Source organism: Alteromonas gracilis (assembly GCF_002993325.1).
Lineage (GTDB): Bacteria > Pseudomonadota > Gammaproteobacteria > Enterobacterales > Alteromonadaceae > Alteromonas > Alteromonas gracilis.
This window is the reverse complement of the sequence record NZ_PVNO01000023.1, coordinates 1-115,343: the sequence shown is the minus strand read 5'-3', so window position 1 is coordinate 115,343 and position 115,343 is coordinate 1. Positions and strand designations below refer to the sequence as shown.

Genomic DNA, 115,343 nt, shown 5'->3' with positions numbered 1-115,343 from the left:
GGAATATAAGGATCAGGCAAGCGGAAAACGTCGCCGTATAAGTTATTTACGCGTGTTGCGATATCACGTGTTAACTCAAGATGCTGCTTTTGATCTTCGCCTACGGGCACTTTGTCCGCCTGGTAAAGCAAAATGTCTGCTGCTTGAAGTACAGGGTAGCTATATAGGCCTACATTAATGTTATTTTCATTTTTCGCTGACTTATCTTTGAACTGCGTCATGCGATTTAGCTCACCCATTTGAGCATAGCAATTAAGTACCCAAGATAGCTGTGCGTGTTCTGGCACGTGTGACTGCAAAAATAGCGTACTCTTTTGAGGGTCAATGCCGCAGGCAAGATAAAGAGAGAGACCGTCCAAACATGCTTCGGCAAGCTGCTTTGGATCTTGTCTTACCGTTATCGCATGCAAATCTACAATCATATATAGGCAATCGTGATCGTCCTGCATGGAAACCCACTGTTTAAGTGCACCCATATAGTTGCCAAGGGTAAGTTGTCCTGAAGGCTGACAGCCACTTAATACAACGGGTTTATTGCTCATTTCTTTTTACCTGTAATACGTTAAATACTGTTTTAATAAAGATAGAGAAAGCTTAGCTTCAAAAATTATGCTTTAGATAGCATGGCGAGTTCATTACGCATTTGCGTAATAACATCGCTGTAATCATCTTGAGAAAAAATGGCCGAGCCAGCTACAAACATGTCTGCCCCTGCCTCAGCGATGGCGCGAATGTTATCGACTTTTACGCCCCCGTCAATTTCAATTCGAATATCGTAGCCGCTTTCTTCTACGCGCTGCTTCACTGCACGAACTTTATCTAATGTGGTGGGTATGAATTTTTGACCACCAAAGCCAGGGTTAACCGACATGATAAGAATGTGGTGTAGCTTGTCCATGACATGGTCAAGGTAATGTAACGGCGTGGCTGGATTAAACACCAAGCCGGGCTTACACCCTTTGTCAATAATAAGCTGTAAAGACCGATCTATATGCTCAGAGGCTTCTGGATGAAAGCTAATAAAGCTAGCTCCTGCATCGGCAAACTTTTCTATCAAATCATCAACGGGTTTAACCATCAGGTGAACATCAATAGGTGCGGTAATACCGTATTTTCTCAAAGCCTCACAAATCATGGGCCCAAACGTAAGGTTTGGCACATAGTGATTATCCATAACATCGAAATGTACCACGTCGGCACCGGCCGCTAATACTTTTTCCACGTCTTCTCCCAGTCGGGCAAAGTCGGCAGATAGTATCGATGGGGCAATTAAAAATGGTTTCATTACGAGTCCTTCTAATCAAAAAACAGCAAGATGCATCGCCGCTTACGCTTTAAGTTGCGAAAGTTTACCCAAAACCGAACCTCTTTACTATGTAAAGGATAATTGAGTCGCAATTTCACATGGGTTTACGTTGAAAAGTGGCTGTTGCTGGCGTGCCCTGTTTTGGTGAGAGCGCGTTATGCTGGTGCGTCCTTGTTCAGCCTTAACCAAAGCAGTTCCCACTAAAAAATAATCCAATCCTTCAAATGTATTTGTTTATCAATGTCTTGCAATTGTTTTTATGTTTTTTTTTACTGAACCATAAATGGGCACCAACTTTGCGTTATCCAGTTCAAAAAAGAAAACACAGACAGAAAAAACGAATAACAACAAGTTTGAATTTGACTGGAGAACACACATGAAAACATCTACAAAAAGAACTTTACTTGCCGCTGCTATTTCTTCAGCGTGTCTGCTAACTGCAATGCCTAGCTATGCAGAAGGCGAATTTACCGCCAATGCAAGTGCGACCAGCAACTACATTTGGCGTGGTCTTACGCAGACCACTAACGAAGCGGCTGTGCAGGGCGGTATTGATTACGCTCACGAAAGTGGCTTTTATGCCGGTACTTGGGCATCTAATGTGAACTATGGCGCGGGCGACGTTTATTCTTACGAGCACGACATGTATTTTGGTTTCTCGGGGGAGTCTGACGGCATTGCATACGACTTCGGTTACCTATACTACAACTATGATGACGAAGCGAACTTCGATTTTGCAGAAGTTTATGGCTCAGTAGGAATGGGGGGCTTGAGCCTTACTGTTTACCTTTTAGCGCACACCGAAGCTGACGAGGGTGAAACTCAAGACTTTGGCTTTGCACAAGCGTCGTATACCTCGCTTGATTACAGCATGGAAATCTTAAACGGCGCAGAACTTGGTTTTCACGTTGGTTACCATGAAGGTGATTTTGCTGAAGCGTTTAATGGCGTAGAAGGTTATGTAGACTACGGCGTTTCAATTGCAAAAGATGGTTTCAGCTTTGCCATCACGGGTACCGACCTTGATGATATGGGCGGCGACGACGAGTTTGACAACGATGCTGTTAAATTCACTGTAGCTTACTCGGTAGATTTCGAACTTTAAAATTAAATCGAGAGGCCATCGGATGGCCTTTTAATAAAACGTTGAGTAGTAAAAGCCTAATGTCACATCATTGGGCTTTTCATTTTTAAAGCAACGCATTTTTAACTTGTTCGTAACCTACTTTTGTCTATAATGAGACTACTTTTTAAACGAGTGTAAGGAGTGTTCAGGATGAAAGTTCTTCCTTTTTTCGCGATTTGCGGAGCTGTGGCGCTAGCTAGCGTTGCGGTTACTACTGCGCCTAAATCACACTCGTCAGTATGCGATTTTCAACCGGTCACAGAATTTAATCCAAAGCTACCAGCAAGCCATGTTCAAAACCAGTGCGCCCGTCATCAAGAGGGAGTGGAAGAAGTGAGCTGGCTTTCATGGATAGCGGGTAAATCTTTTTCTTTTCAGTTTCATTTTTTAGATCTACTTGAGTTGTTGCACAGCGACGAAGGTAATCGAGATTTCACTTCACCTTCGAAAGACGGCTAAGGTCACACGATGCGGTCTGGCACTGGGTTTTGGTCAGTTCTAGGTAGTGTGATAGCAAGTTTGTTTGGGGTTCAGAGCCACCGAAATTATGAACGTGACTTTACCAAAGGGACCTTCATCAGTTTTGCTGTGATCGGCGTTATTTTAGTTGTACTTTTTGTGGTTTCATTGTTTATGTTCGTAAAATGGTATACGGGCTACAGCGATTAGCGGTCAACCCTTCGCTATTGATAAATGAACCATCTTCTCATTAACGTCGCGCGATCTACGTAGTCAGTTTTTTCAAGAATCTACGTTATAGTAAGTTGCGTGTTGTTGCTTTTTTATTGCGGCTACTGCGCTTAGTCACCACAGTGGCGGGAGGAAAGTAAGCCAATATTTCATCTACTGGTTGTCGCTTTGCGCCGTTTTGACTTATCGAACGCTTAACTGACAGCATGCTAAAGTCAGCGCCTTGATACAACGCCCTTGTAAGCGGCAAGTCGTGATTAGATATCAACACTGGGATACCGCGTTTTTGTGATGCTCGGGTAGCAAGTTCAGCGAGTTTTTCTTGTGATTCCTGACCAAAACTTCGCGCCGCATAACTGGTGAAAGCTGCGGTTTTACTGATCGGTGCATAAGGAGGGTCACAATAAATGACATTACCTCGTCTTGCCCGTGAAAACACTTTTTCAAAAGGTAAGCAGGTGAATGTGGCCTTCTGAGACTTCTCAGAGAATACAAACATCTCATCTTCAGGAAAATAAGGTTTCTTGTAACGGCCAAAAGGCACATTAAAGCGGCCTTGAAGGCTATAGCGACACAGCCCGTTGTAACCGTGGCGATTCAAATACAGAAAAAGAATTGCGCGGTAATACTCGTCTTCAGTGGTATTAAACTCCTCACGTAAAGCGTAATACATTTTTTCTTGATTGCGCTTCCCGTCAAAGAATGAGCGTGCGTCATTAATCAGTGCGTCTGGTTGCGCTTTAAGTAAATTGTATAAATTGATGAGATCAGGGTTAATGTCATTTAGCAGATAGCGTTTGTATTGGGTATTGAGAAACACAGAACCTGCACCAACAAACGGTTCAATAAGTTTGTTAGCTTGCGGTAATCTGGCCTGAATATGCTCAACCAAGCTGTATTTGCCACCGGCCCACTTTAGAAAAGCCCGGTTTTTTTTCTGCATCATGCTTAAACGTTACTACCTAGACGGAATGAAGACGGTGGTTTTTCCTTGCGCCGCCGTTCCAAGGGAAAGGGTCGTCTTTATACTTTTATGCTGATCAGTATCAGATATCACCACGCTAAAGGTAGATTGTAACTTTCATCAGTAAAACGGACAACCAACAAGTGTCGTAAGAATGGAATTTTGCGTATTTAGTGCTAATAACCAGCGTAAGCACCTTAATTTTCTACTTTACTTATTTCTGAAAGGATTTGGCGCCCGCGTTTTACAAACGCATTCTCCTTACCGGGGTATTCTGGCAAAGCAGCACGCCCTTGCTGGGCTTGAGAGATAGATGTGTAAACCTGCTTGTCTACAACCACAAACCAGTCGCCGCCATAGCGCGTCGTTTTGTATATTCGAGTGCGGTTTAATAAACCATTTTCACTGAGAAACGCATTGAGTACAGATTTATCCTTCATGGCAAGCATTTGAATTGCATAGTCATTTTCAGCTATCCACTCAGCATTTTTTGAAGGTGCGTCTTCGACGCCTTTGGCATCTGTTGTGCTATCTGATGTCTGAGCGGGTTTTGATATCTCTACGATGGGCGCGTCAACATCTTCATTGTTGGTAACCGCACTACCTTGGTCGCTCAAACGTTCCCCTGAATTATCTTCATCGGTTGTCTCTGCCGTGACGTCTTGTTGCTCTGACGTTTCCGGGCTTGCTGGAAGTGCAGCTACCGCTTCGTCCCAAGCGGTCACAAGAACATTGCCGTCAGTCGCCTTAGTTTGTGTATCTTCACCTTCTATGGAGGAAACGACCAGTTCAACGTTGGCTGCCTCAATAGCAATGTCATCTAGCGGTTTACCGTCGCCGCGCTGTGACTCGTCACTATTTGAATTATCGTCACTTAATAAAGTGCTGTAGGCCGAGCCCGGTTTAACTTGGGGGGGCTGAAATTCTTGGTTTTGTTGTTCAATAGGTGAGAACAGAGTCGCTAACTTATCACCGTACTGCCAATGTACTAAACCAGCGAAAGTCATCAGAAATACACAAGCCACCGCTATATAAAACCAAGTGGTTTTTAGTGGGTTACTAAAGGTTTGAGTGTGTTCACGCTGTCTGTTTTCCAGATGCGCTTGAAACGCTTCACGGCGTGAAGCAATCATTTTGTCTAGCTCAGAGGCAAAGTTTGGCTGTTCACTCATAACCGACTGGCTGCTGATAATAAGTGGTGTTTCGGTGTTTTTAGCAGGAAGCCATTGTTTAGCGCGTTCTGCCCAATCATTGTTAGCAAACAGAAGCACGTTTAAATGCTGTTTATTTCCAGCAAATCGACTTTGAAGTACCAAGTCCCATAATTCTTGAAGTAGAGCATCGGGAAGGTTATGCGCTTGAGTTATCGCGATAAGAATAGGCCCCTCATGACTATTTAGGCCTGAGAGTAGTTCGTTTAGCGGTCTTACAAAACTGCCGACGACTTGCCCCAGTAATTGCCTGCAAAGCTGGCGACGGTAATCTGACGGCTCCATGTTATCTTGCGCGGTTAAATACGCAATTTCAGTATCATCGTGCTGTTGAAAAACAAAGGCTTCGAGGGTTTTTTGTTGTTGTGCAATAGACTCTCCGCTGACAAAAATCAGCTGAGAAGAGTAATTGACTAAGTATTCCAAACGATCATGCAGTTCGCTTTGCATGGGAGTTTGCCCTTATTAACCGTTGCTATTCAACCTGAAGACGAAACACACGTTACATCTTACATGCTAGAAGTGATAACTCAGGCTTTTAAATGCCCGAGTTATATATCCGCTGCGTAAACTGTTAATGTTCGCTTTAAGTATTTCGCGATAGCGTAGACTAGGACAGGATGTCGGATAGAATGTCGTCGGTGACATCCTTAGTCACAACCGCTTTGCCAATCCCCTGGGGAAGTACAAATCGAATGCTGCCCGCTTCCACTTTTTTATCGCGCTTCATATGTTTAACGTAGTCATCTTTCGTCATACTGTCAGGCCCTGCAACGGGCAATGCAAACGCTTCAAACAATGCGGACACACGTCGTGTTTCTGACGGCGTAAACCACGATAAACCTTCTGCTGCTTTACAAGCAATTATAGTACCAGCAGCTACTGCTTCACCGTGAAGCCAGTTTCCATAACCTTGCTCAGCCTCAATAGCGTGACCAAAGGTATGACCAAGATTAAGAATGGCGCGTAAACCGCCCTCGCGCTCATCCTTTGCAACCACGTCTGCTTTAATTTCACAGCAGCGAGAGATAGCTTCGGTAAGCACTTGGGTATCAAGTGAGGTAAGTGAATCCACATTACTTTCAAGCCACTCGAAAAATGGGGCGTCGTAAATAATGCCGTATTTGATGACTTCTGCCATGCCTGCCGCAAACTCTCTGGGAGGTAAAGTAGCAAGAGAGTCGGTGTCGATAGCGACATAAACGGGTTGGTAAAACGCACCAATCATATTTTTACCGAGCGGGTGATTAACCGCAGTTTTTCCACCCACCGATGAGTCGACTTGAGAAAGCAGAGTAGTCGGCACCTGAATAAAAGGCACGCCTCGCTGATAGGTCGCTGCGACGAAGCCGGTAAGGTCACCAATTACACCGCCTCCAAGTGCGATTAGCGTTGTATCTCTTGCTGCATTAAGCTCAAGAAGGCGGGTCATGACCACTTCGAATTGTTCTAAATTCTTATACTGTTCGCCGTCAGGCAAGATTATGGTTTCAACGCGAACGTCGCCGCAGGCGGCTTTCGCCGTTTCTAGATATAGAGGGGCGACGGTTTCATTGGTTACAATAACGGCGAGCGGACCTTTAATATAGGCACTAAAAAGGCCAGGTTGCGAAAGCAGCCCAGCCTCTATCTGTATAGGATAGCTACGTTCTCCAAGTTCCACAGTTAAGGTTGACATTGGCGTAGCACCTCCTATTACATATTTAAATTATAAACCAATTTTACTGATAATTTGATTTGCTACAGCACGCGCACTTTGGTCGTCTGTATCAACAATGTAATCAGCGACTTCTTCATAAAGCGGGTTGCGCATTTCTGCAAGATCGCGAAGCACTTGTTCAGGATCTTCGTTTTGTAGCAAAGGACGACGTTTGTCGCGTTGTGTACGGGCAACTTGCTTATCGATGGTCGTTTGTAAGTAAACAACAATACCACGGGCAGATAAACGATTGCGCACAGCTTTAGTTACAATAGAACCGCCACCTGTGGCAAGTACAATACCTTGCTTGTCTGTCAAATCATTAATGACGTTCTCTTCGCGCACGCGGAAGCCGTCTTCGCCTTCAAGATCAAAGATCCAAGCGATATCAGCACCTGTGCGGCGCTCAATTTCCTGATCAGAATCAAAAAAGTCTAGGTGAAGTTCGTCTGCTAGATGTCTACCGATGGTACTTTTGCCAGCACCCATTGGGCCAACTAAAAAGATATTACGTTTTTCAGCCATATTTGCTTATATCACAACTTAATCATGTTAGGGGCAGTGCACTGTTGCCTTACCAGCCTACCCATTGACTCGTGCCTATTTAGTGTCCAATAAGCACCACTCCTTAAACCTCGCTTAAATTTCGAGGCGGGGATTATCTCAGTTTCATGCAAGGCGTTGCAAGTTTTGTTACCAACAAATAGTGTATACCTGTAAATTTAGTTACAAAAAAGACCTTAAAATAAAAAAATGCGCTTATAGAAGCGCATTTTCGTCTCTGTAAATACATTCGTTAGGGTCTTTCGGTTACAATTTTTGGCGTAACGAAGATAAGAAGCTCTCGTTTTTGCTGTAACTGTGATGAGTTTCTAAAAAGTGCCCCTACAAGCGGCAGGTCTCCAAATAGAGGGACTTTTGACACGCCATCAGAACTGGTTTGTTGGAAAATACCGCCAAGTACAATGGTTTCACCGTTTTCAACTAATACCTGTGTTTTGATCTCTTGGGTATCAATAGCCACAGCATCACCCGTAGACGTTGACACTGTCTCACCACGAGTATCTTGGGTAACAACCAAATCAAGAATGATGCGATTGTCAGGGGTAATGTGAGGCGTTACTTTCAGTGACAATACCGCCTTTTTAAATTCTACTGAGGTGGCACCACTTGATGTTGCCTGCACATACGGTATTTCAGTACCTTGCTCGATGTAAGCTTCATGCTGGTTTGCTACCGTGATGCGTGGGCTAGCAATGATTTCGCCTTTGTTTTCCGATTCCAGCGCTGAGAGCTCTAGGTCGAGTATAGTACCATCGACCAAACTGGCAATTTGAAACCCGATACTACCTGCAGCACTGCTTACAGGCAGGTTCACGTTAAGACGATTATCAATGCTTGGTACTATACCACCAGCAATGGTATCCGCCCCTTCAATGCTACCAGAAACGCCGTTGTCATCTTGACGATCACTGAAACCCCAGCGCACACCAAGCTGTTCGTCAACATCGTCTAGCACCGTTACCATGCGGCTTTCAATAAGAACTTGTTTAACTGGAATGTCTAACGCTTTGATTGTTTTTCTTGCCTCATCAATGGAAGCCAGCGTGTCGCGAATGAGCAAAGTATTAGTACGCTCGTCTACCGTTACACCACCTCTTTCAGAGAGAATACCGCCTTCGGTAGACTTTAAAATAGTAGCAAGCGCTGCTGCTTTGGCGTAATTAACCGATATGTTTACGGTGTGAAGTGGCGCAAGGTCAGACACTTGTTTTTTCGATTGAAGCGCTTGGGTTTCTCGGGCGGCAAGTTCTTCAGCAGGGGCAATCAATAAAATGTTACCTTCTAAACGTTTATCTAGCCCTTTAACGCGCAAAATCATGTCTAAGGCTTGATCCCACGGAACGCCAGATAAACTTATAGTGACATTCCCAGACACGGTATCGGTGGTCACAAGATTAAAACCATTTACCTGAGCAATGATTTGTAAAACTTGTCTAACTGGTACGTCTTGAAAATCGAGTGAGATAGGGTCGCCAGTGTATACTTTCTCCGCTTCAAGTGCTTCTTGTTGTGCACTGTCCATAGGTGAAATGGCAACGCGTAGCACTCCATCTTTCACTGTATTTTTAACCGTAACCTGTCCGGTGTAGTTGATTTCTAATCGGGCTCCACCCTTTTCTTCGAAGGTTTCTATCGTAGAAACCATGGTGCCAAAGTCTGCGACGTTGAGCTCTAATAATTGGTCCTCGCCTAAAGCTGTATCAGGAAGGGTTAGCGATACCTTACCCTGCGACTCTATTAGCTGTACTTTTGGTGCCTGACCTTCGAAGTTCACCACCGTCACTGCCGTATTACCCGCAGCTTGGGTAAAATCGACATTCGTAATCGTGGTACTGAATGTTGAAGTATTGCGCTTATTGCTTGGGTCTACCAATAGCGGCTCTTGTGCTTTGACCGGCGAGATAAATACAGTCAGTGAAAGTACTGCTGTTGCCAAGAAGGCTAGCCAGTACCATTTCGGCGCTCTACGATTCAGAGACTTATTGAATATGTATCGTTCGGCCATGCTTACTCTCCCGCCTTCGATGCTGTAGTCATTGTTGTTGTTTTCCTTTGCCAGCAGCCTGCGCCATCAGGTAATAATTGTTCAATAGTAATCGAGTCTGCGCCGATTTGTATAATTTTGCCATAAAACAAGCCGATACGACTCCCTACTTTAGCTTTATGTAGAACGCCATCATTACTTTTTAAGAGCGCCCATTTCTCTCCTTTAACCACGAAACTACCGGATAGGGCCAATGCGTCTATGCCGTAAGCCTCCAATGCTTCTTTGCGGCGCTGAAAATCAGGCTGCAAACAGTTCTCAACCCGTGACGTCGTTACTGGTGCCGTCTCGTTCCGTAGGCGGTCAAAAGGGCTACGTAGTTCGCTTGATGAGTAATTAAAAGGAGGGTGGCTTTTAAATTCTGGATAGGGTTCGACCTGCGGCTGAGCTCGCTCCTTTACGCTTTGGGTGTAAGCTTGCAAGTCGTCAAGTTTAGGTGAACAACCGGCTATGAGAAATAGAACAATCAGAGATAAAAACGAACGAATCATTGTTCATCTCCTTCAAGGTCTGATGCGCTTTCAGAGCGATAGGTTTTAGCCTGTAATTTAAGCGATAAGGTATTGGCCTGCCGCTTAATTTCGAAGTCATGCAGGGTCACAATTCGAGGTAAATCAGCGACCTTCGAAACAAATTCGCCAAAATTGTGATAACCGCCGCTTACTTCCATTTCGATAGGAAGCTCAGTATAGAACTCTTTTGGCACTTCTTGCTGCCAGTTCAACAGCTCAAATGTGAGGCCTGAAGCCGTTCCTACATAGGTAATGTCGTCTAGCAATCCAGGGGTTTCGTTACTGGTAGGTAGACTTTTTAGCATTGAGGAAAAGTCTTCTCTAATCTGTTTTAGTTGCGCTTCGTAGGCATCTAAATTGGCCGCAATGCGGTATTTTGCTTCAAACTGAAGCTTTAGCTCTTGCTCTTTTAATTCAACTGCGTCTTTTATTGGCAGCTTCGGGCTGACTAACATGTAATAGCTTAAGGCGCCTACTAAAATAGCGAGGAAAGCTGCTACAACAATACGCACTTCGTTTGGCCATATTGCTATCTGTTCGAAATCGAGCTCATTGAGTTCTTTTAGCTTTGAAACATCAAACTTCATTATTTCTGTGCCTCACTCACTTCAAGCTCTACAGGAGCGACGTTTGGATTTATTGAAAAAGTAAGCGTGAAATTGCTTATGGCTCTGGCGGCACTGCTGTCAGACTTTATCGTCGATAGCTCTGCAGAAATAAAAACTTTCGAGTTATCCAGCGCACGCATGAAGTCAGACAGACGGTTATTAGAATCACTAATTCCTTCTATCTCAATGCGATTATTGCTCCGCGTCATTGTCTCGAAAGCAACACCAGGCGGAACTAGCTTGGCAAGCTCATCAAAAACAATCGGTGCAATATTGCGGCTGGCCTGAAGTTGTTCAATTAACGCCATCCGCTGTTCAACGGCACTCTTTCTTTCTTTTACTTTTTTAATTTCACCAATTTGCGCATCGAGGATAGCGATCTCTCGTTCGAGGAACTGATTGCGCGAGTTTTGATTATTGATTTGCTGGTCAATGGCTTGACCGATAAACCAAAAAATGAGGCCAACGATAGCGGCAACAGCCACCAAGCCGGCAAGATATTGTTGCTTCTGATGCTGACGCTGCTTTTCACGCCAGGGCAATAAGTTTACATGTGCCATGGCGTAAAGCTCCGGCTCGCCAATCCTGCGGCAATGGCAAGTTGAGGCGCTATTTTGTTAAGTCTTGTGGTATCAAGTTTAGGGTTAATTGTCATATTACTAAAGGGGTTAAAGCAAATCACATCAAGCCCTAAGTCTTGTTTTAAAATATCGACAAGCGGTGCTATGGTCGCTGCGCCACCACAGAATAGGATTTTCGTGGGACGATCTGCATGCAGCGTACTCATATACATTTGTATTGCGCGATTGATATTTTGCTGAAGGTTAGCGGCAAATATGGGCAGAGTATCCTCTACCCAATTGCCAGAAAGCGTGCCGTCAAGAAGCTGTCTCTCTGCGCTTTCCCGCTCAACCATATGAATAGCACTGATATCATTGATTAAATGGTTAAGGCCGAAGGCATGCTCTTTTGTATAGATTACTTCGCCATTTTTAACAACGCATATTTGCAGCAGCGACGCGCCAACGTTAACACAGCAAAGCGGCGTATCTTCCTCATGGGCTGAATAAAAAAAGTCGAGCGCGTTTCCAATAGCAAAATTTTCCATATCGACAATTTTGGGCTCAAAGTTAGCTTCTCTAGCGAGTAGTAGTCTGCTATCGACCAAATCTTTGTGTGCCGCGGTTAAAAGCACATTTACTTTTCCGGTATGGGTGGCACTGGGGCCCATTTCTTCAAAATCTAAATACACTTCTTCAAGCGGGTAGGGAATTAGGCTATCCGCTTCTATTTCAATTTGATTTTCCAAGTCGTAGTCGTTTTGCTCGGGATCCATGTATACGATTTTGCTAATAACCGAAGTACCCGCTACGGCGACGTTGGCGAGCTTTATTTTCGTTTTAAGAGATTTACGAATCTTTTTAAGCGCGATACTGACAGACTCATAGTCTTTGATATCACGTTCTGAGAACGCGATCTTACTTATCGGTTCACAGGCATACCCTTGAAGGATGAATCCGTCTTTCGATTGCTCTAGCCACACCGCTTTTATTTGACGCGTGCCTATGTCTAAGCCCACAATGGGCGGCAGCTTTTTTTTGAACAGCGATTTCATGTGTAAGTGTCCAGTTTCAAAGGTAGTTGCTCTAAAGTACAATGTTACTCTATTAGTATAATGCGTATGGTTCTAATGTAAGCACATACGTATAAATATACGTCATTTCAACAAAATGTCTTGGTATCCGTTACAGTGAAGTACATCAAACCATTTATTCTATTTAGTTTTCTATCAGGCCTTCTTGGTTTCGCTGCGCTGGTAGGTATTTACTTTTATATCAAACCTGACCTACCAAGTGTTACTGTACTTAAGGATGTACGGCTGCAAACACCCATGCAGATATACACCAAAGACGGAAAACTTATTTCGCAGTATGGAGTTAAACGGCGGATCCCGGTAAAACTTGAGGAAGTTCCTCAAGAATTGATCGATGCCATACTTGCTACCGAGGACAGCCGCTTCTACGAACACCGCGGTATTGACCCAATTGGTATTGTGCGTGCTGCAGTAAGTTTAGTGCTAACTGGCGAAAAACGTCAGGGGGCAAGTACGCTAACGATGCAGCTAGCGCGAGGCTTTTTCCTAAGCCGTGAAAAAACGTACGTAAGAAAGGTAAAAGAAATCTTCATTGCGCTTCATATGGAGCAGGAGCTATCAAAGCAAGAAATCTTGGAGCTGTATCTCAATAAAATCGAGTTAGGCCATAGAGCGTTTGGTTTCGGTGCGGCTGCACAAGTTTACTATGGTAAACCGCTAAATGAACTTACGCTGGCACAAATTGCAACGATTGCCGGTCTTCCTAAAGCGCCTTCAGTGTTAAATCCAGTTAGCAGCCCAGAACGTTCTGTTGAGCGTAGACGGGTTGTATTACTTCGAATGCTCGACGAAGGATACATCACAAAAGCCCAGTTCGACGAGGCTGCAGGTGCTCCTGTTACCGCTAAAAAACACGGCGCAGAGATTGAAGTGGATGCGCCTTATCTTGCTGACACCATTTATAATGAAATGGTAGAAATTTATGGTAAGGAAGAAGCTGAAACAGGCGGCTATCAAGTGTTTGCAACCGCAACGTCAGATATGCAGCTTGCTGCTCAAAGAGCGGTGGTAAGAAACCTTCATGATTATGATGAGCGTCACGGCTACAAGGGTGCTCTGGGGTATTTATGGAATATTCCTAAGCCAGAAAGTAAAGATGATGTTATCCCTCAATTGTCATTGAGTTTCGACGTGAGTAATAAAACCTCTAGGGACGAATGGGATGAGGCTTCAATGCTGCAAGTGTTAGCCGAGATTCCTTATATCAAGCCTCTTATTCCCTCTGTCGTAACAAAGGTCAACGAACAATCAATAGAAGTGTTGTCAGTTGATGAGCAAGTGCGAACGATAGAGTGGGGTGGTCTGGATTGGGCCCGTCGCTACATTACTGATTTCAGACAAGGCAGCGACCCGCAAACAGCCAGTGATGTCACGCAAGAAGGCGCGGTAATCTACATAAGGCAGCAAGATGATCAGTGGCGTATTTCGCAAATACCCGAAGTGAGTGGAGCCTTTATCGCACTTAACCCACAAAACGGCGCGGTCGAAGCGGTGGTTGGTGGTTATAGCTTCTACCAAAGTCAATTTAACCGAGCGACGCAAGCGAAGCGCCAGGTTGGTTCAAACATCAAACCTTTTGTGTACTCAGCAGCTATAGACAGCGGTTACACTCTGGCATCTATTATCAATGACGCGCCGATTAACCAATGGAATGCAGCCACGGGTGTAGCGTGGCGCCCTCAAAACTCACCCGCTGAGTACGATGGCCCTATCAGAATGCGAAAAGCCCTTGGGAAATCTAAAAACGTAGTCTCGGTAAGGCTGCTTCGCGGTGTTGGATTAAGAGAAACCGCAGATTATTTAACCCGCTTCGGCTTTAATAAAGACGATATTCCATTGGATGAAACCGTATCGTTGGGGTCAAGTTCGCATACACCTTTAGAGGTCGTGAGAGGCATGTCGGTTATCGCGAACGGTGGATATCTGGTAAATCCACACTTCATAAGCAAAGTGCTGGATGAAAATGGCGATGAACTCTGGAAAGCCAATCCGGTATGGGCATGCAATCGTTGCGAAAGCCACAGTGATGCCGACATATTACCGGAAGACGAGGAAGCCGATGTTGAAGCCTTGTTAGCCGCAGAGCTCAATCAAGACATACTGTTAGGTGATTCGGGCGACGATGAAAATACCGAAAAGGTGATAGCACCTCAAGTGATCACGGCACAAAATGCCTTTTTAGTCGGTGAAATGATGCGTACCGCTGTTCGAGCAAACGGTAATTGGAGCAAAAAAACCTATTGGTTGGGAACCGGGTGGCGTGCTCGTAATATACTTCAGCGCACGGATATTGCGGGGAAAACTGGTACAACTAACGATTCACGAGACACGTGGTTCAGCGGCTTTCACAAGGATATTGTTGCCACTGCATGGGTAGGCTTTGACAATATGGGCAGGCAACTTGGGCGTGCAACACGCAACCAAAATCTTATCAACAAAGATCCTGAAAAGTTTAATTGGATAGGCAATGCCATGATAGGTATTGAAGATGGCGCGAAAGCAGCACAGCCTGCATGGATCAGATTCATGGAATATGCGCTTGAAAGTAAACCGCATACGCCAATGCCCGTACCAGAAAATATAGTGCGGGTTCGCATTGATCGTACCAGTGGAAAGTTGACCCGACGGACAGACCATACGACACTATTTGAATATTTCCTGCAAGGCACTGAACCGACAACTTATGTTCGTGATGACGAAGTGTTGGATCCAGCTACGCAGGATGAAACTACTGCGCCAGAGCCAGAAGAAATATTCTAATTATAAGAAGACACGTCGCTGACGTGTCGTTTCTTTAGGCTTAAGCGATGTAATTGCCTGAACACATTTTCGGAAAAACAATGTCAGAAGACTCACAACGATATCTATATATCCCTCACGCTGGCCCTTCATTGCTAGAAACGCCCCTACTGAATAAAGGCAGTGCCTTTACCGCCCGCGAGCGAGCGGCGTTCAATCTAACCGGTTTGGTGCCGCCTCGATATGAAACCATTGAGGAGCAAGTTGAACGAGCGTATATGCAATATAGTAGCTTCGACGAAGCGTTAAATAAGCATATTTACCTTCGAGCTATTCAAGACAACAACGAAACCTTGTTCTATCGCCTCATTCAAAAGCATATCGATGAGATGATGCCTATTATTTACACCCCAACGGTAGGAGATGCATGTGAACAGTTTTCTGATATCTACCGTAGCTCCCGTGGTTTGTTTGTGTCATATGAAGAGCGTCACCAGCTAGACGACATTGTCCGCAATGCCACAAAACGTAAAGTAAAAGTGATTGTTGTGACTGACGGTGAGCGTATTCTTGGGTTGGGAGATCAGGGTATCGGCGGTATGGGGATCCCTATCGGAAAACTGTCGCTCTATACCGCATGTGGCGGAATTAGCCCTGCTTACACGCTACCCGTTATGCTAGACGTAGGCACCAATAACGAGAAACTGTTAAACGACCCTATGTATATGGGCGCGCGTCACCCTCGTATCGGGCAAGAAGAATACGATGAATTTGTAGATATGTTCATTAATGCGGTGAAACGACGCTGGCCAGATGTGATGATCCAGTTTGAAGACTTCGCGCAGCCCAATGCAATGCCGTTACTGAATCGCTACCGAAACGATGTGTGCTGCTTTAACGACGATATTCAAGGTACTGCTGCAGTTACGCTCGGCACTATACTCGCGGCATGTAAAACTAAGCAGCAAAAGCTTAGCGACATGAAGGTTGTATTTGTTGGGGCGGGCTCAGCAGGCTGTGGTATTGCTGAAATGCTTATCCAACAGATGGTCTTTGAAGGTCTTACTGATGAACAAGCGCGCAAGCAAGTGTTTATGATTGACCGTTTCGGCTTAGTCACTGAAGGTATGGAGGGCTTACGTGACTTCCAACAAAAGCTTCAGCAAAAAAATGCAGACTTAGCTGATTGGACATTCAGTGGTGATTACGCATCACTACTTGACGTGATGCACTGCGCGCAGCCAGACGTACTGATTGGCGTTTCAGGTCAGCCTGGTTTGTTTACTGAGCAAGTGATCCGCGCCATGAAGCAAGGATGTGAGTTACCAATCATCTTCCCACTGAGTAACCCGTCTCGCCAAGTTGAGGCAAGACCAGAGCAGGTTATTGAATGGACCGACGGTGAAGTTATTATCGCGACGGGTAGCCCGTTTAAACCTGTTGAGTATAAAGGTGAAATTTACCCGATTGCACAATGCAACAACTCGTACATTTTCCCCGGTATTGGTCTTGGCGTTGTTGCCTCCAAAGCCAAACTAATTAGCGACGAAATGTTAATGGCTGCAAGTAATGCGCTTGCTTTAGCGTCGCCATTAGTCAACACGGGGCAAGGTTCGCTATTGCCACCGCTATCGGCGATAGCTCAAATAAGTCGCGAGATTGCCTTCGAAGTGGGTAGGGTAGCGATGGAGCAGGGGCTTGCCCTTGAGATGTCGGATGACGCTTTGCTAGAAAGTATAGAGCGAAACTTCTGGAAAGCTGAATACCGCCCTTATAAACGGGTCAGCATTTAACTAACGCTGACGTTTTAAAAAAAGCAGGCCTTGCCTGCTTTTTTTATAGTTTTGCATAACGTTCAATGTCGAAAGAGGCACGAAAGGTCAGCATATTTGCGCCACATTATATTATCGAAAGAACGCTGCTCCGTTTACGCGTATTTGTTTTGTTCACTTACAATTATTGGCGCTACTCAGTTGTAAAAGGGTGTTGCCTATGCGCAACATTTTATTTCTAAACATCTCTTCCCTAGCAGTCTACAAATCTTAACTTACTGAAAAATAGATATAAATCAATTTTGGCACAATGATTGATTGCTCTATTGTTATATTCGCAATGGAGCAAGAGGTGTCAATGATGACCCAACTAGAAAATAAGGTAGGTTCTTGTTATGAACGTATTGTTAAACGTTCATTTTCTACATCGTTAGTAATGGCGGCGCTTGCCACACTCTGTGCATGCGAAAGCTCCAGCGAAAATGTGGAAGCCCAGATAGAGATACCCACGGAAGCCTATTCTCCGTCTATTAACGATGCCACTGAACAGGCCCAAGATATTTCAGCAAAGCATCAAAGCGAAATGTTCGCCTACTTAGACGAGTCTGAACTGATTGACGCCTATTACGACGTTCAAAACTAGCTGACACGTTATACATGCTACACGTTATCGGTGTTGGGACTGTTAACTGCACCAATCACTTATCGATGCTGATTATCAGAAACATCGATTAGCACCAGTTTGCGGGCAATGGACTGCTCGCCTTTTATTCACAAAGCCGTGTTTTGTATCTATATAAAACGCGGCTTTTTTATGTCAGTAATCGCGCAGTGCTGTTTATTAGTCGACATAGTGAGCCATACGCCTTTAAAAGCCGTTCTTTACAGCTATGAAGTATGTCTCTTTCACCTAAAAACTATTTAAGGGAATTGCTATGTCGACAGAAAGTAACTACACACCACCTGATGTTTGGACGCAGGCTGAAGATGATGGCAACAAGTGGGCCAGTATCAACCGCCCTGTGTCAGGTTCGACCCACGAAAAAGCGCGATCCACTGGCGAACATGGTTTACAGCTTTATTCGTTAGCTACACCTAACGGGCAGAAAGTGACTATTATGCTTGAAGAACTGTTGGCTGCCGGTGTCGGCGAAGCAGAATACGATGCGTGGCTAATAAACATTGGCGAGGGCGATCAGTTTTCCTCTGGGTTTGTGGACGTGAACCCGAATAGTAAGATCCCTGCGATGGTCGACACAACAACGTCACCAGAAACCAAGCTGTTCGAGTCAGGTTCAATATTGGTCTACCTAGCAGAAAAATTCGGAAAATTTATTCCTAAAGACGCCCACGCGAAAGCAGAATGCTTTAACTGGCTATTCTGGCAGGTGGGCTCAGCGCCATACCTAGGCGGGGGATTCGGCCACTTTTATAGCTATGCGCCTTATCCAATGGAATACCCTATCAATCGCTTTACCATGGAAACCAAGCGTCAACTCGATGTGCTAGACAAACACTTAGCGAACAATGAGTTCATGGCAGGCAGTGAATACAGCATTGCTGATATAGCGATCTGGCCATGGTACGGCAACCTGGTACTGGGCAACTTATACGATGCCGCAACCTTTCTTCAGGTGCATGAGTATACTAATTTAGTTCGCTGGGCTAAGCAGCTAGAGCAGCGTGAAGGGGTAAAGCGTGGCCGTATTGTTAATAAAACCTGGGGCGATGATGGCCAGTTAGAAAACCGCCACAGCGCCAAAGATATCGACAACGCGCTCGCCAACACCTAAATAATGGGGTCAGAGTACATTACTTAAATGACGGGGTCAGTGTACTTTAGTTATGTTAATCATCTTCTTAGCATCACAATGCCTAGAAAGGGCATCGACGAAAAGTACTCTGACCCCAAATTTTCAGATAAGCTCTGCCACACTCTTTAAGTATGCTTGTTGGAGTGGGGTGAAATCCCATTCGTTCAAATCTTCATCAAATTCAAAGTTGCCCACACGGCCACGCCATTTTATGGCAGGTACAGACGTCCACGTTTTCATATACACCAGTTTACCGTGAAGGCAATGTAACACTTCAAGCTTAGGTTGCTCTGTTTGATTATAGGTGACTCGTTCAGAAACGATTGAGCCTTCCTCACATGCCTCGTTGAAAAATACAAAACCACGATAGTTTCCATTCTCCGTAATGGTTACAAGAGATGCATATTCTTTATTCTCTGACACTTTTCTTAACGCGGGTAACTGAGCTTCTACCCGTTTAATTTGTATACCCAGTTTTTTGTCGTGCCACTGCCAACCAGAACTACCCATAAAAGTGAGCTCATGATTCTTATCATTAATTTGCATTAAAAAAGTGAAGGTATTCCACGATGCTTTGGCGATAATACATAGCATCACGGCCCCGGTTATATAAATCAGCGGCTTAGTCATCGTTATCTTGTTGGCAGAGCTTTTGTCTGTCTCTTACGTATGCGGACATTTATCAGACTTAAATTGCAAAAAAGTAATGGTGTTGCCTTTTTTGAGTGAGTAAATGTTCGTTCAGCGACTAAGCCAAGCGACACAAGACGTTCAAGAAACCATGTTCGTGCAATACGATTTGGCGCATAGTGACTATGGCGCTCGGGTTAGAAAGGCGGTAGCCAGTAGATAAAACAAATGGGGTCAGAGTTAGTTTTAGGAAAGCTACTCTGCCCCTCGCTGTTTTAGCTAAGTTCTAGCTAAATGCACGGTGTGGTTACAGGTGTCATGCCTTTAACTGTACTCTTCGCAATATGCTATTGGGTAGCAACTATTGCGTAAACATGAAGCCGTACAGCTTGGAGTGCTTTATCTTTCCAATTGGTCTGAGTAAGCTCTGGTGAGTGATTGCTTTGAAAAAACTGAATATAACCATGGGTTAAGGCCATGACTTGTGTTGCGATTATCACGGCTTTGTCACTTGATACCTGTTTTTTGGGAAGCGTTTTGCATAACCCTGCCATTGTTTCGATTAATGTTGATTTGGCTGTCATCGTCTCTTCGGTCATCGAAAAAAACGAGGTGCTGCCGCCAAATATCAACTGATAATGTGCCGTATTAGATTCGGCGTAGCTTAATATATTCTCGCAGGCATCAAGAACCTTATCTGAGGCCGTATTTCCATTAGCACGCAGAATGCTTTGAGCTAGCACTTCGCAAGCTTGTTGACACAAAGCGTTGAGAATACCCTGTTTGCCCTTAAAATGACTGTAAATGCCAATGGTTGATAAATTGGCGCGCTTAGCAATGTTGCGCACGCTCAAAGCATCGTCCCCCTCCTCGCTAAAGAGTTCAGATGCCGCCTGCAGTATTTTTTCTTTGTTATTCATATTATTTTATCGAGTAGAAGTTATGGCCTATAACGCAGTTATAACTATAGATTAAGAATTCGCGAGTTGCGCAACTGTATCTACATTTTTATCGCTCTGTTTTTTGGCACAAACTTAGGAAAGCCTGCCTACATGTAGCGCTTAAAATAGTCTGTTACTTTGGGCCACAAGTGCTGGCACTTTCTGGAAAAGAATTTCATATGGCCTATCTCATTTACGTTCAGTGCTTTTGGTTCAAGCTCTTCAATTTCAGCGTCCATATTAGGGAACACGCTGAGCATATCGTGAACGTTACGAATATTAGCAATGTCATCGTCGTTGGCGAGAAGCCATTTAGAAGGTATCTGAATGGTGTCGTAGTGGTGCTGAATAACATCGCTACCAAACCCTGTTTTTACGTAGCCTCTACCGTTACACCATTTTTGCCATTGGCGCGCCACCTTTTTAGGTAATGGTTCTCCCATACCTACCCACTGAGATTTCGTATGGCCGAACAGTAAATTACTCACGGGAATAAAGACATTCATAAAAAAATGGGCTTTGATTAAATAGCTTTTGCGCATGTTGCGTAAGCTGCCTGATGAACTGCCGAAGTTACAAAAAGCAGTAAGGTCGCGAACGTTGTACATTAAGCCAAGCAGCTGGCCCCCCGCGCTATGACCAACGAGAAAATAAGGCACATGGGGGAAGTGAAGTTTGAGTGATTCTAGTACTGCTGGCATATCTTGCTCGCCCCAGGTTACTAGCGATGCATCGCTTTGTTTAACGCTGCCTTTTACTGAATCGCCAATGCCTCTATTATCATACGTTATAACGCCAAACCCTTGCTCAGCCAAATAGGTGGCAAAAGCGCGGTAAAACTGGCGTTTGATACCCGTTGCAGGGCCAATCATAATTGCCGCTTTTGCTGGTAGACTTGGAGAGAACAGGGAGGCGGCAAGAGGTGCGCTGTCCGCGCAAACAATGGTGATATCTTTCACATTGATGTTGGTTTCGGTGTCGTTTTGCTCTGATATGCTCGACATGAAGAAGTCTCTAAAACTGTTCTGGTCTAACCAGTAAACCCTCCGCACACACAAAACGCAACATGCTAATTATTTATTTTACTAATGATAATGGCTAAGTAATGACAAGTAGATAAGTTGTTGGCACGCAAATGCTAAAGCTTAGCTGGGATAGATAAGCTATAGCATTCGCGATTTAAAAAGTAATGACTTAAACAGGTAGCGTGAATACTTTCGAATTCCGCTGGAAGTTATACAGCTCTTTTTTCACCGCCGGCAACGCGCTGATGTCAGCAGGCTCAAAGCCTTGCTCTAAAAACCAATGGGCAGTAACGGTTGTAAGCACAAAAATACGCTCAATACCTGCTTCTTTAGCACGGGCGCGCACTTCATCTAGAATCCGTTCGCCTCGGTTTTTGCCGCGATAGTCTTGGTGGGTAGCCACACAAGCTAATTCGGCACAGCCGTCTTCAGGATATAAATACAAAGCTGCGCACGCGATGATCATGCCGTCTCGCACTATAACGATAAACTGGTTGATTTCGTTCTCTAAACGCTCTCTAGAGCGCTTAACTAACACACCGCTTTCCTCTAGCGGTTTTATCAGCTTTAAGATACCGCCCACATCTTCGATAGTCGCTGCACGTAATTGTTCGTAGTGGTGTTCCATTACCAAAGAGCCGGTACCGTCACGCGTGAACAACTCTTGCAGCAATGCGCCGTCTTTTTCATAGCTGATACAGTGGGCGCGAGGCACGCCAGCGGCAACGCTGGTGGTAAGGGCGCTCAGTACGGTAGCTTCGGTGGTGATGTCTCCCGCCATGATCAGTTGCTCTAACTGAGGACGTTCAATGGTGCGAAGCAATCGACCTTCGCGATTGTATATGCCATCGAAGTTTGAAAACACGATAAGCTTGTCAGCTTTAAGGGCAATAGCCGCCTGTGTGGCTACATCTTCATGAGATAGGTTGAACACTTCTCCTGTTGATGAATAGCCCATAGGCGATAGCAGCACAATAGAGCCATCGTTTAGGTGGTCATTAATGCCCGTGGTATCGATGCGGCGTACAAGGCCGGTATTTTCAAAGTCTACCCCATTGCGCACACCCATCGGCTTAGCAACCACCAAGTTCCCCGAGCACACACGTATTTGCGAGCCATGCATAGGTGAGTTAGGTAAGCCCATAGTAAGCAAAGCTTCAACCTGAGAGCGAACTGAACCGGCGGCATCTTTTACGCACTCAAGGGTTTGCTTGTCGGTAATGCGTACGCCGCTGTCAAAGCGACCTTCAATATTGCGTAGGGCAACACGCTGATCTATTTGCGGGCGGGCACCGTGTACTACAACTACGCGCACGCCTAGGCTATTAAGCAGGGCAATGTCGTGAATAATATTAGGGAAGTTAGGATGTTCAATGGCTTCGCCACCGAACATCAAAACGAACGTCTTTCCCTGGTGAGCATTAATATAGGGCAGTGAACTGCGAAACAGTTTTATGCCGTCATGATGCGCTAATACCATCTAAGCAGTTCCTTGTCGCTACCCTTGCTTGTCCAAGTCTTCCAGCTCTTGATACAGTGCTTTTGTCACGGTTTCTTTGCTGGTACCGCCTAAGATATTGCGTTGATTTACGCCGTACTCTAGCTGTAGTACTGGGTATACGTCGTCTTCAATTTTGTCGCAAATCGCCTGCATGTCGCTTAATGGCAAATCTTCAATGGCACAGCCTTTGTCGATGGCCTGAAGCACAACGCGCCCTGCAATATCGTGGCCTGTTCTAAACGGCACACCTTTACCAACCAGGTAATCTGCAAGCTCGGTTGCATTAGAAAACCCTTGGGTTGCCGCAACGCGGCAGCGTTCTTCGTTTAGCTGCAGTGAGTCAAGCACTTCGCTGGCAATACATAGACAAATGTGCCACTGATTTACCGTATCGATAGCGCCCTCTTTGTCTTCTTGCATGTCTTTGTTATACGCAAGAGGAAGGCCTTTCATGGTAACCAACAGTGCCTGCAAAGAACCAAACACACGGCCACATTTGCCGCGCATCAGCTCTAACGCATCGGGGTTTTTCTTCTGTGGCATTAGCGACGAACCAGAAGTTACGCTATCACCAAGCTGTAAGAACCCTGCTTCGCCAGAGTTATAGAAAATCATATCTTCGGCAAGACGTGACAAGTGCATCATGCTGGTGCTGGCCACAAACAAAAGCTCAAGCACAAAATCTCTGTCAGATACAGCGTCTAAGCTGTTAAGGCATGGAGAGTCAAAGCCTAACTCTTCTGCAATCGCGTAACGATCGACAGGGAAAGTCGTACCTGCCAACGCGCCAGAACCTAAAGGGCACTGATTCATGCGTACTTTTAAGTCGTCTAAACGGCTTAAATCACGCTTTAACATTTCAACGTATGCTAAGCACCAGTGTGCGAAGTGAATAGGCTGTGCACGTTGCAAATGCGTGTAACCTGGAATAATGGCTTCTTGATGGCGGCTTGCGGCATTAAGAAGCGATTTGATCACACCTAGAACATCAGCGCGAAGTGAGGCAATATGTTCACGTACCCACAAGCGAAAGTCGGTGGCAACCTGGTCGTTTCGGCTACGTCCGGTATGAAGCTTACGACCAATGTCACCAAGCTTTTCAATAAGCGCAGCTTCTACAAAGCTATGAATATCTTCTTCGCTCGATGCGTTAAAGTCTAATTCACCTACATCAGCTTTCGCTTTTAACTCGCTTAGTGCCGCTTCAAGCTGGGCTTGCTCGTCAACGGTCAATACGCCTGCCTTTTGCAGCGCACGAGACCAGCTGATAGAGCCTTGAATATCTTGGCTTGCCATAACTTGGTCAAACGGCAGAGAATCGTTAACCTGTTTAAACATACTACTTGCACCGGATTCAAACCGGCCACCCCACAACGCCATGTGATGCTCCTTAAATACTTTGTTTGCCTTTGCTACCTGCGCGTAGCTGCTAAAAGCTACGCGCGGTAAACAATTAACCTTGTTTTTTTAGTGCTTCAATACGACTTGAAAGGCTGAAAAGGCGGATAAAGCCTTCAGCGTGCTTCTGGTCGTAAACATCGTCAGCACCAAAGGTAGCGAAGTCTTCAGAGTAAAGGCTGTTAGGTGAGCGGCGTTGTGTAACCGTAGCTTGGCCTTTATAAAGCTTAACGACGATATCGCCCGTGACTTTCTTGGCAAAAGACGCAGCACCTGCAAGTAATGCATCGTTAAGAGCCGTAAACCAACGGCCATCATACATAACGTGTGAAAACTCAAGGCCAATTTGCTCACGGTACTTAAGTGCTGCTTTGTCTAGCACCATGGTTTCAAGCGCTTTATAGGCTTTAAGCAGTACGGTGCCTCCTGGCGTTTCATAGCAGCCGCGAGACTTCATGCCTACAAGACGGTTTTCAACAATGTCGATACGGCCTACACCGTGCGCTGCCGCTACTGTATTGAGCTTAACGAGAGCTTGATAAGGCGATAATGCTTCACCATCAACATGGGTCAGCTTACCTTCGTCAAAAGACAGGGTTACGCGCTCAGGTGTATCTGGCGCATCTTCTGGATCTACCGTTAGCGTCCACACTTGCTTGGTAGGCTCTTGCCATGGATCTTCAAGCTCGCCACCTTCGTGTGAAATGTGCCATGCGTTTGCATCACGGCTGTAAATCTTTGTCGCTGACGCTGTTGTCGCAATATTGCGCTCAGCTAGGTATGCAAGTAAGTCTTCGCGGCTTACCATATCCCACTCACGCCAAGGCGCGATAACGGTAAGATCTGGAGCAAGGGCGGCAAAGGTGCTTTCAAAACGCACTTGGTCGTTACCTTTACCGGTACAACCGTGGCAAAGCGCGTCGGCACCTACTTTACGGGCAATCTCAACTTGCGCTTTGGCGATGACCGGGCGCGCCATCGACGTACCTAATAAATATTCACCTTCGTATACCGCACCTGTCGTGATAGTAGGGAAGATATACTCGCTTACGAACTCTTCTTTTAAATCAACAATGTGGCACTCGCTCGCGCCAGACGCGATAGCTTTTTCATGAAGGCCTTCAAGCTCTTCATCACCTTGGCCCACATCTGCCGCAAACGCGACAACTTCACAGCCATAATTTTCTTTTAGCCATGGAATGATGGCTGATGTATCAAGCCCGCCTGAATAGGCCAGTACGATTTTTTTAACGTTTTGCATCTAAGTAAACCTCTTAGGTGCCTTTTTAGGCATTAAGTAATTGAGTAAGAATGGCGTTTTGGCCATGCATTCTATTTTCGGCTTGCTGCATTAATAGCGACTTGTCACTATCAATTAACGAGCCTGTAATTTCTAAGTCGCGATGGGCAGGCTGGCAATGCATAACATAGCTAGCGCCGGTTGCTTCCATCAGCGCTTCATTAACCTGGTAAGGCATGAATTTTTCTTTGATCACTTCAAGTGGTGTGTCATCACCCATTGAAAGCCACGTATCGGCATAAATAACGTCTGCACCGTTAGCGGCACTAAGGTCTGTGCTTTCAACAATCGATACACCGGTCTTTTCGGCAATCGCTTTTGCCTGCGCTACAATTTCAGGCGACGCTTCATGACCTTCTGGAGTCACCACTACTTGATTGCACCCCAGTAGGGCACCAACGATTAACAGAGAGTGAGTCACGTTGTTACCGTCGCCTACATAGGCCATGGTAAGACCTTCAGTTCTGCCGAAGCGTTCAAACATAGTAAGGTAGTCAGCAAGGCCTTGGCACGGATGGTATTTATCACACAGAGCGTTAATAACCGGCACTTTCGCCGCTTTTGAAAAGGTTTCTAGTGTTTCGTGAGAAAATACGCGAGCCACGATAGCGTCGGCCCAGCACGCAAGGTTAGCAGCGGTGTCTACTGCATCTTCACGACCTGCTAAGTTACCCGACTGCACATCTAAATACACCATATGGCCGCCAAGCTTGTTGATACCAATATCAAAGCTAACACGGGTTCGCAAAGACGGTTTTTCAAACAGGGCAACAATTGATTTCCCCGCTAGCACGTTGCTGTAACTTGCTGGGGCTTGTTTAATTTCTACAGCCAATTGCAGCAAGTTTTTCATTGCGTCGGGTGTCCAGTTTGCAAAGGTGAGTAGGTCCTGTTTCATTGTACTTCTCCGGCATTGCCTTTTGTTAGAGCAGCGTTTGTGGACTCTGTGTTTGCCAGCGCTGCGGGCAGAATTTGAGTGCCCGTTTTCTTATTTAAAATGTCGTTGATATCGGCTGCCCAGCTTGCGATGTAAACCGCGCGGTCTAGGCTTTCTGCAGACGCAAGTGCTGCATCTACTTTTACTTTCATTCCGTCAGTGATAACGCCTTCATCTGCGTACTTGGAAATACTTGAAGCGTTAAGTTCGCTAATTAGCGATTTGTCACCGTCAAGTACACCTTCAACATTGGAAAGTAACAAAAGTTCCGCGTTAAGAAGTTCAGCGATAACCGTAGCTGCTTGATCGGCATTTACATTCAGTAACCTGCCTTGTGGGCTTGAGCCAATAGAGCTAATTACCGGAAGTGTAGACTGCGCTAGTACGTTTTTCAGAAATGCAGCGTCAGCAGTTGAAGGTACGCCTACCGCACCGTATTGATCAGCCAGTGGCTCACATACCACCATATTCCCGTCTAGCAGAGATAAACCAACAGGAGTAATACCTGTGGCAAGTGCCGCTGCACAAAGCTGTTTATTCGCAGAGCCTGCAAGTGCGCCGCAAATATAAGGCATGTGCTCATCTGGCGTAACGCGAAGGCCATCAATTTTTGTACTTTGAAGGCCCAGGCTCGCCATTAGGGTTTCCACTAACGGGCCGCCGCCGTGCACCACAACAACGGGGCGTACGGTTTGAACTTCTTTTACGCTTAAAAATAAGCGCGTCATTGCCGCTGCATCGTCAAGTAATGCACCACCAACTTTAATTACAATAGGTGAAACACTCATAGTACTAACCCTGTTTCTACTGGTTGTTTCGTCATTATATTCAGGCACTGTATAGCCTGCGAGGCCGCGCCCTTCATCACGTTGTCTATAGCCGCTGTTACCACCGCATACCCAGATGCCTCGTCTAACTTCCAGTGAAGATCAACAAATGGGGTGTGAGCAACGTCGTCAATTTTTGGAAAACTCTTGCGCAACCGCACAATGGGTTTATCAGCATAGGCGTCAGTGTACGCTTGTTCAAGTTGGGCGCTGGTGGTACCAGCTTTAACTTTAACCGTCACCGTCGCCAATATTCCTCTTTTGAAGTTTCCTAAGTGCGGCGTAAAGATAACCGGTGTGCCTAAATATGCTTCTATTTCAGGCGTATGACGGTGGCCTAGCACGCCATATGCTTGCAGGCTTACTTCGAAAAAGCTGGTGGTAAGGCTAGCTTTTCTGCCCGCACCGGATACACCAGATACGGCGTTGATCACAGGGCGTACGCTTTCATCCAGCAAATTATGGTGAGCAAGAGGCTTAAGTGCACTAAGGCTCGCAGTGGGGTAGCAACCCGGCACAGCAATAACATCGGCACCGGCAATTTGGGCTTCGTGCCATTCGGCAAGACCATAAACAGCCTGAGCTAGGCTTTGTTCTTGCGTATGGGGAAAGCCATAAAACTGTTCGAAAACTTGGGTGTCTTTTAGCCTGAATGCGCCGGATAAATCGAGTACTTTGGCTTTACCTGATGATAACACTGGCATCCAGTCGTGGCTGGCCTCGTGGGGAGTGGCTAAGAAGATAAAATCAACGTTATCCGCCATCTCTTTTAATGCAGCATCTGAAATAGGGGTAAGCGTAGCGTTCACGTGAGCCAAATTGCCATGTAGCTCTGCGATATCTTTACCAGCGTCATTGCTATTTTCAGACACGTAGGTGCCCGCTAGTTCTAACGTAGGATGTTGATTCACCAACTGAACAAGTTGTGCCCCTGTGTAACCACTGGCACCAATAATTGAAACGTTGTACATAATTTAAAATTCAATAAAAGGAGAAAAAAATCACTTTTTACCTTTGTAAACTGGTTGGGCGTAAATCCTTGCCTAACCGCGACCACATTACAAAGGTAAAAAGTGTGCTACAGAATGCGCATAGGAGTGCACACGCATCGTCGTGCGCTATGCAAGGTGTAGCCAGCCAGGGGAGAGGTAAACTCTTTGTCGTTGCTAGTGGTTGAACCAACAACGTGAGTTGGTTGTGCCATCATCAATTCCTATCATGTTACAACCCGTAATAAGTGGGTTGGATGCTTTAACCGTCGACTATTCTAACGTTATTGAATTTTTATTCAATAAAAATGTATAAATATTTTGTTTTCATGTTTTGCGCAGTTCGCTGGTAACGAATTAAGTAATAGTACATTTATAGTTGTTACAGTCAGTTGACAACACGAGCAAGAGAACTGAATATTTATATACGTTGTCGCATAACCATGACGTACATGAACAGCTTGCTTGTTGGCGTCGTCTTTTTATTAGTACATTGAGCTATCTTGAAGTGTCTAACGAGTGGATGACAACCTACACACGGCTGTGAATACGTTTTGGAATAACCGGAAAATCAAATGGGCAAACTTACCTTGGCGCTTGTTGCGCACGATCATAAAAAACCTGAGTTGTTAGCATGGGTCAAGCAACACATTAACGTACTTGAACAATGCAATTTAGTGGGAACAGGAACGACCGGCGGCCTCGTTGCCAGCGAAACCGGACTTGATGTCACTCGGTATAAAAGTGGCCCGCTTGGTGGCGACCAGCAAATAGGGGCACTCATCGCTGAAAATAAACTTGATGCACTTTTCTTTTTTTGGGACCCACTAAATCCAGCGCCACATGATCCGGATGTTAAAGCGCTGCTGCGATTGTGCTCGGTCTGGAATGTGCCTGTAGCCTGTACGCCAGCGACGGCTGACTTAGTAATAACGTCGCCATTATTCTTATCGCCAGACTACAAACCGGTTAAGCCGAACTTTTAATACGCCTTTTAAGGTCAGTAGAGTTTGTCTGAACGGGCATGCTGATTCACTAAACAAAAAAAGGCTGGCCTAGGCCAGCACTTTTTACAGTGGGTAATCGGTTAAAGACACAGGTAGGTCTTATCTAAATATATCCCGTAGTTTACGCTCATCTTCACGCTGTGTTTTTAGTTCCGTTTTTTGCTCATCGGTAAGTAAGGCAAACATGGCTTGACGATGTTTGGCTTTCTCTACACCAGCGCTAACAATGTCGTCCTTATATTTCGTAACAAGCGCTTCCCAAGAAGCTTGCGAGAATGACGAGCTACGAATTAATTCGCGCTGTGCATCTTTAAAGCTACGCATGATTTGTCTGTTTGCTTCGGCGGTGTCTTTAAAAGACTCCCGAAGTGCACTAAGACTCTCTCTCTGTGTATCACTTAGCTCAATGCCTTCGAATGGCACGCCATCGCGCTTATGTTCATGGCCTTTACGGTTGTGATGGGAGAATTTTTTATCTTTACCTTCTCTGTCTAAACGTTTCGCAAATTGCGCTTTTTTCTCTTCAGATGCATTGCGACGGTTTTCTCTTTTAGCTTCTCTCTTTGCTTCTCGAGCTAAAACTTTTGCTTGCTGCTCTTCAGTTAGCACGTTGAAAATATCATGGCGAAGTTGTGCAAGAGCAAAGTGTTGAGTCTCACGCGCTTCAAATTGAGTTTGTATAAATGCACTGATTTGGGTTTCAGAGGCGGTCTCAAAATCAAAATCGGGCTTCTCAACACTTCCCTGCACAGGTCGAGGGGTGGCCTCTTTAAACGCGCTAACCAGCGTTTTTATTTCTTCACGCTGCAAGTCGCTCAAGCCTATGCCGCGAAGGTGCTTAACCATTTCTTTAACCGGTTCGTGGTGACGCATACCAGGGCCCGCGGGCTGAGCCAACGTAAGGCCGCTTAAGCTAATCGCCGCTACAGTAACACTAGCAATTAATAACTTTTTCATTGTCGTCTCCTTTTTGTTAGGACACGATAATAGTAGCTTTCTCAACAAGGAAAGCTGTCAACGTACTGTAAAGCTTATGTAAAGGTGATGCCGTTTTGTAATTGTAAAGGTCTGAAAAGTTATAGTATGCGTTTGACAGTCGCTTTCGGCAATGTTTGAAAGCTTCGCTTCAAGCGTAAGTTGAAGTTTATTTCGTTTACAGGCACTTTCATGAATCTAGCAGCAAAAGAGTTTAATTCCATGAGTTCAGATTTTCACTTGCAGTCAGTTCTAGTTATTGATGATGACCTTGAGCTTACAGAAATGCTTTCGGCGTACTTGTCCGGTATGGGCTATCAGGTTCAGGTGAAAAACGATGGCGAAGAAGGCTTGTCGGAGGCTATTTCAGGGCGTCATTACGACCTGATTTTGCTTGATGTAATGATGCCGAAAATGGACGGCTTCGATGTCTTAAAAAAGTTGCGAGCAAGCCACAGTACGCCTGTACTTATGCTTACGGCACGAGGCGATGACTACGACCGCATTTTAGGTCTTGAGATGGGCGCAGATGATTATTTGCCTAAGCCATTTAACCACAGAGAATTAGTTGCCCGTATCAAGGCCATTGTTCGTCGACACAACCTCTCAGCAACGGGGGGAGCCGTTGAGCAGGATTTGTTTGTAAATGGGATATTTTTAAGTCCAAGTAGTCAGCTTGCCAAAGTCGATGATGTTGAACTTACACTTACCACTACTGAATTTTTAATCTTGCGTTTGCTCATGCTAAATGCTGCACAGCGAGTGACGAAAGAAGAAATAAGCTTAAAGATACTGGGTAAACCGCTTCAAGCGTTTGACCGCAGTATCGATATGCACGTTAGCAACCTGCGTAAGAAAATGAGTGCAGTAGCCGTCGATGAAAAAATTAAAACCATCCGGGGCGTAGGGTATATGTTAATTACTGGAACCAATTAATGGTAAAAATACTACGCAGCATAAATCCAACACGTGCCATTATGGGGCGCATTTTTCTTTGGTTTTGGGCAACCTTTATTGTTACTGCTCTTCTGGCAATATGGGGAAGCCGCCTGTTTTTTGAAGACCTGCAAGTGGTGCAGATGAAGCCCCGTGAAGTGGCTGACTTAAACCAAGCAATTGAACGCATGCAGCGTGACCGATTGCAAACAATGCCATTACAGGCAGCGCTCGAGCGAAGTTCTCGGGGTGTAAGAGGACGGTTGATTGCCGTAAACGTTCAAGATAACAGCTTAACATCAGCCGGTGGCCCACCGCTGCGAGACAACGATGTAGCTGACTTACTGCGCCTGATAAATCAAACGTCACCCATTGCGGTTAAGCGGGGCGCATTTAAAATTATAGGCCCATTATTTTTTGAGCGAGAGGGCAAACGCTTTGCGCTTTTCTCAGCAAAGCTAGATATGCCAGAAAAGAGAACTCCTCCGATATTACTCTTTTTGACCATCGCTCTTATTACCACCATCCTTTTAAGCTGGTTATTTGCTAAATCGCTCACGACACCTATATTGCAAATTCAAGGCTCAGCAAAGCGTTTAGCGGGCGGAGATTGGCGAACGCGGGTTGAAGGGGCTGAGAAGCGTCAAGATGAATTGGGGCAACTTGCTCGTGATTTTAATAAGATGGCAGAACAGCTAGAGTCGATGTGGGGAGCGCAAAAGCGCCTGTTAGCCGATGTGTCTCACGAGCTACGCTCGCCACTTGCCCGACTGCAAATGGCGCTTGGCCTAGCTCATCAGCAAAATGTAGACCCAGAGACTCTGTCCCGCGTTGAGCGAGAAGCTGACCGAATGGAAGCGCTGGTGGCGCAGTTACTTACGTTAAGCCGCGCAGAATCCGGAGAGGCGACAATGCAGCGACAAGCATTGACCCTAGTGCTAAACGATGTCTTTACCGATGCTCACTTTGAAGCGGCGAACAAGAACAAGCAATTGCAAATAGACGATATTCCCAAAACGATCGTACTCATCGACAGTATGATGCTGTGCCGTGCAGTAGAGAATGTTCTACGCAACGCTATTAGGCACAGTAAATTTATTACCCATGTTTCATTTAGCGAGGATGACAAGCACTGGTGCATTCATATTGCAGACGATGGCGAGGGACTAACGGTTGAAGAATGTGACCGCATATTTTCTCCCTTCTACCGCGCCTCCCTAGCTCGGGAACGTGAATCCGGTGGCGTTGGCTTGGGTTTATCCATTGCAAAAGCGGCGGTTGAGTTGCATCATGGCCGTATTATCGCTGAACCTGACGAGCGCGGTGGGCTTCGCGTTACTCTGTCTTTTCCCAAGTGCTGAATAGGGCAACGACAGTGGTTACTGGCCGTATTTAAGCGCAACTTGACTGTAGAAAGGGGATTTATGAACTGGACGCTCACGTCTGAAAATAACTTAGCAAGCACCTTTGCCTCGCATATTAATCCTTTTTGGTTAGACAATGTTACTCAGGGCCATTTCCTGGGCAAAGGTGACATCACTGTGCGTTTTGCGCATTGCATTCCCGAATCACCAAGAGCAACAATAGTTATCTGTTCGGGGCGTATTGAATCTTATCTAAAGTACAAAGAGTTTGTTTACGATTTATATCAAAACGGATTTGCTGTTTTTATCTTAGATCACAGAGGTCAAGGCTTGTCAGATAGAATGACAAGGGATCCTCAGCACGGTTATGTAGCGCACTTTGATGACTACGTCGATGATTTCGTCACGTTTGTAGAGACTATTGTTAAGCCGTTGCAGCAAGGCCCTCTGCAGTTAATTTGTCATTCAATGGGTGGCGCGATTGGTGCGCTTACTTTACTGCGCTTGCCCAATCTATTTTCCAAAGCGGTCCTTGCATCGCCCATGTTTGGCATTAAGCCTTCCTTGCCTAATTGGCTAGCAAACGGATTAATTCGTACTGGGCTTGCCGTAAATAGAATGACAAAGAAAGATGCGGGTTATTTCTTTGGTCAAACTCCCTATATCGCGTTTCCTTTTTCATTGAATAAGCTCACTCACAGTAAAGCGCGGTATGCGTTGTTTCGTGAATTGTACGATGAAGAGCAAGAAATTCAGCTTGGTGGTGTAACCACTGAATGGCTGGCCGCTGCACATCAGGCAATGAATAAAATTGAAAGCAGTGCGAGAGGGATTACAACGCCTTCGCTGGTACTTAGCGCAGATGATGACGCGATTATTGATAATAAGCGACAAAGACGTGTCGCTCAGTTAATGCCGAATGCAACGCTTGAAATTGTGCCTCGTGCGTATCATGAGCTTTTTACTGAATCTGACGAAATACGCGAGCGTTCCGTTAAACGTATTCTCGACTTTTTAGCCTATGATTAGCGTTAGCAATAACCTCGTTTGACAGAAAGCGCTGCTTTCTTGCCATAAAAGCAACGTCAAAGATGATGCCAACCTCTGTTTCGTTATAAAATAGCCGAGTGATTAACTATTAAGGTAGTGTAGAAAGGCATGCTCGATATCGTACTTTATCAGCCAGAGATCCCGCCTAACACGGGAAATATCATTCGTTTATGTGCAAATAGTGGATTTACGCTGCACCTGATTGAGCCGTTAGGGTTCGAGTGGGACGATAAGCGTGTTCGCCGTGCCGGCTTAGATTACCACGAATTTGCTCATGTTAAGCGTCATGCAAATTTAGAAGCCTACCTTGAGGATGCAAAGCCAAACCGCGTATTTGCCTGCACGACGAAGGGAAAAGCGTTTCATAGCGATGTATCTTATAAAAAAGGCGACGCGCTAATCTTTGGTCCTGAAACCCGCGGTTTACCAGACGATTACATTCAATCCCTACCTCCAGAGCAGCGCGTTCGCATTCCTATGTTGCCAGATAGTCGCAGTATGAACCTGTCGAACGCAGTGTCGGTTTTTGTTTATGAAAGCTGGCGCCAATTAGGTTACGACGGAGCGCGATAGCACAAGACGGATAAAGCAGCCTGAAGACATTCGTTTTTATAAAGCCCCGGTGTAGGGGCTTTTTTATACCCAACCTACTCGCCCGCTACTTGACGTAGCCATACGCGTTCCTGAAATTGGACTGTACGTTAATGCATTACCAGGTGCGCATAGGGTAGAGATTATCGATAACAATCATTTCTACGTTGCGAATAATCATTATTATCGCAAGCATGGTAATCGCTACGTGGTCGTAGATTCACCCTATAAAAAAGTAAAAAAAGCTAAACGTTATAAACATAATCAGCATAGCTATCATAGCAATAAGAGAATAATAATGGTGAGGGAAGGGCGATAAATGCAGCTTTGAAAGCTGGCGAAAAATTAGGGAAAAAGAATCGTTAAGAGGGTGATGGTCTTTAGCGCTTAGCCAAGACCATCAATTACTTATTAAGCTTCTTGCTTTAAGTCTCGTCCTAGCAGGGCTAACGCTGCGTCTTTAGGCGATTTTCCGTGATAAAGCACGGCATAAATTTGTTCACAAATAGGCATTTCCACACCTACTTTCTTTGACAAAATATGTACTTCTTCAGTATTGCGATAACCCTCAACCACCTGACCAATTTCTTCAATAGCCACATCGACACTCTTGCCTTGGCCTAATGCCAATCCAAAGCGGCGGTTACGCGATTGATTATCGGTACAAGTTAGTACGAGGTCGCCAAGGCCGGCCATACCCATAAAGGTTTCTGGATTCGCCCCCAGCTTTACACCTAAACGCGTAAGCTCTGCTAAGCCTCGAGTAATCAGTGCAGTACGTGCATTGGCACCAAACCCTAAGCCGTCGGCTAGTCCTGCGCCAATGGCGATAACGTTTTTAACCGCTCCACCTAACTGAACACCGGTAAAGTCTGAATTCTTATAAACGCGGAACGACTTTGCACAATGCAATTTTGCTGCAAATTCATCGCTTAAGGTATCGTCAGTGGATGAGAGCGAGATGGCGGTAGGTAATCCTGCTACCATTTCTTTTGCAAAGGTAGGTCCTGATAACACGGCTAGGGGATAGTCAGTACCCAGTATTTCCTCCGCTACATCACGAAGTAAACGGCCGGTTTTAGGTTCGAGCCCTTTAGTCGCCCAAATTATACGTTGATGCGGTTTTAGCAATGGTTTTAAGCTGTGAAGCATGGTTGCAAATGCATGGCTTGGAACCACAACCAATATATCTCGGCTTGCGGCAACAACGTCTTCTAAATCTGCGTTTACAACTAACGCTTCGGGAAACGTAGCGCCAGGGAGGTATCGCGTGTTTTCGCGATTCGCCGCCATTTCAGCAATGTGCTTTTCATCACGGCCCCAAAGCAGTGTTGGGTTGCCATTTCTGGCAAGACAAAAAGCAAGGGCGGTGCCGTAAGACCCCGCCCCCAATACTGAAACCGACTCTGAAACCGAATTCGACTTCATGTCCACGTCCTTTATGGTCACCTAATTAGGCGTCCATTTTAGGCGCTTCGCCTTGCGCTTGCTGTGCACGTTTTTGTACGTAAGCGGCAAAGATAGCGTCAAAGTTTACAGGTGCTAGGTTAAGTGGAGGGAAAGTTCCACGATTAACCAGGTTAGAGATAGCTTCACGCGCATATGGGAATAGCATGTTCGGGCAGAACGAACCTAGCGTGTGTGCTTTGTTTTGATCTGGCATTTCGCCAATGGCAAAGATACCTGCTTGCTGAACTTCACAAAGGAACGCTGTTTCTTCGCCAAGTGTTGCTGTAACGGTAACTGAAAGCACCACTTCAAACACATTTTCTTCTAACTTGTTCGTGCTAGTGTCGATGTCTAGTTTAATTTCCGGCTTCCACTCTTTAGTGAAAATAGCAGGTGCGTTTGGAGACTCAAAAGAAATATCTTTTGTGTAGATACGCTGAATATTGAACTGAGCACCTTGCTGCGCTGGTGCGCTTGCTGCTTCGCCGTTGTTTGTCTGATTTTCGTCAGCCATGGTATTTCCTATTTAATTGCCGTTTTAATTTAATGTAGTGCGTTGCTGTATGCGCTGACGCTTACGCTAAACCCAACATCGGATTTAGTTTGCTTTGTGCTTCTAAAGCCATCATATCATCACAGCCACCAACGTGCTGATCGTCAATGAAAATTTGCGGAACAGTCCAGCCGCCGTTGGCGCGCTCGATCATCTCGTCGCGCAGCTCAGGCTTAACATCGATCGGGTATTCAATAAATTCTACACCTTTTTGCGTCAACAGTGCTTTTGCACGGTGGCAATAGGGGCAATGGCCCTTGGTGTAAAGTTCTACTTTGCTCATAAAGGTTACCTGTTATTTAGAAACGGGAAGGCTGGCGCTTTGCCATGCGTTCATTCCGCCTTTTAATACATTCACATTAGCGAAGCCATCTTTTTGCATCGCGCTTGCTGTACCACGAGCCTGATTACCCATAGCGCATACTACGATAATGGGTTTGTCTTTACTGTTTTCAAGTTTCTTAAAGTTTTTCTCACGCAACTCTTCAGGTTTAATTTGTCTGGCACCCAAAATATGACCAGCCTTAAACTCTTTCGCAGGGCGTGTGTCTAGCACTATTGCATCTTCTTTATTAATTAGAAGTGTTGCTTCGTGAGTGCTCAACTCTTTTACCGGCGATGTCCATGCACTGATGTAGCTAAATATCAACATCGCAATCAGTGCAACCCAAATACCAGCAAGAATAAAATTGTTGCTAGCAAATTCAATTAGTTGATCCATTACCTCTAACCCTGTCTACAGACCATGAAAAGTGTGCAAAGTATATAGAAAACTGGGCGAGAAACCAGCCTACCTTCACGTAAGATGTGTCCAAGGCGCAGTACATCTTGGTCAAATACTTTAGATGATTGATATTACGAATAAATTGCACTGGGCTTATGGATAGTCGTCAGATACACTGGATTGGGTTATTAGCAGCAATGATGAAACCAGGTAGTTCATTATTGATATCAGTTGAGGTTTTAAGCGCACGTTATGTCAGCACGGTCATTATTTTCAATCATCGGGTGCATTATTGCCCTCATTTTGCTGCCGATTGGAAGTAGTGCTGTTGCGCAAGTAAGTAATGCCAGTGCTCAAAAAGAGAAATTAGCTGAACTTCAGGCTGAACTTCGCGCCCGTCAGCAGGTGCTAGAAAACAATAAGGCCAGTGCACAAGAACTTGAGAATGTGCTTAAAGCTTCAGAGCTTGAAATTGCAAAAGTCGCTAAAGCGTTGACGACAACTGGCCAAGCGTTAAAAAACGTTCAAAAAGAACAAGCCACACTTGAAAGCGAACAGGAAGCGCTTAAAGCAGCCATCCGAAAACAGCAATCTTTGTTGTCCAGTCAGCTTAAAAGTGCATTTATGGCAGGGCATTACGACTACGCAAAAATGGTATTTTATCAAGATGATGCTCGCACATTTGAGCGGGTTATTACCTATTATCAATACGTTGCAAAAGCCCGTCAGAAAGAAATAGAAAGCTTCCGTTCGAATGTGGCGAGATTGGAAGAAGTGAATGCTGAACTTGATAAGAAGGCGCAGTCACTCGCCGCGCTTAAAGAGGAACAAGAGGGGCAACGCGCGGTCTTGATAACCCGTCAGGACGACAGAAAGACCACACTGAAGAAAATAAACAAAACGATAGCGTCAGAAAATCAACGAATTGCGTCACTGCAAGCCGATGAAAAAGCGCTTAAAGATGCCATTGAAGCAGCGAGAATCGCTGCAGAGCGAGCGGCAAGAGAAGCGGAAGTGTCGATGGCGGGTTTAGCGAAACTTAAAGGAAAGCTCGCCCCGCCGGTGAACGGAAGAATACGTAACTTATTTGGAAGTCGCCGCCAAGGTCAGGTGTCGTGGAAGGGCATTGTCATAGATGGTGCAGAAGGCGACCCGGTCAATAGTATTGCGCCTGGTAAGGTGCTATATGCAGACTGGCTTCGAGGCTTCGGATTAGTTGCCATTGTTGATCACGGTAAAGGTTACATGAGCGTTTACGGGCACAATCAAGCTCTGCTCAAGCAAGCAGGCGACGATGTAAGGCAGGGGGAGCGTATTGCGCTTGTTGGTCGAAGCGGTGGTCAGGAATACCCCAATCTTTATTTTGAAATCCGTCACAAAGGAAAGGCGCTTAATCCTAGCGCCTGGCTCGATTAGCACGGTTATGCACAAACAAAGTTGAAACTGAATCAGTTGTTGGTATTCTAGAAATACTAGCAATGGGTGACAGCCCACATAGTGCGCTTGCGCTTAATAATAATGAAGAAAAATGGATGTAATTTAGATGCTTTTGCGTCTGCTAATGCCTTGTATAATCTTTGTTTTATGCGGGCTAATTAGCCTTCAAGTAAAAGCAAAGTCAGACATAATAATAATCTTAGATGACCTGGGGTACAGGCCGTCCGATGTTGCTGCTTTTTCTCTCCCTAAAGAAATTACTTTTTCTATTCTCCCACAGACTCCATTGGCCTCTGAGATCGCAAAGCGCGCAGATCAAGAAGGCAGAGCGATTATGCTGCATATGCCTATGCAAGCGCAAAACGGTAAGGATATGGGGCCCCTTGGGCTGACTACAGATATGTTTGCCGGAGCGATAACGCATAATGTACGTAAAGCGATTAAAAGTTTACCCAACGCAGTGGGACTTAATAATCATATGGGGAGCGCGTTTACTGGGCAACATGAGGCGATGGAGGCACTGTTAAAAGAAGTAAAGCGCCAAGGTTTATTTTTCGTCGACAGTCGCACAACAGTGCTAACGAAAGGCGAAGAAATTGCAGAGCGACTAGGAGTGCCTAATGCTAGTCGGCAGGTATTTCTTGATCACAAGTTAGACCCAACGTTCTTGCTTAAACAGTTTAATCAAATGAAGCGAATTGCTAAAAGAGACGGGCACGTGGTAGTTATTGGCCATCCTCATCCTGCAACGATAGACTTCTTAAACACCCATCTTCCTTCACTTGAAGAGGAAGGGTTTACGCTAACCTCTGTCGCCGACTATTTTTCACACGCACCTAAAGTGGCTAAACAATTTGCTGAAAAACACGCGCATACAGCATCTCTTACAAGTGTCTCTCCAACGTCTTCGCTACTTAATTAGTCTATTTTAATCTCATTAAGATCAAAATTTAATGTGTGAACGTTTCGCATTTTAAATAGTCTGTTACAATATAACGTCTCTGGCGACGATGTCGCGAACAAATTTTCTTTTACGGTGGTAATTAGAGTAATGACTCCAATTGACGAGAATCCAACAAAACTAGACAAACTTGGCATCTGGGTGTCCAGTTTGTGCGCGCTGCACTGTCTAGCGCTGCCTGTTTTGGTGCCTCTGCTACCGCTTATAGGCTCAAGCTTTTTTGCGCAAGTATGGTTTGAAAGAACAATTTTAACATTTTCTCTTATCGTAGGTGCAGTTGCCTTGCTGAGCGGCGCTATTCGCTACCACGGTAAATATTACCCACTCGCGCTGCTTTTCACAGGTGGAGCCATCTACTGGCACAAAGATATTTTCGGCCATCACTACGAGCCCTTTACCATTGCTATTGGCGCGGCGTTAATTGTAGCGGGTCACTGGGTAAATATGCGTTTATGTAGGCAGTGCAAATGCTGCAAGCGCACCGTATTTTCAGAGCATCTGTCCACTGAACTCAAATAAATTGTCTGGGTTGCTGACAGAAAAAAACGAGCCAATGGCTCGTTTTTGCTTTTAAAAGCACAAGGATTAAAGCAGTACTTTGCGAGCGGTATCGGGTACGTTGGTGAATATCCCTGCTACTCCCCACCCTTTAAGCATTAACATATCTCTTGGCTCATCAACGGTGTAAACAAATACGTCAAAACCCTCTTGCTGCGCTGTTTGCACAAACTCCTTGTCAACGGCATCTAAAGCTATGTTCACGGAGTATGCATGTAGAGCGCGTGCACTTGCCGTGCAGTCTAGTTCGTAACTGGCAGACAAAGCACCAATCTTTACGTCTGACCAACGTGATGCAATAGCTTGTAACCAGTGATGGTTAAATGAAGAGATAAGTAATTTTTCAGTGTCAATGTTGCTTTGCTGTACAGCGGTTTTGACTTCATGTACCCAGCCATCAACATCCTGTAAGTGCTTTATTTCAATATTGCACCATTTATTACCTGCAACACAGTTAAGGGCTTCCGCAAGGGTTGGAATGCGTTCGCCTTCACCAATATCCATTTTCCTTAGCGTTTCCCACTGCGTGTCCAGCAGATAGCCCGGTTCTCGGGCCCTGCGTGCCAGCGTTCTGTCGTGAAATACCACAATGCCGCTGTCGTGCTGATAGGTATCGAATTCAATGCCGTCTGCATTTTGTTCAAAGGCAAGGTTAAATGCTTTTACCGAGTTTTCAGGTGCCGCTTTACTGGCTCCACGGTGCGCAAAAATTAACATAGGCGAAGAGATCCTTGCGTTAAAAACAGAGCGTTACGAGTCGTTAGCGCTATGTAATTTATGGGTGTTAAGTGTTTCGTAGATTGACGCAGACGTGATCAGTATACCGCCAATTAACGCACTCCAACCGGGTTTTTCATTTAGTAAAATAATGGCTAGAAAAACGCCATAAAGCGGCTGCATACAGGCAATAAGAGAAAAGGTTTTCGCTCTAAGATGTCGAAGGCTTGCTGCAATTAATGCATGGGGAAGGGCAGTAAACACCGTACCTAATAATAGCAGCATTAACCAAGAATTAGCTGAAGCAGAAGTAATGGCTTCACTGCCGACGGGCAACATTAAAACACTGATAACTAACGTCTGCCATGCCATAGCCTGTGCGCCACTGTAGTGTTTGAAATGCTTACGATGAATGAGGTTTCTAAACGAATATAGAACAGCAGAAGCAATGCCAATCAAAACACCCAGTGTCACATCATTCTCAAGGGACGTTTCTGGCACAATAAGGTAGACGCCGACAATGACGGTGAGGGTTGATACGATGTCTTGCCATACCAAACGTACGCGCTCAAAGAAAGGCTCAATGAGTACGGTGATTACCGGAAACGTGAACAGGGCAATCATGCCAACGGAGACCCCAGCAAACTGCATCGCAGCAAAATACGTCACCCAGTGCAGTGCCATAAGTACACCTAGACCTAGCGCAACGCCGTAATCTTTTTTCGAATTAAGCTTTATTTTGTTATTTGCTAGTTTTAAAAACGCAAACAGCGCGATGCACGCAAATATTGAACGTACCAGCGTTATATCACTGGCACTTAGAGGCACAACCCTCGAGAAGAGAGCTGTACCACCAAGTAAGATTACGGTGAAATGAAGTGAGATCAGGCTTTTTTTAACAGCATCCATAGATTAGCTGTCGGCGCCCTCTGATGGCGTTTCCTTTTTAGCGTCACTGCTTGAGTCGTCTAAAACGGATTCGCTGTCTTTTGTGTCTAGGGGAGGCTGCTCTGTTACTTCGCCATCGCGTGCTGACGCTTTCAATGCCATAGGCTCACCAAGACGGGTGACCATACCAGGGGCTAGCTCCTCAAAGTCAATCATGTCTTTTTCGAAACATACCACAATAGTAGACCCTAGTTTGAAGCGACCCAGTTCGGCGCCTTTTTCTAGCTTCACCGCCGCTTCACTATCTTTTTCATACGACCAGTGTTGAACATTTTTACCCGCTGGTGGAGTAACAGTACCTGCCCATACAGTCTCAATGCTGGCAACAATCGTTGCGCCAACGAGTACCATCGCCATTTTTCCCACAGGCGTATCGAAAAGCGCAACGACACGTTCATTGCGGGCGAACAGGCCGGGAATATTTTGCGCAGTTAGTGGGTTTACCGAGAAGAGTTCACCGGGCACATACAGCATATCTGTAAGCGTGCCTTCAACAGGCATATGAATTCTGTGATAGTCGCGCGGCGCAAGATAAATGGTCGCGAACTTACCGTTTTTAAATGGCGCTGCAATATCGGGCTTTCCACCTAACAGTGTGGTTAGGCTGAAATCGTGTCCTTTCGCTTGAAAGATGCTGTCGCTATGAATGTCACCAAACTGGCTCACTGTTCCGTCAACTGCGTGGATGAGTACGTCGTCATTTGCATCAATGCTACGTGCTTCAGGCTTAAGTGGACGAGTGAAAAACTTATTAAAGCTTCGGTAATGCCCAGGCTCTTCATGCAGAGCTTCTGTCATATCAACGTTATACTGCTTGATAAAAAGCTTAATAAAAAAGGTAGTAACGCTACCCATTTCTGCTTCGGCAAGCTTGCCCACTAGGCGTGAAAGCAAGTGCTTGGGGGTTACATATTGCAAATTAACTTTAAGCCAATCTAACACAAAATATCTCCGTTTCTTTTATGCAGGTAATCTCGCACTGCATAGATAGCGCTATTGTATAGTAAGTCGTAGTATTTAAAGCAACTTTAGGGTTATGAGTGCTTACGCAAAAGCATAAGCACGTGGTTCATAGTGAAAATAGGTTCCACCTTGATTCAGCGAAACCAGACGGATGGCACGCTAAAAGCCGTTTACGAGCCTGGAGGCAGACTATGACTAGGGCGCTGCTCTTCCATGGTCGTTAAAATTCGGTGATAGCTGTCAAAGCGCTCAGCGCTAATTTTACCGTCTTCAACGGCCTCTCTTAATAGGCAGCCTGGGTCATTCAAGTGCTTACAGTCTCTAAATTTACAGCCGCCTAGGTAATCTCGAAATTCAATAAAGCCCCATGTAATGCGCTCAGTAGGAATATGCCACAAGCCAAATTCCCGAACGCCGGGTGAATCAATTAAATCGCCGCCAGCAGGTAAGTGGAGTAACTTAGCCGCGGTGGTGGTGTGTTGTCCAAGACCAGAGTTATCCGAAATATCACCGGTCAATTCATCGGCGTCTGGCAGAACTTGATTAATAAGGCTCGACTTACCAACCCCCGACTGACCTACAAAAACACTAATACTATCGTTCAGGTATTCATTAAGTTTGCTGATACCCTCACCGGTTTTACAACTGGTAAATAGCACCTCGTAACCTAGCTTTTCATAAGTTTTGAGCTGTTCACTAACTTCTGCTCGCTCTTCTTCGCTCAGAAGTTCAACTTTATTAAGTACGATTAGTGGCGTGATGCCAATGTCCTCGCACGCCACGAGATAGCGGTCAATAATATTGAGGGAAAGGGTTGGTAAGATTGCGCTCACCACAATGATGCGGTCTATATTCGCCGCTATAGGCTTTATGCCGTCATAATAATCGGGGCGAGTAAGAACCGAGTGTCTGTCTTTTACAATTTCAATAACGCCACTTACACCTGACTCGGCATCGTCTCCTTTGCTGAAAAATACTTTATCGCCGCACACCACTGAGTCAACGGTACGTCGAATGTGGCATCGAGAAATTGCGCCATCATTGTCTTCAACATCTGCATGTTTACCAAAACGGCCAATTACTGTGCCGCTCTCTAACGCGCTTTCATCAAGGCTTGCAGCGCCTTTTGCGCCGCGCTTTTCTTGCAAGCGCTTGCTTCTATTTGCAGCTACTTGTCGTTTCTGTCGTTGTGTAAGTTTTGGTTTTTTCGCCACGATTCTTTTCTAGTTTGACGTATACTATGACAATAATACCGTTTGTAGGGCATGGTTGCCATGTCTGTAGCGCAATGAGGAAAGTAATGAGTAAACACGACAGTAACCTTGTTTGGATAGACATGGAAATGACAGGGTTAGACCCTGAAACGTGTGTAGTGATGGAAATTGCTACCATTGTCACTGATGCGCAGCTAAATATTTTGGCTGAAGGACCAGTGATAGCCGTGCACCAAAGTGATGACGTGCTAGACAACATGGATGAATGGTGTACACGAGTGCATGGTGAAAGCGGGTTAACTGCGCGCTGCCGAGAAAGTAAAATTAGTGTGGAAGAAGCCGCCAAGCAAACAATCGCATTTCTAGAGCAATGGGTTGATGCTGGAAAATCACCTCTTTGCGGTAATACGATAGGTCAGGACAGACGCTTTTTAGTGAAGTATATGCCAGAGCTTGAAGATTATTTCCATTATAGAAGTATCGATGTCAGCACAATAAAAGAGCTAACCCGTCGCTGGAAACCTGAGATTTTAGATGGGTTCGAAAAGAAAGGTGTGCATTTGGCACTCGATGATATTCGCGAGTCTATTGAAGAAATGCGCTATTACCGTGAGAAAGTGTTTACGATTTAAGCATTCAGACCAAGAGGTACAAAAAAAGTAGAATTAAAGGTTGCGTTACCCCAAAATTTTTGTAAAATGCGCACCACTTCAAACGAAGTACCTCTTTTGTTGCGGGAATAGCTCAGTTGGTAGAGCACGACCTTGCCAAGGTCGGGGTCGCGAGTTCGAATCTCGTTTCCCGCTCCAAATTCACTTACCTTCGGTAAGTATCTATAAGATGCAAAGCATCGACTCTATGCGGGAATAGCTCAGTTGGTAGAGCACGACCTTGCCAAGGTCGGGGTCGCGAGTTCGAATCTCGTTTCCCGCTCCAAATTTTCTAATATCACGAAAATCCAAACATTTGTAGTTGTCTCAATGCGACCCCTTATGGGCCCGCGACCGAGTGTCGGCCAGCTGCGAATCTCGTTTCCCGTTCCACATTTTTATACCTCATTAATTACATTTGATAATTAACGTTATTTTCTACAGCAAAGTTATCTGAACTTTCTGTTTGATTAATGCTCAATTTCTACGTGCTTTTATGAACGGATGCATTGATGAAAGAGCTAAGGGTTTATAACGTAGAACACGAGGGGCGCTTTGTTACTCAAACAAGTTCACCGAACAATTCTACACTTCGTGCACTTTTTCTCTCTTTCGTAATCAATGGGTTGCTATTGCTTGCGTTAGCAATAGCTACAAAAACTAAATCTATTGGTCATCAGGGGCCCCAACTACGTATTCTAGAGGCGGTACTACTGCAGCCAAACAAGTTTTTAAAACCAAAAGGTTTCCCTAAAAAGCGTGAAAGCCAGCTTTCGCTAGAGCAAAAGGTGCCCACTAATACAGCAAACAACGTCGATGTGCAGGGTGCTGAAAAACCACATTACGCCTCTTCATATAGCGACAAAATAAAAGTCAAACCCTTGCACAAAAAAAACGTAGGATCAGAAGTCTCTGTAGAGGCTATGCCGAATGTTCTCGAAACTTCAAAAGCTTATATCAATAAACTTAACAGGCAGCGTTTACATGATATTCCTGAGCAACCGCTTAGTAGAAAATTAGGCGGCAGTAAAGTGAACAACTTTCACAATCGTAGAATAGAGGATCATGATTACATGGAAAGCTTAGAAATTGTTGTAGATTGCAGCACTTTAAAAGGAAAGCTATTTAGCGCCCTCAGTAAAAATAAGGGCGTAACAATTGATAATCGTGATTTTCCCGCGCTCGGGAATGACGCAACGAGATCAGTTCAGGGAACGGTGCAGTGTCGAGACCACGGAAGTTTTCAAATGCACATTGATAGGTATTTAAACAAACTACAATAGCTGCTTTTTCAAAAACAATACTAAAGTATAAGATTTTTGTTATGTCGCGCTTTAGCACTGATTCTACCTGCACTTACGCACTCTCATGAATCCTTATTCATCCCGATGCGCACTCATTTGGTGCGCAGTCGCCTTGATTTCAGACCAATTCTCAATAAATCTAAACTTTATTGGCTCTTTTGCACAATAAATGTGCGCTCGGTAGGGGTTTAATAAATCAATTTGAATATTAAATAGATTTTAGTGGGTAAATATGCATAATGCGCCATTTTTTGGCGATAAATTCGCTAGCTACTCGCCTTTTGGTAGGCACACAGTTTGCAAACCCACACGGTTTGCTAAGCATAGTGTGGCAACTAAAAAGACTATGTAAAACGCATATCTCAGACATATAAAAAATAACCATCGCTTTTAGACTCCTTAATAAGCGCCAGAAAGAGCGTACTGGAACGAAAAAGTATATTTGGAGAAACACACATGGCTTTTGATTCATCAAAGCAAAATAAGCTTACTGTACTCGCGTGTGCAGTAGCATCTGCACTAGCATTAAGTGCAACTGCAGTTCAGGCTCAGGAAGAAGCCGCTATTGACGAAAAGGATGTTGAAAAAGTAGTGGTCACAGGCTCTCGTATAGCACGAGATCCTAACCTGGCATCTCCTTCACCTGTTCAGGCTATTTCAGAAGAAGATATTCAGCTATCAGGCGAGTTTTCCGTAACTGATGTAATCAACGACATCCCCGCGCTGTTTTCATCTACCACAGCGGAAAGCTCTATCGACTCAGGGTTTGCAGACGGTGCGAATATCCTTAATCTGCGTGGTTTAGGTTCAAACCGTACCTTAACGCTAGTAAATGGTCGTCGCCATGTGGGCGGTGTCGCAGGTTCTGCAGCGGTAGATGTGGGTTCAATCCCCGTAAAACTGATTAAGTCTGTAGAAGTGCTTACCGGTGGTGCGTCTGCCGTTTATGGTGCCGATGCGGTAACTGGTGTAGTTAACTTCATTTTGCAAGATGACTATGAAGGTTTTGAATTTGATGTAAATACGGGCATTTCGTCTGAAGGCGATGGTGAGCAAATTAGTATGTCTGCGTTGTATGGTGAAAACTTTGACAACGACAGAGGTAATTTTGCAATAAATATCGAGTATCAAAACGATGAAGGTGTGCGGGTAAGTGAAAGAGACAATGGTTTGATCATTGGCTCTGCGCGAGATTGGACTAACCCTGCTTTGCGATTCCAACAAGGCGATATTGGTGCTAGTACACCAAACTTGGCGCAATACTATAACTATGACAACACCGGCCTATTCAATTTCGGTTTAAGCATTCCATCTCAGGATGCGTTCATTCAAAACTACGTAGATACTTTTGGAACCCAACCGAATTTAACTTCAGAAGAACTAGCCCTGTTTAACCGCGCGGCTACAGCAAACCCTCGCGCTGTTCTTCCTTATCGCACTTTCCCGTTCACTTCAGGTTATGGCTACATCATACCGGGTAACCCTTATACGTTTGAGGGGTTTGATCCTGCGACTAATATCGACCTTGATGGTAACGGTACGCCAGACTGTCTGGACTCGTTCTCTGGATATAACAGTTCGTTTGGCGCCGCATCGTTTGGCGCACTAGGTGGTTGCTGGAACGTGCTAGAAGATGGTTCTTACAGACCTATTCAAGATGGCTTAGTGTCAGGAAACTTTGAAGGCTTTGGCGGTGATTCATTCAACACCATACAGCAACAGCGTGGCTATCTAATTACGCCAAACGACAAAATTGCGTTAAACCTGTTAGGCCATTATGACCTTACTGATACAAGCACCGTGTTTGGTGAGTTTAAGTACGTTGTTCAGACAACAGAAAATGAAAGCCAGCCTTCTTCATACTGGGACCTACTATTTGGTGCAGCAGATAACCCTTACTTGCCTTCTTTCATTCAGCCGTTAGCGAACGAAATCGGTGGTGTTGCCATTACGGCTGACCCCATTGGCATTGGTCAAGGTAAAATCGAGAACGAGCGTAGAACCCTACGTGGTGTTATTGGGCTAGAAGGCTTCCTAGAAAACGACTGGCAGTATAACCTTGCGTTAAATTACGGAAGATTCGAGTTTGAGCAAGAAGGCACAGAAAATATTGTTGTAGTAGACCGTTTCTTCTCTGCAATCGACGCGGTAACAGACCCTGCAACGGGAGAGGCAACCTGTCGTGTGAACTTAGACGCAGATACTCCTCAGGTTACCACCGCATTTAATATCCCAGTATATGACCCAGGTTACTTTTCATTTACTCCGGGTGACGGCAGCTGTGTACCTTTAAATATTTGGGCCGGCGCAGGCGGAATTTCTCAAGAAGCTGTTGATTGGGTAACGCAAGATAGCCGTAGTAAAACTACTATCGAACAGTTCGTGGTGAGTGGTTCACTATCTGGTGATTCATCTGACTACTTTGAGCTGCCGTATGGTCCGATATTCTTTGCTCTAGGTGGGGAGTATAGAAAAGAAAAATCAGAAGCGACCTTCGATAATTGGCAACTTGGTATTATTCCTGAGGGTTCACAGTACCAAGCTGGAACATTTATCTCTGACTATTCGTCTAATAACTCACTGGTATTCCAGCCGTCTATTAAAACGGCAAATGAAACCGGTGACTTTGATGTAAGTGAAGTATTTGTTGAAGTCTCTATTCCTCTAATTGAAGGTGAGATGCTTGCTGAAGAACTTACGTTAGATTTGGCTGCGCGCTACTCTGATTACTCCACTATTGGCGACACAACGACGTGGCGTGCAAACTTAATGTATGCGCCTCACGAAGATCTTATGATTCGTTTGTCACAGTCTCAAGCTGTTCGTGCGCCAAACATTACAGAGCTTTTCGGTCCTGAAGTGGGTACAACATTCCGTCCTACTGACCCGTGTAATGCGAGCGTGATTGCGGGTATCCGCGGTAATGATCCCGCTGCGGCTGATCAGATACAAGCCAACTGTGTAGCAGATTTCCAGTCAATCGGTTACAACCCGTTCAACGACGCAGGTGAGTATGTTTACACTGATCCACTATCGGCTGCATTCCCTGGTGTTACCGGTGGTAACGCAGAATTGCAAGAGGAAACAGCCGATACGACAACAGTGGGCTTCGTATATCAGGCAAGCTGGTTGGAAGGCCTGTCAGTGACCGCTGACTACTGGAGCATCGAAATTGAGTCAGCAATCAGTTCGGTTAGCTCTAATGATATTGTTAATGGATGCTATATCGGTGAAAACTTAAACGAAAATTTCTGCTCTTTGTTTACTCGTAATACCGATGCAAATTCACCACAGTTCGGCGGCCTTAACTTTTTGCGTTCAACACAGGTTAACTTTGCTCGCTTAGAAACATCAGGTGTTGATTTCAGTGTTGGCTATGACTTTGAAATTGATGATCATACGTTTTTAACCAAAATCTCTGGAACCAAGGTGAACGAGATTGATCAGTTTACTAACCCGAATGACCTTACCGAAGTTAACCCAGAGCTTGGTGAAGTAAATCGCCCTGAATGGGCTGGCAACTTTACCGTGACGTGGAAGTGGCAGGATCTGCAAATCGGTTGGCAAACTCAGTACATGGATGAGCAGTTAGTTGCATTTGTTGAAATCGAAGAATACGAGCGTGGTGATTATGACGACTCTGTCGTAATGGATGAATTTTTCCAGCACGATATTAACTTCTCATATGTACTTACTGACACAGTTAAAATGTACGGTGGTATCAAGAACGTTACCAACGAAGAACCTTTCTTGACGAACTTTGCTTATCCGGCGAGTGCACGTGGAAGGTTTTACTTCATAGGGTTTGACATGCAGCTTAACTAAGTTGTTATCAGTACCGTTAAAGCAGCTCTATTGAGCTGCTTTTTTTACATTTGTCATAAGGTAAATTAATTTTTATCAAAAAGGTTATTGCAACAAAAGTAACATGCGATTATTTTGTTAATCTTCAAGCTGGTCAAACCAGATGCATATGCACTAGAGAGTTGTTCTAGAAAAGCGCATGAGTTTATTGGCCACTGTTCTCACCATACATGAAGTGGCAAGATAACAATGTCAAAGAATTACGTACTCAATACCTACAACAAATTTCTAAAACTGCCCTTTGGTAAAAAGCTGTTTAGCTGGTATTCAGCTCGCAGAGCCCCTTATTTTGCTACCGTTTCGCCAGTTATCACTAATATCAAACCAAATCACTGTGAAGTACTCATCAAAAAACGCAAAGGCGTAGAAAATCATATAGGCACGGTTCATGTTATTGCTATATGTAATGGCTTGGAGATGGCTATGGGTTTCATGTGCGAAGCCTCAATTCCCAAGAACCTCAGGTGGATCCCCAAAGGTATGGAAGTGAAGTACCCAGCAAAAGCTGACTCTGATATTCGCTGCGTTGCTGAAGTGCCCGCTGATGCATGGAAACCTGGTGATCTACCTATTGCAGTAAAAGCGTACAATGCGTCAGGTACTGTGGTTGTCGATGGCACGATTACCGTTTGGGTAAGTGAAAAGCGCTAATATGTTTTAAAGTATCGCAAGGGCCGCATTTGCGGCCCTTTTTTGTAATGACTCAGAGAGAATTATTAAGTTTTTACGACAGGACGTTTAGAGTTTGACAGGAAAACGAAACCCAACTAAGAATAACGGTGTAAACGATTAAGGCGCTAAATCGGTAGTTTATTTCATTCAACTATTTTTGTGGCAATGTCCTGAGCATTTATTTCGGGTTTCCACGATAAAAGAGGTTAAGATGTCTGTGATCACAAAAGAGCAAGTTACCAGAAAACCCTTTGCAGATAAGAAACACTATCCTTATGGTTTCGCCCGCTCTGGCGACTTTTCCATAAATGAAAGTAAACTGCTTCAAACCTACGGAAGCTTGTTTGCGGCACTGGTGGATGGAAAGATAACGCCAGAGAACGATGAAGAACAAGCCTACTTAGAGTCGGCACTGGGACATCGCGAGCCCGGCACTCCACAAGAAAAAGCGTGGTTAAAATACCAAGCGCGAATTAACAGACCAAAGACAGCGAGTATCTATGGTTCTAAAAAGCCTACTGTCGATGATGTTGATGACGATGACATGAGCGATAACAGCGACCTTGATATCGACCTTGATGATTAAGTGGTTGTGTTTATTCATTCCAACCGTCTACACAGAAAAATAAGAAGCTTAGTTTTTCTTTTGGTGTTAATTCGATGTAAACAAATATCCTATTTTTCGTTAAAATATCCATACCATCGAAATATTTATCCTAATTATTGTGATTATTGGGATATATATCTCACTTTTACTGAATTTAGTGTTTTATCTTCCTATTACCTTAGTTATAGTCGGGGCATCGTCAACGTACGCTGACAAACCCCCCAACCCATTACAGGAGAAAGCACTGTGAAAATGATGTCGGGCGCAGCCATGGTGGTTGAAGCGCTAAAAGATGTAGGAGTGACACACGTGTTCGGTTACCCAGGTGGTGCCGTACTAGACATTTATGATGCGTTATTTGCGCAAGATGATGTCAAACACGTCCTCGTACGTCATGAACAGGCAGCCGCCCACATGGCGGATGGTTACGCACGTTCAACTGGCAAAACCGGCACAGTGCTCGTCACATCAGGTCCAGGCGCAACGAATACCATCACCGGTATTGCAACCGCATACATGGACTCTATTCCGATGGTTATTCTATCGGGGCAGGTGCCTTCAAAGCACATTGGTGAAGACGCATTCCAAGAAACTGATATGGTAGGGTGCTCACGCCCTATCGTTAAACACAGCTTTTTGGTAAAGCGCGCGGTGGATATTCCAGAAGCGATTGCTAAAGCTTACTATATCGCTAACACAGGGCGTCCAGGCCCAGTGGTAGTCGACTTGCCAAAAGATATTGTAAATGTGGCTGAAGAGCACCCGTATGTGTTCCCAACAGACGTGACAATGCGCTCTTATAACCCAACTGAAAAAGGCCATCCTAAGCAGGTTAAAAAAGCAGTTGAGTCGCTACTTAAAGCAGAGCGCCCGGTGCTTTATGTCGGTGGCGGGGCAGTAGCTTGCGATGCATCAGCAAAGGTTATTGAGTTAGCTGAGAAGCTAAATGCACCGGTAACTTGTACGCTAATGGGCCTTGGCGCTATGCCGGGTACACACAAGCAATTTATCGGCATGCTAGGTATGCACGGAACGCTTGAAGCGAACAAAACCATGCATAATGCCGACTGCATCATTGCACTAGGTGCACGTTTTGATGATCGTGTTACCAATAACGTAGATAAGTTCTGCCCTCATGCAGATATTATCCACGTTGATATTGACCCTGCATCGATTTCTAAAACCGTAAATGCGCACATTCCTGTTGTCGGTTCGGTAGATAAAGTGCTTGATCAAATTTTAAGTCAGGTAAATAAGAAAGACCTATCGAGTCAAAGCGAAAAGCTGGCCGACTGGTGGCAGCAAATTGAGACCTGGCGTTCTCGTCAGTGCTTAAATTACAACCAAGGTGAAGAGGTAATTAAACCTCAGCGCGTTATCGAAGCCTTGTATAAGCATACAGACGGTAAAGCTTATGTAAGCTCTGACGTGGGTCAGCACCAGATGTTTGCTGCGCTTTATTACCCTTACGATAAGCCGCGTCAGTGGATTAACTCAGGTGGCTTAGGCACCATGGGCTTTGGTTTACCGGCTGCAATGGGCGTTCAGTTCGCACATCCGACTTCAACGTCTGTAGTAGTCACAGGTGACGGCAGTATTCAAATGAATATACAAGAGCTATCTACCTGTTTGCAGTATAACTTGCCCATCAAGATCATCTCATTGAACAACCGCGCTTTAGGTATGGTGAGACAATGGCAGGATATGATTTACAAAGGGCGCCATTCACATTCATATATGGATTCAATGCCTGACTTTGTGAAGTTGGCAGAAGCTTACGGACATGTGGGCATTAAAGTAGACAAGCTCGACGAGCTAGACGCAGCAATGGAGAAATGTTTCAGCTACACAGATCGCTTAGTGTTTATGGACATAGCAGTAGACCAAAACGAACACGTATATCCAATGCAAATTAAGTTTGGCGCAATGGATGACATGCGCTTAAGCAAGACGGAGCGAACCTGATGAAACGTATTATCTCAGTATTAATGGAAAACGCCCCTGGCGCACTATCTCGTATCGTTGGTGTATTTTCACAACGTGGGTACAACGTCGACTCACTGTGTGTAGCGCCAACCGACGACGCGAGTCTTTCGCGTCTTACGATCATCACTCATGGCGATGATAAAGTTATCGAGCAGATTACTAAGCAAGTAAATAAGCTTATTGACGTGCTTAAAGTGGTGGACCTTACTGAAGGTACACACATTGAACGTGAGCTGATGCTTATTAAGGTTGCAACGCGCACCGAGTCAGTACGTGCTGAAGTTAAGCGCAATGCAGATATTTTTCGTGCGCGTATTGTGGATGTGAACGTAAACAATTACACCATTGAAATTACAGGCACCACAGATAAGCTAGACGCATTTGCTACAACTATGGGGCAATGTGCGGAGATTATCGAGTCGTCGCGCACTGGTGTATGTGGTCTTGCGCGTGGTGATAGGGCACTTCGTCCATAAATTGAGTTGCGTAAACACTGACTCGACATTTCATATTTGAACAGTTAAAAAAGGGCGCTAACGCCCTTTTTTCTTATAAGCAACAAATTAGTGCTATGCGAAGTTAAGCATCCTTATGTGATCACTCAAACATGCCCTTAATCAATACTTTGCTATGCTTAACCAGTTGCTTGCCTCTAGCGACAACATGCACAATATCCAGTGTTGTTTTTTTGCATAACACTATGTCAGCGTCACAACCGACTTCTATTTTTCCCTTGTGATGCAGCTTAAGCCTCTTGGCAGGGGTGCTACTTACAATGGCAATGGCGTTTTCTAGCGATACATTGTGTTGTAATACTAAGGCTTTAAATGCGCCAAATAAGCTGCCTACTTTACCTACTTCCAGGCCCACAAACTGGCCCACATCATCAAAAATAGGAAGGCTAGCATTTCCGTCTGAACTCATGCTTAAACAATTCGCAGGTACACCCTTATTTAGACAATAGGCAACGGCCTCTGCAGCGGGTATTTCGCCCTCTTCAATAAATTGCTTATTGGTGCTGGTGGTCATATCAATAACACCGCCTTTCTGTGTCCAAGCGATTCCTGCATCTAGCAAACTTTGGTTTCTATTGATGTGAGTTGGATAGAACTGGCTCGCCGGAATATCCGTGTTATCAACTACGTCGTGCAATACAGAAAGTTGGCGTTTTCCGTCACCGGTATGAATATAAACAATACCTGCTTTGCCGGAAATCATGCCGCCTGTTCGTGCTTGCGCTGCAACCTCTGCAAGGGCCTGAAAAGTGGGTTCGGCAGCCCTGTGATCGGCAATTGCGACTTCTCCCACACCAATTATACAGTCGATTAGCACAACGTCATCGGTAACGTTACCTGTAATGGTGCGGGCCGGTAAGTGATACGAACCTGTATAGCAATACGCGCTGATCCCTTCAATGTTTAGGCCTTTTGCCTTAGCAACTAAATCAGGAAGTGTTCGCGTGGTTGCATCGGTACCTAGCGCACCAATAACGGTTGTTACGCCATGCAAACTCGCATCACTTAGTTGCATTTGTGGCGTACGAGTGTGAAAGCCACCTTCTCCACCGCCGCCAGAAATATGCACCAGACTGTCAACAAGGCCTGGCAGCGCAATTAAATCACTGCCATCGATAATGTTTAATGAAGGCGAGTGCATCGAAATGTCTCGGGCAATATGTGCAACGGCATTGTTAGCGATAAGAATGTCTACCGTGCCCAGTGGTGAAGGCGAGTAACACTCTACATTTTTGATAAGCGTTAGCATTTAAGAGAAACCTATTAGAACAGCGGTGATAACAGTAAGCGACGCAAGTGCAAAAAGGCAGGCGCAAAACTTAGCGATAAATTTTACCCATGTTGTCCAACTTACGCCAGCCACACCTAAGCAACCTATTAGCGAAGCAGAAGTCGGAATTATTAAGTTAGTCAGGCCATCGCCTAATTGAAAAGCTAGCACGGCAACTTGGCGAGTGACCCCCACAAGATCAGATAGCGGCGCCATAAGAGGCATGGTAATAGCGGCCTGTCCTGATCCTGAGGCAATAAAAAAGTTAAAGATGCTTTGAAACAACAGCATTAACCAAGCACTCATTACGGACCCGGTTTGTGCCAATGCGGTACCAGTGTGATGCAGCAAGGTGTTCAACACAGAAGGTGAAGTCACGTCGTCACCACCTAGTACTAATACTATGCCTTTTGCCATGCCAACAATAAGAGCGGCAGGCAGCAGTGATTGTGCGCCGTTAACAAACGCAGCACTTATATCATTTACTCGCATGCGTCCGCCAATCCACCCTATGGCACCTATTATGATGCCCATACAGAAAAACTGTGATGCAATTTGTGGTATGTAATAAGCGTGAACAATTACCCCCCACATTACCCAACAAATACAAGCAAAAAAGGCGACAAGAATTAGTTTGTCGGTAACGGAAAAATGCGATTCAGCGAGTTCATTCGTTGATGCTGTGGAAGTCGTGAATTCTAGAGAAGGCGTGTGGTCACTTACTGCAAATGAATCGCTACGGGTTTGATTACTATTTTTTAGCTGCTTTGCATAACGCAAGGCGAAAATTAAACCAAAAGCCGTAAATAGAGCCCAAATAGCCATACGAAAATATTGGCCGGACATCAAAGGCACGTCGGCTATGCCTTGTGCTATCGCCACAGAAAACGGGTTCATCCAGCTAGTAGCAAAGCCAATTTGCGTGGCAACATAAGTTACAAGCACCGCCATAATGCCGTTATAGCCCATGGCAACCATAAGCGGGACTAGTACAATACAAAATGCAATGGCTTCCTCACCCATTCCAAATACTGCCCCACCTAGTGAGAACAGTAAAAATAAAGCAGGGAGTAAAAAATTATCGGCGTGTTGGTAGCGCTTAATCAACGCCATAATACCGTTGTTGATTGCTCCTGTTTGCATCACAATGCCAAAGGCGCCACCAACAATTAGAATAAAAGCGATAACACCAACAGCCGCGCCCCATTTGTCGCCGGAAACCATACCGTCAAACGCATAGTTGGCTATGCCTGTTGTGTTGCCAGTACCATCGAATAACACAATGCCATGGCTTTCTTCTACATATCTGAAGCTATCGGCATCAAGCACGGTTTTTACGTTACCGTCTGATGTAGTGATACTATTTGTGTCAAAGGTGCCCGCTGGCACAAGCCAAGACACTAGCCCTGCAAGCAGAATCACAAAAAATAAGATTACGAATGCATCAGGCATTCGCGATGTTGAAGGTGAATGTTGCAACCTTACCTCCGAAAGTGGAGAGGGCTTTACGCCCTCTTTTATCACTTAGTAAAAATAGTAGCTAAACGCCAGTGTGTAGCGAGTACCAAACGGGTCGTGGTTAAAGGCGTCGAAACCTCTACCAGAGCCATAGGCCGTAGGTGCATCTCGGTCAAACAGATTGTCAACAGTAAGGCGCAGGTCAGCATTCTCAAAGTAATAGCCAGCGCTTAGTGTTACGGTAGTCCAGCTACTTACATCGCGGGTATCATCTTCATCTGCGATAGCGCCTAACTCAATTAGCTCGTCAATTTCTCTGCTGCGCAAACGAATGATATCGTCATCATAGCTGCCAGTATAGAAAACGTAAGCACCTACGTACCAATCTTCTTGAACATAGAAAAGTTCAGCCGTAGCAACGGTTTCAGGGTAAAGGAAAGTACCTGCTAGTGATTCAATTTCATCAGAACCTGGTCTATTTCGGTCGTACGTAAGGTAGTGAGTGCCAGAAAAGCCTAGCTCCAACGTGCCGCCATCTAACTGAAAATCATGGTCAACGTCCCAGTCGATGCCTTCGAGTTCTTGAGTGCCCGTATTATCAAGTAATAAAATATGGTCTCTAAATAGCGGTAATTCAGCAAAGCGTGGGTCGTCAAATTCAACCCAAGCATCTAGAATTTCAGTTAAGTTAGCGCCATCATCTTCAATGGTATTCCCTGCATTATCGGTTACCAAACATAAGTCTTCTAAGTACGAAATACCTATCTCGCCTTCATCCAACACGCCGCAGTGGCGAAGCGAAGCATCGGTAATGGCCCGATCTAAAACTCCCGTCATATTAGTATCAACAATGTCTTCGTGATCGAAGATCCAATAATCAATTGTAATCGTGGTGTTTTCTGTTGGGCTGTAGGCTAAGCCAAATGAGTAAGTCTCAGATTCTTCAGCGCGCAGTGCTGGATTACCAAGCTCAAGTACGTTATTGCCGCGAACGGTACCCTGGCCTTCACAATACAAATCTGCAACGGCGTCGTTCACCGAACAGTCGAACGAAGCACGCGTCGTTCGCAGCTGCACACCTGCTTGGGTCAAGGAAGGGGCGCGGAATGCAGTTGACCACGAGCCGCGAAGCACTAAATCGTCAATAGGGCGATAGGTGAAACCAACCTTAGGATTAAACGTGCTGCCAAAATCGTTGTAGTCGTCGAAACGCCCGGCAAAGCTAATATCAAATTGGTCGGTTACAGGCACAAAGAGTTCTGTAAAAATGCCCATCTGGTTTCTGTCTGCAGTTGAGGCACTTGAGCCGAATCCGAATACGTCAACAAGGAATTCGTTTTCCGCTCTTGCTTGAGAGTCCAAAGACGGCAGGTCGGTAATTTCTTCACGTCTGAATTCAACCCCTGCCGCTAGCAATACCGCATTGCCGTTCCACTGCGCTATTTCTCCATTAATTTTAGCATCTATACCGAACACTTCGCTGGTTCCGTCACGTGTTGGGCGTGCTTGTGTTAAGCCCAAGATGGCGTCGTTTTGCGCATCGCCTACGAGGAAAGGGTTGTAGGCAGGCAGTAACGTGCCACCGCCACAGCTTAGTATATCGTCTCTGCTATCGTACTGAGCAATATCGCCGGTATCACAGAGCTCTCCGTGAGCGGCTGCGGTATAAAGATAACGGTTGTAAATACCTTGTGTGGCGACCTGTTCAGACTCACTGCGAGAGTATAGTGCGCCAGCCTCCCATTCCCATTCACCAAGGTATCCTTGTAAAGACGAAACCAGACGAATGGCATTAGTTTCAATTTCTACGGTGCGCGGGTTAGCAAATCGGGCATCGTATTGAAAGCCATCAATTTCACGATCTAGCTGCGTAAAGAAAGATAGGTCTCGCAAGTTGTCTAAAATTGCATTTCGCGCTCCCTCTTCCAGTACGTCTAGAGTATCAATGCCTATCCATGCGCCTTCTTCATCGTCGACTTGATTAATGGGCGCAGGCGTTGAGAAAGAGGTTGATTTGGTATGCGAGGCAAGAAGATCTGTTCGCCAGGTAATATCGTTACCTTGATATGTATAGGTGAAGCCACCTGATAATGTCTCTAGCGGTGTTTCGAAGAAGTCATCTTCGTTTCCGTAATAAGCACAGATCTCTTCGCCAAACTCCGTTATCGTAAGTTCATTAGGGCAGTTGGGCGCAGGCATTTCGTTGCCATCTATTGTGCTATCAAAGAATATGTTTGGCTGCCCTTTGGCAAGATACGAGTAGCTACTTTCCAAAACAGGGGCGCGCGTTTGCGAAAAATCAGTGGCGCGAATCGCTTTTCTATCAAAATAATCGAAGAACGCAGTTAAGTTACTGCCGTTATCGAAATTTTTACCCCACAGCATTTGAAAGTTCAGCGCACCATGGTCATTGCTGTTGGTGGTATTTTCATAGTTCGTTTGAAGCTCTAGCCCCTCATAATCATTTTTGAGGATATAGTTAATAACACCTGCTACGGCGTCAGCACCATAAATGGCTGATGCTCCCGTTGCCAAAATTTCTACGCGTTCCACAGCAGAGGCAGGAATGCTGTTGATATCAACAAAATTTTCGGTGCCAGAAGCAAACGAGCTTGCAGCAACTCTGCGTCCGTTAACAAGTGTCAACGTTGAAGAGGGGCCAATACCACGAAGTGATGCCGCGGCTTGACCCGGCGGAGTAGAGGTAGACGTTGCACCACTTTGAGTGGTATCGAATGTACCCACGCCGCCACGTGTTTGCGTTACCGTGCGCATAAGCTCTGAAATGGTAGACGCGCCTGTGCGCGCAATGTCTTCTGAAGTTAAAACGGTAAGCGGTTGTGCACCTTCCATATCTGCACCGCGGATATTACTACCGGTAACTTGTATACGCTCTAAAACCACTTCCTCGCTTGCGTCTTCTACTAATACAGTTTGTGCAGATACAGCACCAGATATACACAGCGATAAGTAGCTTAGCGTGCCAACAGACACACTGATTTTGTGAAGTAACGTCGATTTTTTCATTATTGTGATCCCTGTAACGCGCACGGTCTAATGCCGCTTTTCGCGCAATTCAACACTCGTTTAGATAAAAATTTGCTGCAAGGCGCAGCGTGACCGCTTCAATAAATTGAAGGGCGCAGGAGCTACTCGTCGAACCACTCCGACAAGTAAAAGTTTTGATAGCGATAGTTGCCTAGATTGGCAGCTTTCTTAACCATTCATATAAACCAGTGTTGTGACGAATTATGCATTTCGTCGGGAATAAATATTGTTGTACGGCGTGAACTTTACCGTTGACATTAATTATTAGTTAACACTACGGTGAATAAAAGTCAATCAATTAAATGTTCTGTTGGTTTCAATGAAAGTTATTTTTTTTCGCGCAAATTTCTATCGTTGCAAGAGTAGTTTGAAAACACTGGGTTTGCTGTTTTTGGGTGTTTATCTTTCTGTATTTTCAGTGTTTTGTTTATCGTCGCCTAATCTTGTTTTAGCGGGAGGGGCATTAAAAACCTGTTCTAGTATGTCAACAGAGAACTGCAGTGCCTCGTCACAATTTGAGTCGGGGAAGGCGGACGTTTTGTACGAAATAAATCAGCGTTCATTGCGTAGATACCAAGAGTTGGCAAATAAATACTCACAAAATAATGAGTTTTTGTATTCAAAATTAGTGAATATAAATTCACGAGGAGGCGTTCGGGTATACACAAAAAATGCGCTATTAGATGCCCTTAATGATGCTGGATTCTCAAACAGCGATATTCGTGCTCTTTCTGACACTGATTACTTCATTTTGTTAGACGCGTTAGAGTCGCAGCAACTAGACGAAAAAGGTAATCGATTACAAGAGCAAGTATCGCTAGCAAATACGAAAGCTAAGGCGTCAGTGGATATCTACACCGCATTTATTGAAGCAGCACATGCGAAGCGGCAGGCTAAACGTGCAGAAAAGGATAGTGCTGAAACAGCCACTCGAACCACTATTGGAATTGTAACAGCATCGTCTCGTGACCCATTTGAAGCTGTAGATTTTTACACAGGCGTTTTTCAACAGCCAGACGTTGACGTAATTTGGCTTCCATTAACTCCCGCGTTTCAGCAGGCTGTTTATATTGAAAGCTTGGGAGGGCAAGGCTGTAACAACCTAGTATTTTTCAGAGCGCAGCATTCGCTGTTCGACAAAGAAAGGCTATATCCCGAGCGTACGAGAAAACAACGCTCATGGTGTGAAGATAACCAGTTAGCCATGGATACACTGTCTATTCTCGACGGCTTATTCTTCAATGGTGGGGATCAAAGTAAAACTCTTGCAGCGTTAAGTATTCCGACAGGAAAACCAAGCGACTTTCTTATAAGGCTCAAAGAACTGTGGCAAGCCGACCAAATTGTAGTAGGGGGAACCAGTGCAGGAACAGCAGTACAGGCTGGTGGATACAACAACCATCGACCTGTTCCTATGTTAACAAGCGGCAATTCTAGAGGAGTATTATCCGGTGGTGTGTATGGCGTTAATCCCACATCACAACGTTGCGAGGACAACGCGCAGTGTGAAAATCGACTAGCTGAAGGTGCAATGACTATTAATCCAGCAGGTGGCTTAGGCCTTTTCAATTTTGGATTGCTTGATACTCACTTTTCTGAACGGGATCGAGAAGTGCGTCTAATTGCCGCTACAGCATCTAGTGGGCAGTCTTTTGGTTTCGGCATCGATGAAACCACAGCGTTGATAGTTGATGCAAAAGGGCCCTTCGAAAATGTTTCTTTCACTGTATTAGGCGAAGGCGGAGTGTTTATTGTAGATATGAGCAAAGGCAAATCAGATATTTCACATTCATCTGAAGGCGTTAAGCGCGTAATTGCAGGTGAGGCAAGCTTCTTACCTTCCAACACGTCGGGGGAGATTATAGCGGGCGAGCTCAATGTCGTGTTAGAACCGCAGGTTAAACCCGCAAATTTTAAGCGCGTGGATCAAGGTAAATGGCGGCAGGAGTCGGGTAAACTCTGTCGTAAAAAGGATATCATCCGCTGGCAACACGACAACAATATGCATGTACTAAAACCTTCAAAAGAGTCTCGTGTTAACAAGCTGCGCTATTGCGCCTACAGTAAAGTTCCGTTTGTGGTTTATGACTGAACTCAGATGTCTTTGCCATAATAGACTTCAACACGCAGTGCTGCCCCATATGAGGTTTTAAAATCTTCTTCGCGTAGCCACAATACGAAAGGTTCTACTTCAAAAAATAGCCAATCGCGAAGCGTGTTATTTCTCCATCTGAAACCAGCATAGACTTCTTCTACTTGATAATTAGGCTGACTTAACCCTTCCACCATTATGTGAGGAATAATTGCGTTATGCTTATCCACTGAAAACAAATGATGGACTTCGTGTCGCCACAGCCAATCATCAGTTTCATCGCGAAAGTAAAACCGATTGTTTTGCCGCACTAAGTGTTTTTTGTTTATTTCGTATTGGAATGCTGCACCGAATTCAGCCCCTAGGCGGTCGCGGGTGTAGTAGTAAAGTTCTGCGTCATATAGCATGGCCCATTGTTTAGAGAAAGCGAAAGCATCTCTGTATCTGGCCATACCGTAGAGCTGATCGCGGCGGCCTGCGCCAATTCGAAACGAGTAGTGAGAGTCTTGGTCGGGGCGAAAGCGAAGGGCGATTGTCGTTCTATCTCTATTATTATTCCCCGTTTCTCGGGCTGCACGGATGGTATTGGTTTGTGTCTCGTCTTCGTTGTCGCTCAACAGTAAATCGACGCGCTCCTTTAATGCCGGTAGTCGCACACGAATGCGAAAGCGTAAATCTGTGTCTGACAGCATTCCACTTCTTGGCTCCCACGCTAACTGAACTCGACCCTCGGCTCTAGCCTCTTTTCTCTTTGAAGCGCCAAGTGCGTCAGAATTTTCAAACAAGCCATCAAGCTGCTTTACGGTGAAGTCCATGGTGTCTGTGAAACTGCGCTGCCAAATGTCAAACCATGCTTCGTCGTGTTCAAGTGGTGAAGCATGCAGTACGCTATCCTCATCAAGGTTCTGAAAGGCTGCATTCTGAGGAGGCGCATCAACATGGCTATAGGCTTCATGAACACTGGTCGCATTTGCAGTGGCTTTCACCGTACTGTCGGTAGGAACGGTAGTTAAAGGGGCAGTAAGCATCAAATGGCAATAGACCACAGTAAGACAAAGCATTGCTCACTAACTCCTTGTAAAAATTAGAATAGTTGAATGTTTTACTATTCGTGTTCAGTATACACAGAGCATGAATTGTCGTAGACAAAACGTCAATCTTTATTCATCGGCGTAAATATTCAGGTGAAAGCATTGGCGTGCAGTGGCATACTGTATCAATCGTTGTTAGGGAGATAAATTATATGGGTGGTATTAGTATTTGGCAGTTGCTGATCATACTGGTTATCGTAGTGCTTTTGTTTGGTACAAAGCGACTAAAAGGCATTGGTACTGATCTAGGCGGCGCAATCAAAGGTTTCAAAAAAGCGGTCAGCGAAGAAGAGAAAGACGCGGACTTTGAGCAAAAGAAGCAAGTTGAAGAAAAGTCAGCCTCAGAGCCTGTTACATCGCAGACAAAGAGCGACGTTAAAGAAAAATCCTAATGTTTGATATTGGCTTTTGGGAGCTATTGGTTGTTGGCGTATTGGCCCTTCTTATTTTGGGGCCAGAGAGACTGCCGGGTGCCATGCGCTCTACTATCAATACAATTCGTAGTGTACGAAATGTTGCAACAGGCTTTAAGCAAGAGGTTGAGCATCAGCTGCGCGTGCATGAACTGCATGAAAACTTGAAAAAAGCCGAGCAACAAGGGCTTAAAGATCTTTCACCTGAACTTGAACAAAGTGTCGATGAGCTTAAAAAAGCTGCAGAGTCGGTTCAAGAACCTTACAAAAAGCAATAGATGTCTGACGCTAACAACCTAATTTCTCATTTAATTGAACTGCGCAGTCGTATTCTCAAAGCGCTTTTGAGTGTACTCATTGTGTTTCTTTGTCTAGCTGCTTTTGCGCAAGATCTGTATCAGATTTTAGCTATGCCGCTGCTTGAGGCGCTGCCCGAAAATTCGAGTATGATTGCAACCGACGTTGCGTCTCCTTTTTTCGCACCTTTCAAACTTACGTTGGTTTTGTCATTTTTCATTGCCATACCCTACGTTCTCTATCAGGTGTGGGGGTTTGTAGCGCCCGGTCTATATCGTAACGAAAAACGCCTAGTAGCGCCGTTACTACTTTCAAGTACATTACTTTTCTACGCAGGTATGGCTTTTGCGTATTTCGTAGTATTCCCCATCGCGTTTGCATTTTTTACTAGTGTCGCGCCAGAAGGAGTAACAGTAAGTACAGACATCTCCAGCTATTTAAACTTCGTATTGAAACTGTTTTTCGCATTTGGGGTCTCATTCGAGATACCAATCGCCATTATTTTAATGTGTTGGACTGGGGTCACCGACGCTAAATCACTGCGTGCTAAACGTCCGTATGTAGTGGTAGGGGCTTTTGTGGTTGGCATGTTGCTTACTCCACCCGATATTATCTCTCAAACACTGCTAGCCATTCCAATGTGGTTACTGTTTGAGGTTGGCGTTATTGTAGGTGGATTCTATGCAGGTAAGAAACCCAGCGATGAGACGCCTTCTGAAACCACTGACAACACATAAAAGTTATAAAAAGAAAGGAATAAAAATGAAAACTCGACTGCTTTCTGTTGCCACTTTGCTATGTGCTTTTAGCGCGTTTAACGTATCGGCCGAATCGATAGGCGATGCTATGGAGAAATGCCGGAACACAGATAACAGCTTAAAGCGTTTAATGTGTTATGACAAAGTGGCTAAATCATTGAACCAGTACGACGATGTCGATGCGCAAATTAATCAGCTTCAAGCGTATAAAGGGGCGAATGGCAATGCCGCGAGTTCTCGCCCGGTGCCATCGGCGCAAATGCCTAGCGCGCCAGCTAAACCGAAAAGTGAATTTGGTTTAGAGCATAAACGCGATTTAACAAAAGAAGCGTCTGAGATAGCGGTAACCATCGATTCATTTAAGAAAAACCTCCGCGATAAGTACGTCATTACTTTCAGTGATGGTTCTCAATGGCAGCAGACTGATGATACCTACATGAAGCTTGAGGAAGGTCAGGTGGTTTCTATTGAACGCGGTCTATTAGGTGCCTTCTTCCTGAGTGTAGAAGACCTAAATAAACGTATGAAAGTGAAGCGCGTTAAGTAAATGTCTTGGTTTGATGGTGGCGTCAATTTGCTAGACAGGCGATTTGACGCTGACGAGGTTATTCAGCGTGCTAAACATGCTGGCGTCGATAAGCTGTGCATTATAACTACCCATCCAAAAGAGTGGGAGAGCGCTATTGCGCTTTACAACCAATATCCGAATGAGTGCTGTTATACCATTGGCGTGCACCCTCATAACGCTAAAGACGTGTCCGAGAAAGACTACCCTCTTTTACGCGAATTAGCGCAGCAAGAAGGGTGCGTTGCTATAGGTGAGTGTGGACTGGATTTTAATCGAAACTTTTCACCCCAATCCGTACAGCGTGATGTCTTCGAAGAGCAATTAAAAATAGCCGCCGATGTTAATTTACCTGTGTATTTGCACGAAAGGGACGCCTTCAGTGAGCAGTTGTCACTTTTAACCCGTTACATGCCGAATATAAAAGGCGGTATCGCACACTGCTTCACCGGCAGCATTGAACAAGTAAAGCAATACTTAGCTTTAGGTCTTTATATTGGCGTTACCGGCTGGGTATGTGATGAAAAGCGCGGTGAAAAACTGCGGGGCGCAGTAAAGCATATACCTTTGAACCGTCTTGTTTTAGAAACAGATGCACCATACCTTTTTCCGAAAACTTTACGACCGAGAAAACGCAACAATGAGCCAGCGTTTCTACCTCATATAGGTCAACAATTAGCAGAATATCTGCAGGTAGACACTGAAAATTTACGTATTAGCAGTTATGCTAATACTTGTGAGTTGTTTTCTCTCAGTTAACCCTAGGTTCATATGCAAACAAATCTTAAAGCCATGCGCAAATATGATGCGGGTCTCATATTTGTAACAATCGTTGCTGCTGTTGGCTTTATTTCTGTTCTACTAAGCCTTTCCCCAATAACAAATGCTAACCCAAAGTACTCACAACTAAGTTACCTCAAAGAGACCGAAGGTAAAGCCTTAGACTTCAGAACTGTAGCCCAGACATCATTAGATGAGTGGCAGTCGGTCTCGTCGCCCATTAATTTGGGAATGGATACAAAAGTGCACTGGTTTTCCATGATAGTGTCACCGACACAAAGTACGGGAAGTCGCTACTTGCTGCACATCGATTATCCGCTGATAGATCATCTCGATGTTGCCGTATTTAGTCAGTTGGGTAGTTCGCCGGTGGTGACTTATGCCAGCGGGGATGCGGAGCCTTTTGATAACCGTCCCGTTTTGCACGTTAAACCACTGTTTCCGCTTCCCGAGAGCGCGCAGTCGCAGCGGGTTATTATTCGGGTTCAAACTTCAGGCACTATTCGTTTGCCCATTAGGATATGGGAAGAAGCTGAGTTCATTTCATTTACTTCAAGTAGAAATCTTGCACTGGGTATTTTCTTTGGAATTTTGGTTGCAATGGGTGTTAGTAACGCCTTTCTAACGGTAACAACAAGCAACGTATCCTTTTTGTTCTACTCGGGCTACATTGTTAACTTGGCGCTAATACTGGCTACGCTTCACGGTTATGGGTTTGCCTATTTATGGTCAGGCAGTGCCCTGTTTCAATCGAAAGCTATTTTATTGTTCTCAAACGCCACTATTATGTTTGCTGCGCTGTTTACTCGAAGCCTTTTACCGATAAGCGTTTACAGTGGCAAAGTTGATAAGATAGTAAAAGCACTGAGCTGGGTCTATGGCATAAGTATAGTAACCAGCTTCTTTCTTCCTTATTCTTTCATGATAAAAGCCTTCTTACTATTACTTAGTTTTACTGTCATATTTGTCATGTGGTTAGGCATTTGGTTAGCGTTGAAAGGCGTAGTTGTGGCGCGTTATTTTACAATTGCGTGGGGTTTCTTATTAGTGAGCGGCTTAAGCGCAAGCCTCGACAATGTAAACCTCATCCAACTCCCTATATCGTCTAACAACTTGCTAATTATTGGTGGTGCAGTAGAAACACTGATCTTGGCGCTTATTCTTGCTATTAACTATAGCCACAGCCGTGATGACTTGGTCGATGCGCAGCAATTTGCTCTCGAACAGGAAAAGCACGCCAATAGCGCCAAAGAAAATTTGATTGAAGTGCAAAAGCGCCATCAAGAGGACCTCGAATATAAGGTTGAAGAGCGCACGTTAGAATTAGAGGTCACGCTACGTGAACTGTCTGAAGCTAATAATGAACTTGAAAGGCTTAATGCTATTGACCCACTAACGGGTGCACATAATCGCAGGCATTTTGATAAACGACTACGTTCGGAAGGGCGACGAAGCCGGCGTGAGCAAACCCCACTTTCCCTTATTATTATTGACGTCGATCACTTCAAAAGCATAAACGATAGATATGGGCATGACGGTGGCGATGAGTGTCTCAAACACGTTACCCGAGTGTTTCAAAATCACATCCATCGTCCAACAGATGACTTGTGTCGCATTGGGGGTGAAGAATTTGCGGTTATACTGCCTAATACCGATATAGAGGGCGCGCTACACGTGGCTGAAAGTATGCGACGGGGCCTTGAATCTTCGCCTCTTGTGTACGGGAATGAGAGCATTCAATTAACGGCAAGTGCGGGCCTGTCGACCACTGTTATCGTGGATGAAGACCACGCACAGCGCTTGTTTAAGTTTGCCGATGAGCTTTTATATGAGGCGAAATCAGCAGGGCGCAATCGAGTAGAATACAAAACATTACAGGAAAAACTATGACATCTTCTTCTTTTCCCCACCGCAGAATGCGTAGACTTCGTGCAAAAGATGCATTGCGTGGGCTGGTTGCAGAGCATCGCTTAACAACAGACGACCTTATTTACCCTGTATTTGTATTACCAGGAAGTCAAAGTCGAGAGGCGGTACCTTCAATGCCAGGCGTCGAGCGACTGTCTATTGACCTTCTTGTTGAAGAAGCGGCTAACTGGGTAAAGCTGGGAATAAAAACACTTGCGCTATTTCCTGTAACGCCAATGACGCTTAAAACAGAATGCGCCAGTGAAGCATTTAATCCTGAAGGGCTGGCGCAACAAGCAATGAGAGCGCTCAAAAAGGCATTTCCAGATGTTATGCTAATGTCAGATATCGCCTTGGATCCGTTTACATCCCATGGTCAAGACGGGCTTTTGGACGAAAGTGGCTACGTGATGAATGATGAAACCGTTGATGTGTTAATCAAACAGGCGCTATCACATGCTGAAGCTGGGGCTGATATTGTGGCACCCTCAGATATGATGGACGGTCGCATTGGAAGTATACGAAAAGCACTTGAAGAGGCGGGGCATATTAATACCTGTATTATGGCTTACTCGGCTAAATATGCATCAGCGTATTATGGCCCATTTAGAGACGCTGTCGGCTCTGCGGCCAATATAAAAGGTGGCAATAAAAAAACATATCAAATGGATCCTGCCAACACTGATGAAGCGCTGCACGAAATTGCACTAGACATTGAGGAAGGTGCAGACATGGTAATGGTAAAACCAGGCATGCCGTATCTTGACGTAGTTCGCCGTTGTAAAGACGAGTTTAAAGTACCAACCTTCGCTTATCAGGTTAGCGGCGAGTACGCTATGCATCAAGCTGCATTTGCTAACGGCTGGTTAAACGAAGAGGCTGTGGTGCTTGAGTCTTTACTTGCGTTTAAGCGAGCGGGTGCAGACGGTATTTTGACCTACTTTGCACCTAGAGCAGCGCAACTGCTTGCTAAATAATACGAGATATTTTTAAAGTACGATATCAAAGGTAGAAAAGGCGTGCATGGCACGCCTTTTTTTATGCTTTCTTCTTATCACTGAAGCTATAGTGATTACTTACATACAAGCTCAAAGCCTGCTTTGTGCTGAAGCCAACATTCATTCGCTAACTCTGCATTTATCAACGGGTGCGCCTTAAGCCAACCTTCGGGGAATGTTAGTGTCCACTTACTATCTTCACATATCAGACTTACCTCTGGAATATGCTTGTTTTGACGTCGTAAACACAACACCACTGCAATGCGTAACACCCGCAGTAGCCCTTTCAACATAGGTCGGTAATCTTCGTGATATTTATCAAAAGCCTCTACACCCATTGTCAGGCGATGCTGAGCAACTAAATCCCTTATGGCGGCTCGTTGAAGACGTGTAAAACCGGGTAAATCAATGTAAGTAAGTATATACTCACCATGCTCATGATGACGCTTGTATTCGATGTGAAGGCCTATCTCGTGAAGCTGAGCGGCAGCCCCTAAAATAGTCTCTGTATCTAAATGGCAGATATTTTGTTGAGCACATAGCTGGTGACACAAGTTAAGAGCAACATGCCGTACCGAATTCGCATGGTTTTTGTCGATGTGATAGCGCTGCTTAGTTTGATTAATGGTTTGCTGACGACGGTCGTTCTCGGTCACATTGTCTAGCATGCCATAAATAAGCCCTTCACGAAGCGCGCCACCAGAAATATTCATGTGTTCAATATGTAACGCTTCAAATAAGCTAATAAGGATAGCAAGCCCTGATGGAAAAATAGCTTTTCTGCTGTCTTCAAGACCGTCAATATTAAGTGATTTAATATCACCACAATCGATGCATTGCTTCTCCAGGTGATAGAGGTAGTCTAAGCGAATGGCGTCGCTGATACCCTGAGCCACTAAAATTTCAGTGATTGCTTGAGGCGTACCTGACGCGCCGAGGCAGTTCTCCCAATCGAAACACAAAAACGCATCAGACACATTTGCTATCAATGCATGTGCGGCAGATTTTGCGTTTTCAAAGCACTCTTTTGATATCTCACCGCCGGTGAAATAGCGCTCCATGAACGTCACGCATCCCATATCCAAACTTTTCAGGTGGATAGGCTGCATGTCGTTACCAATAATAATTTCAGTGCTGGCGCCACCAATATCAATAACCAAGCTATTTCCTTGGTTTGCTGAAGTATAAGCTACGCCAAGATAAATTTGCCGGGCTTCTTCCTCACCACTTATTACTTCTAGCTTATGGTTTAGAATTTCTTCCGCTTTGGTAATAAATAAATGGGCATTAGTGGCAAGCCTCAATGTAGCGGTTGCCACTATTTTGATATTTGAAGGGGGGATGTCTTGCAGGCGTTCCGAAAATACCTGCAGGCACTGCCAGCCGCGTTCCATGCTAACGTCATCAAGTGCTAAATCATTGTCTAACCCCGCAGCTAGACGCACCTTCTGTTTAATCTTCCCTATTATTTGCACACTACCATTAACAACATGAACAATAACCATGTGAAAACTGTTAGAGCCTAAGTCTACGGCTGCATAATACTCACCGTAGGTTTGTGCATTGTGCTGGAGTTCTGCCTGCATAATATCTCGATTCTAATTAAATACCTTATGCCTTACGATTGCGCTCTGTTATTACGCCCTATTGTTTCGATTTTGGGGCTTTCCACGGCCTCGAGTATTCCCGCGACGCGATGTGTTACGATTACTTGGTGCACGTCTTCTGCGCGGTTTGGGCGGCGTAATATCTTCAAGAAGCGCACTGCGATCATAATCAGTCACAGGTATAGTCTGGTTAATGTATTGTTCAATTGCAGGTAAATTAAGCGCATATTTTTCGCAAGCAAAACTAATTGCGATACCGCTTTGTCCCGCACGCCCTGTACGACCGATACGGTGTACATAATCTTCGGCATCATCCGGAAGATCGTAGTTAAAAACATGGGTAACGGCGTCGATGTGAAGACCTCTAGCCGCAACATCTGTCGCAACCAAAATATCCAAGTTACCCTTAGTGAAATCTTCAAGTATTCCCAAGCGTTTCTTCTGCGGAACATCACCGCTGAGTAAGCCCACGCGGTGGCCATCTGCAGTTAACCAGTCAGTGACTTTTTCACAGCTGCTCTTTGTGTTGGCAAAGACAATTGCTTTTTCTGGCCACTCTTCTTCAATAAGCGTGAGAAGCAGCAACATTTTGTCATCGTCAGAAGGGTAGAACAATTCTTGCGATACACGGGTAGCGGTGGTTTGTTCAGGTGCCACTTGAACGTGAGTTGGATTATTCATGTGTTCATAAGCCAGCTCTTGAACGCGATAGCTAAGGGTAGCTGAAAACAGCATACTTAAGCGTTCGCTCGCAGGTGGCATACGACGGAATAAGAAGCGAATATCTTTGATAAAACCTAAATCGAACATTCGATCGGCTTCATCTAGCACGGCAACCTGAATATTTTTCAGTGTAAACACGGTTTGTTTATAATAATCCAGAATGCGTCCTGTCGTGCCGATAATAATATCCACCCCTTCTTCCAAAGTTTCACGTTGACTTTGGTAACCTTCGCCCCCATAAATCAAACCAAGCGACAATCCGGTGTGCTCACTAAGTAGCTTGGCGTCGTTATAAATTTGAACGGCGAGTTCTCTGGTTGGCGCCATAATGATAGCGCGCGGGCCATTTGATTTGCTGTTGTCTACATTTTCTGCTTTGCTTAGCAAATAGTGAAATGTAGCCACCAAAAAGGCAATAGTTTTACCGGTTCCTGTTTGAGCCTGACCTGCAATGTCGTGTCCTTCTAATAATGGAGGCAGTGCAAGTGCTTGAATTGGTGTACAATGTGAAAAATTAGCTGCCGTTAAGGCGTCAACAACCTTGCCGTTAATCGGCAGGTCGGAAAAATGAGTATCAGTTAAGTGAGTAGGCATAGCTTATAGCTTATCAGTGCTTGCATTAAAAAACAGTTTCTATATAACACTTATGGTCGGGCTGAGACAAATCAGCGACAGACCAATAATGGAGAAAAGAATGAGCGACAAAATTATCCAGTTATCTGACGATAAATTCGAAGCAGATGTTATCAATGCTGAAGGTCCTGTACTGGTTGACTTCTGGGCCGAATGGTGTGGCCCGTGTAAAATGATCGCACCAATCTTAGAAGAAGTTGCGAACGAGTTTGAAGGCAAGTTAACAGTTGGCAAGTTGAATGTCGATGAAAATAACGAAACTCCACCTAAATATGGTATTCGTGGTATTCCTACATTGCTTCTTTTCAAAAATGGTAACGTTGCTGCAACGAAAGTTGGTGCCTTATCAAAAGCACAATTAACAGAGTTTCTTAACGAAAATCTTTAATTGAAAATAATAAAAAACCGGTGCTAATAAGCGCCGGTTTTTATTCAAGTCACAGGTCCCAAAGCTCCATTCTAGGAGAAAGAGTTGCAATTTATTTAACATTTCGGTAGTAAAACGCTGGACGTTGTCTAAATATAGTGCTAACTTTTCTTCAGCGCTCATCCGAGCAGCATTCTGCTTACGCCCATATCCGGGTGATATCAAATCTAAACTAGAACAGAGTGACAATAAGTCCTGTAAGCGAAGTTCAAGCACAAAGACCCACCAGTATGAATTTAACTGAATTAAAGAACAAACCAATAAGCGAGTTGGTTAACCTGGCCGAGGAAATGGGCCTGGAAAACATGGCACGCGCCAGAAAACAAGACATCATTTTCTCGATCTTAAAGACGCACGCAAAAAGCGGTGAAGACATCTTTGGGGACGGGGTACTAGAAATTTTACAGGACGGTTTCGGCTTTCTACGCTCAGCTGATTCATCGTATCTAGCAGGTCCTGACGACATCTACGTGTCGCCAAGCCAAATCCGACGCTTTAACCTGCGCACCGGTGATACGATTGCAGGAAAAATACGTCCTCCTAAAGACAGTGAACGTTACTTCGCCCTTTTAAAAATCCGTGAAGTAAACTTCGACAAACCTGAAAACTCTCGTAATAAAATCCTCTTTGAAAACCTTACTCCTCTACATGCTGCAGATCGTTTGCGTATGGAGCGTGGTAACGGTTCGACAGAAGATATTACAGCGCGTGTTCTTGACTTGGCGTCTCCAATCGGTAAAGGCCAGCGCGGACTTATCGTCGCGCCACCTAAAGCAGGTAAGACCCTTCTCCTTCAAAACATTGCACAATCGATTGCGGCGAATCACCCAGATTGTGAGTTGATGGTATTGCTAATTGACGAGCGTCCTGAAGAAGTTACCGAGATGCATCGCCTTGTTCAAGGTGAAGTGGTTGCATCAACGTTTGATGAACCAGCGAGCCGTCACGTACAAGTTGCCGAAATGGTTATTGAAAAGGCGAAGCGTCTTGTAGAGCATAAAAAAGACGTGGTTATCTTGCTTGACTCTATCACTCGTCTTGCCCGCGCTTACAACACGGTTATCCCATCATCAGGTAAAGTACTTACCGGTGGTGTTGATGCAAACGCGTTACATAAACCAAAACGTTTCTTTGGTGCCGCTCGTAATGTAGAAGAAGGTGGTAGCTTAACTATTATCGCTACAGCGCTTATCGATACCGGCTCTAAAATGGATGAAGTTATCTACGAAGAGTTCAAAGGTACAGGTAACATGGAACTACACCTGAACCGCAAGATTGCGGAAAAGCGTGTCTTCCCAGCTATCGACTTTAACCGCTCTGGTACGCGTCGCGAGGAATTACTTACCACACAAGACGAGCTTCAAAAAATGTGGATCCTACGCAAAATTGTTCATGAAATGTCAGAGATTGACGCCATGGACTTCCTCATTAGCAAACTGTCAATGACAAAGACTAATAATGAGTTTTTCGATGCTATGCGTAGACAAAAGAGCTAAGCAATTAATTGATAATTAAGTAGAAGGCGCCATCAGGCGCCTTTTTTATTGATCGATTTCAAAAAACCTCATTAATTATACTTTCGGCTAATATCTTCAATCTATTGAATCGGGTAGTTTCAACGCTCTATTTGTCCCAACAATAATAATTTCAGTGGTGTCTTCTTTCTGTAGATGAATTACTCTGTCTAAAAACACCAAAGGAAATAATTATGCATCGTAAATTGTTATCACTTGCTTTTGTTGGGTTGGTTTGTGCGTCTGCGAATGCAACTAGCCAAATTAATGTTGATGAGCTGGCCGATAAAGTAGAGCCTGACGTTATCAAATGGCGTCATCATTTCCACGAGTTTCCAGAGCTATCAAATCGAGAATTCAAAACCGCAGAGTATGTTGCTAACTACCTTAAAAGTTTGGGGTTAGATGTACAAACGGGCGTAGCTAAAACAGGCGTTGTAGCCATTTTAGACTCTGGAAATCCAGGTCCCGTTGTAGCCCTTCGTGCCGATATGGACGGGCTTCCAGTTAAAGAACAAAATGATTTAAGTTACCGTTCTACCCAAGTGGGTGAATATAACGGCAAAGAGGTCCCAGTGATGCACGCTTGTGGTCACGATACACACATGGCCATGCTAATGGGGGCAGCAAAAATCCTCACTCACATGAAAGGTGAGTTAAAAGGTAAAGTGAAATTTATCTTCCAGCCAGCCGAAGAAGGTGCGCCAGCAGGAGAAAAGGGTGGCGCTGAAGTGATGGTTGCTGAAGGGGTACTTAAAAATCCAGACGTGGATGCTATCTTTGGTCTTCACATTAATGCCAATACCGACGTGGGTAAAGTTCGTTACAACGCGGGCGGCACTATGGCGGCGGTTGATCCGTTTAAAATTGTTATACACGGGAAACAAGCGCACGGTGCTTATCCTTGGAAGAGTGTGGACCCGGTAGTGACTGCCGCGCAAATGATCATGTCAATTCAAACCATTGTAAGCCGTGAGCTAAAACTCATTGATGACGCCGCAGTAGTTTCTATAGGCTCTATTCATGGCGGTAACCGCTCAAACATTATTCCCAATGAAGTAGAAATGGTCGGGACAATACGAACGCTTAACAAGGCAGCCCGAGAACACATCTATGAATCGCTTCCTCGTAAAGTAAAAGCGATAGCAGAGAGTATGGGGGCTGAGGCAGAACTTACGTTGCCGTTAGACTATTCTTACCCCATCACTTATAACGACCCAGAATTGACGCAGGCAATGTTACCAACAATGCAGCGCACCGCTGGTGCAGAAAATACCTTACTTTCTAAGCCCGTTACAGGCGCAGAGGATTTTTCTTTCTTTCAAGAACAAGTGCCCGGCTTGTACGTGTGGGTAGGGGGCAAGCCTCTCGATGTATCTGAGAAAGACAGCCCTGCACACCATACCCCAGAGTTTTATGTCGATGATGCGGGTATGAAGTTAGGCGTTAAGCTATTAACCAATTTTACGTTAGATTACATGGCTCAACACTGAGTGTAATGGCCGGAGGCATGCGTTGAATTCAGGTAGTATCAATTCACACTCTTTGTCATGGTCTCTGGCCCTACAGGCTGTAGTTGCCTGCGTACTTGGTTACGGAATAAATAGCTTTGCTGCGCCTTTTGACAGCGCAGGCATAGCCGTCTTTGGAGTGGGCGTTGCGGTTTACGCTTCACTTCGATTCCCACCTGTTTTTTCAATTCCTATTGCGCTGATCATTAGCATTCCATTATGGCTAGAGCACGGCAGTATTGTAGGTAAAGAAAGCCTTACTTTATTGCCCATCGTGATCAGTTTTTTCGGGTATAACAAATCACTCAAGCAAGTAATAAAAATTGGGGCAGGCTTCTGGTCTATCGTCTTTTTACCAATATTACTGCTTGAACATTCATTGCATAATGGCGACAACGTAAATATGTTGTTTTCCGGCGTACTGGTAACGTGGGTAAGCGGTGTATTTGGTTTGATAACGGGTCACTTTGCTTATTTAGCTATTCATGGATTAAAGCGGCAAACATCCGGCGAATCCCAACGAGTTACGCTTCACTTCCTATTTAGCTACTTTTTTTCCGGCTGCTTCTTTGTGGCTTCAATGGCAGTTATCTATCTGTCCGTAAGCTTATTTCAGCATCAACAAGAACAACAAATTCGTAGTTACATGGCCCAGCGGGTCAACGTGTTAGCGTTCCAACTCTCTAACTTTATCAAACAGCATCAAAACGCAGTCACCAGCACTGCTCAACTTCTTTCCAGTGATGCAGTGGAAGCAAGCTTCGATGATGCGGCGTCTACCTCACTTGAGGTTCTGGCGTCTCACAACCCCGAATTTTTGACGTTTCTTATCGCGGATAAAAGCGGCGATATAACCCATGCTTACCCTTCTGGCATGCTCGAAAAAGCACAGCGAAACGGCGTGCCTAATGTTGCTTATCGGCCTTATTTTTACGAAGTGATGCAATCGGGTAAGACATATTTATCTAATGTGTTTCAGGGAAGAGGATTTGGCAACGATCCTATTGTGGCGTTATCAGCGCCAATTTTGGATAAAGAGGGCTTACCAAAAGGAATTGTAGAGGGGTCGCTTTCTCTAAAAAGCTTTGCCGCTATTGACCGTTTAAGCTTAAACGGCTTTTCAATGCTTATTGAAGATCAAAAAGGTGATGTTATCTATGCATCTAAAGCCCTTAATTTAAATCCTTTATCCAAAGCACCCGTTTACGCCTGTGAACCTCAATGCGGTGTTGAAATTGAAAACGGTGTGCAGGGGAAAACGTGGTTAAGGCTCACTGAAAATATGTCATTCGCCAATTGGAGAGTGAGCTATTACTTCGACAAACGATTGTTACTCATATCAATGAGCAACTACTTACTAAAAGATTTGTTGTTGCTATTGGCTCTCTCCGCGTTTGGGACATTCACTGGGTACGTCGTGGCCAAAATGGTGGGCGCTCCTATTCGCCGTCTTGTTCGTTACATCGCCGATTTTGACCCGTCGAATAAAGACATTGCTGAAGCGCCTCAGCGCGCACTCCACATCCAAGAACTCTCATCATTAAGCGATGAGTTTATGAGTTTAGAGTCTCGTCTTAGGGGGGCATTTGCTGAGCTTAAAGATGCAAGAAAAGCAGAGCAAATGCTAAACGTTGAGCTCGGAGAGCTAAATCAATCGTTAGAATCCCGAATAACGGAAAAAACGGAGCACTTAGAATATGCGCTTAAAAGGGCTGAGGCTGCTAACGTAGCCAAAACTCAATTTCTTGCGAATATGAGTCATGAAATAAGAACGCCGATGAACGGCATTATTGGCTCATGCGAACTTATGCTTGATAGTGATTTGCCTGAACATGTCCGCGCCCGCGCTCAAGTGATTTCACGCTCGGCAGCCAACTTGTTAATGATTCTAGATAGCATATTAGACTGGTCGAAGATCGACTCGGGTAAGATGCAAATTGATATACAAAGCTGTGTGTTGCGTGAGCTACTCGAAGCATCCTGCGAGCTTTACCGCTCGACAGCAGCTGCAAAGGGATACGACATTCAGCTGCAAATAGAAAATGATGTGCCGGCCGTGCTTAACCTCGATGCTGGCAAGCTAAGCCAAATTCTTAATAACTTGTTAAGTAATGCCATCAAATTTACCCGTGAGGGTGAGGTATTGGTAAGCGTGAGTTACGGAAATAATGCGCTTAATATTGCCGTTACCGACACCGGAATTGGCATCCATCCAGAGAAGCTAGACCTTATTTTCGAGCAATTTGAGCAAGCTGATGCGAGCACGACAAGGCACTTTGGTGGAACGGGGTTAGGCTTGCCTATAACTAAGGGGCTGGTTGAGTTGCTGAACGGACAATTGGACGTTGAAAGTGAGATAGGCAAGGGGACTAGGTTTAAACTAGTCATGCCTGCTTCGGTAGGAGAAATGGAGGTAAGCAGCACGCTAAAGAGTAGCGAAGCAACTAAGGTTGCGCTACCGCCAGGCTTGCGGATACTCCTTGCCGAGGACAATGATATCAACGCAGAGATAGTGATGGATATGCTAAAAGCTGCAAAGGTCAAATGCATCAGAACAAGAAACGGTGAGGAAACTGTAATTGCAGAGCGCAAGCACGACTTTGATGTCATTTTAATGGATTGTCAGATGCCGGTAATGGATGGTTATGCCGCCGCTGAAATTATTAGGCGAGAAGGCAGAAACAAAGACAGCCTCATTATTATCGCGCTAACTGCAAATGTGTTTGCCGAAGACAAAAATGCCTGCTTAGCAGCAGGCATGAATGCACATCTGAGCAAACCTATTCGTAAACAGGTACTATTTGACTGTATTTCCAGTCAGCTTACTCGCGTTTGAAGCAACATCAGTGTTGTCACCATTCGGTGTCTCACTCACTAAGCGAAGTACAATATAGCCGAGTAAAGCTGATACTAGAGAGCCTGCCAGAATCCCTACACGTTCGTCAAAGATTTGGTTTATGCCTGTTTGTGCGAAGGCAAGACCACCAATAAATAAACTCATAGTGAAGCCTACCCCGCAGAGCAAAGCGCAGCCATAAATGTGCTTAAAATTAAGATCATCAGGCAGTTTAGCTAGGTTAAGTTTTACCATCAAATAACAGAAGCCAAAGACGCCTATTTGTTTCCCGATGACTAGCCCCAAAAAGATTCCGAACGTGACGGGGTGAAAAATACCCTCTGGGCTAATGTTGCCAAAACTGATCCCAGCGTTGGCAAATGCAAATAATGGAAGTATTGCGAAGCTTACTGAGCCGTTAAGGCCGTGTTCCAGTCGGGTGACAGGAGAGTATGATTCATCTTTCTGGTCTCGCATAGGAATGAAAGCGGCCAGCACGACACCAGCAAGGGTAGCGTGTACGCCAGACTTAAGCATAGCAACCCACAGAACAATGCCAACAAGGACATATGCTGGAATGTCGACAACATTTCGTTTATTCATCTGCCACAGCAACAGCAAACATCCCGCCGCAATAGCGAGCGCTCCAGTGGTTATATTCTCGGTGTAGAATAGCGCGATGATAACGATAGCACCGATGTCATCTATAATTGCAAGGGTTACAAGAAATACCTTAAGACTGGTAGGCACCCGACTACCTAACAACGCGAGAATGCCTAGCGCAAAGGCGATATCTGTTGCAGCAGGAATTGCCCAGCCAGCTATCGCGACCGGGTTGTCATAATTAATGCCTACATAAATGAGTGCCGGCAGCGCCATTCCACCAATGGCACCCGCAGCGGGCAAAATTATATCTTTTGGGTTTGCTAACTCACCTTCACATACTTCCCGTTTAAGCTCTAAGCCAACATGGAAAAAGAATATGGCCATTAAGCCATCGTTTATCCAGAGTAACAGGGGTTTATCGATAGCCCAACTTCCCGCTGAAATCTGTACAGGCATACTAATTAGCTGGTCGTACATAAAATTTAAAGGAGAATTGGCGATGATAAGTGCCAAAAGCGTAGCCCCCATAAGCAAAATGCCAGGCGCAGCTTCTCTATTCAGGAAATCAGATACCACATCTTGTACCTCTTCGATTACATCGTCGAGTACATCGTTTTCATGCTTATCTGTCATTGATAACCTCTAATGCCTCACGACTAAGTTTAAAGAGGTTGGCAACCTTCTAAACCCGTGCAATTGAGGCTAGTTTAAGCGTGTAAATTAATTATAGTTAATACGGGTTACCTCACAGTGAAAGATCACCTAAACGAGTTTGAAACTCATGTTGGCGTTTTGTTGCTGACACTTTGATTGGCGGTATTTGCGGTGGGATTTTAAACTGTTTTAGGCTACAATCGCGGGCTTTCCAAGGTTGACCATTTTACCTACCTCGAGGATCTCTAGATGGCAAAAGTCGCGATTGTAATGGGTTCAACTTCAGACTGGCCTACTATGCAGCAGGCCGCAAAGATGCTGAAGTCGTTTGGTGTTGAATTTGAAGCGAAGGTGGTGTCGGCGCATCGCACACCTAACTTGCTAGTAGAGTTTGCAGAAAATGCTGCTGATGAAGGTTTCAGCGCAATCATTGCTGGCGCAGGTGGCGCAGCTCACTTACCGGGCATGATTGCCGCACATACGCATTTACCTGTGTTCGGGTGCCCAGTTAAATCAAAAGCACTAAATGGGTTAGATTCACTTCTCTCAATTGTTCAAATGCCCAAGGGCGTTGCGGTAGGTACATTGGCTATCGGTGAGGCGGGAGCAGCTAATGCAGGCCTTCTGGCAGCGCAAGTAGTTGCACTTCAAGAAGAAAGTGTACGTGATGCGGTTATCGCTTTTAGAAAGTCTCAAACCGAAACCGTTCTAGCGTCAAGCAACACGTTGGAGTTAGATGAATGAGAGTAGTCGTTTACGGCGCAGGCCAACTTGCTCAAATGATGTACCTAGCGGGAAGCCCACTAGGTATTGAAGTTCAAGCTGTGGACGTAAACAACGATTCCGTTGTACATCCAGTTAGCAAAACACCACTCGATTTATCGCTTGCTCAAGCGCTAGAAGATGCAGACGCGTTGACGGTAGAGTTTGAGCATGTGCCTGAAAGACTGCTCGAAGATGCGGCTAAGACGAATAAGTTGATGCCCAATATTGACAGTATTCTTGTCGGCGCAGACCGCGTTCGCGAAAAAAAGTTACTTGAAAGCATGCAGGTGGCGAATTGCGAACATCAGATTGTGACAGACCTTGCTCAGCTAGATGATTGCATTAAGCAGCTTGGTTCTAAGCTTATTCTTAAAGCAAGTCGTGATGGATACGACGGTTACGGTCAGTGGCGACTAAGTGATGAAGCCGATTTGCCAGCGCTGAAAAATTCTCTTCAGGGGTTAGACTTAGAAACCGTTCCGCTTGTTGTTGAAAAAATGGTGGATTTCGATAGAGAGCTATCGCTTATTGGTGTGCGCAATGCGAATGGCGACGTTAGAACTTATCCACTTGCTGAAAACTTACATCATCAGGGCCAACTGCATGTATCGGTTGCGCCGGCAACACATGTCGATGAAGCGCTTCAAACGCAAGCGCACGACATATTCGTGAAGCTGGCAGAAGGGATGGATTATGTGGGCGTACTTGCCGTTGAATTATTCCAAGTAGGCAACAGGCTACTAGTGAATGAACTAGCCCCTCGTGTGCACAATTCTGGCCATTGGAGTCAGTCTGGTGCGGTCACAAGTCAGTTCGAGAATCATCTACGCGCTGTGTGTGGTTTGCCGCTGGGCGATACCTCAGCTATTGGTCCAAGCGCCATGGTTAATATCATCGGTTGCAGCAGCTTCTCAAGGGATCTTCTTAGTATTGATGGTAGCCACCTTCACTGGTACGGAAAGTCTGTGCGTGAAAAGCGTAAAATGGGTCACATTAATGTCACCACCAACAGCTACGAAAGTTTAGGTGAAAAGCTCATGGCATTGAGTAAATATTTGCCACTTGAGTACTTCCCGAAATTAGTTGGTGAAGCTACGCGATTAAAAGGTTGACACCCACGCGTTTATCGCTAGAATACGCATCCGCTGTCTAGGCAGCGGTTTGAAAAAGTGTGCCGACTTAGCTCAGTTGGTAGAGCAACTGACTTGTAATCAGTAGGTCGCCAGTTCGATTCCGGCAGTCGGCACCATTTTTCTTTTTTCCTATGCCAATTTTACGTACACTGGTTCCAATCATCACTTTGGAACTTAATGTATGAGCTATCTATCCAAACTCCTAAAGCCATTACTTACTGCGACTTATATCACAGCGCTGAGCTTTTCTGCGTCTTCTGTAGCTATTGCTCATGGGCATCAAGAGCATAACGCAAACCAAGAAACCGATATCATGGTGATGAACGGTTATGCCAGAGCAACGTTCCCCCTAGCGAAAACCGGTGCGGTTTACTTCACGCTACATAATCAAAGCGATAAAGATAAAATACTGACCAGTGTAACTGTCTCTAAAGAACTGGCCAGCGAAGCGCAAATTCACACTACCGTTATGGAAGGCGATGTTATGAAAATGCGTGAGCTTGCAGATGGTGTAACGATAGGCGCTGGTGAAATGGTGTCATTCGAGTCTGGCGGCTATCACATTATGCTGTTAGGTTTGAACAAAGGCTTAGTTGAAGGCAGTGAATTAAAACTTACCTTAATTTTTGACGGCAATGATGAACTCGGCATTACGCTGCCTGTCAAAAAAGACGATGCGAAAAGTCATCACAACCACCATTAACAATACCAGTCCGCATAGATAATTACCCACTCAGCGAGAGTTAAAATGTTCGTAATCGCGGCGTGTTACCGCAGGTATAGTGGTTCTACATCAAGGTGACACAACAAAGAGTACGGACATTTTAAACTCGCCCTTCGGGAAGGTCTGGCAAGCTTCCTAGCTTCATTCTGGGAATTTGAAAGGGAAACGCCATTCCTACATTCCCACGCTTCGCTAGGAAACTTGCCAGCGCCTTCTGAGTGGGCACTTATCTATGCGGATTGGTATCATAATAACGATGTCTCCATCGAATAAGGCGATAAGCGCAATCAATTTAACCGTTAATCTAAATCAAAATTTCTGTAGTAGTATTAGACTATGATGTTACGGCACAGCTAAATAGCCGAAGCGAAATTCAACAGAGTTGTACACTAAGGAGTGTGAAATGAGCAAGATTGATATTGGTATCTCTGAGAGCGATCGTAATGCAGTAGCAGAAGGTCTCAAAAAGCTGCTGGCAGACTCTTACACATTGTATCTACAGACACATAACTTTCATTGGAACGTTGAAGGCCCGCAGTTCCGCGAACTTCACTTAATGTTTGAAGAGCATTACACCGAACTTGCAGAAGCGGTAGATGAAATCGCAGAGCGTATACGTACCCTAGGTGTAGCCGCTCCTGGTACGTACAAGTCTTTCGCGGAACTAAGTTCAATTGAAGAAGTAGAGGGCGTGCCAGAGGCGACGGAAATGGTTCGTCTGCTCACCCATGGCCACGAGCAAGTAGTAAAAACGTGTAGAGAATCGCTAAAGCTAGCACAAGATGCTGACGACGAGTCATCAGCTGCATTAATTGGCGACCGCATGCGTGTACACGAAAAAACTGCATGGATGCTTCGCGCAACCTTACCTCGATAAAACGATAATATACGTCGATTAATCCCGTAAGGGAGTGAATCCATCAAAAAGGGTACAGCGGGGCTGTACCCTTTTTTGTATACTGCTTTTCAAAGAAAAAACGAAAACGACAATAAAAAAGAGGCGTGTGCAAAAAAGCACAAGCTCTCTTGAACTTTGAGGCCCATTTTTGAATGAAAACAAATATCCCCCAGTCTGGAAATTCTAAGCGAATGTGCAAAATAGCCACTTCAGTTGCGTGTATCGCTACTTTATCTGCTAGCCAGTTTGCACTGGCCCACGGCGACCACGATCACGGCGTAAGTGACGATGAACTCACTGTTACTACTCTGGCAGAGGGACTTGTTCATCCGTGGGGAATGGCATTTTTACCGAATGGTGACATGTTAATTACCGAGCGTGCGGGTGGAATTCAGCGTTTATCGAAAGACGGAACCTTGTCTGGACGACTTGAGAACGTGCCTGACGTTGTAGCGCAAAACCAAGGCGGTATGCTTGATATTGCTATAGACCCAGATTTTGCCAGCAACAACACTATTTATTTTTGTTACAGCAAAGCAAGTGATGTAGCTGATAAACCTGGAAGTAGCAGCAGTGTTGCCAAAGCCACCTTAGCTGACAAAGGCCTTGAAAACGTTCAGGTGATATTTAGCGCCGATTCAATCGTAGATAACGGCTTTCATTTTGGCTGTCGCCTTGCGTTTGATGCTGACAACAAGCTATATGTTGCCATGGGCGATCGCTATAAATACATGAAGGAAGCACAAAATACGAATAACCACTTCGGTAAAATAGTACGTATCAATGCCGATGGTAGCGTACCGCAAGACAATCCGTTTACTGATGGTGATGCGCCTGAAATATTCAGTTATGGCCATCGTAATGTACAAGGAATAACAATCCATCCTGAAACAGGTGCAGTCTGGGCGATGGAACACGGCCCTAAAGGCGGTGATGAAATCAATATCCTCGAAAAAGGGGCGAATTATGGCTGGCCCTCAATAACATACGGTATTGACTATAGCGGTGAAATCATCAGCGATAAGACCCATATGGATGGTATGAAGCAGCCATGGATTTACTGGGATCCATCCATAGCGCCAAGCGGTCTAACTTTTTATCAGGGGGATATGTTCAAAGAGTGGAACGGCGATATATTAGTTGGCTCTTTAAAGTTTACCCACCTTCGTCGAATTGAAGTAGAAAAGGGTGAGGCAGTGGAACAATTTGAATACTTACGAGATAATCAAGCCCGTATTCGTGACGTTGAAGTGGGCCCCGATGGCGCTATCTATTTATTGACTGACGCGCCTGATGGAAAAGTTCTAAAGTTAACTAAGTAGCTGAGTTAGCAAGCACAAAAAAAGCGCCACATCATGTGGCGCTTTTTACATTAAGAACAAACCTTACTCAGTGTCTTTTTCTTTCCTATAGCGCTCAAACCACGCCATGATGTTCCCCACCTTTTGGATTAAACGCGAGGGCCGGCTTGCTATCCCGTGTGACGCTCCCGGGATGCGGACCATAGCAGCATCGACGCCTTGTAACTTCAGCGCCTGGTAATACTGCTCAGACTCACTGATCGGAGTACGGTAGTCAGCCTCACCCGTGAGTAGCATTGTTGGTGTTTTCACGTTACCTACTAAACTCAACGGGCTACGCTTCCAAAGCTTATCTGCAATATTCCAAGGCTTATCAGCCATCCAATATTGACTGAAGAAGGGGTAGGCATCAGCAGTCAGTGCAAAGCTCATCCAGTTAATCACAGGTTTAGCTACTACTGCAGCCCTAAAACGGTCGGTTTTACCAATAGACCAGGCGGTTAATACGCCGCCGCCGGAGCCACCGGTTATGAACAGGTTGTCGCTGTCTACGTAACCGTTCGCTACCACCGCGTCCACCACATCCATTAGGTCGTTGTAGTCCTCAGATGGATAGTTGTGATGAATAAGGTTGCCAAAATCTTCACCGTAAGAGCTACTGCCCCTTGGGTTTGACCATACCACTACGTAGCCCTGCGCAGCCATAAGCTGTATTTCCATCGCAAAGTGAGGACCATAAGCCGCATGCGGGCCGCCGTGAATTTCTAGAATAAGTGGGTACTTTTTGCTGCTATCAAAGTCAGGAGGCAAGGCAATCCACGCGTCAATGGGGCGTTCATCAACGCTAGATACAACAGATAGATCCTGAACTTGAGCAAGTGTCTTGTGTCCTAACGCATCGCTATTTAAATCAGTAAGCTGTGTGTCTTTTTTCCCTTTACGGTAAAGCGCGAGGTCACCAGGGGTGGTTCGGCTCGCCGTTGTGTAAACAATATCGCCTTTATCACTAACAGCGAAATCGCCAGAAGTATAAGGACGCCCAAAGGCTTGGCCACCAAGCGTTACATCAATGGGTTTTATGTCACCTTTTAAATTCACAGTGGCAAGCTTGGTTTCTCCGTGATCAAGGTAAGAAAATACTAAGCCACGACTGTCTCTACGCCACTCAAACTTACCTAAACTTCTATCTAACGCCTCGGTTAAACGAGTAACGTTGCCGCTTTTAAGTTCAAGGACAACGAGGTCGCCATTCTGGTAGGACAGCTTTCTGTCGTTCAGTTGAGTAAAAGCCAGGTACTTACCGTCAGGACTTAACGTAGGGTTGCCCTCAGGCCCTTCAAGATCGGTAACTTGTTCAATATCTGCCGTCTTTACATTCACTTTGTAAATGTCACTAGACAGCGGGTTCAACGCATAGTCTTCTTGGTGTGGGGTGGCGAAGTAAACCCAGTCATTGTCATTCGAAAATGAAAGCGCACCGCCACTTGGGAATTTTCCTGAAGTCAATTGACGTGGCGTACCACCCTCAACAGGCAGCACATAGATTTGGTCAAACCCCTCTCTAAGGTAGCCTCTGCCGTCGCCTCGATATTGTACTGCATCAATATAAGTCGCTTGCTCTGCCCATTGAGCGCCTTCTGGTTTACTTGGCATAGCGGTAAAAATAGGCTTTTGCTTTTCTTGTGTAAATAACGTAAATGCCAGCGATTTACTGTCGTGTGACCAAGTCAATTGGCGAGGCGTTTCACTGGTATTCGTTAGGCGCACAGACTGCATTGTATCTAAATAGTAAAGGTGGAGTTGCCCTCTGCCATTAACTGCCTTCGTGTAGGCCACCATTTTACCATTGGGTGATAACGTCGCTTGAGATAGGCTTTCATCCAAACCAATAAATGGGCGGTGCTCGCCTGATTTTATATCTACCTGCCAAAGCCTACTTTGACGACTGTCCGTCATAATATCCATGCTCTGTCGAGCGTATACCACGGTTTTGTCATCAATAAACTGTGGGCTAGCGACAAACTCTAAATTAAAGGTGTCATCAAAGACGAGTGCATTAGAAGGTACAAGAGAGGCGCTGTCTTCCTGCTCCTGTATTGCATAGGTTTGACTCGCACTAACGGCAAGTAATGAAAACGCTGTGGATGTGGCTAAAAAGCCTTTTCGGATAGACCGAGAAGTAAAGCGAAACGCAGACATGGTGGTTCCTTTTTATTGTTCTGGCGCAGAGCGCGATAGCGTTGGCGATTGTTGCCATTGACTGAGCGTTAACATCAGCCAAGCAGGGCAAGCCTTGTCTTAAACATATCGCTTTCGTTTCTCGTATGTAAAGAGTGTGCGGTGAAGACGCGAAATAACGTGTTAAAAAGAGCGTTGTCTTATTGTTTATCTTCCCATTTTTCCTCTCTTTACTTTTGCTTTCCCCTTAGACTGATTTTGCCCGTCAGAATATCTTTAAACATCACCCAGTCACCAATTAGGCTGTAAATAGGGTGCTTGAAAGTGGCAGGACGATTTTTCTCAAAAAAGAAATGACCGACCCAAGCGAAACCATAGCCCACTGAAGGAATTGCCCACAATATAGCCCAGTTGCCGGTTATGAAAGCGGCAGCAATTACGCCTAAAACTAACCATGAACCAATGAAGTGAAGAGTTCGGCATGTTGCGTCTCTATGTTCATTTAGGTAGAAAGGATAAAAGGCTTTAAACGAAGTAAATTCAGTATTCTCGCTGGTTTGTGTAGTCATAAACCCCTCTCAGTCTAGGTGTAACAGCAAAACTTCACACTACATTAACATTTCACTTCATAACAAATAGTCGTCAATCCGACAAAGGTAAAGGCTTTATTCACGCTAAGCTAACCTTGTAATTTATCTATTACTGCCCCATATTCCACACAACATAAGAAATTAAAGGCCTGCGTTATGGAAAATCTCGTTGCAAATAGCCAAGCAACTATTGTTGATATTACGGTAGAAAACTTTCAACAAATTATTATTGAAGCATCTCAAGAGAAGCTGGTGCTCATCGACTTTTGGGCTGACTGGTGCGAGCCGTGCAAAGATCTCATGCCTATTCTTGAGAAGTTAGCGGGTGAATATAGCCAGCACCTAATCTTGGCGAAAGTAGATTGTGAAGCGCAACAAGAAGTTGCCGCGCAGTTCGGTATTAGAAGTCTACCTACAGTAATGGTGGTTCAAAATGGTCAGCCAGTCGATGGCTTTGCTGGCGTTCAGCCTGAACAGCAAATTCGCGAAATGCTTTCTAAGTACCTTCCTAATCCAGAAGATGATTTGCTTGCTACTGCGGGTAAGGCCATTCAGCAAGGTGAATACGCAGAAGCACTTCCAGCGGCCAAAGAAGCGTTGACGCTTAATCCTGATAACGTTAATGCTAAGTATATGCTTATTGACTGCTACATTGAGACAGGGTCAGTTGACACTGCGAAAGCGTTACTTGAAGAGATTAAGTTGGTCGACCAAGACTCTCGCTACAAAAGCTTAGCGGGCAAAATTGAGTTGGCAGAGCAGGCGGCTGATACTCCGGAGATTCGTAATCTTCAAGCGGCGGTAGATGCTAATCCTGATGACCTTCAACTAAAAGTAGACTTAGCCGTGCAGTTGCATCAAGCAAACAAATCTCAAGATGCGCTAGCGCTTCTCTACAGCGTGCTGAAAAAAGAACTCGGCTTTGGTGATGCAAGAAAGCTAATGATGGATATGATAAATGCGCTGGCAGATGGAGATCCGCTTAAGTCAGAATATCGTCGTAAGGTCTACAGCCTTCTGTACTAACCAGCGCCGTCTATAATTAAACACCGATAAACGGCCTTTAATCAGCAGGCTACATAAAGCACTATGGTTTTACTATAGGTGAAAACCCTTCTTTATGTAGCCAATTAAGCGCGTCGAAGTACTTGTGGAAATATTCTCGTTCGTAGTTATTACTGATGAAGTCGCGATGTTTTGACGGGTGAGTTCGCTCTAACTGAGCACGTTTTACCATCCCAATATCTAAGACATAAGCTGAACGGGTCAACCCCTGGGTAATGTTGACTTTTATCGCTTCGGTTAGCCGGGTTTGGCACTCAGGGGTAGATAGCACCCATCGCCGAGCGTCCATTAACGCTGCCCAAGGTTTGCTATCAAAAGTGCTAATGATGTCATGCATTTCTTCTACGAAGAATTCAGTGGTTTTCAAGTTCCATGCGCCTGTTGCGAACACTTCAAGTACGTTACCTGATATATCCAAAGAGTAATTTCCATATTTAGGGAAACGCATAAAAAACCTTTTTATAGATCCACTGATATAAGACTAACCATTAAATCGAGAAACACAAACTCGTTTTTGAAATGTCAGCTACGGATGTGGATTCCACACTTGTTTGACAAACATCAGAAATAACATCAATTCACATAGATTGGGCAAAACTATTTACACTTTAATTGTAAATAAATGTTATCGGCTTTAGTCAGCGCCGTGCGCGCACCACGGAACTTTGATACTGTTTACTCGGTTATTTATTTTGCACGGTTTTACACGTAGGTAGCAGGCATGTCATATCAAAAGTTTTACACGGGTTTTCTTAACGCGAATAAACATAAACAACACTATGCCTGTCACAGTCATTATTTTTGGCCAGACTGTACCCGTGACGCAATGTTGGAATACTGGGATGACAGCGCAACGTATGTAGATGAAAAGTGGAGATACTTCTTCGAAACACTTGTCCCAGAACTACAGCATCGCATTAGCGATATCCTAAACACGGGTGCCCCAGAGCAAATTGTCTTTGCGCCCAATACCCATGAACTACTGTACCGCATTATGAGTTGTATCGACTCGTCTGGGCCTTATAAAGTGGTATCGACAGACAGCGAGTTCCATAGTTTCCAGCGTCAGGCCAGTAGAATGCAAGAGCAAGGCACGATAGAACTCATTACCGTGCCTACTAAACCTTTCGACACCTTCTCTTCACGGTTTATGACAGCTATTGCCGAGCATAATCCAGAGTTAGTTTTCTTTAGCCAAGTATTCTTCAACTCGGGTTATGTTGTAGACGACGTGGCTGATATTGTAAACAGCGTTACCAATAACGACACATTAGTGGTAGTCGATGGGTATCATGGCTTTATGGCAAAACCCACGAATTTAAAAGCCATAGCTCACCGCGCTTTTTATCTATCTGGTAGTTATAAATACGCTCAAGCAGGAGAGGGCGCATGCTTTGCACATGTGCCCACAGGATGCGATTTAAGACCGGTTTATACAGGTTGGTTTGCTGAGTTTGGTGAGCTAGACAAGCCTCGCGAAGCAGGTGGAAAGGAAAGCGTTCCCTACAGTCTTGATGGAATGCGGTTTGCGGGCGCAACAATGGACTTTACAGCCCTATATCGTCTAAGAGCGGTACTTCGCATGTTTGAGCAGAATGATATCAGTGTCGAAACGGTTAATGGCCATGTGATGGGCATGCAGCGTATATTTTTAGACAAGCTGGCTGAATACAATCATCCGCTACTCAATGAAGAAAACTTGGTGGTAAGGGATGCATCAAAAAGAGGGCACTTTTTGACGTTCGAATTAGAGGATGCTGACGTTACAAAACAACTAGCGTTAACCCTTAAATCACACCATATTCTTACCGACTTTCGAGGCAACCGCTTACGGTTTGGTTTTGGTCTCTATCACACGGCAGACTACATTGACCTCGCTGCACTTTCCAAGATGGTCTAGACCGTCAATGAAGCATTAACGAAAGGAAAAAATATGGAGTGGCTTTTGCCCGCAGTGGCGCTGGTTTTAATTATCGAGGGAATTGGCCCGCTGCTCTTTCCCAATAAATGGCGAAATTATCTACAAGAAATCAGTCAGCAGCCAACCAATCAGCTTCGTCAAATCGGCGGTACGCTGGTTATTCTAGGTGCGCTTTTATTGTTTTATTTTAGCTAGTAGCAGTTAACATGCCGTCGCTTTACTTTTTTATCTCTTGCTCTCTTGGTGAGTGAAATTTCAAAGTGAAACTGCCACTGTCTCTGTGTTGCTTGAAAATCATTCGGCGCGTGAATAAACGTGGTTGAAGAAATCGTTCACATCCAACGGTTTTTAAAAGCAAAAATAAAATAGTGGTATTTTTGTTCGAAAAAGGGGTGATCCTTGCCCTAGAATTTTGTAGAATCCCCGCCTAATTTTCTTACACATATGATTCATGGCAAAGAACGTTGTGGTACTCGGCACTCAATGGGGTGACGAGGGTAAAGGCAAGGTCGTAGACCTACTCACTGATCGCGCAAAATATGTTGTTCGCTACCAAGGCGGGCACAATGCAGGTCACACTCTAGTTATCGACGGTGAAAAAACCGTACTTCACTTAATCCCATCAGGCATCCTACGCGATAACGTTACCTGTATTATTGGTAACGGTGTTGTGCTTAGCCCAGACGCACTAATGAAAGAAATGACCATGCTTGAAGAGCGTGGCGTTCCAGTGCGCGAGCGATTAAAGATTAGTGAAGCTTGTCCGCTTATTCTTCCTTATCACATTGCGTTAGACGTCGCGCGCGAAAAAGCACGTGGTGCGAAAGCAATTGGTACGACCGGTCGTGGTATCGGTCCTGCGTATGAAGATAAAGTTGCTCGCCGCGGTTTACGCGTTGGTGACCTATTTAACGCAGAAGACTTCGCAGCTAAGCTAAAAGAAGTGCTAGATGTTCATAACTTCACGCTTACGCAATACTATGGCGAAGAAGCAGTAGACTTTGATGAAACCTTAAAAGGTGCAATGGAAGTTGCTGACATCCTTAAAGCGATGGTTGTCGATGTAACTGACGAGCTAGACAAAGCGGACAAAGCAGGTTTACCTATCATGTTTGAAGGTGCCCAGGGCACACTTCTAGACATTGACCACGGTACTTACCCTTATGTTACGTCGTCAAACACTACCGTTGGTGGTGTAGCGACGGGTGCTGGCTTTGGCCCACTTAAACTAGATTACGTATTGGGTATCGTTAAAGCATACACCACGCGTGTAGGCTCAGGTCCTTTCCCTACTGAATTAGATTGCGAAGTAGGTGAGCACTTAGGTGTTAAAGGTCACGAGTTTGGCGCTACTACAGGTCGTAAGCGCCGTACGGGTTGGTTCGACGCCGTTGCGATGAAGCGCGCAGTACAAATTAACTCTATCACTGGGTTCTGCTTAACCAAGCTTGACGTACTAGACGGCCTTGAAAGCCTTCAAATTTGTGTTGGCTACAAAGATGCAGACGGCAATGTGAAAGATGTACCACCTATGGCAGCTGACGGTTACGACAAAGTAACGCCAGTTTATGAAGAAATGCCAGGTTGGACAGACAACACTTTCGGTGTAACTGAGTTTGAAGCCCTTCCTCAAGCGGCGAAAAACTACATTAAGCGTCTTGAAGAACTAACAGGTGTTCCGGTTGATATCGTTTCAACAGGCCCTGACAGAAACGAAACTATCGTTTTACGTAGCCCATACGACGCGTAATAACGCCACGTTGAATACCTTCAAAAGCCCAGTTTTCACTGGGCTTTTTTATTTGTTTATTCTTATGGATTTCCAGTAAGTTCTCTTTGTCTAGCGTCCGTCCGCTATACATCTTCATTCCGCTTACGGACGGTTAGACACGTTCGCATTAAACATTAATTAACATTTTAGTTGCGTTGTCTTCGAACATCCCTATTAATATAAGATAGTATCAGTTAATTATTGCGCTGCTTTGCCCGGCAACAACCTTAAGATGAACCATAGAATTGTTGTAGTGGGTGTTATGCTATCGGAGCCTTCTTATGCCAAATAGACCTTCTCTTCACGCAGTAGAAACTGGCGTGTGCTTTGTTGACGTTGTTCACAAACTTAACGACAGTTTTGATACTGGTAAAACTCAGTCCCTGGAGTGGCGTAAAAGTCAGCTTAAGGCATTAGAAACCCTGCTTAAAGACAACCAGCACGATATTTTGCAGGCACTTAAAAATGATTTGGGTAAATGTAAAACCGAAGCCATGGTAGCGGAACAAGGCTTCCTGCTTTCTGATATCAAGCATACGCTGAAGCATCTTGATAAATGGGCAAAGCCACGCAAAGTATCTACCCCCATGGTGGCGTGGCCGGGTAAAAGCTTTCGAAAACCAGAGCCCCTTGGCACTGTGCTCATCATCGGTGCGTGGAATTATCCACTCCAGTTGTTACTTGCCCCTTATATCGCTGCTATTGCAGCGGGCAACTGTGCGGTATTAAAACCCTCAGAACTGGCCGAAGAAACCTCGTCGCTGGTGGCTAAGCTTATCCCTCAATATATGGATAACTCATGCGTTGCCGTAATAGAGGGCGGTAAAGATGAAGCGACGGCGCTGCTGGCGTGCAAGTGGGACCATATTTTCTATACTGGCGGAGAAGCCGTAGGCAAAATTGTAATGAGCGCAGCGGCCAAAAACCTTACGCCAGTCACTCTTGAACTCGGTGGAAAAAGCCCTTGCTTTGTTGATAAGCACACAAATCTTACGGTAACGGCGCGCCGTTTAGTGTGGGGAAAATGGATGAATGCGGGACAAACCTGTATTGCCCCTGATTATGTCATTGTAGAAAAGGGCTTTGAGCAAAAGCTTATTGATGCGGTAAAAAAAGAGCTGAAAAAACAGTACGGCAAAGTACCACTGTCGTCACCGGATTACGGCAATATAGTTAATCATCGCCACCTAAAACGCCTTGAAAGCTACCTTGAAAACGTGAATGTGGTATATGGCGGAGAGACAGATGCATCCCGCCCTGCGATGGCTCCCACGCTCGTGTTAGCGCCATCGTTAGATTGCCCGTTAATGAAAGAAGAGATTTTCGGCCCCATTTTACCTATTATCACAGTTGATAATATGGACGCGGGCATTAAGCTTGTGACCAGCAGGCCTAAGCCGCTCGCCCTTTATGCATTTAGCGACAAGGATGAGGTGCTCGATAACATTATCAGTAAAACCAGTTCGGGCAGCGTGTGTACTAACGACACTATGCTGTTTATGACAAACCCTGAGTTGCCGTTTGGCGGTGTGGGAAATAGCGGCATGGGTAGCTACCACGGGCAAGCAGGCTTTGATACATTCAGTCATATTAAAACGGTAATGAAGCGCTCATTCGCGCTCGACGTGTTCTTTCGTTATGCGCCGTTTTCTAAATTCAAATTATCGCTACTTAAGAAGTTTTTATAACAGGAGTTTTCATGGTTCAACCTTTTCACCTTGCCATACCGGTCACTAATTTAACCGACGCCGAAGCGTTCTACGGTGAATTGTTGGGTTGTGAAAAGGGCCGCAGTGACACCCAGTGGATAGACTGGAATTTTTTCGGCCACCAGTTAGTAACGCACTGCGTAGAGGCTATGCCTTCGCCGCCTGCTTACAACGGGGTAGACAATCATGCTGTGCCAGTACCGCATTTTGGCGTTGTGTTAACCATGAACGATTGGCAAGCTCTGGCAAGCAAGCTAGAAGCTGCCAATATTGAATTTGTTATCGCACCTTACATTCGCTTTAAAGGAAAACCGGGCGAACAAGCTACCATGTTTTTCAAAGACCCTTTCGGTAACGCATTGGAGTTCAAAGCGTTCGCAGATATTTCTCAGCTTTTTGCTAAGCAATAATTAGTGTTTGTTGATCTCTGCTTTACATCAAAGGTCAACAAATTCTAGGCTAGCGGTTTTTCCGTTTCGGTTTGAAGCGTTTATACAAAAGCGCAACGCCTGTAAGCGTGAACAAAAAGGCGCAGCCCGAAAAAGCAATTAACCACGGCGTATTGAAGTTACTTCTGTCGTTATAGTCCATAATGTGCAGCATCCACATGAAATCAAACAGACGCCATGTGTCGGTACGTACTCGTAGAACGCTGCCTGTGTTTGGGTCGATATAAAACCGCGAATTAAGGTCGTCGTTAAAGCTCACCTGCCATAACGGGGCTGACAAATTCTGTACCTCTTGAGGCAACACGCTCAATAGCTGCATTTCACCAATATCGGCAGTACCCGTATATTGCTCTTTTGCCGCTTCGCGAATAGCACTCTCTCGCATGGTTTGTAAAGGTTCACCCGTTAACGCGCTGTAGCGGTAGGCAGTGTTGTCATCCACGACATGATAAACAGGAATAGCATCGAGCGTATCTGGGGAAGCATGGCCTACTTCATTTATACGATGAGTGAGTGAAAGAACTGCAGCGCTACTGTGGTGGCGCAAAATGTCAGAGGGGGTAACCGTAGCATTGTGCCACGACGTGGTGACGGCGTGTTTTAAGTGGTTGCCCCTTACCTCATCGATAGGTAACCAGGCCATTACCAAGCCGCTTAAAAACCATAGACCTATTTGAACAAATAGAATTAAACCCAGGTAGTTGTGCGCCTTGCGCATAAATTTCATCATCACGTTTTTGGTTTTATGATCAAAAGGCTATAACATCAGAAATTACTAACCGAGTAAATTAATAAAGAGAGTGGTTTTGAATAAAGCATTAGTGCTAGTAGATGTACAAAACGTATATTACACATGTCGTCAGGCGCATAAACGCAACTTTAATTACAACCAGTTTTGGCGTGAACTTAGCTACAACTTAGACATAACACATGCCTTCGCGTACGCCATTGACAGAGGTGACAGCAAGCAGCGTGAATTTCAAAATATTCTTCGTGCTATTGGGTTTGAAGTAAAGTTAAAGCCTTTCATTCAACGTGCTGACGGTTCAGCTAAAGGCGATTGGGATGTGGGGATTACGGTAGATGCGCTAGAACACGCCGACGATGTTGATGAGGTCATTCTGGTGTCGGGCGACGGCGATTTCGATATCTTGGTAAACGCGCTCAAAGGAAAAGGGAAAACCGTAACGGTTTACGGTGTTCCCGGTTTAACCGCAGAAAGTATTCAAAAAGTGGCGTCTAAGTACGTGCCTATCGACACCACGCTCTTGCTCTAGTCTTCAGCTACCACTTTGTTTAAGACGAGGCTAATAACGCTGAGCCCCTATAGCTCAGCTAAAAGTCTCAGCTAAAAGTCTCAGCTAAAACTGCCCAGCTATTAAGACTCGAATTAATATAGCGGTGCTAATACGGTTGCACTAATATGGCTGAATCAGGCTCTTACCTCGTCCGCTTTTTTCAGATGCGGCTTCTACGCCCTCTTTAGTGCGCTTAATTAAATGCACATCACCAAAGCGACGGTTATCTATGGTATAGCCTATTGCTTTTAGCTCATTCACCGTTGCCTCTGTAAACCCGTCGTGCATACGAATAGTGTCTTTGGGCAATAGCTGGTGATGAAAGCGTGGTGAGTTCACGGCTTCTTCGGCGCTCATATCGTAAAGCAGGGCATTAAGTAGCGACTGAGCTACTGAAGAAATGATGGTGGTGCCGCCCGGAGAGCCCGTTACCAGAACCACTTGGTCGTCTTTAGTAACAAGCGTTGGTGTCATAGAAGACAGCATGCGCTTGTAAGGTTCAATAGCATTTGCTTCACCACCTACAGCGCCAAAGAAGTTAGGCACACCAGGCTTAGCACTAAAATCGTCCATTTCATCATTCAATAAAAAGCCAGCGCCAGTCACTACAACACCACTACCAAAAGTAAGGTTGATGGTCGTTGTATTCGCAACGGCATTACCCCATCTGTCCATTATGGAGAAGTGTGTTGTATCTTCGCTTTCTTTCAAGCCAGGCTTAATGCTTGGGGTATCCGAAATGCTGGTAGGCTGAATATCAGCTGCGCGCTCAGTAATATAGTTAGCGTCTGTGAGCGCTTTTACTGGAACACTAACAAAATCAGGATCGCCCATATATTCAGCGCGATCGGCAAACACGCGCTTACCAATTTCTGACATCACGTGAATGTATTCAGTGCTGTTTTGCGCTGGCAAATCGTGGGTGGCGTCATAGGCTTCTAGCATGCCAATCCACTGGGCTACGGCAACACCGCCAGAACTTGGAGGAGGTGCGGTCACCAGCTCATAACCTTGCCAGTTTAAATGAAGAGGTTTGCGCCATGCTGCTTTGTAAGCCAGTAAATCTTCATAGGTAATAAGGCCGCCATTTTGCTGCATAAAATCAACAATGTGCTTTGCTACATCGCCTTTGTAAAAGCCATCCTTTCCCTGTTGCTGAATGGCTTTAAGCGTCTTCGCTAGCTCCGGCTGTTTGAAAGTAGTGCCGGCTTTAGCGCGTGCAAAATACTCGCTGAAGTTATTATTGATACCTTCTTCTTCGGCGCGTTCAATATAGTGAGCAATGTTATTAGCCAGTTTTTCGTGAACCACAAAACCTTGTTCGGCTAAATCTACTGCGGGCGCGAGAAGGCGCTCCCAATCCAATGTGCCGTATTTTTTATGCGCTGCCCACATGCCTGCTACGGTACCGGGAATGCCAGACGCTTTAGCCCCAAACAAGGATTCGTAAGGTTTTACATTACCTTGCTCGTCAAGATACATATCGCGATGGGCATTTTCAGGCGCCATTTCGCGGTAATCTAGAAAGTCGGTGCTATCTTCAAACTTTATTGTCATAAAGCCACCACCGCCTACATTGCCCGCCTCTGGCAGTGTCACGGCTAAAACAAACTGTGCTGTGATAGCAGCGTCAATGGCATTACCACCTTCTTGGAGTACCTGCATTGCGGCATCGGCGCTATAGCTGTCAGGCATGGCAACGGCCTGCTGGCTTATGCCAACAGTGGTGCTGTTCGTGTTATCTACTGTGTTATTTGGTGCGTGGGAACAGGCCACCACTACAGAAATAACCGCTAAGATCATTATCCGTTTTATCATGTAAGAACTCCTTGCTGAAAATTTGCGACTCATTTTTTACTGGTAATATTTAGCAGTTAATCGACGCTATCACTATGTCTATGCTTTCTGGATTAGCCAAGCATCACTAAACTCGCGATAAAATAGGCGATAAGTGTAAGTGCGCCCGCAAATAGAGCGTAAGGGAACTGAGTTTTAACGTGAGTTAATACGTCAGTACCTGCTGCCAGCGACGATACAGCCGTTGTGTCGGAAATAGGTGAACAGTGATCGCCAAATATGCCGCCCCCCAAAATAGCGCCAATAACCAGTGACGGGGGTAACCCTAAACTTTGAATCAGCGGTACCCCAATGGGTATAAGGATGGCGAAGGTGCCCCACGACGTGCCTGTGGTGAACGACATGATCGCCCCGGCAATAAATAGCATGGGAACAATGAGCACTAAAGGAAGGTACTCTCCTACTATGCCCGCAACAAACACACCTGTTCCAAGTACCTTAAGGCTATTGCCCAAAGTTAACGACAGTAACACTATGGTCACTAGAGGAAGTAGTTCACCCATCCCTTTAAAACCAATTTCTACCGCTTCCTTATGGGTAAAACGTTTGTGGATTAAGAGCAGGCCATAGGCGATGGCAGTGGCTAGAGCCGTAGCGTAAAGTACAGACTTGCTACCGCTACCTTCAGACAATACGCCATTACCTGTCCAGAACATGAAGCCAACCATGCTTAATACCATTATTATCAGTGGTACCAACATAAAACGTGCCTTGGTGGCCGGTTCAGTCGTTTGGTTAACCTCTACATGCGTGAGCGCTTTTTCTTCTTCAGCCATTGGGCCGTGCACTTTGTCAGCGGAAATTGTGTAAGCCACAATAAGTAAGGTGAAGATAGCGTAAAAGTTGAAAAACACGCTGCCCCATAAAATGGATGCCGACGAAGCAGGTAGCTCGTAGGCATCTAGCAGGCTGAGTATAAATGCCCCCCAGCCGTTCAATAAAATCAAAATACAAACGGGCGCGCTGGTGGAATCAATTATGTAAGCTAAGCGCGCGCGGCTCATGCCGAAGCGATCAAACAGACCTCGGGCGAATATGCCGGCAGTGAGCACACTTAAGTTTGATTCAATGAATACAGCGATACCGGTGAACATAGTCAAACTACCCACTTGCCTGCGGCTTTTCGCTACTCCCTTGTTAACAAGAAAGTTAACCGTTGCCGTTACGCCGCCAGAGTCACGTATAAATGCGAGCAATGCACCAACCAATACTGAAAAAATCAGCACCCTTGTATTGCCTGGGCTAGCGGCGGTATCAACCACGCGCTCTATGGCATTAATAGGCGCCATATAGCTTGTAGCGATATCAGCATTGACTAGAATCAACGCTTCCGCGCACAGAACAGCCAGCGCTAATGCGAGTATGACTTCTTTTTTCCAAAAAACGACGGCAATCGCCACAAGAGGGGGGATGACTGACATCCAATCCATACTTCTTTCCAAACTTAAATTTATGTGTGCCTAGGGCTAGTTGAGCTTTGATAAGTCACTACGCTCTACTTGCCCTATAGGTATGTCTATTTGCGTAAGAGAATGTGTGATTGCAGTTCAAAGTTGGCGAACATGCTTCTCTCATTTATGCTAGCGTACCGTATTGTGCTTCGTGTTACCAAGGATTAGATAAACATTGTTATTCCAGCAAGTTATTTGTAAAAAACGTGCTTCTTTGATGGGCCGTAGCGCTATCTTGTCAGGCGTGCTTATTTTATTAAGTGCAGCCCTTTTTAATGCTAACGCAAGCGCACAACCTGTAAGTGCTAACGCTTCGAATAATCCTAAGCCCAGCGCTGATGATGAAACCATTCGCGCTGTAAAAAACATGCTCGGGCAAAAGATCATTTTGGATTTTCGCTATTTCTGCGAAGACAATACGCCATCATCACGGTGCCGTACATCTATGACGGTAATTCCACCGTCACTGCTAAATGTGCTCAGTACGCACAACATCGGCGGTGTTATTTTGTTTTCAGAGAATATCCAAAATACCGAGCAGTTAATTACGCTCAACTACACCATGCAGCAGCATATGGTAAAAGCAGGTCGTCAGCCGTTATTCATTGCTATCGACCAAGAAGGGGGGAGAGTCGCAAGGTTGCCTTCAGACATGCTTTCGCCGTTTGCGGGTAATATGGCCATTGGTGCCACCTTTCATCAACGAGGCAGTGCATTTGCGCAAAGTGTGGCATCGCATATTGGCCAAACGCTTCTACCGCTGGGAATTAACACCAACTTTGCGCCGTCGGTTGATGTGAATAGCGAGCCAAAGAACCCGGTTATAAACGTACGCAGCTTTTCTGAAAACCCAGAGCAGGTAGCTGCACTTGGGCAGGCATTTGTTAGTGCTATGCAAAGTACGGGAGTCATGAGCGCTATCAAACATTTTCCGGGCCATGGTGATACCCATGTGGATAGCCACAGCGGCCTGCCGCAAGTAACGCATAGCAAAGCGCAAGCAATGGCGGGCGATATCCTTCCATTTGCTAATATAATTAATAGTGCAACGCCTCCAGCAATGGTAATGAGTGCACACATTCAATACCCATCTTTGGACGATACGACAATTATTGACAAGCATGGTAAGTCGCAAATTGTTCCAGCAACGTTGTCGAAAAAGATACTAACCGACGTGCTTCGTAAGCAATTAAGGTATCAAGGTCTTATCGTTACTGACGCGTTAGATATGGCTGGCATTACTCAGTTTTTCTCCCACGAAGAAGCGTTAGTTAGCGCATTCAACGCAGGTGCTGACATAGCGCTAATGCCGTTCACTATAAGAAACCAAGACGACATAGAAAAGTTCGCCTTGCTTCTAGATAACGTGGCAAAACGAATGCTGGAAAGCGCTTTCCTTAATGCTTCTCGTAATAGAATTATTAAGGAAAAACAACGCTTTGCTCTGCAAAATTTTATTTCCAAGCCCATATCATGGTGGCTTAACGAAGCAAAAGAAAATGCTTCTACGAATAATGCTAACAGTTTGAAAAACAGAGGAATTCAAATTGAGAAAGGGCTTTCTAGGTCGTCAGTATCTGTGCTTTATGGAGAGGATGAATTGCCGATAACATCAAACCGGTGGCTCGCGCTTATGCCCGATGCAGCCAGATGTTTAGCGTTTGATGCAGCGCTTGCACGCGCTCGTTCCAAAGCCAGCGATAAGCCTCTAGAGTTTGCCTGTTTGCCATTAACTGCGTTACCAAGCACCCAATTAGCAATGAACCTACTAAAACAAGCTGATGCGCTGGTAGTTGGCAATATTAGTCCTCTTCATGCGAATTACGAACTTGGTGGTCTTGATTTGCCCGAGCATGTAAAGCAACGCGCAACTGAAACTGAAATGATGGCTTTTAGCAAAAAGATAATGGTTGCTGCGAAAGCACAGAATAAAACCGTGGTCTTCGCCCCACTGCGTATGCCATATAAAGCGCAAGACGTGAAGGAGTTAGCCGACATTGCTATTGCTACATTTAGTTATACAGTGAGCATGACACCGGAAAGTGCCAAGGAAGATAAGCACGTTACTAGCTATAGCCTTAACGCACTGGCCGATGTGTTACTTGGAAACATACTTGCTGAAGGACGTTCACCTGTTTCGCTGAAATAAGCGTCATTATAAAAAGCGAAAGCTTATGCCCATTTAACCGTTAAACAAGAGCGAATCTAAGAGGATACACTGTGGAATCAAAAAACACATTAGACACTGCGCAAACCTCACTAATCGATACTGTGCTAGGTGCCTTGTTCCCATTTGTGCCACTTCTCATCGTTGTTGCTTTGGTTCTGAGTACGCTCATTGCACTGCATTACCTTCTGTTAGCTAAGCAGAGCCACCTTACCAGTGAACAGAAGTTACCTCGTCAAGTAGGAATGTTGGTACTTACTATCATTGGTGCGGTCGTCATTGCAATGGCACTCCCTGTAAGTGAGAGCACTAGGAATCAGGTTATTGCACTTATCGGCGTACTTGTATCAGGTGTAATTGCGTTTTCTTCTACCACTATGGTGGGGAATTTAATGGCGGGGATCGTACTTCGCGTAAACCGCCCATTTAAGGTGGGGGATTTTATAAAGGTAGAAGGCTACAGTGGTCGCGTTTCCGAAATGGGCTTACTCGATGTAGAAATTCAAACTGAGAGCAGAGAGCTTATTGCCTTTGCCAATACGCTGATGGTGAATTCGCCCGTTTCCGTGACCCGAGCATCAGGTGCAATCGTCAGTGTGGACATCAGTTTAGGTTACGATATTCATCACAGCATTATTGAAAAGCACTTACTTCATGCAGCTGAAAATGCTCAGCTGTTAGAGCCATTTGTACAAGTAGTTGGGTTAGGCGACTTTTCAGTAAGCTATCGTATTTCAGGTCTGCTGACCGAAGTAAAGAGTTTGCTAAGCGCGCGTTCAAGGCTTCACAAAGCCGTACTCGACGCTTTGCACAATGCCGATATTGAAATTGTTTCTCCTAGCTTCATGAATCAACGCCCTCAGCCTGACGGTTTGAAGATGATTGCTAAATCTCCTAGTCACACTAAACAAGAAGAAGCCTCACCTGAAGACGTTATTTTTGACAAAGCCGAAGAGGCCGAGCAAAAAGAAAAAAGTAAGGAAACGCTGATGCAGACGATAGCCGATATTGATGAAAAAATTGCCGAGAGTGACAGTGAAAATAGGGATGAGCTTAAACACCAAAAAGCCACCGCAGAAGCTCAGCTCGCAACTTTGGTAAAAACAAAGAGTGAAGAAGGTTAGTTTTCACTAACTTTTTTAGGTTCCACAATTTATGGGGTAATTTTGGGTGTGAGTATTTACTTACATGTTGTATGAGAAGTTTAGTATCGCTAACACATCCTCTACACTCACCTTAATAAAACGCCTCAAATCCTCAAGGGTAAAGGCGTTTATCTGTACATCAATCCGTGTCTTCGTAAAGCAGGTATGCTTTTCGTTTTTCTCTAAATTTGCTTAACTCTTTCTGCCAACTCAGGCGAATTTCTGCAGGCGTTTTACCGGCTTGAATTTGATATCGTAGTGCATCAGTACCCGCTAATTTGTCGAAGAAATCTGGGCGAGTAAAGAAGGTTTCTTCAGAGCCACCAATGGCGCTGATAACCTTGTTATATTCAGAAAAACGAGAATAGGCATCTATCAATGTAGCGATATCTAGGCCGCTTATAGGTGAGTACCTGTGGATCGTTTGCTTAGAGTCAGAGCCTTCCAAAATCGTAGGATCAGCATCAGTAAATACGTGTGCACTTAGCAGAGTATTTTCATGTTTAGGGTGGGGCGCTGCACTATTTGCATTTACCGGTATCTTGGTTTTACCAAACTCAACAAACGGGTGGCCAATAAGTTGAAAAGGGAAGTCAGTACCGCGACCTATACTCACGTCGGTGCCCTCAAAAAAACACAGCGTTGGGTAAAGCAGTATCGATAAATCGTTTGGCAGGTTAGGGCTAGGCGGTACTGGCAATGAATAATGTGTAGTGCGTTGATAGTCTTTTACTGGGACAACGGTTAGCTTCGCGTTGTTATAACTGCTCGAGTCAATATCTAGCCACTGCTCCCCCAGTATCATTTGAGCAAGTTCGCCTAGGGTCATACCGTGCAAAACGGGAATAGGGTGCATGCCAATAAAAGACGAAAATTCAGGTTGTAGTACTGGGCCGTCAACATAACGGCCGTTAGGATTTGGCCTATCTAACACAATAACGTCAATATCACGCGCAAAGGCCGCCTCCAACACATAGTGCAAGGTGCTTAAATAGGTGTAAAAGCGTACGCCAACATCCTGAATATCGAAAACAATTACATCAATGCCTTCCAACATGTCGGGGGTAGGTTTTTTGGTTGCGCCGTAAAGGGAGTGAATAGGCAAACCGGTTTTAGCATCAATATTACTATCTACTTTCTCACCTGCGCCTTTATCTCCCCTAAATCCATGCTCCGGCGACATAATACTTACAATGTTAACACTGCGTTGAAGTAGGGCATCAAGCAGATGCTGACTGCGCTGGCTTGTCTTTATCTTATCTAACCGCGCTTTAGGCCTTTTGTTTGATTCGCGCTCTTCAGGCTCACTTGCGTTAGAAGGCGAAGCGTTACGAGTCGAAACTAAAGCACTTTGATTAACCACTAAACTAACCCGTTTACCTGCTAGCAAGGGTAGGTATTTCGAATAGCGTTCAGCGCCTACAGCAAGCGGTTTAGCAGTTAATTCAAGCTGCTGGGCTTTTAATGTAGACTGTTTTCCCTTCAATGAGAACTGCTTCGCAGGGCCTTCTGTATTGCTTGTATATACATGTGTAGATAAGTTTGTATGTGCGCAGCCGTTAAGCGATAAGCTAATTAGTGCTAGAGAAAGTACTGCAATGAATGCGCTCGACGTTAGGCGTCTAAAAACCTTGTTCAATGTGACCGGAGTAAAAACCTTCATAGTATTCGTTTACCGTCGTTATTCGCTCTTATTTACGGCGGTACGCAAATACCCCCCGTTTGCTTCTAATTGAGCGGCGGCCTGCTCGGCCGTTTGCCCCGTTAATACCATCAAAATCGCAACTTTAGCTTTGTTGTTACACGCACTAAGCGCGGCCAAGGCTGTTTCTTCATTGCATTCTGTAGCCTGCATAACAATGCGAAGCGCACGGGCTTTTAGTTTTTCGTTGGTGGCATTCACATCTACCATTAAGTTTTGATAGGTCTTCCCCAACTTAATCATGGTGCTGGTGCTAATCATATTAAGTATGAGCTTTTGCGCCGTGCCCGACTTCATGCGTGTACTGCCTGTAAGCGCCTCGGGTCCAACCACTGGGCATATAGCGACATCAGCATGGGTAAAAATAGCGGCGTTAGGGCTACATGCAATAGCGCCGGTAAAGCAGCCTTGCGAACGGGCATATTCCAATGCACCACCTACATAGGGTGTGCGACCGCTTGCTGAAATCCCAATAACCGTATCATTTTGGCTTAGGGACAGGGCTTCAAGATCAGCTCGCCCAGCGTCGACGTCATCTTCTGCACCTTCTACGGCGTGCTGAATGGCCTTTTCTCCGCCCGCTATTACGCCAACAACCAGTTCATCAGGTACGCTAAACGTGGGTCGGCACTCTACGGCATCAAGTATGCCCAGTCTGCCGCTGGTCCCCGCGCCAATATAAATAAGTCTGCCACCGTTTTTAATGCTAATGGTTGCAGCATCCACCGCTTTTCCAATTTGCGGAATTTGCGAGGCTACCGCGTTTGCCACTTTCGCGTCTTCGTTGTTAATGCGGGCAAGAATGCCTTCGGTGCTTAGCGTGTCTATATCGAGGGTGTCTGGGTTTCTACCTTCTGACACAATTTTATTCAGTGACTGGGCTAATTCGTTAACGGTGGGTTTATTACCTGCTGCTTGGTTGCCAGTACTGACTTTACTTTTAATACTGGCGTTGGCAGACGATTCTGAAGTAGAAGGGTTATGCGAAGACATTGAAAACCTTGAGGCAGCGAAATTGTTATAATGAGCTAGCGCAAAGCATAACGGTATTTTATGCCATAAGAAACCTTGCGTTAGATGGTATGTTTTTCATTATTAATCCTGCGCCGCAAATATGCTTCTCGTGGTACACTTTGGCATTCTATACTCTTTCCCATTAAACATTTAAGGAACGTGTTTTTCTGTGAGCCGACAAACGCAAGCTATCATTCATGCTGACGCCCTTTTACACAACTTCAAAGTCCTTGCTGCTTTAGCGCCTTCAAGCCAGTCTATGGCGGTGGTAAAAGCTGATGCCTATGGTCATGGAGCAGTAAATGTAGCGCGGATTCTTCAGCATGTTTCTTCGCGTTTTGCCGTAGCGATAATTGAAGAAGCCATTGCGCTTCGCGACGCAGGTATTACAGCTCCTATCGTCGTTTTAGAAGGTGCGCACCAGATAAAAGAGTGCAAGATGGCTTTTCAGAATAACTGCATATTGGTGATGCACTGTGAAGAACAGCTTGAGTGGTTAGATAAGTGCCCTAAAGACAAACGCCCTCACGTGTGGCTTAAGGTTGATAGTGGCATGCATCGATTGGGCTTTTCCTTGTCTGATATAGAAACAGTGGCAGCGAAGTATCGCCATTTATTGAGCGACCAAACCGTTATCGTTACGCACTTCGCTTGCGCAGATGACTTAGACAACAGCTTTACTGATTCTCAGTTCACCGCTTTTAAGCAGGTGGCAGATAAACTCGGTTTTCCCACCAGTGTGGCAAATTCGCCTGCAACCGTGAACTGGCCAGAAAGTCGTAATGCATGGAATCGATTGGGCGTAGGGGTTTATGGCGGCGCAGTATCTACTTCGCAAAAATGCGATACAGAGGTTTACCCCACAATGACGCTTCGCTCAAGCGTTATTGCCGTTCGTGATATCGCACCAGGAGAAGGCGTTGGTTACGGTCAAACATGGGTTGCAGATAAGCCTAGCAAAATAGCCACAGTAGGTATTGGTTACGCTGATGGATATCCTCGGCACTGTAAAAACGGCACGCCAGTGATGGTGCGTGGAAAACGAGCGTTTCTTGCCGGGCGCGTCTCTATGGACATGATCACCATTGACGTTACTCACATCGATAACGTGGCCGTGGGTGATGTGGTTGAATTATGGGGGCAAAACGTATCTATTCAGGAAGTGGCCACGTGTGCGGACACTATCGACTATGAACTCATGACAAGAATTTCCCAGCGTGTACCACGCATTGTGAAATACCTTTAAATTTCAACGCTGTGCCAATTGGGCATATCACTATATAAGTTTTAATAAAGTACTATTCATTAAAAGAATGAGACTTTTACCCGTGAGTTAGGTCTATACTGTTGCTGCTGAGATGCAGGATTGCGGTGAATGTTTCGCCTCCAACTGTGCTGGGCAACAACTCATAAGTGAGGTTTGTATGCGTACTTCGTTTTCTCGTCCAAGAGTAAACCGTGGAGTTGTAAGTCGACCGTCTAGACCTGTTCAAAAGAAGCAATAGGTTTGTAATAGGCGCCAAAAGGATACAAATAAAAGTTACAAAAAAGCCCGATTAGGACAGTCCTAATTGGGCTTTTTATTTTGACTGCTTCATCACAAGGGCAGAAGAGCTCAAAACGAACGAAAAGATTGAGCGTTGGCCCGTAACGACTAAGCTCCTCGATTGCTTCTCAACATGACGTTATGTGAGAACAATGTTTTCTCATTAGGCGGTTACCCGTTTGTCTGAGCCCTCTAAAGTGTCTGTCTCGGCCCTGCTTTTTGCTTGTTTCTCTTGAGCAGGGAAGTAGCGCTCAGGTCTGTGGTTAAGAGAAATAACCATGTTGAGGCAAAATGCGGCTAAGATAGAAATAAGCACTAAATGCCAAGCGATAAAAAACAATGCGCACAGTAAAATAGTGCTATCTACGGCAAGCTGAAAGGTGCCTGCTCTAATATTGAATCGCTGCTGTAAGTAAAACGCCATAATGCCTACTCCGCCAAGGCTAGAGCTATGACGGAACATCATAAGCATGCCCACGCCAATTAGAATGCCACCAAACACTGCGGCAAATATGGGATTTACATGGCTAATATCCACAAACGCAGGAATTTGCTCGGTTAAAATTGATACCGTAGTAACCGAAATAAACGTGTTGATAGTGAAGCGTTTACTAATCTGCGTCCAGGCTAATGTGTAGAACGGCAGGTTGATTAGAAAGAACAGTAAGCCAAAATCCATATCAACGGCATACGTACCTAGTAGGGCTAAACCTGCTGCCCCTCCAACCATCAAATCTTGAGACTGAAAAAGGTAAACGCCAAAAGCAACAAACAAGCCGGCGCTTATCAAAGCGAATACATCCTCGATGACACTGTGTTTTGTTTTTTGCATAAGAAGAAACTTGCGTTAAGAAGAGACGGCGTAATTATACGTTTACATCTACACAGGTGATAGCGAGATGAAAAGTTAGCATGGCGAGATAAAACCCATGAGGTAAGTATGTCTTTACGACTTTTAACGCGACAGTGAACGGGGTGTTGCGCCAATGTAAACGTTGCACCAAGGTGGTTCAGTTTAAAGCTGAAAATGGCGGTCGCTTTGTTGCACTGTGTTATTCAACAATAGAGAATACAACGATATCTTGTTTGTTGAACTCTACGCTGCATTGCATAATGCCTAAATGAAGGGGGCTGTAAGCCTCTATTTTACTGCCGTTAGCAACGAACTCTGTATCCCATAACAGCAAGTTTGCGGTGTCGAGTTGACGCTCAACACTTTTCTTCGACACGCCAGGCGTGAAATTATCGCAAAGAATAATGACTTCTCGCCGTGCTTCAATCCAGTAGAACGTCGTAGTGATCAACAAAGCTATGGCCGCTATTGCAACTACGTCTGCGATAATCGAACGTTTCATGGCCTGCACGTTTGTCCTCTCCTATACGTCTTTATTTAAAGAAAACTTTTCTGTGAAAATAAGGCAATGTAATGTGGCCCAAGTACGATTACCAAAGTTCTTAAGATGTAACTATATAAAGAAAGGTTACGCGGTTTGGATCAAATCCCACTTGTTGCCAAACTTATCTTTAAAAATAGCCACAGTGCCATATGCTTCTTTGCGTGGCGTTTCTAAAAACGTCACGCCTTTGGCTTTCATCTCTTCAAAATCCCGCCAAAAGTCATCAGTATTTAAAATCAAAAATACCTTGTCTGCGGCTTGATTACCAACAAGCGCTTTTTCATTGTCATTCTTTGCTTGGGCTAATAGCAAACTCCCCGCGCTCTGAGGTGGTGTTACTAAGACAAAGCGTGAGTTCTCGCCGGTACTTTTGTCTTCGGTTAACGTGAAGTTTAGAACCGACGTAAAGTAGTGAATAGCGGTGTCGTAGTCGTCAACAAAAAATGTAATGGCAGACAAGTGTTGGTTCATAAAATCCGTGTCAGTTAATGAATAAATGAGAGTAGAGAGTGAATACTACCTAAAACCTTATCGTGGTGAAATGCGGGTTGTCAGCTATAGCGTGAAGTTGAGCGATTTCGACAAGTGGAATATTTTCATCAAGACCATTGATGTTAATACGCAGGCACTCAGTCGCTTCACCATTTCTTTTGCTAATAAGCGTGCTTAGTGCTCTGCCGCTTTTCATCTCACCATTCTTAAGCTCAACACTAATTTCTAACTGATAGATGCATGCAATTTCAATATAGTCGTATAGCTCACAGGCTATGCTCACACTTAATCCTTTTCAATATAATGTTTAAACGTCATTTTGCTGTAATCGGCATCATGTAACTCATCGACTTAAAATTCGCATCGTCACCTTGCAATAAATACGAATGAAAACAACGTTAGCTTATGAAAAGCGTCTAATTCAGATTTGATATCGCAACAATAAATCTAACATTTGCAAATGATCTTTTTGTAAGGTTTACGCAGTATTGTTCTACTGAAGGAATTATTTTGGCGTATCCATCACTACGGCGTTATCCCCCAGCTTTTTGCTGCAACGTCACTTGTCGTAAAGGGTTTCTCGCCGAAAATTGAATACAGGAACAGTAATGAACAAGCTACTATCTGCATTTTCTTTAGTTTCTATAGCTACATGCACTGCTAGTCTCGCCACTGCCGACGAACTGCCTTTCAATTTAAGCGGGCACGTTCGGGTAAACTACGGTCACCAAGATTGGCAGATACCTGAGTTTAGAGATGGGTTCGAATTTGAATCATTCAAGCTTGGTGTGTCGGGAGAGTCAGATCAATTTAGCTATAAAGCAGAGTATCGCTGGTATGAAAATACCGAATTCGACACCATACGCTTTGCCGACCTTACCTATCATTTCGATGAACAGACACAGATTACCGCAGGTATAACGCAAACGCCTTTTGGTCTTCAGCCTTTTGCCAGTAATAACTTTTGGTTTTCGGTAAATTATTATTTAGGCTTTGAAGATGATTATGATGCTGGTGTGAAGATAAATCACGACTGGGGTAATTGGGATTTCCAAGCGGCTTACTTCATGAATGACGAATATAACGATGCCGCTGAATTTGGGCGCTATTCGTTTGATGTTGCCGACGATGGTGAATATCGAAATAAAGAAGATGGTCAGTATAATCTGCGAGCGAATTACTCTGCCAACTTTATCCGTGGTGCCACTACAGATATTGGTGTGTCGTATCAATACGGCAACATTTTAAATTTGGATACTCTGGATGATGGCGATATGTCTGCTTATGCAGTTCACATGCGCCACACTCAGGGCGATGTGAAGGTTGAGCTACAGTACATTGATTATGAATATGACTTAGCTGCGCCCGAAGGGCAGGCAGATGACCGCATTGCGCTTTCATCTTTCACCTTTCCATTCTTAGCTGCCGCTGACGGCAAAACTTATTCAGCTAACCTTGTCTATTCCGTTCCTTATAACTTCGACCATATAGAGTCACTTACCTGTTACTCAGAATATAGCGTGGCTAAAGGCGAGGGGAGCGAAGGAAAAAATTCATCACAATGGATAAATGGCTGTAGCTTTGGCTGGGATAAATTGTTTGTTTATGTAGATAGTATCCAAGGCAAAAATATGTGGTTTTCAGGTGGTCCAGGCGTTGGCTTAGATTTAGGCGGCCGACAAGAAACCACTCATCGCCTAAACATTAACCTTGGCATTTACTTCTAAAACCTAACAGGACTTTGACATGCGATTACTATTTATAGCGACTTTAATACTTGCGCTAATACCAATGCAAAGTTTTGCCCATGCGTGGATGAAACTGCGAATAGCGACCAGTGAATATGCCCCCTATACCTCAACAGACATGCAGCAAGACGGATATATCAATCACATTATTGCGGATGCTTTTTTAGAAACGGGCGTGGAAGTTGAATTTGTATCTTTGCCGTGGGAAGAGGCATTAGAAGCAACGTTAAGAGGCGAGTACGATGCGCTTTCTTACGGTAACTTTGTTCGGTCAAGAGAGCGCGAGTTCTACCATAGCAACCCAATTAGTGCTGAAAGCCTAGTATTTTACGTTAATGCTGAGAAAGGCCCTAAAACATGGTCTGAACTTGAAGAGCTAAAAGACTTAAAAATGGGCATGACACAGGGCTATTTATATAACGACGAATTAGCGGCGTTTATCAAAGATAATGAGAATGTAATTCAGCGAGCAAATGATAAGGAAAACTTTCAAGCGCTGATTGACGGAGAAATAGATATTTTCCCTATCGATGAACTCACTGGTTGGTATTTGCTACAACGGGAGTTTAGTCGCGGTGAGCGCCGTGATGTAATGACTATTAAGCCCTTCGTTTCAACCATCACAACCCACTTATTGGTGCCTAAAGGCACAGCTGATAGTCAACTTGTTCTTTCTTTGTTTAACAAAGGTCTAGAGGAACTCACTCTTGAAGGCAAACTCACTCGGTTTAAACGCCTACTTAAAGAAGGTTATTACCAACATCCTCAGAAGAAGGTGAATTACGACAGACGTTAGTACTTACAGCGTTTGTTTTTTCTCTAACAAGCTAATGTAGCAAGGGCTGTAAACTAACAAGTTTATCAGCCTATGCTAGTTGTTCCGCTGATGTGCATGAACGCGCTTTTCTGTTTTAAATTTAGCTGCTAAGGTTGACGGCTATTTCGTAACGCCCACCTAGAGGTTGCCTTGTTGTACACAGCTGAAACATCGATCTTTGCTCGCTTAACTGCATTAATGAAACTACTTGGCCCTGGTGTACTCATGGCAACGGCAGCGGTGGGCGGTAGTCATCTGGTAGCTTCAACCCAGGCAGGCGCAAAGTTCGGCTGGCAGCTGGCACTTCTTATATTAGTTGTGAACCTGCTCAAATATCCGTTTTTCAGGGCGGGTGTGAGCTACACCATCAGCACTAACCAAACATTACAGCAGGGCTATCTGAAAATGGGGCGGCGCTATTTAGCCGTAGCCCTTTGTTTAAACACAATCGCTTCGGTAGTAAACGCGGCAGCACTTTTGCTGTTTGCAGCAAGCTTACTGTCTTATTTTGTTCCTTTTGATATTGCCATAACACTGTCGTCTTCCATCGTGCTTGCGTTGATACTTTTGATTTTGTTAAAGGGGCACTTTGAAGGGTTAGATCATATCGCCAAAGGTATTATGGGAGTGCTGGTGATAGCTACTGTCGCTGTATTTATTGTAGCGCTGGGCAATTACTCCGAGCCAGCAGACCCTACCTTTACACCGCCTTCTCCGTGGACCCTAGCCACCCTTGGTTTTCTTGTCGTAACCATGGGCTGGATGCCCGCGCCCATTGAAATATCTTCTATCACATCGCTTTGGTTAAAGCGCCAATGCTCAGACCAAGCGGTAACGCCTAAATCAGCGTTGTTCGACTTTAACCTAGGTTATGCAGTAACCGTTGTTCTTGCGCTTTTATTTTTGGGGCTAGGTGCACTCATTCTACACGGCAGTGGCACTGAACTCAGCGCAAGTGGCATTGGTTTTTCTCATCAGCTTATTAGCATGTACTCATCAACTATTGGGGAATGGTCCCATTGGCTAATAGCTGTCGTCGCGTTCTTATGCATATTTGGGTCTGCGCTTACAGTCTATGACGGTTACGCGAGGGTTGTTGCAGAAGCTATAACTCTGTTATTTAAAGGCGACAAACTAACCCGAAATACACTCGTTACCCCCGTGTTATTGTTCATGGCTGTAGCCAGTTTTATCATTGTGCTTTTTTTCAAAGCAGCACTACTTGCCATGCTTGGGTTTGCGATGACGCTAGCCTTTATCACAACGCCCATGTTCGCTTGGCTTAATCATAAGCTTGTTGCGCAAACTCAGCTTCACTCAGATGCTGCACCCAATATCATCGTAAGAGGGCTAAGCTATATAGGGCTAATCTATTTGTTTGGATTTCTGGCTGTGTTTATTTGGTGGAAATGGCTTAGCTAATTCGCAAAACCTGTCGTCGAGAACCATTAGTGTGCTTTTCAAGGCGTTTGTGAATGACTTTTCTAGCTAATAAGCGCGAAGCGGAAAAAGAAGTAAATCGAGATGGTATAGCGGATATGCCAATTGAGGCAGTTGTCGCGCTACCCGAATGAGCAACGCGATATTGCACTGATGTATCCTGCCGCGCTCAATAACGAGCAAAGCGGAAAGTATCGTTTGTTATGCTTTTTTAACGAACTGTGCTGTAAGCATCATTTCACCAGCACCATCTACTTTGCAGTCTAGCTGGTGGTCTTTGGCATCTTTCACATGACGTATAACCGCTTTAGTGCCAATTTTTAAAACCAATGAGCTTCCTTTTACCTTCAAATCTTTCGCTAGGGTAATTTTATCGCCGGCCACTAAAGGTGTTCCATTAAAATCTTTAGCCGACACTTCTTCTTCAACATCGTTCGGGTTCCACTCGTGTCCACACTCAGGGCAAATCAGCAGTGGCTGATCTTCGTAAACATATTCTGATTGGCAATGCGGGCAAGGAGGTAGTGACATCTGGAATTCTCTTAAAATGCTAAATTAAAGTGCTAGCGTCATAAAATGACTATTAGGGTCGAGTGAGTAAGTAGCGAAGGGCCCGCAATCAATGAATCCGAACTTTTTGTAAAGTGTTCTCGCTGCCAAAAAGTAATCCTGGGTCCCTGTTTCTAAACTTACCCTACTAAACCCTTTCATTTTCGCATGTTCCAGAGCAAAAAGTAATAACTCAGAGGCCACACCTTGTCCTCTAAACGACTTGGCGGTGCGCATAGACTTCAATTCGGCATGCTTAGTATCAAGGTTTTTGATGGCAACGCACCCTGCAAGTTGTTGTGCTTTCCAAGCACTAAAAAAGGTAATGTCGGGAGCTTTGAGAGCATCGACGTCTAAAGCATGGACACTTTCTTCAGGAGATGTGGCGTACATATCCGACAGATGCTCTTCTAAAAGTGCCAGCACCTCTGTGGAGCTTAGATCATCAATAACAATTTCCATATAAATAAATGCCTTCTAAGAATTTGAAAGAGCTATGCCTTTACTGCTTTAAGTCTTTAACCATGTTAAAAAAACGGTCGTCTTCACTTTTTATAACAAAACCATCTCTTTGATATAGAGCGACAGCAGGGCTAATTTTAAAAACTCGCAACGAAAGTGTATTTTTATTAGCGTTCAACGCCAGTCTTTTAGCTTCTTGAAGTGCGGTAAAACCAATGCCTTTGTTTTGCTCATTGGGGATAATCTGTAAGTCGCGCAGGACACAGTTTTCATCCTCATATTCAAGGCGCATTACGCCAACCACTTTTTCATCAAACAGAATGTCTAAGTTGATAAGTTTAGAAGTGGCGCTGAGAACTTTTTCAACGTCCCATTCAGGTGCGTACTGTGCGTAATAGACACGCATATTGTCAAAGGTGAATTCTGCCGCACGTTGCAATTCAGTGGATGGTACAAATGCAATGGTCATACTGTTCCTTAGTAAAAATTTTTCAAACCCAAGGTTATATAAAAAGGTCTGGGTTTACCGACATCAAGCCAATGCCCGTCTTTTATAATCGGTACTACAGCCCTTTTTTTCTGATTGAGTAAATCACTATATGAAGCGTTTGCCCGAAATGTAGCAAATAGTGCCTACTATACTTAAATGATAGACAGAAAAATCGAGCGACGGGACAGAGCGTGCCTCTTATAGCGCCAGTGGGCAGCGCGAGTGCATGTAGTGTTTGTTATGCAAATTAAGCATAAAATCGACTCACGTAACCCAAAAAAGGCGCTACTGCGCTGGTAAGCGTAACCAAGATCCCAAATTTACTTGCCTTAAGTAAGAAGCTCTTTTGAGGCTTATTGGGATTATAGTAAACGGTGACAGTGTCTTTGGTTGGCATATCGATACCAGCTTGTTGTCTGAGCAGCAATCCTTTTGCATTGTAATTCGTAACGAACACCCAAGGTGAAATACGTGTTCCTTCATAAGTTTGGCCATTCACACTATATGAATACAGAGCTTTCCCTCGATATTGTTGCTCGGACAAATCGTTTGAGATACCAAATTTTTTAAGTCCTAGGTTGTGGATATTGCCCACAGTAGTTGCCCAAAATCGTGTTCGGATTTGAAAATAAGCGGAATAAAGGCATACCACGAGCATGTAGCATGAAGCCCAGAACCAAATTCCCTGGAGCTCCCCTTCTGATGCCAAGTCGACCATCTGCTGAAAATAATTCAAAATATCCATAGTTTATAACCGCCCCCGCGAGCGCTAGCAACAGCGTGAATGTGTTTGTTATGCGCTATTGACTGACAGCGCGCAGATACCGTATTTAGGTATATATTGGTACTTGGAGAAAGCAAATGGCTAAAAATACCAGCATTACTCTTGGTGACCATTTTGATGTCTTTATTGCCAGCCAAATTCAAACTGGTCGATATGGTTCAGCGAGCGAAGTAATTCGTTCAGCTCTTCGCTTGCTAGAAACACAGGAGACCAAATTAAACACTTTGCGTCAATTACTTGTAGCAGATGAAGAAAGCGGTGAGGCTGAATACGACCTTGAGCGCCTGATATCAGAACTAGATGGTGAATTAGAAGAGTGAAACCATTTAAGTTAACTGTCTAGCAACACCCGATTTAAAAGATATCGCGTTATTTACGCAACGAAAATGGGGGCGAGAACAGCGTAATGTTATACGCCGCTATCATGACGATGCTTTTTGATTGACTCTGAAATAGCATTTGTTTTTGCTTGTGATTGACTCCTGCACTTCTTTCTATCATCAATGTGTCCGGTAGAGCAGCTACTATTACTATTCTCACCTTTTATCACTGCTGAGGTGGTGTTGTAGATTGCATCGAGGCCGTCATTAGGCGTATTGATTGTGCCACAGCCAAAAAGGGCAAGTGAAAGGAGAGGTAATACAAGGTACTTCATTTAGTTAAATCCTTTTAGGTATACAACTTTAAGCTAAGGGGCGCTAGCATGTGGGCTAAAATCCGAACGAAGTGAGTCAGCCCGCATGTTTGCGTCCCAGCACTCGAAGCGGGCGAACTTAATTTTTTTGTATGGATAATTACCCACCTAACTTAAATCCTTTTTCATCAATTTCGGGTAATGTGAGACCCAGGCTTTAGCAGCAACTAAAGCTTTCTATTTGGCAGTTCGATTAATTTTTGGCTCCTCAATTGAGAGACCGATAACAAGAAAGAACGCCTCATAGGACTCCAAGCACCACACTCGAATAGTCTACTGGGTCTCGAACCCGCATTATGCAAGCAAGAGTCAGCTTATTATGAACACTATTACAAAGCAAAAAATTAACGTTGGGGTAGATACTGGCAAATCACAGCTTGATATTTACATACGGCCTTTGGATATCTTTTTCTGTGTAGAAAACAATGAAAGAGGGATAAAAGAAGCGATTGTCGAACTCAAGAAATATCAGCCCGAAAGAATAGTTGTTGAAGCGACGGGCAGATTAGAAATGCCTTTTGCAATGGCGTGCGCTGAGGCAAAACTTCCATTTGTCATTGCCCATCCAGTTCACATAAAACGATTTGCTGGTGCGATAGGGCGGCGAGCTAAAACTGACAAGCTCGACGCTAAACTAATAGCGCACTTTAGTGAGGTGATAAAACCTGACTTAACTCAGCTGAAGCCAAAAGCCATGCGCGCTATGAGCGATTTAGTCACGCGTCGTAATCAACTCCTTTCCATGCAAACAATGGAAAAAAATAGAATTCAAATCATGCCCAAAGACCTTGCGATGACGATAAAACCGATATTAACGGCTTTGGGTAATCAGATAAAAAAGGTCGAAGAAAAAATCCTGAAGATGATTGAGTTGACGCCGGAATTTAAAGCGAAAGATCAACTGCTTCAAAGCATGAATGGTGTTGGAAAAGTCGCAGCTGCGTCAATAATAAGTAATCTACCTGAGCTTGGTTATATGACGAACAAACAAGCAGCAGCCTTAGTTGGTGTTGCACCGATGAGCAAAGAAAGTGGGCGGTATAAAGGGCATCGGAAAATACAAGGTGGCCGTCACCAAGTAAGAACAGTACTCTTTATGGCTGTGATGTCGGCGATTCAATCAAACCCTGTATTTAAATCTTATTACGGTAAGTTAGTAAGCGCAGGAAAGCCTAAAAAGGTGGCTTTGATTGCCTGTGTGAGAAAGATGGTAATAGTACTGAATTCAATGTTGAGAGATGGTGTGATGTGGGAAGCGCCAAAGGCTTTAAATTAACTATTGACGCCATAGTCTCTTGTTA

At 44.9% G+C, this 115,343-nt stretch carries 108 protein-coding genes and 3 tRNA genes (1 of these 111 running past the window's edge); 57 read left to right on the top strand and 54 right to left on the bottom strand.

What is annotated here, in order from left to right; genetic code table 11:
• Both trpS and rpe read right to left on the bottom strand, forming a co-directional pair.
• A protein-coding gene (gene trpS, locus C6Y39_RS06805) for a tryptophan--tRNA ligase (protein ID WP_105930544.1) crosses the window boundary here: on the bottom strand, positions 1–542 show its 5' portion. 466 nt of this gene lie to the left of the window's left edge; the window shows 542 of its 1,008 coding nt (coding positions 1–542); the start codon lies at positions 540–542; its stop codon lies off the left edge, out of view.
• Between the two features lie 65 nt (positions 543–607).
• Complete coding sequence (gene rpe, locus C6Y39_RS06800) at positions 608–1,285, bottom strand: ribulose-phosphate 3-epimerase (protein WP_105930543.1); 678 nt, start codon at positions 1,283–1,285, stop codon at positions 608–610.
• A 304-nt stretch (positions 1,286–1,589) separates the two neighbouring features.
• Between rpe and C6Y39_RS06795 the strand changes: the two genes are divergently transcribed.
• From C6Y39_RS06795 to C6Y39_RS06785, 3 genes are all read left to right on the top strand, one after another.
• On the top strand, positions 1,590–2,411 hold the full coding sequence (locus C6Y39_RS06795; protein WP_105930542.1) for a TorF family putative porin: 822 nt from the start codon (positions 1,590–1,592) through the stop codon (positions 2,409–2,411).
• Positions 2,412–2,582: 171 nt separating this feature from the next.
• Positions 2,583–2,891 (top strand): hypothetical protein, encoded by a 309-nt coding sequence (locus tag C6Y39_RS06790; protein ID WP_105930541.1) that lies wholly within the window; start codon positions 2,583–2,585, stop codon positions 2,889–2,891.
• Positions 2,892–2,900: 9 nt separating this feature from the next.
• Positions 2,901–3,101 carry a DUF2970 domain-containing protein gene (locus tag C6Y39_RS06785; RefSeq protein WP_105930540.1) on the top strand — a complete coding sequence of 67 codons (201 nt, stop codon included), beginning with the start codon at positions 2,901–2,903 and terminating at the stop codon, positions 3,099–3,101.
• Between the two features lie 85 nt (positions 3,102–3,186).
• On the opposite strand, the gene C6Y39_RS06780 is transcribed toward C6Y39_RS06785, so the two are convergent.
• From C6Y39_RS06780 to pilM, 9 genes are all read right to left on the bottom strand, one after another.
• Positions 3,187–4,068 carry a Dam family site-specific DNA-(adenine-N6)-methyltransferase gene (locus C6Y39_RS06780; RefSeq protein WP_105930539.1) on the bottom strand — a complete coding sequence of 294 codons (882 nt, stop codon included), beginning with the start codon at positions 4,066–4,068 and terminating at the stop codon, positions 3,187–3,189.
• A 215-nt stretch (positions 4,069–4,283) separates the two neighbouring features.
• Positions 4,284–5,747: an SPOR domain-containing protein gene (locus C6Y39_RS06775; protein ID WP_105930538.1), complete on the bottom strand. Its 1,464-nt coding sequence runs from the start codon at positions 5,745–5,747 to the stop codon at positions 4,284–4,286.
• Between the two features lie 160 nt (positions 5,748–5,907).
• Positions 5,908–6,975, bottom strand: coding sequence for a 3-dehydroquinate synthase (aroB, locus tag C6Y39_RS06770; protein ID WP_105930537.1), 1,068 nt, complete (start codon positions 6,973–6,975; stop codon positions 5,908–5,910).
• Positions 6,976–7,005: 30 nt separating this feature from the next.
• Entirely contained in the window at positions 7,006–7,521 is a 516-nt protein-coding gene (aroK, locus tag C6Y39_RS06765) for a shikimate kinase AroK (protein WP_105930536.1), read from the bottom strand.
• A 271-nt stretch (positions 7,522–7,792) separates the two neighbouring features.
• Entirely contained in the window at positions 7,793–9,565 is a 1,773-nt protein-coding gene (locus C6Y39_RS06760; RefSeq protein ID WP_105930535.1) for a type IV pilus secretin PilQ, read from the bottom strand.
• Positions 9,566–9,567: 2 nt separating this feature from the next.
• Positions 9,568–10,095, bottom strand: a complete 528-nt coding sequence (locus tag C6Y39_RS06755; protein ID WP_105930534.1) for a pilus assembly protein PilP — start codon at positions 10,093–10,095, stop codon at positions 9,568–9,570.
• Positions 10,092–10,703, bottom strand: a complete 612-nt coding sequence (locus tag C6Y39_RS06750) for a type IV pilus inner membrane component PilO (RefSeq protein WP_105930533.1) — start codon at positions 10,701–10,703, stop codon at positions 10,092–10,094. The genes C6Y39_RS06755 and C6Y39_RS06750 overlap by 4 nt, the downstream gene beginning before the upstream one ends.
• Complete coding sequence (locus C6Y39_RS06745) at positions 10,703–11,284, bottom strand: PilN domain-containing protein (protein ID WP_105930532.1); 582 nt, start codon at positions 11,282–11,284, stop codon at positions 10,703–10,705. The genes C6Y39_RS06750 and C6Y39_RS06745 overlap by 1 nt, the downstream gene beginning before the upstream one ends.
• Positions 11,272–12,339, bottom strand: coding sequence for a type IV pilus assembly protein PilM (gene pilM / locus C6Y39_RS06740; protein WP_105930531.1), 1,068 nt, complete (start codon positions 12,337–12,339; stop codon positions 11,272–11,274). The genes C6Y39_RS06745 and pilM overlap by 13 nt, the downstream gene beginning before the upstream one ends.
• Positions 12,340–12,474: 135 nt before the next feature.
• Here pilM and C6Y39_RS06735 point away from each other — a divergent pair, with 135 nt between their 5' ends.
• The 4 genes from C6Y39_RS06735 to yghU all read left to right on the top strand — a co-directional run bounded on the left by C6Y39_RS06735 (position 12,475) and on the right by yghU (position 18,682).
• Positions 12,475–15,138, top strand: a complete 2,664-nt coding sequence (locus tag C6Y39_RS06735; RefSeq protein WP_105930530.1) for a penicillin-binding protein 1A — start codon at positions 12,475–12,477, stop codon at positions 15,136–15,138.
• An 80-nt stretch (positions 15,139–15,218) separates the two neighbouring features.
• Entirely contained in the window at positions 15,219–16,910 is a 1,692-nt protein-coding gene (locus tag C6Y39_RS06730) for an NAD-dependent malic enzyme (protein WP_105930529.1), read from the top strand.
• A gap of 337 nt (positions 16,911–17,247) precedes the next feature.
• Complete coding sequence (locus C6Y39_RS06725; RefSeq protein ID WP_240618826.1) at positions 17,248–17,532, top strand: hypothetical protein; 285 nt, start codon at positions 17,248–17,250, stop codon at positions 17,530–17,532.
• A 292-nt stretch (positions 17,533–17,824) separates the two neighbouring features.
• Positions 17,825–18,682: a glutathione-dependent disulfide-bond oxidoreductase gene (gene yghU, locus C6Y39_RS06720; protein ID WP_105930528.1), complete on the top strand. Its 858-nt coding sequence runs from the start codon at positions 17,825–17,827 to the stop codon at positions 18,680–18,682.
• A 123-nt stretch (positions 18,683–18,805) separates the two neighbouring features.
• Here yghU and C6Y39_RS06715 read toward each other — a convergent pair whose 3' ends face one another.
• The 9 genes from C6Y39_RS06715 to argC form a co-directional block, all read right to left on the bottom strand.
• The gene (locus tag C6Y39_RS06715) at positions 18,806–19,333 is read right to left on the bottom strand and encodes a hypothetical protein (RefSeq protein WP_105930527.1); all 528 of its coding nucleotides are present in this window, start codon (positions 19,331–19,333) and stop codon (positions 18,806–18,808) included.
• A gap of 347 nt (positions 19,334–19,680) precedes the next feature.
• Complete coding sequence (locus tag C6Y39_RS06710) at positions 19,681–20,253, bottom strand: TetR/AcrR family transcriptional regulator (protein WP_105930526.1); 573 nt, start codon at positions 20,251–20,253, stop codon at positions 19,681–19,683.
• A gap of 128 nt (positions 20,254–20,381) precedes the next feature.
• The gene (locus C6Y39_RS06705; protein ID WP_105930525.1) at positions 20,382–21,278 is read right to left on the bottom strand and encodes an alpha/beta hydrolase family protein; all 897 of its coding nucleotides are present in this window, start codon (positions 21,276–21,278) and stop codon (positions 20,382–20,384) included.
• Positions 21,279–21,468: 190 nt separating this feature from the next.
• Positions 21,469–22,779, bottom strand: coding sequence for an amino-acid N-acetyltransferase (gene argA, locus C6Y39_RS06700; RefSeq protein ID WP_105930524.1), 1,311 nt, complete (start codon positions 22,777–22,779; stop codon positions 21,469–21,471).
• Between the two features lie 18 nt (positions 22,780–22,797).
• Positions 22,798–24,180 carry an argininosuccinate lyase gene (gene argH / locus C6Y39_RS06695; protein WP_105930523.1) on the bottom strand — a complete coding sequence of 461 codons (1,383 nt, stop codon included), beginning with the start codon at positions 24,178–24,180 and terminating at the stop codon, positions 22,798–22,800.
• A gap of 73 nt (positions 24,181–24,253) precedes the next feature.
• Entirely contained in the window at positions 24,254–25,459 is a 1,206-nt protein-coding gene (locus tag C6Y39_RS06690) for an argininosuccinate synthase (RefSeq protein ID WP_105930522.1), read from the bottom strand.
• A gap of 25 nt (positions 25,460–25,484) precedes the next feature.
• Positions 25,485–26,396 carry an ornithine carbamoyltransferase gene (locus tag C6Y39_RS06685; protein WP_105930521.1) on the bottom strand — a complete coding sequence of 304 codons (912 nt, stop codon included), beginning with the start codon at positions 26,394–26,396 and terminating at the stop codon, positions 25,485–25,487.
• Positions 26,393–27,223, bottom strand: a complete 831-nt coding sequence (gene argB, locus C6Y39_RS06680) for an acetylglutamate kinase (RefSeq protein ID WP_105930520.1) — start codon at positions 27,221–27,223, stop codon at positions 26,393–26,395. The genes C6Y39_RS06685 and argB overlap by 4 nt, the downstream gene beginning before the upstream one ends.
• Complete coding sequence (gene argC / locus C6Y39_RS06675; RefSeq protein ID WP_105930519.1) at positions 27,220–28,233, bottom strand: N-acetyl-gamma-glutamyl-phosphate reductase; 1,014 nt, start codon at positions 28,231–28,233, stop codon at positions 27,220–27,222. The genes argB and argC overlap by 4 nt, the downstream gene beginning before the upstream one ends.
• 593 nt (positions 28,234–28,826) lie before the next feature.
• Between argC and C6Y39_RS06670 the strand changes: the two genes are divergently transcribed.
• Positions 28,827–29,237 (top strand): methylglyoxal synthase, encoded by a 411-nt coding sequence (locus C6Y39_RS06670; protein ID WP_105930518.1) that lies wholly within the window; start codon positions 28,827–28,829, stop codon positions 29,235–29,237.
• 120 nt (positions 29,238–29,357) lie between these two features.
• On the opposite strand, the gene C6Y39_RS06665 is transcribed toward C6Y39_RS06670, so the two are convergent.
• Positions 29,358–30,215: a Spy/CpxP family protein refolding chaperone gene (locus C6Y39_RS06665; protein WP_105930517.1), complete on the bottom strand. Its 858-nt coding sequence runs from the start codon at positions 30,213–30,215 to the stop codon at positions 29,358–29,360.
• Positions 30,216–30,425: 210 nt separating this feature from the next.
• Between C6Y39_RS06665 and C6Y39_RS06660 the strand changes: the two genes are divergently transcribed.
• From C6Y39_RS06660 to trmL, 4 genes are all read left to right on the top strand, one after another.
• Entirely contained in the window at positions 30,426–31,169 is a 744-nt protein-coding gene (locus C6Y39_RS06660) for a response regulator transcription factor (protein ID WP_105930516.1), read from the top strand.
• Positions 31,169–32,530 carry an ATP-binding protein gene (locus C6Y39_RS06655; RefSeq protein WP_105930515.1) on the top strand — a complete coding sequence of 454 codons (1,362 nt, stop codon included), beginning with the start codon at positions 31,169–31,171 and terminating at the stop codon, positions 32,528–32,530. The genes C6Y39_RS06660 and C6Y39_RS06655 overlap by 1 nt, the downstream gene beginning before the upstream one ends.
• A 63-nt stretch (positions 32,531–32,593) precedes the next feature.
• Complete coding sequence (locus C6Y39_RS06650; protein WP_105930514.1) at positions 32,594–33,562, top strand: alpha/beta fold hydrolase; 969 nt, start codon at positions 32,594–32,596, stop codon at positions 33,560–33,562.
• 129 nt (positions 33,563–33,691) lie between these two features.
• A complete protein-coding gene (trmL, locus tag C6Y39_RS06645) occupies positions 33,692–34,156 on the top strand; it encodes a tRNA (uridine(34)/cytosine(34)/5-carboxymethylaminomethyluridine(34)-2'-O)-methyltransferase TrmL (protein WP_105930513.1) in 465 nt (154 codons plus the stop codon).
• 429 nt (positions 34,157–34,585) lie between these two features.
• On the opposite strand, the gene gpsA is transcribed toward trmL, so the two are convergent.
• From gpsA to C6Y39_RS06620, 4 genes are all read right to left on the bottom strand, one after another.
• Positions 34,586–35,602: an NAD(P)H-dependent glycerol-3-phosphate dehydrogenase gene (gpsA, locus tag C6Y39_RS06635; protein WP_105930512.1), complete on the bottom strand. Its 1,017-nt coding sequence runs from the start codon at positions 35,600–35,602 to the stop codon at positions 34,586–34,588.
• 25 nt (positions 35,603–35,627) lie between these two features.
• Positions 35,628–36,137: a protein-export chaperone SecB gene (gene secB, locus C6Y39_RS06630; RefSeq protein ID WP_105930511.1), complete on the bottom strand. Its 510-nt coding sequence runs from the start codon at positions 36,135–36,137 to the stop codon at positions 35,628–35,630.
• A 61-nt stretch (positions 36,138–36,198) separates the two neighbouring features.
• The gene (gene grxC / locus C6Y39_RS06625) at positions 36,199–36,459 is read right to left on the bottom strand and encodes a glutaredoxin 3 (RefSeq protein ID WP_014948069.1); all 261 of its coding nucleotides are present in this window, start codon (positions 36,457–36,459) and stop codon (positions 36,199–36,201) included.
• Between the two features lie 12 nt (positions 36,460–36,471).
• Positions 36,472–36,897, bottom strand: coding sequence for a rhodanese-like domain-containing protein (locus C6Y39_RS06620; protein ID WP_105930510.1), 426 nt, complete (start codon positions 36,895–36,897; stop codon positions 36,472–36,474).
• A 255-nt stretch (positions 36,898–37,152) separates the two neighbouring features.
• Between C6Y39_RS06620 and C6Y39_RS06615 the strand changes: the two genes are divergently transcribed.
• The 3 genes from C6Y39_RS06615 to C6Y39_RS06605 all read left to right on the top strand — a co-directional run bounded on the left by C6Y39_RS06615 (position 37,153) and on the right by C6Y39_RS06605 (position 39,817).
• Positions 37,153–38,316 carry a murein hydrolase activator EnvC family protein gene (locus tag C6Y39_RS06615; protein WP_105930509.1) on the top strand — a complete coding sequence of 388 codons (1,164 nt, stop codon included), beginning with the start codon at positions 37,153–37,155 and terminating at the stop codon, positions 38,314–38,316.
• Positions 38,317–38,443: 127 nt separating this feature from the next.
• Positions 38,444–39,259, top strand: coding sequence for a divergent polysaccharide deacetylase family protein (locus C6Y39_RS06610; RefSeq protein ID WP_338065009.1), 816 nt, complete (start codon positions 38,444–38,446; stop codon positions 39,257–39,259).
• Between the two features lie 129 nt (positions 39,260–39,388).
• On the top strand, positions 39,389–39,817 hold the full coding sequence (locus tag C6Y39_RS06605) for a MerC domain-containing protein (protein WP_105930508.1): 429 nt from the start codon (positions 39,389–39,391) through the stop codon (positions 39,815–39,817).
• Positions 39,818–39,883: 66 nt separating this feature from the next.
• On the opposite strand, the gene C6Y39_RS06600 is transcribed toward C6Y39_RS06605, so the two are convergent.
• The 4 genes from C6Y39_RS06600 to rsgA form a co-directional block, all read right to left on the bottom strand.
• Positions 39,884–40,573 carry a glycerophosphodiester phosphodiesterase gene (locus tag C6Y39_RS06600; RefSeq protein ID WP_105930507.1) on the bottom strand — a complete coding sequence of 230 codons (690 nt, stop codon included), beginning with the start codon at positions 40,571–40,573 and terminating at the stop codon, positions 39,884–39,886.
• A gap of 33 nt (positions 40,574–40,606) precedes the next feature.
• Entirely contained in the window at positions 40,607–41,482 is an 876-nt protein-coding gene (locus C6Y39_RS06595; protein ID WP_105930506.1) for a DMT family transporter, read from the bottom strand.
• Between the two features lie 3 nt (positions 41,483–41,485).
• Positions 41,486–42,463 carry an archaetidylserine decarboxylase gene (gene asd, locus C6Y39_RS06590; protein ID WP_105930505.1) on the bottom strand — a complete coding sequence of 326 codons (978 nt, stop codon included), beginning with the start codon at positions 42,461–42,463 and terminating at the stop codon, positions 41,486–41,488.
• A 191-nt stretch (positions 42,464–42,654) separates the two neighbouring features.
• A complete protein-coding gene (rsgA, locus tag C6Y39_RS06585) occupies positions 42,655–43,698 on the bottom strand; it encodes a small ribosomal subunit biogenesis GTPase RsgA (RefSeq protein WP_105930504.1) in 1,044 nt (347 codons plus the stop codon).
• 86 nt (positions 43,699–43,784) lie between these two features.
• On the opposite strand from rsgA, the gene orn reads away from it, so the two are divergent.
• The 9 genes from orn to ilvN all read left to right on the top strand — a co-directional run bounded on the left by orn (position 43,785) and on the right by ilvN (position 53,257).
• Entirely contained in the window at positions 43,785–44,330 is a 546-nt protein-coding gene (gene orn / locus C6Y39_RS06580; protein WP_105930503.1) for an oligoribonuclease, read from the top strand.
• 101 nt (positions 44,331–44,431) lie between these two features.
• A tRNA-Gly gene (locus C6Y39_RS06575) sits at positions 44,432–44,507 on the top strand.
• Between the two features lie 51 nt (positions 44,508–44,558).
• Positions 44,559–44,634, top strand: a tRNA-Gly gene (locus C6Y39_RS06570).
• 226 nt (positions 44,635–44,860) lie between these two features.
• Positions 44,861–45,631 carry a hypothetical protein gene (locus tag C6Y39_RS06565; RefSeq protein ID WP_105930502.1) on the top strand — a complete coding sequence of 257 codons (771 nt, stop codon included), beginning with the start codon at positions 44,861–44,863 and terminating at the stop codon, positions 45,629–45,631.
• Positions 45,632–46,108: 477 nt separating this feature from the next.
• On the top strand, positions 46,109–49,477 hold the full coding sequence (locus tag C6Y39_RS06560) for a TonB-dependent receptor (RefSeq protein ID WP_105930501.1): 3,369 nt from the start codon (positions 46,109–46,111) through the stop codon (positions 49,475–49,477).
• 228 nt (positions 49,478–49,705) lie between these two features.
• Entirely contained in the window at positions 49,706–50,167 is a 462-nt protein-coding gene (locus C6Y39_RS06555; protein ID WP_105930500.1) for a hotdog fold domain-containing protein, read from the top strand.
• A 232-nt stretch (positions 50,168–50,399) separates the two neighbouring features.
• Positions 50,400–50,774 (top strand): MaoP family protein, encoded by a 375-nt coding sequence (locus C6Y39_RS06550; protein WP_205664164.1) that lies wholly within the window; start codon positions 50,400–50,402, stop codon positions 50,772–50,774.
• Between the two features lie 267 nt (positions 50,775–51,041).
• Positions 51,042–52,760, top strand: a complete 1,719-nt coding sequence (locus tag C6Y39_RS06545; RefSeq protein WP_105930499.1) for an acetolactate synthase 3 large subunit — start codon at positions 51,042–51,044, stop codon at positions 52,758–52,760.
• Positions 52,760–53,257: an acetolactate synthase small subunit gene (gene ilvN / locus C6Y39_RS06540; protein WP_105930498.1), complete on the top strand. Its 498-nt coding sequence runs from the start codon at positions 52,760–52,762 to the stop codon at positions 53,255–53,257. Before C6Y39_RS06545 ends, ilvN begins: the two co-directional genes overlap by 1 nt.
• Positions 53,258–53,378: 121 nt before the next feature.
• Here the strand turns inward: ilvN and iadA are convergent, their stop codons facing one another.
• From iadA to C6Y39_RS06525, 3 genes are read right to left on the bottom strand one after another with little or no spacing between them, the layout of a single operon-like run.
• Positions 53,379–54,545 (bottom strand): beta-aspartyl-peptidase, encoded by a 1,167-nt coding sequence (gene iadA, locus C6Y39_RS06535; RefSeq protein ID WP_105930497.1) that lies wholly within the window; start codon positions 54,543–54,545, stop codon positions 53,379–53,381.
• Entirely contained in the window at positions 54,546–56,045 is a 1,500-nt protein-coding gene (gene yfcC, locus C6Y39_RS06530; protein WP_105930594.1) for a putative basic amino acid antiporter YfcC, read from the bottom strand.
• Between the two features lie 45 nt (positions 56,046–56,090).
• On the bottom strand, positions 56,091–59,051 hold the full coding sequence (locus tag C6Y39_RS06525; RefSeq protein ID WP_105930496.1) for a TonB-dependent receptor domain-containing protein: 2,961 nt from the start codon (positions 59,049–59,051) through the stop codon (positions 56,091–56,093).
• A 388-nt stretch (positions 59,052–59,439) separates the two neighbouring features.
• Here C6Y39_RS06525 and C6Y39_RS06520 point away from each other — a divergent pair, with 388 nt between their 5' ends.
• Positions 59,440–61,164 (top strand): cyanophycinase, encoded by a 1,725-nt coding sequence (locus C6Y39_RS06520; protein WP_240618825.1) that lies wholly within the window; start codon positions 59,440–59,442, stop codon positions 61,162–61,164.
• A gap of 2 nt (positions 61,165–61,166) precedes the next feature.
• Here C6Y39_RS06520 and C6Y39_RS06515 read toward each other — a convergent pair whose 3' ends face one another.
• Positions 61,167–62,225 (bottom strand): hypothetical protein, encoded by a 1,059-nt coding sequence (locus C6Y39_RS06515; RefSeq protein ID WP_105930494.1) that lies wholly within the window; start codon positions 62,223–62,225, stop codon positions 61,167–61,169.
• A 182-nt stretch (positions 62,226–62,407) separates the two neighbouring features.
• Between C6Y39_RS06515 and tatA the strand changes: the two genes are divergently transcribed.
• From tatA to hemB, 7 genes are read left to right on the top strand one after another with little or no spacing between them, the layout of a single operon-like run.
• Positions 62,408–62,647: a Sec-independent protein translocase subunit TatA gene (gene tatA, locus C6Y39_RS06510; protein ID WP_105930493.1), complete on the top strand. Its 240-nt coding sequence runs from the start codon at positions 62,408–62,410 to the stop codon at positions 62,645–62,647.
• Positions 62,647–62,946 (top strand): Sec-independent protein translocase protein TatB, encoded by a 300-nt coding sequence (gene tatB, locus C6Y39_RS06505; protein WP_012517066.1) that lies wholly within the window; start codon positions 62,647–62,649, stop codon positions 62,944–62,946. The genes tatA and tatB overlap by 1 nt, the downstream gene beginning before the upstream one ends.
• On the top strand, positions 62,947–63,702 hold the full coding sequence (gene tatC, locus C6Y39_RS06500) for a twin-arginine translocase subunit TatC (protein ID WP_105930492.1): 756 nt from the start codon (positions 62,947–62,949) through the stop codon (positions 63,700–63,702).
• A 25-nt stretch (positions 63,703–63,727) separates the two neighbouring features.
• Positions 63,728–64,270, top strand: a complete 543-nt coding sequence (locus C6Y39_RS06495; protein WP_105930491.1) for a hypothetical protein — start codon at positions 63,728–63,730, stop codon at positions 64,268–64,270.
• Positions 64,271–65,047, top strand: a complete 777-nt coding sequence (locus tag C6Y39_RS06490) for a TatD family hydrolase (RefSeq protein WP_105930490.1) — start codon at positions 64,271–64,273, stop codon at positions 65,045–65,047. It abuts the gene before it with no gap.
• A gap of 12 nt (positions 65,048–65,059) precedes the next feature.
• Complete coding sequence (locus C6Y39_RS06485) at positions 65,060–66,958, top strand: sensor domain-containing diguanylate cyclase (RefSeq protein ID WP_105930489.1); 1,899 nt, start codon at positions 65,060–65,062, stop codon at positions 66,956–66,958.
• Positions 66,955–67,953, top strand: coding sequence for a porphobilinogen synthase (gene hemB / locus C6Y39_RS06480; RefSeq protein WP_105930488.1), 999 nt, complete (start codon positions 66,955–66,957; stop codon positions 67,951–67,953). The genes C6Y39_RS06485 and hemB overlap by 4 nt, the downstream gene beginning before the upstream one ends.
• A gap of 95 nt (positions 67,954–68,048) precedes the next feature.
• On the opposite strand, the gene C6Y39_RS06475 is transcribed toward hemB, so the two are convergent.
• Positions 68,049–69,560: a Ppx/GppA phosphatase family protein gene (locus C6Y39_RS06475; RefSeq protein WP_105930487.1), complete on the bottom strand. Its 1,512-nt coding sequence runs from the start codon at positions 69,558–69,560 to the stop codon at positions 68,049–68,051.
• 51 nt (positions 69,561–69,611) lie between these two features.
• Complete coding sequence (gene rhlB / locus C6Y39_RS06470) at positions 69,612–70,898, bottom strand: ATP-dependent RNA helicase RhlB (RefSeq protein ID WP_105930486.1); 1,287 nt, start codon at positions 70,896–70,898, stop codon at positions 69,612–69,614.
• A 100-nt stretch (positions 70,899–70,998) separates the two neighbouring features.
• On the opposite strand from rhlB, the gene trxA (C6Y39_RS06465) reads away from it, so the two are divergent.
• From trxA (C6Y39_RS06465) to C6Y39_RS06450, 4 genes are all read left to right on the top strand, one after another.
• Entirely contained in the window at positions 70,999–71,325 is a 327-nt protein-coding gene (trxA, locus tag C6Y39_RS06465; RefSeq protein WP_044055842.1) for a thioredoxin TrxA, read from the top strand.
• 269 nt (positions 71,326–71,594) lie between these two features.
• Positions 71,595–72,860, top strand: coding sequence for a transcription termination factor Rho (rho, locus tag C6Y39_RS06460; RefSeq protein ID WP_105930485.1), 1,266 nt, complete (start codon positions 71,595–71,597; stop codon positions 72,858–72,860).
• A gap of 212 nt (positions 72,861–73,072) precedes the next feature.
• Positions 73,073–74,371 (top strand): amidohydrolase, encoded by a 1,299-nt coding sequence (locus C6Y39_RS06455; protein ID WP_105930484.1) that lies wholly within the window; start codon positions 73,073–73,075, stop codon positions 74,369–74,371.
• A 22-nt stretch (positions 74,372–74,393) separates the two neighbouring features.
• Entirely contained in the window at positions 74,394–77,225 is a 2,832-nt protein-coding gene (locus C6Y39_RS06450; protein ID WP_105930483.1) for an ATP-binding protein, read from the top strand.
• Here C6Y39_RS06450 and nhaA read toward each other — a convergent pair.
• Complete coding sequence (gene nhaA, locus C6Y39_RS06445; RefSeq protein ID WP_105930482.1) at positions 77,187–78,464, bottom strand: Na+/H+ antiporter NhaA; 1,278 nt, start codon at positions 78,462–78,464, stop codon at positions 77,187–77,189. The genes C6Y39_RS06450 and nhaA overlap by 39 nt on opposite strands.
• A gap of 270 nt (positions 78,465–78,734) precedes the next feature.
• Between nhaA and purE the strand changes: the two genes are divergently transcribed.
• The 4 genes from purE to C6Y39_RS06425 all read left to right on the top strand — a co-directional run bounded on the left by purE (position 78,735) and on the right by C6Y39_RS06425 (position 81,086).
• On the top strand, positions 78,735–79,229 hold the full coding sequence (purE, locus tag C6Y39_RS06440; RefSeq protein ID WP_105930481.1) for a 5-(carboxyamino)imidazole ribonucleotide mutase: 495 nt from the start codon (positions 78,735–78,737) through the stop codon (positions 79,227–79,229).
• Complete coding sequence (locus C6Y39_RS06435) at positions 79,226–80,362, top strand: 5-(carboxyamino)imidazole ribonucleotide synthase (RefSeq protein ID WP_105930480.1); 1,137 nt, start codon at positions 79,226–79,228, stop codon at positions 80,360–80,362. The genes purE and C6Y39_RS06435 overlap by 4 nt, the downstream gene beginning before the upstream one ends.
• A gap of 61 nt (positions 80,363–80,423) precedes the next feature.
• Positions 80,424–80,499 (top strand) — tRNA-Thr (locus C6Y39_RS06430).
• A 65-nt stretch (positions 80,500–80,564) separates the two neighbouring features.
• Positions 80,565–81,086 (top strand): copper chaperone PCu(A)C, encoded by a 522-nt coding sequence (locus tag C6Y39_RS06425; protein ID WP_105930479.1) that lies wholly within the window; start codon positions 80,565–80,567, stop codon positions 81,084–81,086.
• A 121-nt stretch (positions 81,087–81,207) separates the two neighbouring features.
• On the opposite strand, the gene C6Y39_RS18950 is transcribed toward C6Y39_RS06425, so the two are convergent.
• The gene (locus tag C6Y39_RS18950) at positions 81,208–81,333 is read right to left on the bottom strand and encodes a hypothetical protein (protein WP_276309288.1); all 126 of its coding nucleotides are present in this window, start codon (positions 81,331–81,333) and stop codon (positions 81,208–81,210) included.
• 177 nt (positions 81,334–81,510) lie between these two features.
• On the opposite strand from C6Y39_RS18950, the gene C6Y39_RS06420 reads away from it, so the two are divergent.
• Entirely contained in the window at positions 81,511–81,984 is a 474-nt protein-coding gene (locus C6Y39_RS06420; RefSeq protein WP_105930478.1) for a Dps family protein, read from the top strand.
• A 173-nt stretch (positions 81,985–82,157) separates the two neighbouring features.
• Positions 82,158–83,327 (top strand): PQQ-dependent sugar dehydrogenase, encoded by a 1,170-nt coding sequence (locus C6Y39_RS06415; protein WP_105930477.1) that lies wholly within the window; start codon positions 82,158–82,160, stop codon positions 83,325–83,327.
• Positions 83,328–83,390: 63 nt separating this feature from the next.
• On the opposite strand, the gene C6Y39_RS06410 is transcribed toward C6Y39_RS06415, so the two are convergent.
• Both C6Y39_RS06410 and C6Y39_RS06405 read right to left on the bottom strand, forming a co-directional pair.
• The gene (locus tag C6Y39_RS06410; protein ID WP_105930476.1) at positions 83,391–85,505 is read right to left on the bottom strand and encodes a S9 family peptidase; all 2,115 of its coding nucleotides are present in this window, start codon (positions 85,503–85,505) and stop codon (positions 83,391–83,393) included.
• Between the two features lie 209 nt (positions 85,506–85,714).
• Positions 85,715–86,053, bottom strand: coding sequence for an Mpo1-like protein (locus C6Y39_RS06405; RefSeq protein ID WP_105930475.1), 339 nt, complete (start codon positions 86,051–86,053; stop codon positions 85,715–85,717).
• Between the two features lie 177 nt (positions 86,054–86,230).
• Here C6Y39_RS06405 and trxA (C6Y39_RS06400) point away from each other — a divergent pair, with 177 nt between their 5' ends.
• Positions 86,231–87,100: a thioredoxin gene (gene trxA, locus C6Y39_RS06400; RefSeq protein ID WP_105930474.1), complete on the top strand. Its 870-nt coding sequence runs from the start codon at positions 86,231–86,233 to the stop codon at positions 87,098–87,100.
• 61 nt (positions 87,101–87,161) lie between these two features.
• Here trxA (C6Y39_RS06400) and C6Y39_RS06395 read toward each other — a convergent pair whose 3' ends face one another.
• Positions 87,162–87,587 carry a hypothetical protein gene (locus C6Y39_RS06395; protein WP_105930473.1) on the bottom strand — a complete coding sequence of 142 codons (426 nt, stop codon included), beginning with the start codon at positions 87,585–87,587 and terminating at the stop codon, positions 87,162–87,164.
• Positions 87,588–87,860: 273 nt separating this feature from the next.
• Here C6Y39_RS06395 and C6Y39_RS06390 point away from each other — a divergent pair, with 273 nt between their 5' ends.
• From C6Y39_RS06390 to C6Y39_RS06370, 5 genes are all read left to right on the top strand, one after another.
• Positions 87,861–89,039 (top strand): aminotransferase class V-fold PLP-dependent enzyme, encoded by a 1,179-nt coding sequence (locus tag C6Y39_RS06390; RefSeq protein ID WP_105930472.1) that lies wholly within the window; start codon positions 87,861–87,863, stop codon positions 89,037–89,039.
• 33 nt (positions 89,040–89,072) lie between these two features.
• The gene (locus tag C6Y39_RS06385) at positions 89,073–89,255 is read left to right on the top strand and encodes a DUF2065 domain-containing protein (RefSeq protein ID WP_105930471.1); all 183 of its coding nucleotides are present in this window, start codon (positions 89,073–89,075) and stop codon (positions 89,253–89,255) included.
• A gap of 256 nt (positions 89,256–89,511) precedes the next feature.
• Complete coding sequence (locus C6Y39_RS06380) at positions 89,512–90,810, top strand: adenylosuccinate synthase (RefSeq protein WP_105930470.1); 1,299 nt, start codon at positions 89,512–89,514, stop codon at positions 90,808–90,810.
• A 302-nt stretch (positions 90,811–91,112) separates the two neighbouring features.
• Complete coding sequence (locus C6Y39_RS06375; RefSeq protein ID WP_105930469.1) at positions 91,113–92,519, top strand: aldehyde dehydrogenase family protein; 1,407 nt, start codon at positions 91,113–91,115, stop codon at positions 92,517–92,519.
• An 11-nt stretch (positions 92,520–92,530) separates the two neighbouring features.
• Complete coding sequence (locus tag C6Y39_RS06370) at positions 92,531–92,950, top strand: VOC family protein (RefSeq protein ID WP_105930468.1); 420 nt, start codon at positions 92,531–92,533, stop codon at positions 92,948–92,950.
• Between the two features lie 49 nt (positions 92,951–92,999).
• Here C6Y39_RS06370 and C6Y39_RS06365 read toward each other — a convergent pair whose 3' ends face one another.
• Positions 93,000–93,707: a PepSY domain-containing protein gene (locus tag C6Y39_RS06365; RefSeq protein WP_240618824.1), complete on the bottom strand. Its 708-nt coding sequence runs from the start codon at positions 93,705–93,707 to the stop codon at positions 93,000–93,002.
• 88 nt (positions 93,708–93,795) lie between these two features.
• Between C6Y39_RS06365 and C6Y39_RS06360 the strand changes: the two genes are divergently transcribed.
• Complete coding sequence (locus C6Y39_RS06360; RefSeq protein WP_105930593.1) at positions 93,796–94,266, top strand: LabA-like NYN domain-containing protein; 471 nt, start codon at positions 93,796–93,798, stop codon at positions 94,264–94,266.
• Positions 94,267–94,407: 141 nt separating this feature from the next.
• Here C6Y39_RS06360 and ggt read toward each other — a convergent pair whose 3' ends face one another.
• Both ggt and C6Y39_RS06350 read right to left on the bottom strand, forming a co-directional pair.
• Complete coding sequence (gene ggt / locus C6Y39_RS06355; protein ID WP_105930466.1) at positions 94,408–96,105, bottom strand: gamma-glutamyltransferase; 1,698 nt, start codon at positions 96,103–96,105, stop codon at positions 94,408–94,410.
• A gap of 92 nt (positions 96,106–96,197) precedes the next feature.
• Entirely contained in the window at positions 96,198–97,574 is a 1,377-nt protein-coding gene (locus C6Y39_RS06350; protein WP_105930465.1) for a Na+/H+ antiporter NhaC family protein, read from the bottom strand.
• Between the two features lie 238 nt (positions 97,575–97,812).
• Here C6Y39_RS06350 and C6Y39_RS06345 point away from each other — a divergent pair, with 238 nt between their 5' ends.
• Positions 97,813–99,744, top strand: coding sequence for a glycoside hydrolase family 3 N-terminal domain-containing protein (locus C6Y39_RS06345; protein WP_240618828.1), 1,932 nt, complete (start codon positions 97,813–97,815; stop codon positions 99,742–99,744).
• A gap of 71 nt (positions 99,745–99,815) precedes the next feature.
• Positions 99,816–100,886 carry a mechanosensitive ion channel family protein gene (locus C6Y39_RS06340; RefSeq protein WP_105930463.1) on the top strand — a complete coding sequence of 357 codons (1,071 nt, stop codon included), beginning with the start codon at positions 99,816–99,818 and terminating at the stop codon, positions 100,884–100,886.
• Positions 100,887–101,046: 160 nt separating this feature from the next.
• Here C6Y39_RS06340 and C6Y39_RS06335 read toward each other — a convergent pair whose 3' ends face one another.
• The gene (locus tag C6Y39_RS06335) at positions 101,047–102,570 is read right to left on the bottom strand and encodes an exo-beta-N-acetylmuramidase NamZ family protein (protein WP_105930462.1); all 1,524 of its coding nucleotides are present in this window, start codon (positions 102,568–102,570) and stop codon (positions 101,047–101,049) included.
• Between the two features lie 18 nt (positions 102,571–102,588).
• Positions 102,589–103,602: an N-acetylmuramic acid 6-phosphate etherase gene (murQ, locus tag C6Y39_RS06330; protein ID WP_105930461.1), complete on the bottom strand. Its 1,014-nt coding sequence runs from the start codon at positions 103,600–103,602 to the stop codon at positions 102,589–102,591.
• A 190-nt stretch (positions 103,603–103,792) separates the two neighbouring features.
• On the opposite strand from murQ, the gene alr reads away from it, so the two are divergent.
• Positions 103,793–104,869, top strand: coding sequence for an alanine racemase (gene alr / locus C6Y39_RS06325; protein ID WP_105930460.1), 1,077 nt, complete (start codon positions 103,793–103,795; stop codon positions 104,867–104,869).
• Between the two features lie 463 nt (positions 104,870–105,332).
• Here alr and C6Y39_RS06320 read toward each other — a convergent pair whose 3' ends face one another.
• From C6Y39_RS06320 to C6Y39_RS06305, 4 genes are all read right to left on the bottom strand, one after another.
• Positions 105,333–106,001: a YitT family protein gene (locus C6Y39_RS06320; RefSeq protein ID WP_105930459.1), complete on the bottom strand. Its 669-nt coding sequence runs from the start codon at positions 105,999–106,001 to the stop codon at positions 105,333–105,335.
• Between the two features lie 220 nt (positions 106,002–106,221).
• Entirely contained in the window at positions 106,222–106,533 is a 312-nt protein-coding gene (locus tag C6Y39_RS06315; RefSeq protein ID WP_105930458.1) for a hypothetical protein, read from the bottom strand.
• Positions 106,534–106,650: 117 nt separating this feature from the next.
• Positions 106,651–107,037, bottom strand: coding sequence for a VOC family protein (locus tag C6Y39_RS06310; protein WP_105930457.1), 387 nt, complete (start codon positions 107,035–107,037; stop codon positions 106,651–106,653).
• Between the two features lie 49 nt (positions 107,038–107,086).
• Positions 107,087–107,341: a Rho-binding antiterminator gene (locus C6Y39_RS06305; protein WP_105930456.1), complete on the bottom strand. Its 255-nt coding sequence runs from the start codon at positions 107,339–107,341 to the stop codon at positions 107,087–107,089.
• Positions 107,342–107,666: 325 nt separating this feature from the next.
• Between C6Y39_RS06305 and C6Y39_RS06300 the strand changes: the two genes are divergently transcribed.
• The 3 genes from C6Y39_RS06300 to C6Y39_RS06290 all read left to right on the top strand — a co-directional run bounded on the left by C6Y39_RS06300 (position 107,667) and on the right by C6Y39_RS06290 (position 111,045).
• Positions 107,667–108,785, top strand: coding sequence for a TonB-dependent receptor (locus tag C6Y39_RS06300; RefSeq protein WP_105930455.1), 1,119 nt, complete (start codon positions 107,667–107,669; stop codon positions 108,783–108,785).
• Between the two features lie 19 nt (positions 108,786–108,804).
• Positions 108,805–109,602 carry a substrate-binding periplasmic protein gene (locus C6Y39_RS06295; RefSeq protein ID WP_105930454.1) on the top strand — a complete coding sequence of 266 codons (798 nt, stop codon included), beginning with the start codon at positions 108,805–108,807 and terminating at the stop codon, positions 109,600–109,602.
• 171 nt (positions 109,603–109,773) lie between these two features.
• On the top strand, positions 109,774–111,045 hold the full coding sequence (locus tag C6Y39_RS06290) for an NRAMP family divalent metal transporter (RefSeq protein WP_105930453.1): 1,272 nt from the start codon (positions 109,774–109,776) through the stop codon (positions 111,043–111,045).
• Positions 111,046–111,264: 219 nt separating this feature from the next.
• On the opposite strand, the gene C6Y39_RS06285 is transcribed toward C6Y39_RS06290, so the two are convergent.
• The 4 genes from C6Y39_RS06285 to C6Y39_RS06270 all read right to left on the bottom strand — a co-directional run bounded on the left by C6Y39_RS06285 (position 111,265) and on the right by C6Y39_RS06270 (position 113,309).
• Positions 111,265–111,594 (bottom strand): zinc ribbon domain-containing protein YjdM, encoded by a 330-nt coding sequence (locus C6Y39_RS06285; RefSeq protein ID WP_105930452.1) that lies wholly within the window; start codon positions 111,592–111,594, stop codon positions 111,265–111,267.
• Positions 111,595–111,618: 24 nt separating this feature from the next.
• Complete coding sequence (locus C6Y39_RS06280) at positions 111,619–112,074, bottom strand: GNAT family N-acetyltransferase (protein ID WP_105930451.1); 456 nt, start codon at positions 112,072–112,074, stop codon at positions 111,619–111,621.
• A 40-nt stretch (positions 112,075–112,114) separates the two neighbouring features.
• The gene (locus C6Y39_RS06275; RefSeq protein ID WP_105930450.1) at positions 112,115–112,543 is read right to left on the bottom strand and encodes a GNAT family N-acetyltransferase; all 429 of its coding nucleotides are present in this window, start codon (positions 112,541–112,543) and stop codon (positions 112,115–112,117) included.
• A 268-nt stretch (positions 112,544–112,811) separates the two neighbouring features.
• A complete protein-coding gene (locus C6Y39_RS06270; protein ID WP_105930449.1) occupies positions 112,812–113,309 on the bottom strand; it encodes a DUF3592 domain-containing protein in 498 nt (165 codons plus the stop codon).
• A 116-nt stretch (positions 113,310–113,425) separates the two neighbouring features.
• Here C6Y39_RS06270 and C6Y39_RS06265 point away from each other — a divergent pair, with 116 nt between their 5' ends.
• The gene (locus C6Y39_RS06265; protein WP_105930448.1) at positions 113,426–113,668 is read left to right on the top strand and encodes a type II toxin-antitoxin system ParD family antitoxin; all 243 of its coding nucleotides are present in this window, start codon (positions 113,426–113,428) and stop codon (positions 113,666–113,668) included.
• A gap of 89 nt (positions 113,669–113,757) precedes the next feature.
• Here the strand turns inward: C6Y39_RS06265 and C6Y39_RS18680 are convergent, their stop codons facing one another.
• On the bottom strand, positions 113,758–114,003 hold the full coding sequence (locus tag C6Y39_RS18680) for a hypothetical protein (RefSeq protein ID WP_146128599.1): 246 nt from the start codon (positions 114,001–114,003) through the stop codon (positions 113,758–113,760).
• A 358-nt stretch (positions 114,004–114,361) separates the two neighbouring features.
• On the opposite strand from C6Y39_RS18680, the gene C6Y39_RS06255 reads away from it, so the two are divergent.
• Positions 114,362–115,318 carry an IS110 family RNA-guided transposase gene (locus tag C6Y39_RS06255; protein ID WP_105930038.1) on the top strand — a complete coding sequence of 319 codons (957 nt, stop codon included), beginning with the start codon at positions 114,362–114,364 and terminating at the stop codon, positions 115,316–115,318.
• The last annotated feature ends 25 nt before the right edge of the window (positions 115,319–115,343 follow it).

Bases quoted from the DNA above. Each gene is read 5' to 3' on its own strand.
- rpe (WP_105930543.1), bottom strand. From the start codon at position 1,285: ATGAAACCATTTTTAATTGCCCCATCGATACTATCTGCCGACTTTGCC.
- C6Y39_RS06795 (WP_105930542.1), top strand. From the start codon at position 1,590: ATGGGCACCAACTTTGCGTTATCCAGTTCAAAAAAGAAAACACAGACA.
- C6Y39_RS06790 (WP_105930541.1), top strand. From the start codon at position 2,583: ATGAAAGTTCTTCCTTTTTTCGCGATTTGCGGAGCTGTGGCGCTAGCT.
- C6Y39_RS06785 (WP_105930540.1), top strand. From the start codon at position 2,901: ATGCGGTCTGGCACTGGGTTTTGGTCAGTTCTAGGTAGTGTGATAGCA.
- C6Y39_RS06780 (WP_105930539.1), bottom strand. From the start codon at position 4,068: ATGATGCAGAAAAAAAACCGGGCTTTTCTAAAGTGGGCCGGTGGCAAA.
- C6Y39_RS06775 (WP_105930538.1), bottom strand. From the start codon at position 5,747: ATGCAAAGCGAACTGCATGATCGTTTGGAATACTTAGTCAATTACTCT.
- aroB (WP_105930537.1), bottom strand. From the start codon at position 6,975: ATGTCAACCTTAACTGTGGAACTTGGAGAACGTAGCTATCCTATACAG.
- aroK (WP_105930536.1), bottom strand. From the start codon at position 7,521: ATGGCTGAAAAACGTAATATCTTTTTAGTTGGCCCAATGGGTGCTGGC.
- C6Y39_RS06760 (WP_105930535.1), bottom strand. From the start codon at position 9,565: ATGGCCGAACGATACATATTCAATAAGTCTCTGAATCGTAGAGCGCCG.
- C6Y39_RS06755 (WP_105930534.1), bottom strand. From the start codon at position 10,095: ATGATTCGTTCGTTTTTATCTCTGATTGTTCTATTTCTCATAGCCGGT.
- C6Y39_RS06750 (WP_105930533.1), bottom strand. From the start codon at position 10,703: ATGAAGTTTGATGTTTCAAAGCTAAAAGAACTCAATGAGCTCGATTTC.
- C6Y39_RS06745 (WP_105930532.1), bottom strand. From the start codon at position 11,284: ATGGCACATGTAAACTTATTGCCCTGGCGTGAAAAGCAGCGTCAGCAT.
- pilM (WP_105930531.1), bottom strand. From the start codon at position 12,339: ATGAAATCGCTGTTCAAAAAAAAGCTGCCGCCCATTGTGGGCTTAGAC.
- C6Y39_RS06730 (WP_105930529.1), top strand. From the start codon at position 15,219: ATGTCAGAAGACTCACAACGATATCTATATATCCCTCACGCTGGCCCT.
- C6Y39_RS06725 (WP_240618826.1), top strand. From the start codon at position 17,248: ATGATGACCCAACTAGAAAATAAGGTAGGTTCTTGTTATGAACGTATT.
- yghU (WP_105930528.1), top strand. From the start codon at position 17,825: ATGTCGACAGAAAGTAACTACACACCACCTGATGTTTGGACGCAGGCT.
- C6Y39_RS06715 (WP_105930527.1), bottom strand. From the start codon at position 19,333: ATGACTAAGCCGCTGATTTATATAACCGGGGCCGTGATGCTATGTATT.
- C6Y39_RS06710 (WP_105930526.1), bottom strand. From the start codon at position 20,253: ATGAATAACAAAGAAAAAATACTGCAGGCGGCATCTGAACTCTTTAGC.
- C6Y39_RS06705 (WP_105930525.1), bottom strand. From the start codon at position 21,278: ATGTCGAGCATATCAGAGCAAAACGACACCGAAACCAACATCAATGTG.
- argA (WP_105930524.1), bottom strand. From the start codon at position 22,779: ATGGTATTAGCGCATCATGACGGCATAAAACTGTTTCGCAGTTCACTG.
- argH (WP_105930523.1), bottom strand. From the start codon at position 24,180: ATGGCGTTGTGGGGTGGCCGGTTTGAATCCGGTGCAAGTAGTATGTTT.
- C6Y39_RS06690 (WP_105930522.1), bottom strand. From the start codon at position 25,459: ATGCAAAACGTTAAAAAAATCGTACTGGCCTATTCAGGCGGGCTTGAT.
- C6Y39_RS06685 (WP_105930521.1), bottom strand. From the start codon at position 26,396: ATGAAACAGGACCTACTCACCTTTGCAAACTGGACACCCGACGCAATG.
- argB (WP_105930520.1), bottom strand. From the start codon at position 27,223: ATGAGTGTTTCACCTATTGTAATTAAAGTTGGTGGTGCATTACTTGAC.
- argC (WP_105930519.1), bottom strand. From the start codon at position 28,233: ATGTACAACGTTTCAATTATTGGTGCCAGTGGTTACACAGGGGCACAA.
- C6Y39_RS06670 (WP_105930518.1), top strand. From the start codon at position 28,827: ATGGGCAAACTTACCTTGGCGCTTGTTGCGCACGATCATAAAAAACCT.
- C6Y39_RS06665 (WP_105930517.1), bottom strand. From the start codon at position 30,215: ATGAAAAAGTTATTAATTGCTAGTGTTACTGTAGCGGCGATTAGCTTA.
- C6Y39_RS06660 (WP_105930516.1), top strand. From the start codon at position 30,426: ATGAATCTAGCAGCAAAAGAGTTTAATTCCATGAGTTCAGATTTTCAC.
- C6Y39_RS06655 (WP_105930515.1), top strand. From the start codon at position 31,169: ATGGTAAAAATACTACGCAGCATAAATCCAACACGTGCCATTATGGGG.
- C6Y39_RS06650 (WP_105930514.1), top strand. From the start codon at position 32,594: ATGAACTGGACGCTCACGTCTGAAAATAACTTAGCAAGCACCTTTGCC.
- trmL (WP_105930513.1), top strand. From the start codon at position 33,692: ATGCTCGATATCGTACTTTATCAGCCAGAGATCCCGCCTAACACGGGA.
- gpsA (WP_105930512.1), bottom strand. From the start codon at position 35,602: ATGAAGTCGAATTCGGTTTCAGAGTCGGTTTCAGTATTGGGGGCGGGG.
- secB (WP_105930511.1), bottom strand. From the start codon at position 36,137: ATGGCTGACGAAAATCAGACAAACAACGGCGAAGCAGCAAGCGCACCA.
- grxC (WP_014948069.1), bottom strand. From the start codon at position 36,459: ATGAGCAAAGTAGAACTTTACACCAAGGGCCATTGCCCCTATTGCCAC.
- C6Y39_RS06620 (WP_105930510.1), bottom strand. From the start codon at position 36,897: ATGGATCAACTAATTGAATTTGCTAGCAACAATTTTATTCTTGCTGGT.
- C6Y39_RS06615 (WP_105930509.1), top strand. From the start codon at position 37,153: ATGTCAGCACGGTCATTATTTTCAATCATCGGGTGCATTATTGCCCTC.
- C6Y39_RS06610 (WP_338065009.1), top strand. From the start codon at position 38,444: ATGCTTTTGCGTCTGCTAATGCCTTGTATAATCTTTGTTTTATGCGGG.
- C6Y39_RS06605 (WP_105930508.1), top strand. From the start codon at position 39,389: ATGACTCCAATTGACGAGAATCCAACAAAACTAGACAAACTTGGCATC.
- C6Y39_RS06600 (WP_105930507.1), bottom strand. From the start codon at position 40,573: ATGTTAATTTTTGCGCACCGTGGAGCCAGTAAAGCGGCACCTGAAAAC.
- C6Y39_RS06595 (WP_105930506.1), bottom strand. From the start codon at position 41,482: ATGGATGCTGTTAAAAAAAGCCTGATCTCACTTCATTTCACCGTAATC.
- orn (WP_105930503.1), top strand. From the start codon at position 43,785: ATGAGTAAACACGACAGTAACCTTGTTTGGATAGACATGGAAATGACA.
- C6Y39_RS06565 (WP_105930502.1), top strand. From the start codon at position 44,861: ATGAAAGAGCTAAGGGTTTATAACGTAGAACACGAGGGGCGCTTTGTT.
- C6Y39_RS06560 (WP_105930501.1), top strand. From the start codon at position 46,109: ATGGCTTTTGATTCATCAAAGCAAAATAAGCTTACTGTACTCGCGTGT.
- C6Y39_RS06555 (WP_105930500.1), top strand. From the start codon at position 49,706: ATGTCAAAGAATTACGTACTCAATACCTACAACAAATTTCTAAAACTG.
- C6Y39_RS06550 (WP_205664164.1), top strand. From the start codon at position 50,400: ATGTCTGTGATCACAAAAGAGCAAGTTACCAGAAAACCCTTTGCAGAT.
- ilvN (WP_105930498.1), top strand. From the start codon at position 52,760: ATGAAACGTATTATCTCAGTATTAATGGAAAACGCCCCTGGCGCACTA.
- iadA (WP_105930497.1), bottom strand. From the start codon at position 54,545: ATGCTAACGCTTATCAAAAATGTAGAGTGTTACTCGCCTTCACCACTG.
- C6Y39_RS06525 (WP_105930496.1), bottom strand. From the start codon at position 59,051: ATGAAAAAATCGACGTTACTTCACAAAATCAGTGTGTCTGTTGGCACG.
- C6Y39_RS06515 (WP_105930494.1), bottom strand. From the start codon at position 62,225: ATGCTTTGTCTTACTGTGGTCTATTGCCATTTGATGCTTACTGCCCCT.
- tatA (WP_105930493.1), top strand. From the start codon at position 62,408: ATGGGTGGTATTAGTATTTGGCAGTTGCTGATCATACTGGTTATCGTA.
- tatB (WP_012517066.1), top strand. From the start codon at position 62,647: ATGTTTGATATTGGCTTTTGGGAGCTATTGGTTGTTGGCGTATTGGCC.
- tatC (WP_105930492.1), top strand. From the start codon at position 62,947: ATGTCTGACGCTAACAACCTAATTTCTCATTTAATTGAACTGCGCAGT.
- C6Y39_RS06495 (WP_105930491.1), top strand. From the start codon at position 63,728: ATGAAAACTCGACTGCTTTCTGTTGCCACTTTGCTATGTGCTTTTAGC.
- C6Y39_RS06490 (WP_105930490.1), top strand. From the start codon at position 64,271: ATGTCTTGGTTTGATGGTGGCGTCAATTTGCTAGACAGGCGATTTGAC.
- C6Y39_RS06485 (WP_105930489.1), top strand. From the start codon at position 65,060: ATGCAAACAAATCTTAAAGCCATGCGCAAATATGATGCGGGTCTCATA.
- hemB (WP_105930488.1), top strand. From the start codon at position 66,955: ATGACATCTTCTTCTTTTCCCCACCGCAGAATGCGTAGACTTCGTGCA.
- C6Y39_RS06475 (WP_105930487.1), bottom strand. From the start codon at position 69,560: ATGCAGGCAGAACTCCAGCACAATGCACAAACCTACGGTGAGTATTAT.
- rhlB (WP_105930486.1), bottom strand. From the start codon at position 70,898: ATGCCTACTCACTTAACTGATACTCATTTTTCCGACCTGCCGATTAAC.
- trxA (WP_044055842.1), top strand. From the start codon at position 70,999: ATGAGCGACAAAATTATCCAGTTATCTGACGATAAATTCGAAGCAGAT.
- rho (WP_105930485.1), top strand. From the start codon at position 71,595: ATGAATTTAACTGAATTAAAGAACAAACCAATAAGCGAGTTGGTTAAC.
- C6Y39_RS06455 (WP_105930484.1), top strand. From the start codon at position 73,073: ATGCATCGTAAATTGTTATCACTTGCTTTTGTTGGGTTGGTTTGTGCG.
- nhaA (WP_105930482.1), bottom strand. From the start codon at position 78,464: ATGACAGATAAGCATGAAAACGATGTACTCGACGATGTAATCGAAGAG.
- purE (WP_105930481.1), top strand. From the start codon at position 78,735: ATGGCAAAAGTCGCGATTGTAATGGGTTCAACTTCAGACTGGCCTACT.
- C6Y39_RS06435 (WP_105930480.1), top strand. From the start codon at position 79,226: ATGAGAGTAGTCGTTTACGGCGCAGGCCAACTTGCTCAAATGATGTAC.
- C6Y39_RS06425 (WP_105930479.1), top strand. From the start codon at position 80,565: ATGAGCTATCTATCCAAACTCCTAAAGCCATTACTTACTGCGACTTAT.
- C6Y39_RS06420 (WP_105930478.1), top strand. From the start codon at position 81,511: ATGAGCAAGATTGATATTGGTATCTCTGAGAGCGATCGTAATGCAGTA.
- C6Y39_RS06415 (WP_105930477.1), top strand. From the start codon at position 82,158: ATGAAAACAAATATCCCCCAGTCTGGAAATTCTAAGCGAATGTGCAAA.
- C6Y39_RS06410 (WP_105930476.1), bottom strand. From the start codon at position 85,505: ATGTCTGCGTTTCGCTTTACTTCTCGGTCTATCCGAAAAGGCTTTTTA.
- C6Y39_RS06405 (WP_105930475.1), bottom strand. From the start codon at position 86,053: ATGACTACACAAACCAGCGAGAATACTGAATTTACTTCGTTTAAAGCC.
- trxA (WP_105930474.1), top strand. From the start codon at position 86,231: ATGGAAAATCTCGTTGCAAATAGCCAAGCAACTATTGTTGATATTACG.
- C6Y39_RS06395 (WP_105930473.1), bottom strand. From the start codon at position 87,587: ATGCGTTTCCCTAAATATGGAAATTACTCTTTGGATATATCAGGTAAC.
- C6Y39_RS06390 (WP_105930472.1), top strand. From the start codon at position 87,861: ATGTCATATCAAAAGTTTTACACGGGTTTTCTTAACGCGAATAAACAT.
- C6Y39_RS06385 (WP_105930471.1), top strand. From the start codon at position 89,073: ATGGAGTGGCTTTTGCCCGCAGTGGCGCTGGTTTTAATTATCGAGGGA.
- C6Y39_RS06380 (WP_105930470.1), top strand. From the start codon at position 89,512: ATGGCAAAGAACGTTGTGGTACTCGGCACTCAATGGGGTGACGAGGGT.
- C6Y39_RS06375 (WP_105930469.1), top strand. From the start codon at position 91,113: ATGCCAAATAGACCTTCTCTTCACGCAGTAGAAACTGGCGTGTGCTTT.
- C6Y39_RS06370 (WP_105930468.1), top strand. From the start codon at position 92,531: ATGGTTCAACCTTTTCACCTTGCCATACCGGTCACTAATTTAACCGAC.
- C6Y39_RS06365 (WP_240618824.1), bottom strand. From the start codon at position 93,707: ATGCGCAAGGCGCACAACTACCTGGGTTTAATTCTATTTGTTCAAATA.
- ggt (WP_105930466.1), bottom strand. From the start codon at position 96,105: ATGATAAAACGGATAATGATCTTAGCGGTTATTTCTGTAGTGGTGGCC.
- C6Y39_RS06350 (WP_105930465.1), bottom strand. From the start codon at position 97,574: ATGGATTGGATGTCAGTCATCCCCCCTCTTGTGGCGATTGCCGTCGTT.
- C6Y39_RS06345 (WP_240618828.1), top strand. From the start codon at position 97,813: ATGGGCCGTAGCGCTATCTTGTCAGGCGTGCTTATTTTATTAAGTGCA.
- C6Y39_RS06335 (WP_105930462.1), bottom strand. From the start codon at position 102,570: ATGAAGGTTTTTACTCCGGTCACATTGAACAAGGTTTTTAGACGCCTA.
- murQ (WP_105930461.1), bottom strand. From the start codon at position 103,602: ATGTCTTCGCATAACCCTTCTACTTCAGAATCGTCTGCCAACGCCAGT.
- C6Y39_RS06320 (WP_105930459.1), bottom strand. From the start codon at position 106,001: ATGCAAAAAACAAAACACAGTGTCATCGAGGATGTATTCGCTTTGATA.
- C6Y39_RS06310 (WP_105930457.1), bottom strand. From the start codon at position 107,037: ATGAACCAACACTTGTCTGCCATTACATTTTTTGTTGACGACTACGAC.
- C6Y39_RS06300 (WP_105930455.1), top strand. From the start codon at position 107,667: ATGAACAAGCTACTATCTGCATTTTCTTTAGTTTCTATAGCTACATGC.
- C6Y39_RS06295 (WP_105930454.1), top strand. From the start codon at position 108,805: ATGCGATTACTATTTATAGCGACTTTAATACTTGCGCTAATACCAATG.
- C6Y39_RS06285 (WP_105930452.1), bottom strand. From the start codon at position 111,594: ATGTCACTACCTCCTTGCCCGCATTGCCAATCAGAATATGTTTACGAA.
- C6Y39_RS06280 (WP_105930451.1), bottom strand. From the start codon at position 112,074: ATGGAAATTGTTATTGATGATCTAAGCTCCACAGAGGTGCTGGCACTT.
- C6Y39_RS06275 (WP_105930450.1), bottom strand. From the start codon at position 112,543: ATGACCATTGCATTTGTACCATCCACTGAATTGCAACGTGCGGCAGAA.
- C6Y39_RS06270 (WP_105930449.1), bottom strand. From the start codon at position 113,309: ATGGATATTTTGAATTATTTTCAGCAGATGGTCGACTTGGCATCAGAA.
- C6Y39_RS06265 (WP_105930448.1), top strand. From the start codon at position 113,426: ATGGCTAAAAATACCAGCATTACTCTTGGTGACCATTTTGATGTCTTT.
- C6Y39_RS18680 (WP_146128599.1), bottom strand. From the start codon at position 114,003: ATGAAGTACCTTGTATTACCTCTCCTTTCACTTGCCCTTTTTGGCTGT.
- C6Y39_RS06255 (WP_105930038.1), top strand. From the start codon at position 114,362: ATGAACACTATTACAAAGCAAAAAATTAACGTTGGGGTAGATACTGGC.